At 48.1% G+C, this 115,343-nt stretch carries 106 protein-coding genes, 1 tRNA gene and 5 pseudogenes (1 of these 112 running past the window's edge); 46 read left to right on the top strand and 66 right to left on the bottom strand.

From position 1 onward, the window contains the following. Positions 1 to 176 (top strand): annotated as a pseudogene (locus ABF86_RS06710) (IS481 family transposase); the annotation flags it as partial. A gap of 107 nt (positions 177 to 283) precedes the next feature. On the opposite strand, the gene ABF86_RS06715 reads toward ABF86_RS06710, so the two are convergent. From ABF86_RS06715 to ABF86_RS06725, 3 genes are all read right to left on the bottom strand, one after another. Beyond that, positions 284 to 376 (bottom strand) — tRNA-Ser (locus ABF86_RS06715). Between the two features lie 57 nt (positions 377 to 433). Continuing rightward, positions 434 to 1,681, bottom strand: a complete 1,248-nt coding sequence (locus ABF86_RS06720) for an aspartate kinase (RefSeq protein ID WP_074455892.1) — start codon at positions 1,679 to 1,681, stop codon at positions 434 to 436. A gap of 251 nt (positions 1,682 to 1,932) precedes the next feature. After that, positions 1,933 to 2,526 (bottom strand): peptidoglycan-binding domain-containing protein, encoded by a 594-nt coding sequence (locus tag ABF86_RS06725; RefSeq protein WP_074455934.1) that lies wholly within the window; start codon positions 2,524 to 2,526, stop codon positions 1,933 to 1,935. Positions 2,527 to 3,000: 474 nt separating this feature from the next. Between ABF86_RS06725 and ABF86_RS06730 the strand changes: the two genes are divergently transcribed. Together ABF86_RS06730 and ABF86_RS06735 are read left to right on the top strand one after the other, a co-directional pair. Next, positions 3,001 to 4,176, top strand: coding sequence for an acetate/propionate family kinase (locus tag ABF86_RS06730; RefSeq protein ID WP_074455893.1), 1,176 nt, complete (start codon positions 3,001 to 3,003; stop codon positions 4,174 to 4,176). Positions 4,177 to 4,220: 44 nt separating this feature from the next. Next, a complete protein-coding gene (locus ABF86_RS06735; protein WP_074684930.1) occupies positions 4,221 to 6,596 on the top strand; it encodes a phosphoketolase family protein in 2,376 nt (791 codons plus the stop codon). 103 nt (positions 6,597 to 6,699) lie between these two features. Here the strand turns inward: ABF86_RS06735 and ABF86_RS06740 are convergent. Both ABF86_RS06740 and tal read right to left on the bottom strand, forming a co-directional pair. Next, positions 6,700 to 7,097 (bottom strand): annotated as a pseudogene (locus ABF86_RS06740) (integrase core domain-containing protein); the annotation flags it as partial. 79 nt (positions 7,098 to 7,176) lie between these two features. Beyond that, a complete protein-coding gene (gene tal, locus ABF86_RS06745; RefSeq protein ID WP_011635108.1) occupies positions 7,177 to 8,271 on the bottom strand; it encodes a transaldolase in 1,095 nt (364 codons plus the stop codon). 246 nt (positions 8,272 to 8,517) lie between these two features. Between tal and ABF86_RS06750 the strand changes: the two genes are divergently transcribed. From ABF86_RS06750 to ABF86_RS06760, 3 genes are all read left to right on the top strand, one after another. Beyond that, positions 8,518 to 9,027: a sigma-70 family RNA polymerase sigma factor gene (locus ABF86_RS06750; protein WP_011635109.1), complete on the top strand. Its 510-nt coding sequence runs from the start codon at positions 8,518 to 8,520 to the stop codon at positions 9,025 to 9,027. Between the two features lie 6 nt (positions 9,028 to 9,033). Then, positions 9,034 to 9,996: a FecR family protein gene (locus ABF86_RS06755; RefSeq protein WP_074684931.1), complete on the top strand. Its 963-nt coding sequence runs from the start codon at positions 9,034 to 9,036 to the stop codon at positions 9,994 to 9,996. Positions 9,997 to 10,074: 78 nt separating this feature from the next. Further along, positions 10,075 to 12,372 (top strand): TonB-dependent receptor, encoded by a 2,298-nt coding sequence (locus ABF86_RS06760; RefSeq protein WP_074684932.1) that lies wholly within the window; start codon positions 10,075 to 10,077, stop codon positions 12,370 to 12,372. A 17-nt stretch (positions 12,373 to 12,389) separates the two neighbouring features. Here the strand turns inward: ABF86_RS06760 and ABF86_RS06765 are convergent, their stop codons facing one another. From ABF86_RS06765 to ABF86_RS06775, 3 genes are read right to left on the bottom strand one after another with little or no spacing between them, the layout of a single operon-like run. Next, on the bottom strand, positions 12,390 to 12,920 hold the full coding sequence (locus ABF86_RS06765; protein WP_011635112.1) for a DUF3617 domain-containing protein: 531 nt from the start codon (positions 12,918 to 12,920) through the stop codon (positions 12,390 to 12,392). Positions 12,921 to 12,931: 11 nt separating this feature from the next. Continuing rightward, the gene (locus ABF86_RS06770; RefSeq protein WP_011635113.1) at positions 12,932 to 13,276 is read right to left on the bottom strand and encodes a hypothetical protein; all 345 of its coding nucleotides are present in this window, start codon (positions 13,274 to 13,276) and stop codon (positions 12,932 to 12,934) included. Next, positions 13,252 to 14,580: an aminopeptidase P N-terminal domain-containing protein gene (locus tag ABF86_RS06775; RefSeq protein ID WP_041353840.1), complete on the bottom strand. Its 1,329-nt coding sequence runs from the start codon at positions 14,578 to 14,580 to the stop codon at positions 13,252 to 13,254. The genes ABF86_RS06770 and ABF86_RS06775 overlap by 25 nt, the downstream gene beginning before the upstream one ends. Before the next feature lie 171 nt (positions 14,581 to 14,751). Between ABF86_RS06775 and rpe the strand changes: the two genes are divergently transcribed. The 3 genes from rpe (at position 14,752) to trpE (ending at position 17,766) form a co-directional block, all read left to right on the top strand. After that, the gene (gene rpe, locus ABF86_RS06780) at positions 14,752 to 15,432 is read left to right on the top strand and encodes a ribulose-phosphate 3-epimerase (RefSeq protein WP_011635115.1); all 681 of its coding nucleotides are present in this window, start codon (positions 14,752 to 14,754) and stop codon (positions 15,430 to 15,432) included. Between the two features lie 14 nt (positions 15,433 to 15,446). Beyond that, positions 15,447 to 16,169, top strand: coding sequence for a phosphoglycolate phosphatase (locus tag ABF86_RS06785; RefSeq protein ID WP_011635116.1), 723 nt, complete (start codon positions 15,447 to 15,449; stop codon positions 16,167 to 16,169). Positions 16,170 to 16,278: 109 nt separating this feature from the next. After that, complete coding sequence (trpE, locus tag ABF86_RS06790; RefSeq protein ID WP_011635117.1) at positions 16,279 to 17,766, top strand: anthranilate synthase component I; 1,488 nt, start codon at positions 16,279 to 16,281, stop codon at positions 17,764 to 17,766. Positions 17,767 to 17,800: 34 nt separating this feature from the next. Here the strand turns inward: trpE and ABF86_RS06795 are convergent, their stop codons facing one another. Next, positions 17,801 to 18,229: a DUF2231 domain-containing protein gene (locus ABF86_RS06795; protein ID WP_011635118.1), complete on the bottom strand. Its 429-nt coding sequence runs from the start codon at positions 18,227 to 18,229 to the stop codon at positions 17,801 to 17,803. Between the two features lie 27 nt (positions 18,230 to 18,256). Further along, the gene (locus ABF86_RS06800; RefSeq protein WP_240142255.1) at positions 18,257 to 18,589 is read right to left on the bottom strand and encodes a hypothetical protein; all 333 of its coding nucleotides are present in this window, start codon (positions 18,587 to 18,589) and stop codon (positions 18,257 to 18,259) included. 115 nt (positions 18,590 to 18,704) lie between these two features. On the opposite strand from ABF86_RS06800, the gene ABF86_RS06805 reads away from it, so the two are divergent. Continuing rightward, positions 18,705 to 19,364, top strand: coding sequence for a methanogen output domain 1-containing protein (locus ABF86_RS06805; RefSeq protein WP_011635120.1), 660 nt, complete (start codon positions 18,705 to 18,707; stop codon positions 19,362 to 19,364). Between the two features lie 108 nt (positions 19,365 to 19,472). Then, positions 19,473 to 20,654, top strand: coding sequence for a porin (locus ABF86_RS06810; protein WP_011635121.1), 1,182 nt, complete (start codon positions 19,473 to 19,475; stop codon positions 20,652 to 20,654). Between the two features lie 66 nt (positions 20,655 to 20,720). Here the strand turns inward: ABF86_RS06810 and lpdA are convergent, their stop codons facing one another. The 7 genes from lpdA to ABF86_RS06845 form a co-directional block, all read right to left on the bottom strand. Further along, a complete protein-coding gene (lpdA, locus tag ABF86_RS06815) occupies positions 20,721 to 22,490 on the bottom strand; it encodes a dihydrolipoyl dehydrogenase (RefSeq protein ID WP_074684933.1) in 1,770 nt (589 codons plus the stop codon). 4 nt (positions 22,491 to 22,494) lie between these two features. Then, complete coding sequence (locus ABF86_RS06820) at positions 22,495 to 23,763, bottom strand: glutamate-5-semialdehyde dehydrogenase (protein WP_011635123.1); 1,269 nt, start codon at positions 23,761 to 23,763, stop codon at positions 22,495 to 22,497. A 65-nt stretch (positions 23,764 to 23,828) separates the two neighbouring features. Beyond that, complete coding sequence (locus tag ABF86_RS06825; protein ID WP_011635124.1) at positions 23,829 to 24,515, bottom strand: tetratricopeptide repeat protein; 687 nt, start codon at positions 24,513 to 24,515, stop codon at positions 23,829 to 23,831. 12 nt (positions 24,516 to 24,527) lie between these two features. Next, positions 24,528 to 25,772 (bottom strand): glycosyltransferase, encoded by a 1,245-nt coding sequence (locus tag ABF86_RS06830; RefSeq protein WP_041353565.1) that lies wholly within the window; start codon positions 25,770 to 25,772, stop codon positions 24,528 to 24,530. Then, positions 25,766 to 26,638, bottom strand: a complete 873-nt coding sequence (locus tag ABF86_RS06835) for a hydrolase 1, exosortase A system-associated (protein WP_011635126.1) — start codon at positions 26,636 to 26,638, stop codon at positions 25,766 to 25,768. The genes ABF86_RS06830 and ABF86_RS06835 overlap by 7 nt, the downstream gene beginning before the upstream one ends. Beyond that, positions 26,635 to 27,489, bottom strand: coding sequence for a hydrolase 2, exosortase A system-associated (locus tag ABF86_RS06840; RefSeq protein ID WP_011635127.1), 855 nt, complete (start codon positions 27,487 to 27,489; stop codon positions 26,635 to 26,637). Before ABF86_RS06840 ends, ABF86_RS06835 begins: the two co-directional genes overlap by 4 nt. 6 nt (positions 27,490 to 27,495) lie before the next feature. Continuing rightward, positions 27,496 to 27,747, bottom strand: a complete 252-nt coding sequence (locus ABF86_RS06845; RefSeq protein WP_011635128.1) for a phosphopantetheine-binding protein — start codon at positions 27,745 to 27,747, stop codon at positions 27,496 to 27,498. Between the two features lie 187 nt (positions 27,748 to 27,934). On the opposite strand from ABF86_RS06845, the pseudogene lpxK reads away from it, so the two are divergent. The 4 genes and pseudogenes from lpxK to ABF86_RS06860 form a co-directional block, all read left to right on the top strand. Further along, positions 27,935 to 28,918: pseudogene (gene lpxK / locus ABF86_RS06850) on the top strand (tetraacyldisaccharide 4'-kinase); the annotation flags it as partial. 24 nt (positions 28,919 to 28,942) lie between these two features. Then, on the top strand, positions 28,943 to 29,125 hold the full coding sequence (locus tag ABF86_RS12840; RefSeq protein WP_240142258.1) for a Trm112 family protein: 183 nt from the start codon (positions 28,943 to 28,945) through the stop codon (positions 29,123 to 29,125). 189 nt (positions 29,126 to 29,314) lie between these two features. Further along, a pseudogene (locus ABF86_RS06855) lies at positions 29,315 to 29,449 on the top strand (IS5/IS1182 family transposase); the annotation flags it as partial. Positions 29,450 to 29,458: 9 nt separating this feature from the next. After that, a pseudogene (locus ABF86_RS06860) lies at positions 29,459 to 29,617 on the top strand (IS5/IS1182 family transposase); the annotation flags it as partial. Between the two features lie 11 nt (positions 29,618 to 29,628). Here ABF86_RS06860 and ABF86_RS06865 read toward each other — a convergent pair. The 6 genes from ABF86_RS06865 to ABF86_RS06890 all read right to left on the bottom strand — a co-directional run bounded on the left by ABF86_RS06865 (position 29,629) and on the right by ABF86_RS06890 (position 36,672). Next, entirely contained in the window at positions 29,629 to 30,741 is a 1,113-nt protein-coding gene (locus ABF86_RS06865) for a glycosyltransferase family 4 protein (protein WP_041353842.1), read from the bottom strand. 43 nt (positions 30,742 to 30,784) lie between these two features. Beyond that, positions 30,785 to 31,915 (bottom strand): glycosyltransferase, encoded by a 1,131-nt coding sequence (locus tag ABF86_RS06870; protein WP_074684934.1) that lies wholly within the window; start codon positions 31,913 to 31,915, stop codon positions 30,785 to 30,787. Continuing rightward, on the bottom strand, positions 31,912 to 33,075 hold the full coding sequence (locus ABF86_RS06875) for a hypothetical protein (protein ID WP_143032844.1): 1,164 nt from the start codon (positions 33,073 to 33,075) through the stop codon (positions 31,912 to 31,914). The genes ABF86_RS06870 and ABF86_RS06875 overlap by 4 nt, the downstream gene beginning before the upstream one ends. Positions 33,076 to 33,292: 217 nt before the next feature. Continuing rightward, complete coding sequence (locus ABF86_RS06880) at positions 33,293 to 34,384, bottom strand: glycosyltransferase (RefSeq protein WP_074684936.1); 1,092 nt, start codon at positions 34,382 to 34,384, stop codon at positions 33,293 to 33,295. Next, on the bottom strand, positions 34,384 to 35,415 hold the full coding sequence (locus ABF86_RS06885; RefSeq protein ID WP_074684937.1) for a hypothetical protein: 1,032 nt from the start codon (positions 35,413 to 35,415) through the stop codon (positions 34,384 to 34,386). Before ABF86_RS06885 ends, ABF86_RS06880 begins: the two co-directional genes overlap by 1 nt. 15 nt (positions 35,416 to 35,430) lie before the next feature. Then, positions 35,431 to 36,672 (bottom strand): oligosaccharide flippase family protein, encoded by a 1,242-nt coding sequence (locus tag ABF86_RS06890; RefSeq protein WP_074684938.1) that lies wholly within the window; start codon positions 36,670 to 36,672, stop codon positions 35,431 to 35,433. A gap of 203 nt (positions 36,673 to 36,875) precedes the next feature. Here ABF86_RS06890 and ABF86_RS06895 point away from each other — a divergent pair, with 203 nt between their 5' ends. From ABF86_RS06895 to ABF86_RS06910, 4 genes are all read left to right on the top strand, one after another. Next, entirely contained in the window at positions 36,876 to 37,301 is a 426-nt protein-coding gene (locus tag ABF86_RS06895; RefSeq protein ID WP_256201564.1) for a low molecular weight protein-tyrosine-phosphatase, read from the top strand. A gap of 52 nt (positions 37,302 to 37,353) precedes the next feature. Continuing rightward, positions 37,354 to 38,571, top strand: a complete 1,218-nt coding sequence (locus tag ABF86_RS06900; protein WP_074684939.1) for a polysaccharide export protein — start codon at positions 37,354 to 37,356, stop codon at positions 38,569 to 38,571. A gap of 74 nt (positions 38,572 to 38,645) precedes the next feature. After that, positions 38,646 to 40,868, top strand: a complete 2,223-nt coding sequence (locus ABF86_RS06905; protein WP_240142256.1) for a polysaccharide biosynthesis tyrosine autokinase — start codon at positions 38,646 to 38,648, stop codon at positions 40,866 to 40,868. Beyond that, positions 40,865 to 42,424 (top strand): MraY family glycosyltransferase, encoded by a 1,560-nt coding sequence (locus ABF86_RS06910; protein WP_074684941.1) that lies wholly within the window; start codon positions 40,865 to 40,867, stop codon positions 42,422 to 42,424. The genes ABF86_RS06905 and ABF86_RS06910 overlap by 4 nt, the downstream gene beginning before the upstream one ends. A gap of 69 nt (positions 42,425 to 42,493) precedes the next feature. On the opposite strand, the gene smc is transcribed toward ABF86_RS06910, so the two are convergent. Beyond that, the gene (gene smc / locus ABF86_RS06915) at positions 42,494 to 46,066 is read right to left on the bottom strand and encodes a chromosome segregation protein SMC (RefSeq protein ID WP_083341432.1); all 3,573 of its coding nucleotides are present in this window, start codon (positions 46,064 to 46,066) and stop codon (positions 42,494 to 42,496) included. 86 nt (positions 46,067 to 46,152) lie between these two features. Here smc and queF point away from each other — a divergent pair, with 86 nt between their 5' ends. Further along, positions 46,153 to 46,572 carry a preQ(1) synthase gene (gene queF, locus ABF86_RS06920; RefSeq protein ID WP_011635142.1) on the top strand — a complete coding sequence of 140 codons (420 nt, stop codon included), beginning with the start codon at positions 46,153 to 46,155 and terminating at the stop codon, positions 46,570 to 46,572. 48 nt (positions 46,573 to 46,620) lie between these two features. Then, positions 46,621 to 48,021, top strand: a complete 1,401-nt coding sequence (gene fumC, locus ABF86_RS06925; RefSeq protein ID WP_074684942.1) for a class II fumarate hydratase — start codon at positions 46,621 to 46,623, stop codon at positions 48,019 to 48,021. A gap of 124 nt (positions 48,022 to 48,145) precedes the next feature. Here the strand turns inward: fumC and ABF86_RS06930 are convergent, their stop codons facing one another. Then, a complete protein-coding gene (locus ABF86_RS06930; RefSeq protein WP_160803500.1) occupies positions 48,146 to 48,286 on the bottom strand; it encodes a hypothetical protein in 141 nt (46 codons plus the stop codon). A gap of 280 nt (positions 48,287 to 48,566) precedes the next feature. On the opposite strand from ABF86_RS06930, the gene ABF86_RS06935 reads away from it, so the two are divergent. Both ABF86_RS06935 and ABF86_RS12550 read left to right on the top strand, forming a co-directional pair. Continuing rightward, positions 48,567 to 48,734, top strand: coding sequence for a hypothetical protein (locus ABF86_RS06935; RefSeq protein ID WP_160803501.1), 168 nt, complete (start codon positions 48,567 to 48,569; stop codon positions 48,732 to 48,734). Positions 48,735 to 48,785: 51 nt separating this feature from the next. Then, positions 48,786 to 49,037, top strand: coding sequence for a hypothetical protein (locus ABF86_RS12550; RefSeq protein ID WP_204987575.1), 252 nt, complete (start codon positions 48,786 to 48,788; stop codon positions 49,035 to 49,037). A gap of 340 nt (positions 49,038 to 49,377) precedes the next feature. Here the strand turns inward: ABF86_RS12550 and ABF86_RS06945 are convergent, their stop codons facing one another. The 7 genes from ABF86_RS06945 to ABF86_RS06975 all read right to left on the bottom strand — a co-directional run bounded on the left by ABF86_RS06945 (position 49,378) and on the right by ABF86_RS06975 (position 57,348). Then, positions 49,378 to 50,607, bottom strand: a complete 1,230-nt coding sequence (locus ABF86_RS06945) for an EAL domain-containing protein (RefSeq protein WP_074684944.1) — start codon at positions 50,605 to 50,607, stop codon at positions 49,378 to 49,380. Positions 50,608 to 50,620: 13 nt separating this feature from the next. Further along, positions 50,621 to 51,430 carry a GGDEF domain-containing protein gene (locus ABF86_RS06950; RefSeq protein WP_074684945.1) on the bottom strand — a complete coding sequence of 270 codons (810 nt, stop codon included), beginning with the start codon at positions 51,428 to 51,430 and terminating at the stop codon, positions 50,621 to 50,623. A gap of 242 nt (positions 51,431 to 51,672) precedes the next feature. Beyond that, on the bottom strand, positions 51,673 to 54,054 hold the full coding sequence (locus ABF86_RS06955; RefSeq protein ID WP_074684946.1) for a GspE/PulE family protein: 2,382 nt from the start codon (positions 54,052 to 54,054) through the stop codon (positions 51,673 to 51,675). Positions 54,055 to 54,066: 12 nt separating this feature from the next. Beyond that, entirely contained in the window at positions 54,067 to 54,831 is a 765-nt protein-coding gene (locus ABF86_RS06960; protein WP_074684972.1) for a 3',5'-cyclic-nucleotide phosphodiesterase, read from the bottom strand. Between the two features lie 88 nt (positions 54,832 to 54,919). Then, positions 54,920 to 55,345 carry a universal stress protein gene (locus tag ABF86_RS06965; RefSeq protein ID WP_011635149.1) on the bottom strand — a complete coding sequence of 142 codons (426 nt, stop codon included), beginning with the start codon at positions 55,343 to 55,345 and terminating at the stop codon, positions 54,920 to 54,922. 111 nt (positions 55,346 to 55,456) lie between these two features. After that, positions 55,457 to 56,179, bottom strand: coding sequence for a TerC family protein (locus tag ABF86_RS06970; RefSeq protein WP_041353845.1), 723 nt, complete (start codon positions 56,177 to 56,179; stop codon positions 55,457 to 55,459). Between the two features lie 5 nt (positions 56,180 to 56,184). Continuing rightward, complete coding sequence (locus ABF86_RS06975; RefSeq protein ID WP_011635151.1) at positions 56,185 to 57,348, bottom strand: patatin-like phospholipase family protein; 1,164 nt, start codon at positions 57,346 to 57,348, stop codon at positions 56,185 to 56,187. A gap of 283 nt (positions 57,349 to 57,631) precedes the next feature. Between ABF86_RS06975 and pip the strand changes: the two genes are divergently transcribed. Next, complete coding sequence (gene pip, locus ABF86_RS06980; RefSeq protein WP_011635152.1) at positions 57,632 to 58,582, top strand: prolyl aminopeptidase; 951 nt, start codon at positions 57,632 to 57,634, stop codon at positions 58,580 to 58,582. Positions 58,583 to 58,601: 19 nt separating this feature from the next. On the opposite strand, the gene bioD is transcribed toward pip, so the two are convergent. Genes bioD through bioB form a run of 5 tightly spaced genes read right to left on the bottom strand, consistent with a single transcriptional unit; the run spans position 58,602 to position 63,119 of the window. Further along, positions 58,602 to 59,285, bottom strand: coding sequence for a dethiobiotin synthase (gene bioD / locus ABF86_RS06985; protein ID WP_074684947.1), 684 nt, complete (start codon positions 59,283 to 59,285; stop codon positions 58,602 to 58,604). A 2-nt stretch (positions 59,286 to 59,287) separates the two neighbouring features. Continuing rightward, complete coding sequence (bioC, locus tag ABF86_RS06990) at positions 59,288 to 60,184, bottom strand: malonyl-ACP O-methyltransferase BioC (RefSeq protein WP_074455919.1); 897 nt, start codon at positions 60,182 to 60,184, stop codon at positions 59,288 to 59,290. Further along, complete coding sequence (gene bioH / locus ABF86_RS06995) at positions 60,174 to 60,953, bottom strand: pimeloyl-ACP methyl ester esterase BioH (RefSeq protein ID WP_011635155.1); 780 nt, start codon at positions 60,951 to 60,953, stop codon at positions 60,174 to 60,176. The genes bioC and bioH overlap by 11 nt, the downstream gene beginning before the upstream one ends. After that, a complete protein-coding gene (bioF, locus tag ABF86_RS07000; RefSeq protein ID WP_074684948.1) occupies positions 60,934 to 62,097 on the bottom strand; it encodes an 8-amino-7-oxononanoate synthase in 1,164 nt (387 codons plus the stop codon). The genes bioH and bioF overlap by 20 nt, the downstream gene beginning before the upstream one ends. A gap of 5 nt (positions 62,098 to 62,102) precedes the next feature. Further along, positions 62,103 to 63,119 (bottom strand): biotin synthase BioB, encoded by a 1,017-nt coding sequence (gene bioB, locus ABF86_RS07005; protein ID WP_011635157.1) that lies wholly within the window; start codon positions 63,117 to 63,119, stop codon positions 62,103 to 62,105. Positions 63,120 to 63,261: 142 nt separating this feature from the next. On the opposite strand from bioB, the gene ABF86_RS07010 reads away from it, so the two are divergent. The 4 genes from ABF86_RS07010 (at position 63,262) to ABF86_RS07025 (ending at position 66,057) form a co-directional block, all read left to right on the top strand. Continuing rightward, a complete protein-coding gene (locus tag ABF86_RS07010; protein ID WP_277985860.1) occupies positions 63,262 to 63,900 on the top strand; it encodes a ComF family protein in 639 nt (212 codons plus the stop codon). Between the two features lie 53 nt (positions 63,901 to 63,953). Further along, entirely contained in the window at positions 63,954 to 64,418 is a 465-nt protein-coding gene (gene trmL / locus ABF86_RS07015; protein ID WP_011635159.1) for a tRNA (uridine(34)/cytosine(34)/5-carboxymethylaminomethyluridine(34)-2'-O)-methyltransferase TrmL, read from the top strand. 86 nt (positions 64,419 to 64,504) lie between these two features. After that, the gene (locus ABF86_RS07020) at positions 64,505 to 65,035 is read left to right on the top strand and encodes a DUF488 domain-containing protein (protein ID WP_011635160.1); all 531 of its coding nucleotides are present in this window, start codon (positions 64,505 to 64,507) and stop codon (positions 65,033 to 65,035) included. A 185-nt stretch (positions 65,036 to 65,220) separates the two neighbouring features. Next, entirely contained in the window at positions 65,221 to 66,057 is an 837-nt protein-coding gene (locus ABF86_RS07025; protein ID WP_011635161.1) for an FkbM family methyltransferase, read from the top strand. Between the two features lie 310 nt (positions 66,058 to 66,367). On the opposite strand, the gene zwf is transcribed toward ABF86_RS07025, so the two are convergent. The 8 genes from zwf to ABF86_RS07065 form a co-directional block, all read right to left on the bottom strand. Next, positions 66,368 to 67,843: a glucose-6-phosphate dehydrogenase gene (zwf, locus tag ABF86_RS07030; protein WP_074684973.1), complete on the bottom strand. Its 1,476-nt coding sequence runs from the start codon at positions 67,841 to 67,843 to the stop codon at positions 66,368 to 66,370. A gap of 18 nt (positions 67,844 to 67,861) precedes the next feature. Beyond that, on the bottom strand, positions 67,862 to 68,770 hold the full coding sequence (gene gnd / locus ABF86_RS07035) for a phosphogluconate dehydrogenase (NAD(+)-dependent, decarboxylating) (RefSeq protein ID WP_074684949.1): 909 nt from the start codon (positions 68,768 to 68,770) through the stop codon (positions 67,862 to 67,864). Positions 68,771 to 68,839: 69 nt separating this feature from the next. Beyond that, complete coding sequence (locus ABF86_RS07040) at positions 68,840 to 69,922, bottom strand: ADP-ribosylglycohydrolase family protein (RefSeq protein WP_074684950.1); 1,083 nt, start codon at positions 69,920 to 69,922, stop codon at positions 68,840 to 68,842. Positions 69,923 to 70,039: 117 nt separating this feature from the next. Next, the gene (locus ABF86_RS07045) at positions 70,040 to 70,339 is read right to left on the bottom strand and encodes a DUF167 family protein (protein ID WP_074455925.1); all 300 of its coding nucleotides are present in this window, start codon (positions 70,337 to 70,339) and stop codon (positions 70,040 to 70,042) included. After that, positions 70,339 to 70,899 carry a YggT family protein gene (locus ABF86_RS07050; RefSeq protein ID WP_074455926.1) on the bottom strand — a complete coding sequence of 187 codons (561 nt, stop codon included), beginning with the start codon at positions 70,897 to 70,899 and terminating at the stop codon, positions 70,339 to 70,341. Before ABF86_RS07050 ends, ABF86_RS07045 begins: the two co-directional genes overlap by 1 nt. A gap of 72 nt (positions 70,900 to 70,971) precedes the next feature. After that, positions 70,972 to 71,784: a pyrroline-5-carboxylate reductase gene (gene proC / locus ABF86_RS07055; protein ID WP_074684951.1), complete on the bottom strand. Its 813-nt coding sequence runs from the start codon at positions 71,782 to 71,784 to the stop codon at positions 70,972 to 70,974. Between the two features lie 79 nt (positions 71,785 to 71,863). Further along, a complete protein-coding gene (locus ABF86_RS07060) occupies positions 71,864 to 72,079 on the bottom strand; it encodes a DUF2905 domain-containing protein (RefSeq protein WP_011635168.1) in 216 nt (71 codons plus the stop codon). A gap of 9 nt (positions 72,080 to 72,088) precedes the next feature. Further along, positions 72,089 to 72,553 carry a DUF5658 family protein gene (locus tag ABF86_RS07065; protein WP_074684952.1) on the bottom strand — a complete coding sequence of 155 codons (465 nt, stop codon included), beginning with the start codon at positions 72,551 to 72,553 and terminating at the stop codon, positions 72,089 to 72,091. Positions 72,554 to 72,889: 336 nt separating this feature from the next. Between ABF86_RS07065 and rpmH the strand changes: the two genes are divergently transcribed. The 10 genes from rpmH to ABF86_RS07115 all read left to right on the top strand — a co-directional run bounded on the left by rpmH (position 72,890) and on the right by ABF86_RS07115 (position 86,278). Next, positions 72,890 to 73,024 (top strand): 50S ribosomal protein L34, encoded by a 135-nt coding sequence (gene rpmH, locus ABF86_RS07070; protein ID WP_011635170.1) that lies wholly within the window; start codon positions 72,890 to 72,892, stop codon positions 73,022 to 73,024. 36 nt (positions 73,025 to 73,060) lie between these two features. Then, entirely contained in the window at positions 73,061 to 73,426 is a 366-nt protein-coding gene (gene rnpA / locus ABF86_RS07075) for a ribonuclease P protein component (protein ID WP_074684953.1), read from the top strand. Then, a complete protein-coding gene (gene yidD / locus ABF86_RS07080; protein WP_011635172.1) occupies positions 73,423 to 73,632 on the top strand; it encodes a membrane protein insertion efficiency factor YidD in 210 nt (69 codons plus the stop codon). The genes rnpA and yidD overlap by 4 nt, the downstream gene beginning before the upstream one ends. Before the next feature lie 90 nt (positions 73,633 to 73,722). After that, positions 73,723 to 75,591 (top strand): membrane protein insertase YidC, encoded by a 1,869-nt coding sequence (yidC, locus tag ABF86_RS07085; protein ID WP_074684954.1) that lies wholly within the window; start codon positions 73,723 to 73,725, stop codon positions 75,589 to 75,591. Between the two features lie 70 nt (positions 75,592 to 75,661). Further along, the gene (gene mnmE / locus ABF86_RS07090) at positions 75,662 to 77,017 is read left to right on the top strand and encodes a tRNA uridine-5-carboxymethylaminomethyl(34) synthesis GTPase MnmE (protein WP_041353850.1); all 1,356 of its coding nucleotides are present in this window, start codon (positions 75,662 to 75,664) and stop codon (positions 77,015 to 77,017) included. A gap of 226 nt (positions 77,018 to 77,243) precedes the next feature. Then, the gene (gene rpsO / locus ABF86_RS07095) at positions 77,244 to 77,513 is read left to right on the top strand and encodes a 30S ribosomal protein S15 (RefSeq protein WP_011635175.1); all 270 of its coding nucleotides are present in this window, start codon (positions 77,244 to 77,246) and stop codon (positions 77,511 to 77,513) included. A gap of 178 nt (positions 77,514 to 77,691) precedes the next feature. Continuing rightward, positions 77,692 to 79,809 (top strand): polyribonucleotide nucleotidyltransferase, encoded by a 2,118-nt coding sequence (gene pnp / locus ABF86_RS07100; protein ID WP_011635176.1) that lies wholly within the window; start codon positions 77,692 to 77,694, stop codon positions 79,807 to 79,809. A gap of 415 nt (positions 79,810 to 80,224) precedes the next feature. Continuing rightward, a complete protein-coding gene (locus tag ABF86_RS07105; protein ID WP_143032845.1) occupies positions 80,225 to 81,772 on the top strand; it encodes an efflux transporter outer membrane subunit in 1,548 nt (515 codons plus the stop codon). Between the two features lie 88 nt (positions 81,773 to 81,860). Then, the gene (locus ABF86_RS07110; RefSeq protein ID WP_074455933.1) at positions 81,861 to 83,066 is read left to right on the top strand and encodes an efflux RND transporter periplasmic adaptor subunit; all 1,206 of its coding nucleotides are present in this window, start codon (positions 81,861 to 81,863) and stop codon (positions 83,064 to 83,066) included. Between the two features lie 17 nt (positions 83,067 to 83,083). Further along, positions 83,084 to 86,278 (top strand): multidrug efflux RND transporter permease subunit, encoded by a 3,195-nt coding sequence (locus ABF86_RS07115; RefSeq protein ID WP_011635179.1) that lies wholly within the window; start codon positions 83,084 to 83,086, stop codon positions 86,276 to 86,278. 269 nt (positions 86,279 to 86,547) lie between these two features. On the opposite strand, the gene ABF86_RS07120 is transcribed toward ABF86_RS07115, so the two are convergent. The 13 genes from ABF86_RS07120 to ABF86_RS07180 form a co-directional block, all read right to left on the bottom strand. Next, the gene (locus tag ABF86_RS07120) at positions 86,548 to 86,889 is read right to left on the bottom strand and encodes a DUF2007 domain-containing protein (protein WP_074684957.1); all 342 of its coding nucleotides are present in this window, start codon (positions 86,887 to 86,889) and stop codon (positions 86,548 to 86,550) included. 28 nt (positions 86,890 to 86,917) lie between these two features. Further along, positions 86,918 to 87,658 carry an ATP-binding protein gene (locus ABF86_RS07125; protein ID WP_074684958.1) on the bottom strand — a complete coding sequence of 247 codons (741 nt, stop codon included), beginning with the start codon at positions 87,656 to 87,658 and terminating at the stop codon, positions 86,918 to 86,920. Positions 87,659 to 87,691: 33 nt separating this feature from the next. Next, positions 87,692 to 88,021, bottom strand: coding sequence for a hypothetical protein (locus tag ABF86_RS07130; RefSeq protein WP_204987576.1), 330 nt, complete (start codon positions 88,019 to 88,021; stop codon positions 87,692 to 87,694). A 228-nt stretch (positions 88,022 to 88,249) separates the two neighbouring features. Next, complete coding sequence (gene der, locus ABF86_RS07135) at positions 88,250 to 89,656, bottom strand: ribosome biogenesis GTPase Der (protein ID WP_074684960.1); 1,407 nt, start codon at positions 89,654 to 89,656, stop codon at positions 88,250 to 88,252. 51 nt (positions 89,657 to 89,707) lie between these two features. After that, positions 89,708 to 90,937, bottom strand: coding sequence for an outer membrane protein assembly factor BamB (bamB, locus tag ABF86_RS07140; protein WP_074456213.1), 1,230 nt, complete (start codon positions 90,935 to 90,937; stop codon positions 89,708 to 89,710). A 2-nt stretch (positions 90,938 to 90,939) separates the two neighbouring features. Then, the gene (locus tag ABF86_RS07145) at positions 90,940 to 91,578 is read right to left on the bottom strand and encodes a tetratricopeptide repeat protein (protein WP_074684961.1); all 639 of its coding nucleotides are present in this window, start codon (positions 91,576 to 91,578) and stop codon (positions 90,940 to 90,942) included. 22 nt (positions 91,579 to 91,600) lie between these two features. Continuing rightward, positions 91,601 to 92,866 (bottom strand): histidine--tRNA ligase, encoded by a 1,266-nt coding sequence (hisS, locus tag ABF86_RS07150; protein ID WP_074684962.1) that lies wholly within the window; start codon positions 92,864 to 92,866, stop codon positions 91,601 to 91,603. Further along, a complete protein-coding gene (gene ispG / locus ABF86_RS07155) occupies positions 92,859 to 94,103 on the bottom strand; it encodes a flavodoxin-dependent (E)-4-hydroxy-3-methylbut-2-enyl-diphosphate synthase (protein ID WP_011635187.1) in 1,245 nt (414 codons plus the stop codon). The genes hisS and ispG overlap by 8 nt, the downstream gene beginning before the upstream one ends. Before the next feature lie 33 nt (positions 94,104 to 94,136). Further along, a complete protein-coding gene (locus ABF86_RS07160; RefSeq protein WP_074684963.1) occupies positions 94,137 to 95,210 on the bottom strand; it encodes a helix-turn-helix domain-containing protein in 1,074 nt (357 codons plus the stop codon). Next, positions 95,200 to 96,078 carry a type IV pilus biogenesis/stability protein PilW gene (gene pilW / locus ABF86_RS07165; RefSeq protein WP_256201562.1) on the bottom strand — a complete coding sequence of 293 codons (879 nt, stop codon included), beginning with the start codon at positions 96,076 to 96,078 and terminating at the stop codon, positions 95,200 to 95,202. Before pilW ends, ABF86_RS07160 begins: the two co-directional genes overlap by 11 nt. Next, complete coding sequence (gene rlmN / locus ABF86_RS07170) at positions 96,047 to 97,186, bottom strand: 23S rRNA (adenine(2503)-C(2))-methyltransferase RlmN (RefSeq protein WP_074684964.1); 1,140 nt, start codon at positions 97,184 to 97,186, stop codon at positions 96,047 to 96,049. Before rlmN ends, pilW begins: the two co-directional genes overlap by 32 nt. A 37-nt stretch (positions 97,187 to 97,223) precedes the next feature. Beyond that, positions 97,224 to 97,649 (bottom strand): nucleoside-diphosphate kinase, encoded by a 426-nt coding sequence (gene ndk, locus ABF86_RS07175; protein ID WP_011635191.1) that lies wholly within the window; start codon positions 97,647 to 97,649, stop codon positions 97,224 to 97,226. 297 nt (positions 97,650 to 97,946) lie between these two features. Continuing rightward, positions 97,947 to 98,363 carry a nitrosocyanin gene (locus ABF86_RS07180; protein ID WP_011635192.1) on the bottom strand — a complete coding sequence of 139 codons (417 nt, stop codon included), beginning with the start codon at positions 98,361 to 98,363 and terminating at the stop codon, positions 97,947 to 97,949. A 454-nt stretch (positions 98,364 to 98,817) separates the two neighbouring features. On the opposite strand from ABF86_RS07180, the gene ABF86_RS07185 reads away from it, so the two are divergent. Next, positions 98,818 to 100,206: an aspartate aminotransferase family protein gene (locus ABF86_RS07185; protein WP_074684966.1), complete on the top strand. Its 1,389-nt coding sequence runs from the start codon at positions 98,818 to 98,820 to the stop codon at positions 100,204 to 100,206. A gap of 11 nt (positions 100,207 to 100,217) precedes the next feature. On the opposite strand, the gene dnaQ is transcribed toward ABF86_RS07185, so the two are convergent. The 3 genes from dnaQ to ABF86_RS07200 are packed head-to-tail and all read right to left on the bottom strand — an operon-like array spanning position 100,218 to position 102,215. Next, positions 100,218 to 100,922, bottom strand: coding sequence for a DNA polymerase III subunit epsilon (dnaQ, locus tag ABF86_RS07190; RefSeq protein WP_074684975.1), 705 nt, complete (start codon positions 100,920 to 100,922; stop codon positions 100,218 to 100,220). 7 nt (positions 100,923 to 100,929) lie between these two features. Then, positions 100,930 to 101,421 carry a ribonuclease HI gene (rnhA, locus tag ABF86_RS07195; RefSeq protein WP_177162456.1) on the bottom strand — a complete coding sequence of 164 codons (492 nt, stop codon included), beginning with the start codon at positions 101,419 to 101,421 and terminating at the stop codon, positions 100,930 to 100,932. A 59-nt stretch (positions 101,422 to 101,480) separates the two neighbouring features. Beyond that, positions 101,481 to 102,215: a methyltransferase domain-containing protein gene (locus ABF86_RS07200; RefSeq protein WP_074684967.1), complete on the bottom strand. Its 735-nt coding sequence runs from the start codon at positions 102,213 to 102,215 to the stop codon at positions 101,481 to 101,483. A gap of 59 nt (positions 102,216 to 102,274) precedes the next feature. Here ABF86_RS07200 and gloB point away from each other — a divergent pair, with 59 nt between their 5' ends. Continuing rightward, positions 102,275 to 103,042, top strand: coding sequence for a hydroxyacylglutathione hydrolase (gene gloB / locus ABF86_RS07205; protein ID WP_074684968.1), 768 nt, complete (start codon positions 102,275 to 102,277; stop codon positions 103,040 to 103,042). Between the two features lie 303 nt (positions 103,043 to 103,345). Here gloB and ABF86_RS07210 read toward each other — a convergent pair whose 3' ends face one another. The 5 genes from ABF86_RS07210 to ABF86_RS12560 form a co-directional block, all read right to left on the bottom strand. After that, positions 103,346 to 103,918 carry a TlpA disulfide reductase family protein gene (locus ABF86_RS07210; RefSeq protein ID WP_074684969.1) on the bottom strand — a complete coding sequence of 191 codons (573 nt, stop codon included), beginning with the start codon at positions 103,916 to 103,918 and terminating at the stop codon, positions 103,346 to 103,348. Positions 103,919 to 104,022: 104 nt separating this feature from the next. Continuing rightward, positions 104,023 to 104,418 carry a hypothetical protein gene (locus ABF86_RS07215; protein WP_177162457.1) on the bottom strand — a complete coding sequence of 132 codons (396 nt, stop codon included), beginning with the start codon at positions 104,416 to 104,418 and terminating at the stop codon, positions 104,023 to 104,025. 3 nt (positions 104,419 to 104,421) lie between these two features. Beyond that, positions 104,422 to 106,134 carry a DEAD/DEAH box helicase gene (locus tag ABF86_RS07220; protein ID WP_204987577.1) on the bottom strand — a complete coding sequence of 571 codons (1,713 nt, stop codon included), beginning with the start codon at positions 106,132 to 106,134 and terminating at the stop codon, positions 104,422 to 104,424. 10 nt (positions 106,135 to 106,144) lie between these two features. Continuing rightward, positions 106,145 to 106,399 (bottom strand): hypothetical protein, encoded by a 255-nt coding sequence (locus tag ABF86_RS12555; RefSeq protein ID WP_204987578.1) that lies wholly within the window; start codon positions 106,397 to 106,399, stop codon positions 106,145 to 106,147. A 213-nt stretch (positions 106,400 to 106,612) separates the two neighbouring features. Next, positions 106,613 to 106,876 (bottom strand): hypothetical protein, encoded by a 264-nt coding sequence (locus tag ABF86_RS12560; RefSeq protein WP_204987579.1) that lies wholly within the window; start codon positions 106,874 to 106,876, stop codon positions 106,613 to 106,615. Between the two features lie 828 nt (positions 106,877 to 107,704). Between ABF86_RS12560 and ABF86_RS07225 the strand changes: the two genes are divergently transcribed. The 6 genes from ABF86_RS07225 to speA all read left to right on the top strand — a co-directional run. Beyond that, positions 107,705 to 108,826 carry an alkene reductase gene (locus tag ABF86_RS07225; RefSeq protein WP_011635201.1) on the top strand — a complete coding sequence of 374 codons (1,122 nt, stop codon included), beginning with the start codon at positions 107,705 to 107,707 and terminating at the stop codon, positions 108,824 to 108,826. 110 nt (positions 108,827 to 108,936) lie between these two features. After that, the gene (locus ABF86_RS07230; protein ID WP_256201563.1) at positions 108,937 to 109,413 is read left to right on the top strand and encodes a hypothetical protein; all 477 of its coding nucleotides are present in this window, start codon (positions 108,937 to 108,939) and stop codon (positions 109,411 to 109,413) included. Positions 109,414 to 109,447: 34 nt separating this feature from the next. After that, positions 109,448 to 111,019, top strand: coding sequence for a phosphoglucomutase (locus tag ABF86_RS07235; protein WP_011635203.1), 1,572 nt, complete (start codon positions 109,448 to 109,450; stop codon positions 111,017 to 111,019). Positions 111,020 to 111,054: 35 nt separating this feature from the next. Continuing rightward, the gene (locus ABF86_RS07240; RefSeq protein WP_011635204.1) at positions 111,055 to 111,894 is read left to right on the top strand and encodes a cation diffusion facilitator family transporter; all 840 of its coding nucleotides are present in this window, start codon (positions 111,055 to 111,057) and stop codon (positions 111,892 to 111,894) included. Between the two features lie 731 nt (positions 111,895 to 112,625). Further along, positions 112,626 to 113,570 carry an agmatinase gene (speB, locus tag ABF86_RS07245; protein ID WP_011635206.1) on the top strand — a complete coding sequence of 315 codons (945 nt, stop codon included), beginning with the start codon at positions 112,626 to 112,628 and terminating at the stop codon, positions 113,568 to 113,570. Between the two features lie 11 nt (positions 113,571 to 113,581). After that, positions 113,582 to 115,343, top strand: partial view of a biosynthetic arginine decarboxylase gene (speA, locus tag ABF86_RS07250; protein ID WP_074456223.1) — the 5' portion only. It continues 197 nt past the right edge of the window; 1,762 of the gene's 1,959 nt are visible here — the first part of the coding sequence; the start codon lies at positions 113,582 to 113,584; its stop codon lies beyond the right edge, outside the window.

Below are 115,343 nucleotides of genomic sequence, written 5' to 3' on the forward strand. Positions count from 1 at the left end.
AATAGCGCTGAAGATCTGGAACAGACCCTGATACGTTATGTCAGTCTGTAAACCCGCAACTACCGCTGTCTGCCCTCAAGAGTAAAGCTCCAATGCAGGCCATGAATGAATGGCATAAAACTCATCCCCATCTCTTTCATAAAAAACCATACAATCATCCGGGATGCGACAATTAGCATCTATGTCAAGCAACTGCCATCTATCGTTGCAGACAATAAAAAACCCGCAATATTTTAAACATGCTGGTTTTCTACATTGTCGTATACGGTTGTATACTAGCAATTGGCGGAGAGAGAGGGATTCGAACCCTCGATAAGCTTTTTGAGCCTATACTCCCTTAGCAGGGGAGCGCCTTCGACCTCTCGGCCATCTCTCCGTAAATGATATTTCTTGCAGCTTCTTAGACGGCTTACAATTTAAAGAGCTAACAATATTAACATGATTTCACATCAATGTTGTTCGCCTGATCCAGATCAAAGGCCTTATGCAAAACCCGGACAGCCAACTCCATATATTTCTCATCTACTACGACAGAAATCTTGATTTCTGAAGTTGCGATCATTCGAATATTAATCCCTTCCTCAGCCAGAACACGAAACATTTTACTGGCTATGCCAGCATAAGAACGCATCCCTACACCAATCACCGAAATCTTGGCTATCTTTTCTCCACCAATCACATCACGAGCACCAATATGCGGCAACACCTGTTCTTTCAGGATATCCATTGTCCGGGTGTATTCATTGCGGTTAACCGTGAATGAAAAATCAGTGGTACCGTCACGTCCTATATTTTGAATGATCATATCCACGTCGATATTGGCATCTGCAACCGGACCCAGTATCTGATAAGCAATACCCGGATGATCTGGCACACCAACAACCGTGATCTTCGATTCGTCACGATTAAATGCAATTCCTGAGATTATAGGCTGTTCCATCTTGTTATCTTCCTCAAACGTGATCAGCGTACCTTCACCCTCTTCAAAACTGGAAAGAACCCTTAGCTTGACCTTGTATTTCCCGGCAAATTCTACCGAACGTATCTGCAGCACCTTGGAGCCCAAACTGGCCATCTCAAGCATTTCTTCAAAGGTAATAGTATTCAGTTTTCGAGCTTCCGGCACTACTCGTGGATCTGTTGTGTAAATACCATTGACGTCCGTATAGATTTGGCATTCATCAGCTTTGAGTGCTGCAGCAAGTGCCACTGCAGTCGTATCTGAGCCACCTCGCCCGAGTGTAGTGATATCACCCGCTTCGTCCCTACCCTGGAATCCGGCAACGATAATCACATTGCCAGCAGTCAAATCAGCACGAATATGATCTTCATCAATCTTCAAGATACGCGCCTTGGTATGAGCACTATCAGTTGTGATACTGACCTGGGGACCGGTATAACTTTTTGCCTTGATACCCAGTTCACGCAAAGCCATTGCCAGCAACCCGATCGTAACCTGCTCACCCGTTGCCAGAACAACATCCAGTTCACGAGGATTTGGATTGGTTTGAATTTCCTTTGCCAAAGAGATAAGGCGATTTGTCTCCCCACTCATGGCAGACACAACAATCACCAGTTTGTGTCCCTGCGCCTGGAATTCAGCCACTCGGCGCGCAACCTGCTTAATGCGCTCAACGCTGCCTACCGAAGTGCCGCCATACTTTTGAACAAGGAACGCCACGAAAGATATCTCTCAGAAATAAATAATTAAACGGTCGGAAATTCTACACAGTTCTTCGGAAGAATTCTATTTCAGGATTCTGAACAAAAATACCAGGCTTCTCTGCATCAAAGCCTTACCGTAGCGTCATCATTATTCTGCAAAAAACGGTTTTGCCGACTGACTCACACACATTACATCACACCCAGTCAGATTCCATAGCCGGAATAGATTTATTATTCCCGGGCAAAACCGCTATTTGCCGCAGAAAATTAGAAAGTAATTCCCAGTTCCCGCAACGTTTCTTTGGTTATTTTTCCTTCGGCCAAACCATGCTGTTTCTGGAAATCCACCAATGCATTTTGAGTACGAGGGCCCATCATGCCATCTGCCGCCCCGGGATTTAGACCCGCATCCTTCAACGCCTTCTGAATTTTACGAATCAGATCCGGTGTAGCTTTGACAACTTCCAACCCATCATTGACAGTTTCTTTTATTGCCTCATTTACTTTTGGAGTCTCTGCCAGAACAGAATCAGCTTTTTCAGCAAAATTCCCAGCAGTTTCTTCCAATTCGTGTTTTACATCATCACCCTCAGCATTGACTGCCGATCCGGTTCGTTGAATAATTTCATCTGCTCTTGCCAGTATGGATTCCAATGATTCTTCTGTCGCTTCTGCTGCTTCTCCAGCTTCAGATAGTCCCGGTTCAACTGCACTCTCATTACTCTGAGCAGCTTTCGAAGTTATCTCTGGCTGATTTTGCTTGGCGGTTTCTTCAGGTTGGTCACCGCAACCGGAAATAACTCCAACAAGAAACAGAACCAAAACACTCTTTGCAAAACGATCAGAATTTATTCTTTTCATTTCTGAATTTCCCCGTAAAAAATCGATGCATTTTTTAGATACTCTCGGTACTAAAACCAAGCCCGAAAACTCCATCTCCCTAATTGAATCATCCCCAGATCAAGTAAACACACTCCTGATACACATTCTTCCGCAACGTGGTTATTTTACTCTACGTGATTATACGAAACCTGTTTGACAAGGTTAATAATGTATCAGGTTAAAAAATAAAATCACACAGAATTGACAGCAATATGTAATCTGGTGCCAGCCGAGGAAACACCGAATTACAGTCAACAGGCCATAAAACAATAGACAGCCTGCATATAAATTATAAATGCTCGAATTTCAGGTTGATCAGATTACGCTATATAGCCCTATGCATCAGTCATTTATTCGTGTGTTTCACCCACATCACTCTGGATTTCAATAATTCACAAGTTAGCGCATACACCGTGCCAAATCGGTCCCGGCAAATATTTTTAGGAAATTACCATGAACGAAACCATTCTTGTCCTCAATGCCGGTTCATCCAGTATCAAATACGCACTCTATCGAACAACATACGAAAGTATATCGATAATCTGCCGGGGAAAAATCGAGATCGGCAGCAATACTTCATCCCAGTTTCAAGTCAGGGATTCCCGAGGAGAATTACTCTGGCAGCAGCACCTTCACGTTCCCCATCATGAAAGTGCGATAGAAGTGATTTTACAATGGCTGGAGACACAAACAGATAAACAACGACCAACGGTAGTAGGCCATCGCGTCGTTCACGGCGGTATATTATTTGACCAGCCAGTCATCATCAATGAGCAAGTCATCACCCAACTGTTCCAACTGGTTCCACTGGCGCCTCTGCATCAGCTTGACAGCCTGGCGGGAATTGAAACATTAAAACGACTCAAGCCAGATTTGCCACAGGTTGCTTGTTTCGACACCAGTTTTCATCGTACCATGCCTGATGAAGAACGGATTTATGCACTACCTAGCCATTTAACAGATCAGGGAATCCAGCGTTATGGTTTTCATGGCCTTTCCTACGAGTATATTGCCCATATTCTGCACGATCATCTAGGCGATCGTGCAGCAGGACGCATCGTAGTAGCGCATCTTGGCAATGGTGCCAGCCTGTGCGCTTTGCGGCAGGGCAAAAGTATCGCCACTACGATGGGATTCACACCATTAGAAGGTTTGCCGATGGGTACACGTTGCGGCAACCTCGATCCGGCAGTATTGCTCTATCTGATGCGGGAGCAACAAATGAATCACGACATGCTGACAGACTTATTGTATCGTCACGCTGGCTTACTAGGTGTTTCCGGCATCAGCGCCGATATGCGTACGTTATTAGCCAGCAATGCCCCCCGCGCCAAACATGCCGTTGACCTGTTCATCTGGCAGGTATGCCGCCAACTGGGTGCAATGATAGCCGTACTGGAAGGTATCGATGGTTTGATTTTCACTGCTGGCATCGGCGAACATGCACCACAGATCCGAGCAGGGATCTGTGCTCGCCTCAAATGGCTGTCGATCAAGCTTGACGAGTCTGCCAATCAAGCCAATGCCATTCGTATCAGCACTGCTGAAAGCCATATCCCGGTCCTCGTTTTGCCAACCGATGAAGAGAGCATCATCGCTCACCATACATTACGACTCATCATGGCGTAACTTGGGGCGATTCCAGATAACCTGACCTTAATGAGGTATTCAACATGACTCAGACCCCACAATCTCTCACGCCGGATGTACTGCAAAAAATAGACGCTTATTGGCGTGCCGCCAACTACCTTTCAGTCGGCCAGATCTACTTGCTCGACAACCCCTTGCTGCAAGCTCCGCTGACATTGCAACACATCAAGCCCCGTTTGCTAGGACATTGGGGAACGACACCTGGACTCAATTTCATCTATGCCCATCTCAATCGCGTCATCCTACGTGATGATCTGAATATGATCTACATAGCTGGTCCCGGCCACGGCGGGCCTGCGCTGGCTGCCAACACTTATTTGGAAGGCACTTACTCTGAATATTATCCTGATATTTCGCAGGATATCCAGGGGATAAAGCATCTGTTCCGCCAATTTTCCTTTCCAGGCGGAATTGGCAGTCATGCCACGCCAGAAATCCCTGGTTCCATCAATGAAGGGGGGGAGCTCGGTTATTCACTTTCCCATGCCTTCGGTGCGGTGTTCGACAATCCGGGTCTGATCGCAGCCTGTGTCGTAGGTGATGGAGAAGCAGAAACCGGGCCATTGGCAGCTGCCTGGCATTCCAACAAATTTCTTAACCCAGCTCAAGATGGTGTAGTGCTGCCGATCTTACATCTGAACGGCTATAAAATTGCTAACCCCACCATTCTGGCACGTATTAGCCGTGAAGAACTGAATCAGCTGTTCTATGGCCACGGCTATCGGCCATACATCGTTGAAGGAGAAGATCCACTGGCCATGCATCAGCTCATGGCCAGTACACTAGATCAGGTATTGACTGAAATCAGATCGATCCAGGCCCAAGCCCGACTCGAGGGCGTAACCCAGTATCCCCGCTGGCCCATGATCATCCTGCGCACCCCGAAGGGATGGACTGGACCCAAAACAGTCGATGGCCTGAAAATAGAAGGCTCCTGGCGTTCCCATCAAGTACCCCTCTCAGAGCTGGCAAAAAAACCGGAACATCTCCAGCAACTTGAAGCTTGGCTCAAAAGCTACCGTCCAGAGGAGCTGTTCGATACTCACGGACGGCTGATTGAACCACTCCAGGCATTGGCACCGCTTGGTAATCGGAGAATGGGTGCCAACCCGCATGCTAATGGTGGATTACTGAAAGAACCACTGCATATGCCAGATTTCCGGGAATACGCGGTTGAGGTTGCACAACCCGGCCAGATTGAAGCTGAAGCGACCCGGGTCATGGGCAGCTTCCTGAGAGACATCATGCGCCTGAATCTAAGAAGCTGTAACTTTCGGGTATTTGGGCCGGATGAAACAGCTTCCAACCGATTGGGAAACCTGTATGAGGTCACACCCAAAACATGGTTGGCCGAAACTTTAGCTGAGGATGAACACTTGGCGCCAGATGGCCGAGTAATGGAAATTCTCAGTGAACACCTTTGTCAAGGATGGCTGGAAGGCTATCTACTGACTGGGCGGCATGGTCTTTTTTCCTGCTATGAAGCATTCATTCACATCATCGATTCGATGTTCAACCAGCATGCCAAATGGCTAAAAATCAGCAAGGAAATCCCATGGCGCAGACCCATCGCCTCACTCAATTATTTGCTGACTTCCCACGTCTGGCGTCAGGATCATAACGGATTTTCCCATCAAGATCCTGGTTTCATTGATCATGTGATCAACAAAAAAGCCGACACCATCCGTATTTATCTACCGCCTGATGCTAACTGTCTATTGTATGTCACAGACAAATGTCTGCGCAGCAGTAATTTCGTTAATGTCATCGTTGCCGGGAAGCAGCCACAACTGCAGTGGTTGGATATGGATGCCGCGATCAAGCATTGCACGGCCGGTATCGGCATATGGGGATGGGCCAGTAACGACCAGGACGGCGAGCCTGATGTCGTCATTGCCTGCGCCGGAGATGTTCCAACTATTGAGGCCCTAGCTGCTGTGAGCATTCTACATGAACACCTGCCTGACCTGCGTATCCGGGTGATCAACGTCGTTGATCTGATGACTCTGCAGCATCACCTGGAACATCCGAAAGGTCTATCTGACCGGGAATTCGACACCTTGTTCACCACAGACAAACCTATCATTTTTGCCTATCACGGCTACCCTTGGCTAATTCACCGCCTAACCTACCGTCGTACCAACCACCATAATTTGCATGTGCGCGGCTATAAGGAAGAAGGCACTACTACCACACCATTCGATATGGTGGTACTTAACGACATGGATCGCTTCCATCTGGTTGATGACGTCATCGACCGCGTTTCCCATCTGGGTTATAACGCAGCCTATCTCAGACAAATCATGCGTGACAAACTGATCGAGCACCGCGAATATATCAACCGCCACGGTGAAGATATGCCGGAAATCAGAGATTGGAAATGGACGACACTACCGTGATATCAATAATATAACCATCAACTGGATTGTTTTATATTGTCTGTAGCTGTTTACTGTTTAGTCCCACGATAAGCGAGGATATCTTACACCAGCATTCGTGGGACTAAATATCGCGTCCCAGATGATTGTATCGTTTTTTATGAAAGAGGTGGGAATGCGTTTTATACCATTCTTTCATGGCCTGTATTGGAGTTTTACTCTTGAGGGCAGACTGCGGCAGTTACTAATTATACAGACTGGCATAACGTATCAGAGTCTGTTTCAGATCTTCAGCGCTATTGAATCGATGTGTTTTGAGTACATCAGCAATACGTCTGTTGAAACGTTCGACCATTCCATTGGTTTGCGCAGTACGTGACCCCCGGATCAGGTGATGTTCGATACCGAGTTCCTGGCATAGTTGGTCAAACTGATGATTGTCACTGGGGTTGCGTTCATGGCTGGCAAACAGTCCATCAGTAAATGACTTGCCGTTGCCTGTCAGAATACGGGGATCCTGATCTGACTGGTTATTCTCATGTCAACAAATATCCTGTAGCCGTTCGCTGATGCAGTAACTGTCTTCTTGCTTCCCGTCGCCCTAATCTGCTTTTTCCTTCTGTATCATCATGCACTTCGAGGCAATTACCTCCATCAGATCACGCCAGGAATCTACAAATTTTTTGGCTCCCTCTTCCTGCAGCCTGGCAGCAAGAGCATCAATATCAATCCCTGCTCCAGCAAATTGTTGCAGAACGGCTTCACTGTCACCGCCATCAACAGGCATAGTTCCACCACTCAAATCACCATGATCTACCAGCGCACTCAAAGTCTTCTCAGGCATGGTGTTAATTGTAAAAGGTGCAACAAGCGCTGTCACGTAAAGCACATCAGAAGCCTTGGGATCCTTGGTACCTGTACTAGCCCACAATAAACGCTGCGGCCGTGCACCCGCATTGTAGATACGCAACCAGCGGGCGGAGCCAAGCTGTTCGCATACCGCTTTATAGGTGCGATGAGCAATGGCAATACCTAGTTTGTTCTGTAATGCTTCTGGAACCTTGCCAGCCACTGCCGCATCCCACCGGCTGATAAACAGGGATGCAACGGAGATCACATCAGGATTCAGTCCAGCTTCGATACGCCGCTCAATTCCACGCAGATAAGCCTCGGCTGCCGCCACATACTGCTCACGGCTGAATAATAAAGTCACATTGATCGGAATTCCGGAAAAAATTGCTTCTTCAATGGCAGGCAAACCTTCCCTGGTTCCTGGAATCTTGATCAGAAGATTCGGCCGCTCCACCTGACTATGCAAATTCTTTACAGCTGCAATGGTACTGGCGGTATCGTATGCCAATAGAGGAGATACTTCTAACGATACCCAACCATCAATGCCATTGGTACGGTCATAAATCGGACGAAATAAATCAGCAGCCTGAGTAAGATCCTCTAGCGCCAGATCGAAAAAAATTACCTCACCCGATTTTCCTTGTGCCAGATCAGCACGGATGGAAGCATCATAAGCATCGCTATGCTTGATCGCATGGTTAAAAATTGTCGGGTTCGAGGTTAACCCTGTTACTGACAGCTCATTAATATAACGTTTGAGTGTGCCATTAATTAATAAATCACGTGTAATGTTATCGAGCCAGAGACTCTGGCCGAGATTATGCAAAAGTTGTGTCGCTTTCATAATTCTGCTCCTTGGAAAATCGCCGGACCGATAACTGCGCGCCGGCAATACCCAGTATACGTGCATCAGATAAAATCGCTATGGCTGACGACCTTTGAATGATGTTGCCGCATCGGCAACCCGGCGCCAACAATCGCTCGGCTACCTCTTCCTGCGACAATTTGTCGCATTCTCATTTCCTGCTTTTGTCCGGATAATTTGATCCGGACAAACAATGGTTATTATGACTCTTTTCGCTACTGCATCATGTCTTCATCGGATTCCCCCGTATTTACAGCACTTTATAAACAATACCAGTCACAATTGATCAGTCGCATCACCTGTCTGGTCGGTTGCCGTGAAACAGCAGCTGATCTCGCCCAGGAAGCCTATATCCGGTTACTGGGCCACCGCGATTTATCGAATATATTGAGTTTGTCCGCTTATCTGTTCCGGATCGGCCATAACCTGGCGATGGATCACCAGCGTGACCCCTTAAATAAAATAGAATACCTGCTGCTCGACGAAACCCTGCCCTGCCCGCTGCTCCAGCCGCATGAAATCGTGAGTCTCCGGCAGCAATGCAGACTATTACTGGATACGATCGCCTCTATGCCGCAAGGTTGCCGTGATGTTTTTCTGCTGCGTAAAATCGATGAGCTCAGTTACAGTGAAATCTCCATCCATCTCAATATTTCCGAGAAAACCGTGCAACGACGTCTGGTACAGGCTATGTTGCGTTGCCACCGCAGCATGAACCGTATGACCGACCGGTAATACTATATGTCCGCTTCCGGCCCTCCTGACGAACAGCTGCTCAAACAGGCACTGAAGTGGTTTTTTCTATTACAGTCTGAACACTGTACGGATGAAGACAAGCGGAAATTCAACCGCTGGTTCTGTAAAAATGAAGCTCATCAGGCAGCCTATACGCATGCTGAGCGCTTATGGTCTGAAACAGACAAACTGAAAGAAACACCCGATATTCCCGGTTTGCATGAAGCCAGACGACGCCGGCCCAAACACCAGCCGGCCGGCATATTCGGCTGGGCACTGTTCTTCCTGATTTCATCTGCTTTGATGAGTATCAGCTGGCTGGAATACAACGCTGAAACCGTCACTTATTCCACCCGATTGGGAGAGCAGCGTCTCATCTCCCTAGCGGATGGCAGCCGTATCAACATGAATACGGCTACCCGTCTGCACGTCCGCATTTCTTACCTGCAACGCAAAATTACGCTGGATGCGGGAGAAGCCGTTTTTGACGTTGCACACGAAACCTGGCGTCCTTTTGTCGTGCATACAGACAAATTGCAAATCCAGGATATCGGTACCCAATTCAACGTACACAGACAGCAGGATGAGATCTCAGTCACGGTATTGGAAGGCGCGGTGGAAATCGATGGCGTACGTCTGGATGAAGGATATCAGCAATACTACTCCTCTCGCGGTGATCATGCGGTCCTCCGCCCGGTCGATACCGAACAGATCGCAGCCTGGCAGCACGGGCGGCTGATATTCCGCCAGACTCCTCTGGCAGCAGTCACAACCGAGCTGGAACGCTATCACCCGGTACACTTCATTTTTACTGACCCCGCCATTGCACATGAGACGCTGAGCGGAACATTCGGCACCCGTGATCTGCCACTTTTCCTCAGCAGCCTGGAAAAGGCTTTACCAGTCAGGGTAAAAAAACTGCCGGACGGGCAAACCCTGCTGATCGACCGGATAAATAAAAAAATGTGACCAGTTCATCGTGTTTTTCACGTCTTACCAGACAGGACATCAGAAACCTTTATACCTTCCTGACTGGAGAAAAACACCATGAAATCTATTGCCGGATTATTTTCGTTACTGCTTCTGCTATGGGCGAATACGGCCAATGCGCAAAATGACATCCCCTATTCCTTCAATCTTCCTGCACAGCCTCTTTCTTCCACACTGAATCACCTGGCCAATATCACTGGCATCAAGCTGATTTATGCGGATGAAATCACCCGAAATCATCTTTCTCCACCTCTACACGGCAACTTCACACTGGCAGAAGCATTGAACCAGGTACTGAATAAAAACCGGTTGAAGTACGAGATGGTCGATAACAGCATGGTCGTCATCAGCCAGGCTGCTGCCAATACGGTTTTACCTGAAATCACCATCACCACTGATTCATCCGCGGCCGGTAACGAAGCCTCACTAACCGTTCCGAATACCGCACAGGCAACGGCCAATATCCAGTACACACCCGGTGCCGTCGAAGTCATATCCGATGCCCGATTCAAAAGTACACCGGCACAAACCATCAAGGACATCGTCGGCTGGATACCCGGTGTCATCGCCCAACCCAAATCGAATATCGATAACCGGATATCGATCCGCGGCTCCGGATTAACGCGCAACTATGGCAACCGTGGCATCAATATGTATATGGACGGCATCCCGATCAACACTGCTGACGGCCTGTTCGATGTCTTCGAAATCGATCCAGGTGCTTACCGCTACGTCGAAGTGTTCAAGGGTGCCAATGCACTGCGTTACGGAGCCAACTCTCTCGGTGGCGCAATCAACCTCGTCACACCGACAGGGTATGATGCTTCCCGGTTCAGCGGGCGAGTGGATACAGGCAGTTTCGGCTATATGAAAGGACAGGTGAGCACGAGCGGAATCCACGGCCCGCATGATTATTTCATCACTGCATCGGCACAGCGCGAGGATGGCTATCGTGATCACAGCAATGGCCATATGGTACTCGGTAGTGCCAACTTCGGTTATCGATTCTTACCGGATGCCGAGACACGCTTTTACCTGAACGCAAATACATGGCGCCAGCGTTTACCAGGCGAGCTGACCAAGCGCATGGCGCTGGATTCACCACGCAGCGCCGATCCCGAGTTCGTACGGCAGGATCAGCAACGCAACATCGACTCAGTGCGGCTCGCCAACAAGACTACGCTACGCTTCGGCCCCACCACGGTCGACTTTGGTCTCTTTGGCCACCATCGCCATGTGGATCATCCTATCTACCGGTACCTGGACTACTATGTCCATGACTACGGCGGCTTCGCGCGTGCAACCGATGACCGTCTGATCGCCGGCTTCCGCAACCGCTTCGTCGCGGGTGCAAACGTTCATAACGGCAAAATCAACTACAAAGAATATATCAACCCGGGAGATGCGGTGAAAAGTGCACTCGCCATGTCCACGGTAGATAAATCACAGAACTATTCAATCTATGTGGAAAACAGTTTCTACTTCCTGCAGAATGTCGCGCTGGTTGCTGGCGGGCAGTTCCTGCATGCGATTCGCGACCGGAATGACCGTTTCCTGGCGGATGGCGATCAGTCGGGCCGCCGTGCTTACAGCATCTTCAGCCCCAGAGGAGGATTGTTGTGGGACATTGCTCCCGATGTACAGATCTTTGCCAATATCTCACGCAGTGCCGAAGTACCGACTTTCGACACGAACACCTTTATGACACCCGCTAGTTCGGAACTCGATGCCCAGACTGCTACCACCTATGAAATCGGAACACGCGGGCACAGAGCCGATTTCAAATGGGATATCGCCTTCTATCGCGCCCATATCAGAAATGAGCTGCAATGCCTGAGAACGTCGCCGTTCAGCCCATGTACGGTAGTCAATGCAGATCGTACCGTACATCAGGGGATCGAACTGGGATTCGGTGCCGCATTTCTCAAAGGAATCGCCGCCCGGAAAGATCTTCTCTGGCTCGACATAGCCTACACCTACAACGATTTCTTTTTTGACAATGACACCCTTTATGGAAACAACAAGCTGCCCGGCGTACCACCCCACTACCTGCGCGCAGAAGTGCTCTACAAATATCCGAATGGATTCCACGCCGGTCCAAATGTGGAATGGATGCCACGAGCCTACTACGCTGATAATGCTAATAATCTCTCCATTGGCTCATACGCGCTCCTAAACTTCAGAATCAGCTATGACCCAGGTAAAAAATGGTCCGGTTACCTCGAAGGACGTAATCTACTTGATACCCGCTACATCTCAACCACGATCACCTCCGGCACGGCTGATGCCACCTCCGCACTCTTCAATTCCGGCTATGGTCGGGCAATTTACGGTGGCATACGGTTCAACTGGTGAAAACAAAAATTTCAAATCTATCGTACAGGTTGTACAGCTTCACACTGCTCACCAATCCAGCGACCGGTTGTGTCAGCAGATACATAAACCGGCATGTCCTGCACTGTACTATTGAATTCTGTTCTCCCAGTAAAACTTTCAGGTGTAGAAAAAACACCTTCAGCATGGCCATTCCCTTTAAAGCGCGGATTATCGCAAACGAGTTCCACTTGATAGCGATTCCCGGATCGACTGGCATTGACAACCGTGCATCCGGACTGATTCTCATAAAAATTAGAGGGAATATCCTGTTGTGCCATCTCCGGCGTGATACAAACCCGAGAAGTAGCCGCACCATCCTTGATCCGCGGAATTTTCACTCCGTACTGTTTGGCCAGCATGGTAATTTGCTGCATCTGCTCGGATGGAACATGTTGAACCAGCCCGAGTAAATCCGATCGGGTTGTCACTTCCCATAACCCGGCCCGGATGGCAGTTTCAGCCCGACCAAGCGTGCTAACCATTAACAGCAGGACAATCAATATAACCTTGAATGTAGTCTTGTACATAGCGGTATCAGTCAATGATGTCCACGGTTCTTTTTATTATCTTCCCTGATTTCAATAATTTCAGCATCCTCGATTATCCCGTTACTCTGCTCAGCCGAAGCAGCCATTGATTGCCGGAGTTTGCGCCGCAGCCACCACAATCGCGCACTAACTACTGCTGCCACAGCCGCAAACAACGCCAGTACAATCGAAAAGAAGAACGCACCCAACACTACCACCACAATCACTACTGGTATCAGCGTCAGATAAAATGCCCACCGGTTAATCGGCGATGTATTCAGTGATTCACCTGTCGGATCAGCTTGCCCCTGATGAATAATCCTTCTAATAATTATTTTTCTGTAGTCGTCATGCATTGCATCCACTCCTCTATCTCAACCACACTTTTAGGCACTGACCGGGTAAGCACTTCATGCCCGGTCGATGTAACAGCTACATCATCCTCGATTCTTATACCAATATTCCAGAAATGCTCCGGGATATCTTCGGCGGGGCGAATATAACAACCTGGCTCTACAGTCAGCGTCATCCCAGAAACCAGTGTACGCCACTGTCCGGCCTGCTTGTATTCTCCCGCATCATGTACATCCAACCCTAACCAGTGACCGGTCCGGTGCATATAGAATCGTTTGTAGGATTCCGTTTCCATCACTGCATCCGGGCTACCTTCGCATAAGCGCAAGTCAATCAATCCTTGTACCAGTACCCGCAAAGCTGCCTGATGCGGCATATCCCAATTATTACCCGGCCGAACTGCATCAATGGCAGTCAGCTGGGCAGCAAGTACCAACTGATAAACATCTTTCTGTGCAGCCGAAAAGCTACCATTTATCGGAAAAGTACGTGTAATATCCGCTGCATAACCATGCAATTCACAGGCAGCGTCAATCAACAACAAATCACCTGCTTTCAGCCGTGCGTCATTCTGAACATAGTGCAATACACATGCATTCGCACCGCCCGCCACAATAGATGTATAAGCGGGAGACTGAGCACCTTGCTGACGAAATTCATAGAGCAGTTCAGCTTCTATTTCATATTCATGCTTACCGGGACGAGTCGCCTGCATGGCGCGCTTGTGTGCATCAGCTGAAATCCTGGCTGCTTCCCGCATCACCGCCAGTTCATGATCATCCTTGACCAAGCGCATTTCATCGAGTAAATGGCGGATATCTCGTATTTCTGCCGGTGCTGATATGCCTTTCCTGATCTGTTCTCGCACACGGCTGATCCACCCGATCACACGCTGATCCCAGGAAACATCATGACCGAATGCATGAAATACCACAGGTTGATTCGCTAGCAGCTCACCGACAAGCTCATCCAGCCGGGTAATGGGATAAGCTGCGTCAAAACAAAATGCTTCTCGTGCCGCATCCGGCCCATAACGAAACCCATTCCATATTTCATGTTCACTATCCTTGTCCCGACAAAATAAAATCTGTTGCGATGTGTTTTCATCCCCGGTAGCAACCAATAACAAAACCGCTTCAGGCTCCTGGAAACCGGTTAAATAGTAGAAGTAGCTATCGTAACGATAGGGATAATTTGTATCACGGTTACGGTATTTCTCCGGTGAAGTAGCAATTACAGCAACACCTTGCTGAATGTGTGACAGCAGTTGTTTTCTGCGATCGATATACGTCTGGACTGGAATCATGTCACCGGATTCCAGTAATAGTTTCAGAAAACAGTCGGGAATTTGCCAGACCACCGACCATGTATCTTCCAGACATCGATAATATGAAAAACCCGTATGGATACAAAAGCATTATTAACTCCCGGTTTCTTTTTATGGTTAAAATGTAACATTTCCTTATGAGGCCAAATCATGTATCGCATTGCCCCTAGCATTCTTTCTGCCAATTTTGCCAGACTAGGCGAAGAAGTCACACAAGTCCTGGATTCTGGTGCGGACATCATTCACTTCGATGTCATGGATAATCATTACGTTCCCAATCTGACGATCGGGCCACTGGTATGCGAAGCGATCCGCCCTCTGACCAAAGCAATTATCGACGTGCATCTGATGGTTGAACCAGTTGATCGCATTATTCCGGATTTTGCCAAGGCGGGCGCCAACATTATCTCCTTTCATCCGGAAGCTTCGCGGCATATTGACCGTACCATCGGGCTCATCAAAGAGCAAGGATGCAAAGCAGGCATGGTTTTCAATCCGGCCACACCGCTTTCGTATCTTGATCATGTTCTGGATAAACTTGATCTGATCCTAATTATGTCGGTCAATCCCGGGTTTGGCGGGCAGGCCTTTATTCCCGAGGCACTGAACAAACTGCGTCTGACAAGAGAACGCATCAATGCAAGCGGTCGCGATATTCTGCTGGAAATTGACGGTGGCGTGAAGGTGAGTAATATTGCAGAAATTGCTCGCGCTGGTGCGGATACGTTTGTTGCGGGCTCCGCCATTTACAGTGCAGGTAAAGACAGCGATCCTCATCGCTACGATAGCGTTATCGCTGCCATGCGGGCCGAATTAGCAAAAGTTACCTGACCAGGAACCAACATATGACCCAATCTAACATACAACCGTCCAATCGAACCTCGTTTCCGATTCCACTTAAAGCTGTCATCATTGATCTGGATGGCACTCTGCTTGACACTGCCCAGGATCTCGCGCTAGCGGCCAATGCGATGCTGCGCGAGCTACACATGGCAGAACTGCCGCTATCCACCATACAAAGTTTTATTGGCAAAGGAGTCCCCAAGCTGGTTAAACGCACGCTTACCAACAGCCCGGATGATGAGCCGGATCCCGCACTGTTCGAGCAGGCATTGCCGATATACGAACGTTGCTACGCAGAGAACTTGCATGTGTATACACGCCCCTATCCTGGCGTCATCGAGGGACTCGAACAGCTCAAGCAGAGTGGATTTCGCCTGATTTGCATTACCAATAAAACAGAAATCTTTACACTCCCGCTGTTACACAAAACCGGGCTGCGGGATTACTTTGAACTGGTACTGTCCGGTGACAGCCTCCCGAAAAGAAAGCCGGATCCGCTGCCACTACTGCATGCCTGCAAACATTTTAGTGTTTTACCCAACGCAGCGCTGCTGATCGGTGATTCATCCAACGATGCTATTGCCGCACGCGCGGCAGGCTGCCATATCTTCTGTGTACCCTATGGATACAATGAAGGGCATGATGTGCACAAACTCGATTGTGACGCGGTTGTTAATTCGATCGTTGAAGCAAACAGTCTGATTACCTGCCAGCGCGATGCCTGACTGGCAATGAAACACATAAAGCTATACCGGCTTGTCACCGTGATAAACATGCAACAGCCGGTATAACCTCATTCCATCACTTTACCATTTTAGTAACACTCTGCCTTCCATGGATCATTGCATATCTGAAAGTGAATTCAACGATCTGAAAGCACAAGGGTATAACCGCATACCTTTGGTGCTGGAGACATTCGCCGATCTCGACACTCCCCTTTCCATTTATCTCAAACTGGCCAATCAGCCCTATTCTTACCTGCTGGAATCGATACTGGGAGGAGAACGGTTCGGACGCTATTCGATTATTGGATTACCCGCAACAACCAGGCTAGAAGCTTGCTCCAACCATATTCGTATAATCAGTAACGATACTATAGAAGAAAAAATCGACACAACCGATGTACTTGGTTTTATTGACTCTTTCCTAAATCGGTTCAAAGTTGCTCCTTACGCCAAGTTACCTCGTTTTGGCGGAGGTCTGGCTGGCTATTTTTCCTATGACACCGTTCGTTACATTGAACCCAGGCTGTCTGGTCGTGCCCGTCCAGATACGTTACAGACACCGGATATTTTGCTACTGCTCTCGGAAGAACTGATCGTTATGGACAATCTTTCCGGCAAACTTTATCTGATTATCTACATCAATCCAACATTGGAAAATGCTTATCAGACCGGGAAAGATCATCTCAAGAAATTATTACATAAACTGCGGGAGCCTCTGCCAGTACCAGTCGAAAAACCAACCTCTTCCGGAATAGCTGTTAATGAGTTTTCCGAAGCTGACTTTATTGCCGTTGTGGAAAAGGCTAAACGCTATATTGTCGAAGGCGACATCATGCAGGTTGTCCTCTCACAACGCACTAGTAAACCCTATTCCGCTTCACCACTCGCATTGTATCGTGCCTTGCGTAGCCTTAATCCATCACCCTACATGTTCAATTATCATTTAGGTGACTTTCACGTCGTGGGGGCCTCACCAGAAATTCTGGTCAGACTGGAAAAGGATACGGTTACCGTCCGCCCGATTGCCGGCACTCGGCCACGTGGATTGAATATTCAGGCAGATCAGGCGCTGGCAGTAGATTTACTGGCAGACCCCAAAGAACGAGCCGAACACATCATGCTGATGGATCTGGGGCGCAACGATATCGGCCGGGTTGCACGGACAGGCAGTGTCAAGGTCACTGAAAACATGCAAATAGAATATTATTCGCACGTTATGCATATTGTTTCCAATGTCGAAGGGAAACTCAAACCGGATCTGAACGCCATTGATGTATTACGCGCCACTTTCCCGGCAGGCACTGTTAGTGGGGCACCTAAGGTCAGAGCAATGGAAATCATCGACGAGCTGGAAATCTCAAAACGTGGAATCTATGCCGGTGCAGTTGGTTATCTCGGATTCAACGGTGATATGGATCTGGCTATCACTATCCGTACCGGAATCATCAAGGATGGTATGTTACATGTGCAGGCAGGTGCAGGCATTGTCGCCGATTCCATTCCGCAGAATGAGTGGATTGAAACATGCAACAAGGCCAAAGCATTATTACGCGCAGCAGAGATTGCCGAAAACGGACTGGACAGTGCAATTACCTGAATATTCTCTTACCTGCTGGCAAAGAAATTTTACTTCAAGACGGATTGGAACGAGTACCTACCCCGTATTCGTAAACAAGCTTGCCTCCCAGCCAACCAGCAATACAGAGAACGATCAACCCTAAGACCGACAAGGCAACAGCAGCCAGGCCTGGTTGTCCCAACCGGGTGCCGTCCAACCGCAGAAACAGGCTAACTGTGTACAACGACCAGCTGGCCATCATCAACAGCATATGCTGATTGGCAATTTTCATGGCAGGGCTTTGCTGATCAATTTTTGCAAGCTCCATCAATCCTGCCACCATGGCAAACAATGCACTAATCGTTCCAATAATGAGCAGCACCCCGGCCATCCGGCTGACCAGCTCATTTGTCGTAAACAAACTAGCAATATCACACAACGTTGATATAAACCAGGTTGCAATCGGAAAATGAACCAACATTGGATGAACGGGGTGTCTCATAGCAAGGTTTCCTTTTTCAGGGTTACGTTAAAACAATACGCTCAACAATGTGAGAAAGCCTGCTACGGCTATCCCCGCATGAATAAAAACAATATTTTTAGATGCCACATTACCTTTCATGTGAATTGAGGCAAGATAAAACCCGCCCAATGCTGCCACAACCAGCAGACCTAATGCAGCGGTCAGACGATTATCACCCGACCCCTCCAGCACCACCAGTATCAGCGTCACCAGACCGGCTGCACCCAGCAGCGCATGCACGATTGAAACAGCCCACGGCGCAAGCTGCCCGGAAAGCACTTTTGAAGCCAGAAACAAACCTCCGACAGCAGCAATCGCAAAAATTATAATTGCAATCATAGTCATTGACATCTTTACTCCCTCCTCTTTTTAATAATGGGTTTTTACTATATTACACGCTAGAATACTTTTGCAATTTAAATATGTCAAAACTTGAAATGATGTTTAATTGATCATGAAATCTGCTTTATCGTTGCTGGGAGAACGCCAGCAGTCTTTGCTCACTACCTTGCTGCATCATCGCAAAGGGTTAACCGTAGAGGAATTATCCGGTCTGCTGGCCATTTCCCGGAATGCCGTCAATCAGCACCTTACTCACCTAAGCGGCAGTGGTTTCATTCAAAGTTCCTTGCAGGAAAGTACCGGCGGCAGACCCGGCAAGGTATACACGCTGACACCCAATGGCCTGGAACTTTTCCAGCGACGGTACTCATTTCTGGCAAAACTGCTACTTTCCTGGATAGATAAGAACATGGGAGAACGCGAGCTTGATACGTGTCTGACCGAGCTCGGAAAAGAAATGGCAAATGGGCTTGAGCATCGCATCACGCAATACTCCTCATACAATGACAGACTGCAGGAAGCCGTTACCATCATGAGTGAACTTGGTTACGACACCAAGCTACATCAGCTATCTGAAAATCAGGCAGAAATCGTTGCGAACAACTGTGTTTACCAGGAACTCGCTCAGCAGCACAGTGAATTTTGCCAACTTGATATTAGTTTTTTGAAGCATCTATTGAAGGCTGATATCGAGCATACGGAATGTATTGTGAGAGGCGGTAAACATTGTCGTTTCAAAATAACCGGCACAAAAGAATCGCGATCGCGATAGCCACACTGGCCCCAAACAGCAGCGTTATAATTTTTCAGCTTCATTCACAACGCGAATAAGCAACAGTGGCTCTTCACATCCGGCAAAATAACAAGCGGAAATAACCAAATGTCCTCATCGCAATTAAAAAGAATTGGCGCTTCATTATTCATCGCATCAAGCCTGCTCTCGATTTCCCTTGCTCATGCAAATGAAGATGGTTTGATCAAAACATTGACTGGTTACAACATCAATGAAATCACACCGACTCCATCCATCAAACTGAAATTTGGCGGATGGGTGGAAACCGGCTTCAGTGGTAATCCGCGTGGTCCGCGTAATAAATCTAACTATCCGGTGTCGTTCAATGATGGCGCCAACCAGTTCAAGCTTCATCAGCTGTATGCCTATATCGAAAAAGAAGTTGATCCCAGTAAAAATACCTGGGATATCGGTATGCGTGCCGATCTTCTGTATGGTACGGATGCAAAGTTTTCGGCCACCACCAACTTCGACACCAGTATTTTTGGAGATAGTCCTAAACATCAATTGGTATTTCCCCAGTTGTACGCAAACCTATTCGCTCCGATCGGGAATGGCGTCACGCTGTCAATTGGCCACTTTTATACACTTATCGGCTATGAATCCGTGATGTCATCCAGTAACTTTTTCTTCTCACATGCCTACGCCATGCGTTATGGCGAACCTTTTACGCACATGGGAATATTGTTCTCCTACCCGGTCAACTCTAATCTTACCGTCAAAAATGGGATCGTTACCGGCTGGGATAGTCTTTCTCGACACACCCCCAATTATATGGGTGGATTAAATTATGCTACCGACGATGGAAGAACCACACTTGCAGTTTCACTGATTACCGGAGATACAAGAACCGGTAGCTTGCATGAGAATCACAATCGCACCATGTACAGTGTAGTGATGGAACATCGTCTCCTAGAAAAATTGCGTTATGTATTTCAGCACGATTTTGCAATCGAGACCAGGGCGACTGAAACTCCCTCTGCTGCATGGTACGGTATTAACCAGTATCTTTTGTATGACATTTCAAAGCAACTCGGCGCAGGATTGCGTGTGGAATGGTTTTACGACAAGAATGGAACGCGCGTAATGGGAGATGGCAATAATGAGGATTTCATCGGTATTACAGCAGGATTAAACTACAAACCTGTTCCCGGAATCACTTTGCGCCCGGAAATTCGCTACGACTTGGCTACTCGCCATCATGTATTCAGGGATGGCAGAGACAACGACCAGATACTGCTCTCGGCCAGTGCTATCCTGCATTTCTGATTCTCTGGATATTTTCTATCTGGCTGGCCAAACAGAAAAAACAGCCAGCCAGTTACTGCTCTACATTCACTTCTTCGGCACGTAGAGATCCGTGATCGTACCCTCAGCCAGTTCTGCGGAAAAAAGGACGGTTTCGGATAAAGTGGGATGGGGATGGATAGTCAGCCCGATATCCTGCATATCCGCCCCCATTTCCAGCGCCAGCACTGTTTCCGAGATCAACTCCCCTGCATGAGCACCCACAATTCCTGCACCAAGAATTCTTCGGGTAGTCTTGTCAAAGAGTAATTTGGTCATGCCTTCATCACGCGCCAGGGTGATGGCACGACCACTAGCTGCCCAGGGAAATACTGCTTTCTCATAAGCAATACCCTGTTTTTCGGCTTCGGTCTCTGTCAGTCCCATCCAGGCAACTTCAGGATCGGTATAGGCCACCGAAGGAATGGTGCGCGCATCGAATGCCACCTTGTGCCCGGCAATAACTTCTGCTGCTATTTTGCCTTCATGTGAGGCCTTGTGTGCCAGCATAGGATCTCCAACAATATCGCCAATTGCAAAAATATGAGCAATATTGGTTCGCATCTGCTTATCCACCGTGATGAAACCGTGCTCATCCACGCTCACACCCGCTGCCTCAGCATTGATCAGCTTTCCGTTAGGTCGACGCCCAACCGCAACCAACACTCGATCATAGCGTTGTGGCTCCGGTGCCTGCTCGCCTTCAAAAAACACCTGCACCTCCTTACCGTCCACTTCAATCCGACTGACACTGGTATTGAGGTAAATCGCCTCACATCCAGCTTTCAGTCTCTTATGAAGCGGTTTAACCAGATCAGCATCGGCGCCTGGAATAAGCTGCGCCATCTGTTCCACAATACTGATTTTGCTACCCAGTGCATGATAGACCGTAGCCATCTCCAACCCGATGACTCCACCTCCCACAATAAGCATGCGCGGCGGGATCTCCGTCAATGCCAGTGCGCCGGTCGAATCAATAATGCATTCGTTATCCGGTAATATCGGGATGCGTGCAGCGCTGGATCCGGCCGCAATAATGCAATGCTCAAATGAAACTGTTTCGATCCCATCCGATGTTTCAACTTCAATTAGATGCGAATTGGCAAACTTCCCGGCGCCATGAATAACGGTCACCTTGCGTTGCTTAGCCAGCATCGATAATCCCTTGGTCAGCTTGCCCACAACCGATTCTTTCCAGGAACACAGTTTGCCAATATCAATTTCCGGCCTTCCGAAATGAATACCGTACTGATCCGCCTCTTTTGCTTCGGTAAGCGTTTTTGCAGCATGCAACAGTGCCTTGGAGGGAATGCAACCCACATTCAGACAAACCCCTCCCAATGTGGAATAACGCTCAATCAACACCACTTGTTTACCCAAATCGGCCGCACGAAACGCTGCCGTATACCCTCCCGGACCGGCACCCAGCACAACCACTTCAGCACGTAACTTGCCACGCGCAGTTTCAGGTGACGGCACCACTATCCTGGAAGGTACTTTGCCTGCACCTGCAACAACGGGTTGATCGGTAACTTTAGTCTCATCATAGGATGATGCTGAAGGCACAGCCTCCGCGTCCTTGACTTCCAGCGTGGCAATGAGCGATCCTTGTGAAATCTTATCACCGGCTTTGACGTGCATTTCTTTCACGATGCCCGACTGAGGCGCCGGAACTTCTATCGAAGCTTTATCGGTCTCGAGTACCAACAGCGGCATTTCCTGTTCTACCCGATCCCCCGGTTTAACCAGAGTTTCTATGACTGGAACATCCTTAAAATCGCCAATATCAGGCAAAACTATTGTTGTAAATTGTGTCATCTTCTTATTCCCTGATATGGCCATCACCCAGCACGATAAACTTCTGGCTGGTCAGTCCTTCCAGCCCCACTGGGCCACGTGCGTGCAACTTATCTGTAGAAATACCAATTTCCGCTCCCAGACCATATTCAAATCCGTCAGCAAAACGGGTTGAAGCATTCACCATGACCGAACTGGAATCTACTTCACGCAGAAATTGTCGCGCACGCGAATAATTTTCTGTCACGATAGTATCGGTATGTTGTGATCCATAGGTGGCAATATGCGTAATGGCCTCATCAATATCAGCCACAATACGAACACTCAGAATCGGCGCGAGATATTCAGCATACCAGTCTTCCTCCACAGCCGGTTTCATTCGGGAAACAAGTGCACATGCTGCCTCATCCCCCCGTAATTCCACCTCTTTTTCCAAAAATATTTGGCAGATGCGTGGTAAAAATTGTTCAGCAATCCCAGTATGCACCAGTAACGTCTCCATGGTGTTGCATGTGCCGTAACGCTGAGTTTTAGCATTATCTGCAACACGCACCGCTTTTTCCAGATCTGCTGACAAATCAACGTATACATGACACACGCCATCCAGATGCTTGATAACCGGAACACGCGCTTCATTAGTAATCCGTTCGATCAACCCCTTACCACCTCGTGGAACAATCACATCCACATATTCACTCATGGTAATCAGCGCGCTCACCGCCGCACGATCTGTCGTCTCCACCACCTGCATAGTCTGTTCAGGCAGGCCCGCCGATCTAAGTCCCTCTCTTACGCAAATGGCAATGGCCTGATTACTTTGTATCGCCTCAGATCCCCCACGCAAAATTGCTGCATTACCCGCTTTCAAGCATAGACCGGCAGCATCCGCCGTCACGTTCGGGCGTGCCTCATAAATAATACCGATTACCCCCAGTGGCACCCGCATTTTACCTACCTGAATACCGGATGGACGATAATCCAGATCTGTCATCGCTCCAATCGGATCAGGTAGTGTGGCAATCTGTTCTAGACCGGTGGCCATACTGACAACCCCTCTCGAAGTCAATGTCAGGCGATCAATCATGGCTGATTCCAAACCTTTATTTCTGGCCTGCGCTACATCTTTGGCATTAGCCGCTAGCAATAATGCCTCATCACGACGAATAGCACGAGCCATCATAGCAAGTGCATGATTTTTAGTAGCGGTATCTGCTTTTGCAACTATCCGCGCTGCCGCACACGCCGCACGCCCGAGAGCCTGCATATCAGCGTGTATTTTTTCGTTTTTTTCCATGAGAAATGTCAGTCAATCGGTTATCAAGGGTAATCTGGTGAATCGGCAGGAATTTTCCAGAATCATTATTTACTGGAATCTTTGGCAGTCGATCCCCGCCATTTTCCTACGTGAATCAATTTATTTCTAAGGCCCGGCAATGGATAATCAAGTGCATAAGCCTGCTCAGCATAATGGCCGGCCTTTTCATAGTTCTTTTGCTTAAAATACATCAGCCCGAGGTTATAAAGAATTGTGGCATTGTTTGGCTCCAGACTGGCTGCCACCTGTAGCTGTTCGAGTGCTTCTCTATTTCTGTTGTGATGGGATAAAAATGCGCTGTAAATCGAGCGAACCTGTGCATCCTTCGTATTCATACGAATCGCTCGATCAAAATAACACTCAACCGGCCATGTTAAACCCGGAATTTGAGTAGACTTCTCCCTAATAGAAAGTTTAACTAGGCTCACCAATGCACGATGATGATTAGGCCAGGCACGAAGCGTATAATTTAGACTTCCTCCAAGCCACCTGATACCTCTCCCATTAAGAACTAGGTTTTCCATATCAGAAGTGAAGTGAAAAGCTTCAACAATATCCAACTTTTCCTTAAGATGAAACCGATTCATATAATCAAACGGACCATAGCCACCGGCAATCTCTAATTCGCCACAGTAAACTTTTCCTTTAGCTACTACCGCTACGGGTAAAGCAATAAAAAACATCATGGCGATAAAAGCTGCCAAAATTTTCATAGCTTCCTGATTTCCCATAAAATTAAATGATCACCCTTTACAAGCAGCACCCAGTAGTCTGGCCAGCTCTTTAGTCCTGGCCTCTCTCGAATTGGACAATATTTTATCCATTGGTGCAATCGGTGCCTTATCTTCTCTCAATAACGCAAGAAATCGCCGCAATCCGGTCATAATAGCTTCCTTCGAATCCAGCGGTGCAATCGTGTCGACCCCCATACTGCGAAGCTTTTCTGCCGTATCGCCCACCAGATCGGTCAATGCCAGAATGGGTCGTTGTGCACGCAGGTATTCGTATAGCTTGGCAGGAATTTGATTATTGCAATTCGCTGCTTGTAAAATCAGCAGCCCATCAACCGTCAGCATTTCAGCAAGCGCATCATTGTAGGAAATGGGAGGTGCGAGCGAAACGACAGCTCCGATTTCAAAATGATCAATCAGGGATTGCAGATACGCTTCGTGGTGTGAAGCACGCAGAATAATGTGCAAACTTTCAGCACCAATTACATGTTTCTTCAGCAAAGTAGCTAAAGCTTCAAATAAACAAGTTGGGTCACGCTCCGATGGATAAATAACTCCACTGTGTAGCAGAGTAATCCCGCCAGCTTTGGTAATCTGATTCACAGAACGTGTGATAGCAGCAAAACTGGATTCATCATACCCGTTTTCTATCAAATGAAATCGAGATGCCGGGACATGCGAAAACCGTGTTTGATAATCCCTCAATGTACCAGGTGTTGTAAAAACCGCACTGGCGCACTGCGCGATCGTTTTATTTTCCACCCGTTCATAAGCACGATAGGTTAACGGATCGGGTGGATAATCCGGCTGTACCATCGGATCCCTGAAATCAGCCACCCAGGGGATGCCTGTCAAACGATGTAAGGTTAATCCTATCAAATGCGCTGTTGCAATGGGATAAGTTGACCAGATCACATCCGGCTTATATTTTTTGATCAGATACCACCCTGTAGGTACCGCACCCAGCCACCAGCTTATCCAGCGATCCGGCAGGGCCAGCAGCCGTGGATATCGCCCTTTCAGAGTCAAATGTCTTGCCGTATCCAGCGCAAAGGCGCGATAGACACGTACCTCCTGCGGAATATCCGCCAGCTGACCAGAATCAGTTTGCTGGTAAGCTCGCGGTGAAGGAGTCAGAACAATCGGCTCCCAGCCATGGTCCGGTAAGTATCGTGCAAAACGCAATGTGCGCTGCATACCGCTACTGCCGTGCAAAGGTGGAAAGTGGTAAGCAATCATCAATACCCGCTTTACCATGACAATACGCGATTTCCGGTTTGTTCTGCTACTTGATCACGCCATTCGCGAGTGGAGAAAGTATGATTAGCACTGTCTATATGAAAAACTTCTGTTTGCCTTGTTTTCATAGCTTCCTGCCAATCCGCCGACGAATCAGCCAGATCCAGAAATTCACGTGCTGTCAGATCATTTCCACTGGTAATAATCAGTATTTTTCCTTGGAAACGTTTCAGGCCGTCCAGCATACGCTCCGGCAAAGGGGCTGTCAGGTCACATGATGCACCGGCACTATCTTCTGAAGCAGCCGATTTTTTACCACCTGGCAAACTATTCCTGCCGAATGCATATAAAGACTGGATGGAAGCCAGCGGATTGAATTTCCCACCGAGCAGTTTTTTCCAGAACTCCGGCTCAAACAGACGCTGCAGATAATAGTGCCTCAGATACGCCTTGGCGATACCCTGCTCTGTTCTGACCCATGGATTCAATAGCACCAATCCGCTCACTCGCCGATCCTGATACGCATAGAACAAAGCAGCCGAGGCTGCGTCACACAACCCCCAAATCACGACATCCTCCAGAAAAGGGCACTCGCTGAAGAAAAAATCAGTAGCACTACGCAAGTCCTCGCCAACATGCTCGAACGTCCTGATATTACCGTCACTATCACCCATCCCCCGGCAATCAAATCGCATAACGGAAATACCACGCTTTGCCAAATAGCGCGCAAGTAATACAAACTGTCGATGGCTACCGACACGATACTGCGGCCCGCCGACAACGATTAACACACCACGCGCCACCGGTTGTTGCGGCACACTCATAATCCCATACAGCCATTCATGCTCACAACGGAAGCGCAGCGCGCGCTCTTGAAAGCTCATGGCTGGACTCCGAAAGATGATTCAACCGCCTTGGTAGTCGCTGCTAGCAGCTCATGGCACTCACTGATTTCCTGGGTTGCCCAGAACGGCAACCCAGGCATGAGCAGCACTTTTGGACAGATACCGGACTGACTCCATGTCTCCACGATCGAAGTACTCGCTGGAGAAAGCCCGCGCCCGGTATCAGGCGTAATTTCAAACCAATATACTTCACTATTTTTGACAATCAATTGCCCTAATTTCAATGCATCGATAGCAGCAGCCATAGCAGATGAGAGGGTATAGCCCGCTATTTCAAGTGCTTCACCCACTCCCAGTTTTTCACGAAAATCCTGAACATTTGTAGCCTTATCCGTATCATCCGACATAAGTTTACTCACCAGTTTCAAGCGCAAGAACTGAGTCAGAAATGATTTGCCATTGCCAACAGGCTGCCAGAGCACAAATTTCACTGGGTCATCTTCCGCTTCTTCATTTTTTGCATAATCCAATGCTAGCAAAGCTCCCAACCGCAGTCCCCAAAAATGAATCGATGCAAATCCTTGCTGTATCAACCATAGCCTGGCGTGTGCAATATCACCCTTCCAGATTTCCCATGTTGCATCCCCAAAATCTCCTTCACTGTCCCCACAGCCATACAAGTCGATCTGCAGTACACCAAACCCCATTGCTGCAAACACCCTGGCTTGTAAAGCAGCCATGCGCCGGGATTTATTCATTTCCTCAGCAAACGGATGGATATAGATAAAAGCCTGACTTAATGGCACCCCCTTACCGGGCGGATGGTAGAGGCAGAAACGCTTTCCTGGCGAAGCATCCAGAAAGAAAGGTTCGGCCGGTTGATTATTCATACAAATTCAGTGCGACAATTTATACTCAACAAAAAGTGCCAGGCTACCGAGCGTTTCAAAAGTCTGCGCACTGATTTCATCGTCATCCACCGAAAAATCAAAGTACTCTTCCAGTGCAGTAATCACGTTGACTACTGCCATCGAATCCAGTTCGGGGATATTACCGAGCAGCACAGAATCAGCTGTCAGCGCGTGTTTTCTTTCCCCAAGATTCAATACATCACCCAAAATATTTCTGACTGCTTCAAGATGCTGCATAATTACTCCACAAAAGGCAATTACTCGATATCAGCGGCATTTTAAGACAGTTTCTTAAAATATGCCGGATTGATCGCTCCCACAGCCCTGCTGTAAAACTATTTATTTAATATTGAGCCTCTGAATCGGATGGTGTTACAGTTGACGACAAACGATTCTCAAAGCCTAATCATCCCAACCACACATCATGAACTGGTCAGAACTGTATTGGCAACGTATCACTCCGCTACATCTCCTTTTATGGCCAGTCAGCTTGCTATTTGTCCTGTTTCAGTCTATCCGGCGCCATCTATATCGGCGTGCGATATTAACCTCGGTTCACCTTCCTGTGCCGGTGATTGTTGTTGACAGCATCACTGCCACAAGCCCGGTTAAAACACCACTCATCATCCAGATAGTCAATATGCTGAGAGCAAGTGGATTACGGCCTGGGATCATTGGCCACGGCTACACCGATAACTATCACTCGCCAATGAGCGTGACCATTGATAGTCCTCTGCAGCTCGCTGGTAAGAAATCACTGTTACTCGCCTATTATTTGCGTGAAACCTGCCCTGTATGGATCGGCCACGATCGGATCGAAGTGGCAAAAGCGCTGCTGGAAACACATAAGGAATGTAACGTACTGATATGTAATGACGGCCTGCAGGATCTTCGGCTGCAGCGTGACTTTGAGGTCGTTATTGTTGATACCAGTGTTATCAATTCCGGGAATGGTCTGATCATGCCTGCCGGGCCACTGCGAGACAGCTTTGCTCGCTTAAAGCATTCGAATGTCGTCGTGCAGGCAGGCCATCACAGACAAATTCCAGATATCGGGGAAGAAATCCGAACGTTTTATATCACACCGCTGAAAGAGCATTTTTTCAACCTGTCACGGCCTGAATTAACGGCCAGTGCAGCAGAGCTTGCAAACAAACGTATCCATGCGGTTACCTGTGATCCGGATATACAAAATTTTCTGGATAACCTCAAATTTCTGAGATTGACGGTCACCCCATACATCTTTTCTGAAGATCATCATTTTGTTGCAGAGGATTTTCCGTTTGATGAAGCTGAAATCATTCTGATACCGGAAGAAGATGCAGTAAAATGCTTTAATCTGCACGACGAGCGCATCTGGGTTTTACAACAGGAATATCGTGTTGACCTCGGGTTACGCACAATCATACTTAAGAAGCTGAGAGAAAAATTCATGGATCCAAAACTTCTGGACATTTTAGCTTGTCCACTATGCAAAGGCCCTCTTATCTACAAAAAAGACCGACTGGAGCTAATCTGCAAGGCGGATCGGTTAGCTTACCCCATTCGGGACGGCATTCCCGTTATGCTGGAGGACGAAGCAAGAAGACTGCCTGACGAAGAAGAAATCAAGTAGACAGACTTTCCGCGGACGGAACCTACTCCTGCCATTTTCCCGACAACAGAAACTAAACTACCGCTTGCTCAAAGCAGGCTGGTTGGCGCAGCTTGGATGCAGACGACTTTAGTCGCCTATATCCGCACCAAGCTAAATACGTATAAATCAATATATTTAACGTGAAAGTCCCCATCTAAAGATGGGGACTTTCACGTTATGCCCAGGCGTTAGATTTTGAAACATAGCTTCGTGTGGCTGTGGAAAAACTGTGAGCAATTACCCAATACCAGCTTACAGTTCATTCACTTGGCATTTCTGGCAATCCTGCTAAAAAGACTTTGAATGGGTTCTTATGATAAAGCGCTGTATGAGCTGAGGTATCTCGTCGAAAAAGCTTTCCTTCATCTCAAAAGGTAGCATGGGATTGCCACAAAATATGCTAAAAATACTTCTTTTTTTCTCGCAACTGTGCAAATTAGATGTATTGCTCTTTGGGTAAATATCTTCTGATTACACTATCCCTAGCGCAATACTTTCTTAATCGCTAACAGATATTTGTCAATCACAATCCGCTCATCAAATTCCTGTTCCATTTTTTTTCTGCCCCGCAACCCCATGGCTGTACGCTCAGCGTGAGATAAAGCAACTATTTTAGAGATTTTATTAGCAAGATCCGCTGCATCTCGCGGCTGGCATAAATAACCATTGATGCCATCATCCACGACATCACGGCAACCAACAGAATCTGTTGTCACAAGCGGTCGCGCCATTGCAGCCGCTTCCAGCAAGGTGCGTGGAACACCCTCACGGTAGGAGGGCAGGACAACACAATCAGCCAGCGCAATTTCTTCCGCCACGTTATCACTCGCCCCCAGATAGCGGATGACACCCTCCTCCACCCATTCATCCATCTGCGAACGGGAAATAGCAGCCGGATTCTGTACATCCAGAAAGCCCAGCAGACAAAATTCTGCATTCAATCCCTGTCCCTTCAATACGCGTGCTGCCTCAACAAACTCTCCTACGCCCTTGTCCCACAGCATGCGCGCAATCAACAGAAAACGTAAGGTTTTTTTATTGGGTAAGGATATGGGTACAAAGTGGTCGAGATCGATCCCAGAACCTGGTAGACGATCAGTAATTGCATCAGATACCAATTTTCCTGAAACAAACAACGCCCTGTCCTCATCGTTTTGGAAAAATATCTTTACCGAACGCGATAACGCCAGACGATATAATCCCCGTACCAGTCGGGTCAACCAGCCTTCCCGGATGAATACCGACCCCAGACCGGCGATATTGTTGATAACCGGAACAGCCAACAAGTGCGCAGCCAGCGAACCATAAATGTTCGGCTTGACCGTATACCCCAGATAAGCAGCTGGCCTTTCCTTGTGCATTAGCCGCAGAAAACGCCAGAACAGCAACAGATCCCGCCCGGGATGCGTACCCTTGTTATCCATCGACAAAGGTACATAACGACAACCCAATTCTGCCAGACGTGGTGCATAATTATCCGGTGGTGCAACTGCCACCACCTCATACCCCGCAGCAACCATGGCACGAATGAGACCAGCACGGAAATTCACCAGATTCCACGCAGTATTGAGTGTAATAATGATTTTTTTGTTCAATGCGATTGCATTTCCTGCGCTATACCTGATACCGGTAAAATTTTTATTCCAGAACCACATTCTTCCACGCGAGGTGGTAGCTCTCGACCATGCGCTCCAGACTAAAATGAGCTTCTACCTGCTGCCGGGCAGCAGCACAGCGCGCCTGCCAGGCAACCTCATCCTGCATGGCTATATGCGCCTGCAACAAGGCATCAGCTAGTGCTTCCGGATCTTTTGACGGCACGACCCAGCCAGTCTCACCAACTATTATCGCTGCATCCCCAACATCCGTCACCACTGCGGGTGTGCCGCAGGCCATGGCTTCCGCTACTACATTGGGAAACGCTTCACTGGAACTGGAAAGAACATGCACATCTAGCGCGTTCATTACATCAGGTATATCCACGCGTTGCCCCAGCAGTTTCACTTTTCCAGTTAGATCCAGTTCCGACAACCAAGCAGTCAGTTGCGTATTGTTCTGATCCAATCCACGCCCCACCAGTACACAACAAAAATCTACCTCTCGGTATTTAATTGTTGCCAATGCATCCAGTAGGTTTTTATGATCTTTCAGTGGATCAAACCGCCCTACCATACCAATCAGCCAGCGATTCTCTGTATCCAGCTCTACACGCAGTTGCGTACGAGAAACCGCATCAATATTGAAACGAACCAGATCGTAACCATTGGGAATCACCTGCAACTTGTTTGCCGCATAGCCTAGATCACGATGTACTTCCAGTGCCTCCTGCGCGCAACAGACGATAACTGATGGCACCCAGGAGCTAATGCGGGCACACAATCCAGCCACCCGGATGGTAGAACGCCTGGATTTTTCAACATCCAAAGTAGAATGGTGAATACCCCAGCACACCTGCCTTATTCCGGCCAGACGGGCAACCACACCACCGATTAGATCGGCATGGTACATCCACGTTTGCACCACTTGTGGGCGGGCCTGACGCAGCAACTGCCATAGTCGCCACAGCCCACCAGGCGTAACTCGGCCACGCGGCATATACAAACAAGACACTGACACTCCAGCTTTGCGCAGTAAAGGCCCATATTTACCTTCATCCATCAAGGAAATGACATGGTGCTTCTCAGTGTTATCATTGGTACATAAACGGTACAGGACAGCCTCGGCACCGCCATCGTTGAGGCCGGAGATAACGTGAAAGATATGGCTCATCTAATACCTAGCCTTAATATCAGCATTAAACTCTTGTAGAACAATATCGATAACATTAACAACAAAACAGGAAAAACAGAGGCAATAAAATTAGATGGATTTGCATAAAAAATAGAAATAAAGCCGATTTTTATAGCAGCATAGGCCAAAAAAATACAGCACAACGAATCAGATTTTATGGCATCAAAAAAAGCCTGCAATAATTTTATAAATCCACCAAATACTACGCTCGTTATAAAAACTCCAAAAACATGTGCCTGCATAAGCCCCAGTGTTATCAAATCAACGGGAATTGTCCCGGTTACACCATAATCTCCTTTCTTTGCACCTGAAATAACCAAGGTATTTATCTGTTCCACACCTTCCATCAAGCCTGTAGTCCAGGAAGAGGGAAGCAGATACAATGGTGAATATAGTAAATCGGTAAAACCCCGATATAAATAATCTCCTTGTTCCAACTGAGAAAAAAAACCTACAAAAGGAAAAGAAATTTCTTTCACCACATAGTACGAAAAATTATCAGCTCCCTTTATTTCAAAGATATTACTGATGATATACAACAGATATAAAGCAGCTAGGCTGCCAACCGCTCCACCAATTACAACTATTCTGGCTGAAAAACGCTTAAGATAAATAAAAGCCAGCAAAAACACACACAAATACACAACGAAACCAGCTCTGCCAGACCACGAATACAGTATATAAACCGAAAATAGAAATGCCAGCCAAAATCCCAAGAAATTAAAAAGTGTTTTATTACCATCTCTTCTTGCAGCCCAAAAAATATAGGATGAAAAAAGTGCTAGATGACCGAAAGGCTGCAAGAAACTCCAAGGATTATTTATCTCAAAAATTCCCGACCTGATAGCCCTGGAATATTCAAGATAAGAAAAAAAACCTCCAAAAGCACTGACATACAGATATCTCAACACAAAAGCAGCAATAAGCATAAACCACGCTATAAACACCAGCTCCCTGTAGTTGAGAAAGAAAATACGCGACGCTATTCCGGTGACAAAAGAAGTAATTGGCACGCTCCACCCCAGAAATATGCCAAGAATCGTAAATAAAACAGATAGGTTATAGAATACCCAAGAGTCTCTATCATGAGCTATCCTTTCTGCCCCAAGAAAATCAGCTCCGGATATGGCAGCATGCACGACAGTGACCCACCCCAACCCATATACCAGTCCTGTTGCCAATAACGACCAGGATATCAGGGGAGGGTATTCCTTTCTCTGTGTACACACAACGGCCAGTGCCAGCGAAACAAAAAAAATCAGAATACCTGCAACACTTGTTATAACAATCATTCAATAGTAAAAAATTATTGCGACTGACTTTCTTTTCGATCTAATTAACGTAGCCTCTACAAGACTATCCTGGCATCAACAACCTTAAATAGGCATTAACCGCATTCCCAACATTAAAGAACATTGCACGTTCCGCACTATTAACCATGCCGGGCGTTTGCAGATTTTCTGATATCGCTTTCGCCAATGCGTTCACATCCCCCACCGGTACCAGCTTTCCCCATTTCCCTCCTTCCAGGATTTCATCCGGTCCACTCGGGCAGTCAGTACTCACTACTGCAGCACCACAAGCCATTGCCTGAATCAGCACATTCGGCAGCCCCTCCCACCTGGAAGACAACACAAACAACCGTACACGACTCATCCATGCAAAGGGATTTTCAGCAAAACCTGGAAACTGGATGCTATCCCGTATCCCAAGGGATGTTGCCAGCATCTCCAGCTCCACCCGTAACTCACCTTCTCCCAGGATCACGAGGCGACAGTCGTGCACAGCGCGTACCTGGGCAAAAGCACGAATCAAGGTAGCAAAATCTTTTTGCGGTGTGAGCCTCCCCACACCCAGAATAACAGGTGGTTTGCCCTCTCCCAACCACGGATGATCCAATGGCATCCTGGATTTTTTGATCAACTCTGGTGTTACCACGGGGTTGAAAACCACAGATATCCGATCACGTGGCAAGTTGATGGCTTTTGCCAGATCATCCGCCACGCCTCCGGAGACTGCCGTCACACCATCTGCTCTGCGATAGGCCCACCGCATCATGTGAAACACTACGCGCGAGCGCAGATTCTTTAAGGAGCTGCCAGATAATGAAACGTTGTTACGTTCACTTACTACCAAACGGACAGGTATCCCAGCCAGCATCCGCGCCACAACAGCAATCACATTCGCATGGTTAAGGGCAGATAACATTGCCTGGGGTCGCTCCCGGCGCAGGTATCGCACCAGAGCAGGCAGGCTAGTCAGTACCCGATTGGATTGCAAGTCTACTACACGCACTCCGGGTGAAACTTCAGCAAGATAAGGACCCTCAGCACAGGCCAGCACAAGATCCACCTGCAACCCTTTATCAGAAAAACCATTGGCCAGTGTAACCATAGCCCGTTCAGCACCACCACCACGCAGAGACGGGAGATATATGGCAATATGCATTAGTTCCTCTCTACTGAAGACATGATCAAATCATCAATCATGAAATCTTCCAGATAGAAACTTCCCCCTACCCACGTCATGTCGTTTTTCCAATAGCCAGGACATGGTAGATAACCGTGAGATGCGAATGCATAGCTCATCTCTACAACCAGTGGCTTGCTTTCAAGAAAAACAAAATCCAGAGCAAGGGACTGCGACTCGGTTTTTTTTGCAAGATCAAATGTCAACCTGATACATTCTTCTGGGATCATTTCTGGGTCATACAGGATTTCTCCACTTCCGGATGCTCTAAAATCCCCTGTGCGCACCATCCTTTTGATGCCAAAAGCTCTTTCTCCTATAACTATCACACGAATATCGGAATCGTTATCTGGAATAAAATCTTGAAAATAGGCATAATTCTTTTGAATTGGCAGACGTTTAAGGATGGGATTCTTAATCAACGCACGAAAGACTCCCCTGGAGATATTGAAGAAAGAAATAAGAGTTTTATCTCTTCTAAACTGCCACCAGCGCTCACTCAAAGCATTCCAACGCGAAACCGGTGAGAAACCGATTGAAAAAGCCTTGTTAATAAGATTTTCTGCCTTATTAACATCGTTTACCAAAATAACATTGGTACTTCCAGCTCCACTTCTCAGCTTGAAAACTTTCGGATATTCTGTTTTCCTGGCCCATTCCAGCGCCTTGGCCCGGTCGAGAAAAACATAACTCTTAACCATAGGAACACCTAAAGCTTCCAACAGGTATTTCTGCGTCACCTTATCATCAAAATGCCAGCAGGTTTCAAAGCTCGGAAAAACCTGAACTCCCATCGATTCCGCAGCTTTTATTAGCCCTGGTGCAATCAACATGTCTTCAGCATAGGTTTGGCTCCAGTTCCACATCAGGAATGAACAACCAGCCAGTTCTTCAATAATATCGGACGAATGACAATCAACTGTTTTGTATGGAATATTCTTTTGCCGACAATACACCATCCAACGATCACTAAAGCTCCCAGGGCGGTTATGTATGGCTATCTTTTTCATAGTAAATTTCCAAATCTAAAGAATGTTTGCAGCATATTTTCTATAAAAAAAGAATCCCCACGTTGCCATTATCACCCGCGCACCCACCAGCATGATCACTGCACCATAAATACCAAAGGTCGGAACGATACCCAGCCCTAATAAGAAGAACAGACCAGACGTCCATGTGGCAATCAGACGAACGTATTTATCTTTTCCCGCTAGCACCAAGCCATTATTGTGAAATGAAAGGATCATGAAATAGGCAAAAATCCCGCAGCTCATCAACTTGACGTAATAAGCAACCCCGATCCCCTTATCAGAAAACAAAATCGCCACAAGAAAATCAGAACAAATAAAGCAAAGCACGAACAGAAGAACGCCCGCTATCAACATTAACTTATGAAACTTTGGTATTACGCTCCTGTTTCTTGCTAAATATGGAAAAAATGCGCTGGAAATTATGATTCCTGCGGAATTGAATACATCGATTATTTTTGCTGCTGCACTAAAAAATCCTACCGCTATTGGTCCTTCAAAAATCCCCAGTAGAAAAAAAGCAGAATTGTTATACAAATTTGGTGTCAGCTGGGTGACAAAAATATTTGCTCCCTCTCTATATGCATTTTTTACTTTTATTAGTGAGGGTACTTTATATGTAATCTTGTATCGACTCTCAATCCAGAGCACAGAAAAGACTGCACACCCCACCATGGCTACTGCATATAACATCGGAACCCGGTAGTAATCTGACTCGTCTCTGATAAATATAAAAATACCAGCCAACATCAAGAACTTTGATGTAATGCTGATAATGGCACTTTGTCGCATTTGCTCTACCCCCTGGAAGAACCAGAGAGGAAATAATGCTTGTGCAGAAACAAAGCAGAATGAGAATGCGTATAGCAAAAAGTGCTGATGAAAATCATTTATGAGTAGCACTATCGGAAAATAGATCAGTGCGCTTGCTACAACGAGCAACAGGATGGCGGTGATAGTCTCGCTATAAATACTAGAAATCTCTTCAGGATTATCACGATTTTGTGCAATTTTTCTAACCGCTGTTATCGAGAATCCATACTGCATCACTGCTGAAAAATACAAAGCGAAAGACAAGGCATAATTGATCAGGCCGAAACCTTCTATCCCCAACACACGAACCAAATATGGCAGGGTAATCAATGGCACCAGATAATCCAGACCCCGCACCGCCGCAAGCGATAACAGATTACTCAGTACTCTGCGAAAATCATTTTTTTTTCTGGAGGTAGCAGCCAAAGAAATAGATCGGGATCAGTTCAGTGAATTATCAGCTCGGTACAATACCAAATATACTTGTTACATCCCTTTTGTTTTAGCACTGCATCATATCTGTTTTATATTTTAAACACTATAATGCACGTATTGGATGATCAAAAGCAGAAACTAGACAAAATTCATCCCCTTATTTAATACAGAAATCAGCCTTGTTCCGCGATATATTGATTGTTTGCACAGGAAATATATGCAGAAGCCCCATGGCAGAGGGAATTCTGCAGCATGCACTGCCCTTGGCAGGAAAAACAGATCATTCAGTCAGCTCTGCTGGATTGGGAGCATTGACAGGTCATGAAGCAGATCCCATAGCTTGTCAGTTAATGGCACAAAAAGGCATGGATATTTCTGCTCACCGCGCCCGACAGCTTGCTGACAGCATGATTCACAAAGCTGATCTCATCCTGGTAATGGAAACATGGCAGAAAACAGCAATCGAAACACGCACACCCAGCGCAAAAGGAAAAGTGTTTCGCTTGGGCGAATGGAAAAAAATTGATATTGATGACCCCTACCAGAAAGATAAATCAGTATTCATACATTCAATAATGCTCATTGAGCAGGCTGTAGATCAATGGGTAACAAAATTGTAAAAATCTGCCAGAGAAATATTTCTTGACAGAAAACCATCAGCTTCATTCAATTATGAATTTACAGCGTACAAGAGCATCCCTTGTTCTCTTGGTATTATTCGAACTTGCTGCCTGCTCCATTATTCCCGGACAGCACATGAGTCCGTTTTCCCGGCAGTCCAGCACAGAAATGCCTACCCGGGAAAATGACGAAGCCATTTTAAAGAAACTCAATATTCAGACAATTAATGCCGAGCTGATCATTAAGTTAGAAAAAAATTATAAAAACTTCAGCCTCGCTCCTGATAACGTTGCCAACCATTATTTTGATTACCGTATCGGCGCCAAAACGATCAAAGGTATTCCTATAGAAGATGAACCCTATACACAATACCGTGTAGGGCCACGGGACATTCTCAATATTACCGTCTGGGATCATCCTGAACTTACTATCCCGGCGGGCGAATTTCGTTCTGCCGAATCTGCAGGAAATGTTGTTGGCGAAGATGGTACATTCTTTTATCCCTACGTGGGTGTCGTACAGGCGGCTGGAAGAACAGTAGAGGAAATCCGCGAAGAACTGACCAGGAAGCTATCAAAGTACATCGAGTTCGTTCAGCTTGATGTACGGGTAGCCGCCTACCGCAGCCAGCGGGTTTATGTGGTAGGCGAGGTGGCCAACCCTGGCGTTCAACTGGTGAAAGATATACCTCTGACTGTCCTGGAAGCGATTAACAATGCAGGAGGAGCAAGCCAGGAAGCAGATTTACGTAATATCATCCTGACTCGGAATGACAAAACCTACAGTATCAATCTGCTCAGCCTCTATGAAGGCGGCGATATTACGCAGAATGTGTTACTCCAGCATGGAGATGTATTGAATGTACCGGATAGTGCGTTAAACAAGGTTTTCGTACTGGGTGAAACCAATTACTTTGTCGCAGGGGGAGCTACCGGGCGATCGCGTAGTTTGGTAATGAATAAAGCACGTATGACACTTACTGAAGCATTAAGTGAAGCAGGTGGCTTTGATCAAACTACTTCAGACCCAGCCAGAATTTTTGTTTTCCGTGGCGGGCTGGGCAAGCCGGAGATCTACCATCTGGACGCCAAATCACCTGATGCATTACTGCTTGCAGATCGCTTTCCGCTACAACCACGTGATGTCATCTATGTTGATCGCGCCGAGGGGATACGCTGGAACCAGATCATCGGACAAATTCAGCCGACAATTAATTTGCTGAATTCATTTGATGGCTCGCTGAGAATTCAACCCTTTCTGAGACACTAGTTACGTGGATATATGCCACACATTACTGCGACAGGATAGTCATACCCGAATACATGACTCATTCATTACCTGACATGCCATCTGATCAAAACAGTGACGAAATCGATCTGGGAGAACTGCTGGATATTCTGGCAGACAACAGGCAACTGATTTTTATCATCACCTTTATCACCTGCATGATCGGTGCTGCCATATCACTTTTAAGCTTGCCGATCTATAAGGCGGACAGCTTGTTACAGGTCAGAGAAAATACACAATCCATGGTTGAACAACTGGATTCATTATCAACATTCTTTGAAACCAAAACGCCGGTTCAAGCTGAAATTGAATTGATCAAGTCCAGAATGATCCTGGGAAAAACAATTAGGAATTTGAGTCTGGATATTATTGCAACACCCAGGTTTTTTCCGTTCATAGGCGCCGCTGCAGCCAGATGGTTTCAACGCTTCCACGAGAGCGGCACCCTATCCAATCCACCATCTGAATGGCTATCACATTATGCCTGGGGAGGCGAGGTCATTCAGGTAGATACGCTTGAAATACCCGACAATTGGAAAAATGAAGAAATTATTTTGCAATCACTCGGCGAAAACCGCTTCGAGCTTATTTATCAGAATAAAGTCATTCTTGAGGGGGAAGTCGGCAAATTAGCTGCCAAGCAGCCAGAAGGCTCTCTGCACCCAATCAAGCTATTTGTTACTCATCTGAAAGCACGTCCCAACACTCATTTCACTCTGATACGCCGCTCCCAAGGAGAAGCAATCCGACAACTAAAGGAAACTCTCTCGATTGCAGAAATTGGCAAGGGAACCGGCATTCTTCAATTAACCATCGAATCAGACAACCGAGCGAAAGCTGTTCAAATTGTTAACGAAATTGCCAATACCTATCTTCAGCAGAATGTCGAACAAAAATCAGCAGAATCCCAAAAAACCCTTGAATTCCTGGAAAAACAGCTGCCCGCTCTCAAGGAACAACTTGAAACCACTACCAACGCCCTTAACGATTACAGAATTCGCGAAGGTTCAATTAATCTCGATCTTGAAACCCAGAATATACTGACAGGTACGGTCGAGCTAAATACCCAGATTACACTTCTGCAACAAAAACGGGATGAACTGAGACAGAGATTTACGGAATCTCATCCTAATGTCGTTGCAATTGACAAGCAGATCAGCAGACTGCAGACGCAAATCCATGCACTTGACAAAAAAATAGGCAAACTGCCGGAAACCCAGCAAATCATTCTCAGATTATCTCGGGATGTGGAAGTCAATGCCGAGCTCTACACCACCTTGTTGAATCACGCTCAGACGATACGAGTAGCCAAAGCAGGTACGGTGGGTAATGTAAGAATTGTTGATTACGCTATACCGCCCGATCTACCGATCAAACCCAAAAAAACCCTGATCATGGGTATTGCGCTCATGGCAGGATTAATGTTGGGAGTTATATTCGCCTTTATTCGCCGATCACTCAGCCGCGGGGTAGAAAATCCTGACATCATTGAAAAATCCCTGAATATTCCAGTTTATGCCACGGTTCAGCGCAGTAGACACCAGAAGCTGATCGAGAAAAAACTAAAAGGCAAACCTGTAGCAGGCAATCATCCTCCAATCATCCTGGCACTGGAAAACAGAGAAGATCTTGCCATAGAGAGCCTGCGCAGTTTGCGAACAACCTTACACTTTGCATTTCTGGAGGCGCGTAACAACATCCTCATGATCACCGGCCCGAGTCCAGAAGCCGGAAAGACATTCATTTCGATGAATCTTGCTGCCGTCATGGCAGATGCCGGCAAAAATATTTTGTTGATCGATGGAGATCTGCGCAGGGGTGACATCAACAAATCCATGCGCACAGGAAGAGAGAAAGGCCTGTCCGAATTAATCAGTCAATCGATCGATCTGAAGGATGCGACCAGATCTGTGCCCCAGGCAAATTTCCACTTCATTCCAACCGGAGCAATACCGCCTAACCCATCCGAGCTATTACTACACGAGCGATTCGAGCAAATTCTGGAAACTGTCAACAAGCAGTATGATTTGATCATCATCGATTCACCTCCCATCCTGGCCGCTACCGACGCGGCCATTATCGGTCGCCTGGCAAGCGTGACATTGATGGTGGTTAGGGCTGGAACCCATCCGATGCGTGAGCTCGAACAAAGTGTAAAGAAACTTGTACTGGCAGGCGTAAATCTGAAGGGTGTGATATTCAATGGCATTCCCGAAACTTCATCACACCACAGATATACACAGTATAGCTACCAATATGATTATCGCAGCAAGAAATGACAGAATTCGATCTCCCGAAGCAGCTCGCACTATTTATTATCAGCACGATACTGGCTGGCCTTACCATCCGACTGGCAATTCCTCTGGCACATATCAGCGGCATTCTGGATCGCCCAGGAGAGCATAAACAACACAAACATCTCACACCGTTTGTGGGGGGCACAGGAATCTTTGTTTCTCTTCTCGCTGCCCTTCCTCTCCTTGGCTACCTCTATCCGGAACAATCCGTGAAATGGCTAGGACTAGGGATCAGCTCCAGCATCATCTTTATCATGGGCCTGATCGATGACATTATTTATCTTCATTTCAAAACACGCCTGGTCATACAAGCCCTGTCAGCATTAATTATCGTACTGGTAAGTGAAGTGATATTGATTGATATTGGCAACTTACCATTTGGCGAGATACTCGCATTACCTGGCATTGCAGCAACTTTCACCATTTTTGCCATCATTGGAAGTATCAATGCTTTCAACATGATAGATGGAATTGATGGTTTATCTGGATCCGTGTCACTAACAAGCTTGCTGCTGCTGGGCATAGTTGCTCTCGCTACCGGCCACCAATCCAGCCTCATTATTATCATTGCACTCATCGGTGGCGTTGTGGGGTTCCTGTTTTTCAACTTACGTCGCCCTCTACAACCTCGTGCCAAAGTATTTCTGGGCGATAACGGCAGTATGCTGCTGGGACTTCTGATTACCTGGCTTCTGATAGACCTCTCGCAAGGCAGCAGCCGTGCCATGACGCCGGTAACGGCCCTCTGGCTATTTGCTGTTCCTCTGATGGATACCATCAGTATCATGTTGCGCCGGATTTGGCAGCACAAGTCGCCATTCAAACCCGACCGCAACCATTTTCACCATATCCTTCTCGATGCTGGGTATCGTGTTAACGACGCAGTATTTACCATTACTTCTGTGCAACTACTGTTTGGCCTGACAGGGTTGGCCGGCCTGTATCTGGGTATCCACGAACAGGTAATGCTTCTGGCTTTCCTGGTACTTTTTTTCGGGTATTTCTATCTGACACTTTACCCATGGCATCTGATTACCGCTTTACGCTATTTGCATACTTTCCGGGGCCTGATCCCGACCGAAAGTCGTGGCTTTTTCCTGGGTAGCTACACAGCAGAGGAAGCTAAAAATATAGTCCATATGATTTCGCAAGAATTACGGCCCAGCCTGGATTCATTGATACATGTAATCAAAAATAAAACCTCTGCCAACGACACAGAAAAATATGCAGTAATTGTCAACATACGATTGCTGGATACGGATACCAAAACGATGAAAAATGAAATTGGAAGCTTCATTGCATCGGCACAAAAACATATAAATGAACGCTGCCATATTCAGTTGCGCCCTTTTATAGAACGAAACCCGCAGAATGATCGAAGAAAATTATCTGAGCGCGATAATTCTTATGGAGGAAGACGTTTGGCTGACTGGCGAAAAGATAATCAGAAATTATTAATATTCGAAGCAATATATGACCAGGACTCAATCGCCGAACAAAATTCCACCGACAATCAGCCTAATAAAGAAAATTCATAATCTGCGTACTTCCTTGCAGACATAGCGCCAAACCTGATCAGGTTTCCTTCGCAGCAAGCAGCACGAGATTTATGCAGGCTCTTCTGATCCATAATCCACCACATCTGCCATCACCTTGCCAATATCCACTGTCACCACCCGCGAAACGCCCTGTTCGCGCATGGTGACACCGATCAGTTGCTGCGCCATCTGCATGGCGATCTTGTTATGGCTGATGAAGAGGAATTGAGTTTCATCGGACATACGCCTGACCAGCTCGCAAAAACGCCCCGCGTTGCTGTCGTCCAGCGGGGCATCCACTTCATCTAGCAGGCAGAATGGTGCAGGATTCAGTTTGAACAGCGCAAACACCAGCGCCAACGCCGTCAAGGCTTTTTCACCACCAGAAAGCAGTTGAATGGAGCTGTTGCGCTTGCCCGGCGGATGCGCATTCAGCTGCACGCCCGCATCCAGAATATCTTCACCGCTCAGCACCAGTTCCGCAGACCCTCCCCCAAAAATGGAAGCAAACAATTCGCCAAGATTGTGGTTGACCTGATTAAAGGTCTCCTCCAAACGCTGCCGAGTTTCATGGTCTATCTGCCGAATCGCCTGCTCCAGTGTGTCAATGGCCTCCCGTAAATCCAGCGATTGTTCTTCAAGATGCATCCGGCGTGATTTCAATGCGTCCAGCTCCTGCAACGCTGCCAGATTAACCGGACCGAGGGCAGCGATCTCCCCACCCAGTCGATTGATGTGCGTTTGCAACCTAGCCGGCGATTCATTTATGGATTGCTGCAACATTTCCGACGTAATTTCACTGGATTCTGCCAGCTTGCCTGCAAACTGGGCTTCAGTTATCCCCGCTTCCTGCTCACGCAGTCGCGCTTGCCCCACCGCCTCGCCGCACTTATGCAGCTGTTGCTCAGCCTGCATTCGGGCCTGTTCCGTCTCCCGTAATGTATTGTTTGTATTTTCCAGCTCATATCGAACTGCCATCAGCGCCTGTTCGTGCTGATGGCGTTGTATCTGCCAATGCGCCGCATCTGCTGCCAACGACGATTCATCCAGATCAGCGCGGATATGCTGCAACTTTTGTATGTTTTCAGTTAGCACAACCTTGTTCCGGATAATCATGTCGATACGCTGCTCGCAATCGGCCACCTTGCTCTGGCAGTTCTGCTCGCTGAAAGCAGCTTCACGCAATTTGTCCAATAAACGCTGTACCAGTGACCGCTGCGATACCAGCGCCTGCCCGGATAGCTGACTGGTGGATTCCGCCTGACTTGCTTGCGCTTCCAACACTACTCTTTCTGCTTCACAGGCAGTCAGCTCCATTTCTACCTGATGCTTTTGGGATAATTCTTCCTCAATCTGTACTGCCAAGTCAGCCAACTCAGTTTCAAGTTGGGTCTGCTGTTGCGCCACGCGCTCAATTTTCTGCATCAGCTGCACAATCTGTATCTGCCGACTGTGTTGTTGTGTTCTGGTTGCCTCGATCGCCTTGCGGGTTTGTACGATCTCGGCCACAATATGCTGATAATTCTGCTCCACCTCGGCCAGCGTCTGCTGTTTGGATAAAACAGAGTGTTCGATTTGCTCACATTCCTCGCTGATCTGCGCAATTTCGCGCTGGCGTTGCAGGATACCGTGTACTGCCGAATCCGGTGCGAAATAACTCACTCCGTGCCCGGTAATACTGTGCCCTTCCGCTGTTACCAACATCTCGCCAGCTGCCAGCTGTTTCCTGATTGCCAAGCCAGATTCCAGGTCGTCAATTACAAATATGCCATGCAGCCAGTTCTCCAACACTGCTTGTACAGCCGGACTATGACAATTCAGCAATATACTGAGTGGTTTCCAGGTTGACCGATCCGGCCTTATTAGATTGTGGCTACCGGCTGACTGATCCGGTTCTACCAGTTCGCATACCGACCATTTTGCTGATGGCCGTTTTCCTTGGCCAACCTCCCAATCCAGCACCTGCTCCAGCCGATCTACAGCCACTGCCTGGATACGCTCGCGCAGCACCGCTTCCAGCGCCGTTTCCCAACCGGATTCAACTGAAATCTGTAACCACAGCCTTGGCAGTACATCCAGCTGGTTCCTGGTCATCCACGCATTCAATTCCTGGTTATCTTCGATCTGGTTTTGCAGACGCTGCAAAACATCACGGCGGGCATTGGCCTGGGCAAGGTCACGTTGTAACGATTGGATAACTTGTCGAATAGCATCACGTTCCTGTTGCATGCTATGTATTTGTGTTTCCTGTTCACCAAGCAAACATTGGCGCTGCTCCAACAGGGCAGCCAACTCTGCAGATTCCATCTGCAATTCATCCAGTTGCACCGGATCAATCTCCGGCTGGCTCAACTGCTCTCCCAGCAAACGCTCATGGCGCATTATCAACTGCTGCAATGTTTTTTCGGCATACGCCTGCTGGTTCTGCTGCAATTTTTCATTCTGTCTGGCCAATGCCAGTTTTTCCCGCAATTCGGCCAGCTGTACCTGATCTGATTGCGCGGCCGATTCTATTTGTGGCAACTCTCCGGCTTCTCGTGCATGTTCTTCTCTGCAGGAAAGATGATCATCCTCAGCCTGTGTCAGCTTGTTCTGCCAGGACATCAGGCTTTCATTCGCTTTATCCAGTTGCTGCTCATGGTTTTGCAATTGCAGCTCTGCCTCGGCAATTTGACGATCGAGTTGCTCTCTGTTTATACGAATATGTTGGATACTTTGTTCGATGCGTGCAATTTCGCCTTCAGCAGCATACAGTGCTCCCTGGGCCTGATGCTGACGATCATTCACGATCCGGTGATGTACGCGCAGCTCATCCTGTTTCTCAGCTGTTTCCTGCAAACTGGAGCGGATAATTTCCATTTCCTGCGTCAGGCGTTCAATCTCTTCCTGCGCCGCATGCCGAGATTCCGTTGCCTGCTGCTTGCGTAGGGTCCAGAACGCCTGTTGTGCAGCAGCCAATTGCTTATGTAAATCCTGGTAACGTGTCGCATATTCGGCTTGTGTCTCAAGATGCTGCTGTTGCTTGTCCAGTTCCTGCAACACATCGTCTACGCGCTGGAGGTTGCCGCGTGCATCCGTCAGACGCAATCCGGTTTCATGGCGCTTTTCATGGTAACGAGTGATACCGGCCGCCTCTTCAAGAAACGCGCGCAATTCCAGCGGCCTGGCTTCGATAATACGGGAGATCATCCCCTGTTCAATAATGGCGTAGCCCCGCCCGCTAACGCCCGTCCCCAGAAACATATCGGTAATATCTCGCCGGCGTACACGGATATTATTAATGTAATAGGAGGATTCACCATCGCGCTGGAGCACACGTCGGATAGCGATCTCGTTGTAGGCTTTCCACTGGCCTGCTGCCTTGCCTGCGCCGTTATCGAAGACCAACTCCACACTAGCGCGCCCAACCGGTTTGCGCGTAACCGATCCACTGAAAATCACATCCTGCAATGATTCTCCTCGCAATGCCGAAGCACGCGATTCACCCAATACCCAGCGTACAGCATCAATGACATTGGATTTGCCGCAGCCATTCGGCCCGACGATCCCGACCAGGTTTCCCGGTACAGGTACGACTGTAGGATCAACAAATGTTTTAAAACCAGCTAGTTTTATTTCGGTCAGGCGCAATTTGGAAGGCAAGAGGTTATAATTTCAGGTTGCCTGGTTATTTTAAATGATTTACCTGTCATAAAGAAGAACCGAAAATCGGGAGAACTGAGGAAACTATGACCACACAGCCTTCAAAGCAACTGGAAACCTTTGAAAACCCTATTCAGACACGCGATTACCGGATTCACATGGAAATACCGGAGTTTACCTGCTTGTGCCCAAAAACCGGGCAACCAGATTTTGCGCGACTAACGCTGGATTACATTCCGGATAAAAAATGTATCGAACTCAAGAGTCTCAAGCTCTATATCTGGTCGTATCGCAATGAGGGTACTTTTCATGAAGCAGTCACCAACCAGATTCTGGATGATCTGGTTATTGCCATGAAACCCCGCTTTATTCGGCTGACCTCAAAATTTTACGTCCGTGGCGGAATTTTTACCAATGTCGTTGCAGAACATCGCAAGAAAGGCTGGCACCCTCAGCCTCCGGTATTTCTGGAATCCTTCGATGAACAGTTCAATACCCGTAGCTAATCGCTTTCTTTCATACAACTCGTCAATCTCTCTCGGGAAATAGCCATAATGGATTCGTATCGCGAAGAACATGATGCAATGGGTACGGTGCAAGTACCTGTCAACGCACTTTGGGGCGCACAGACCCAGCGATCACTCACCAATTTCACCATTTCCGGAGAACGCATGCCACCAGCACTGATTCATGCGCTGGCAGTGGTCAAACGCGCAGCTGCCAGTGTCAATCAGGAGCTGGGATTGCTGGAGGAAAACATCGCTCGGGCAATCATCGCCGCTGCTGATGAAGTGCTGGCAGGCAAGCATGCCAACGAGTTTCCACTGGTCATCTGGCAAACCGGTTCCGGTACGCAAACCAACATGAACATGAACGAGGTGCTAGCCAACCGTGCCTCGGAAATTCTGGGTGGTACGCGCGGCAAAGATCGCAAGGTGCACCCCAATGATCATGTCAACCGAGGACAATCTTCCAATGATGTGTTTCCCACTGCCATGCACGTTGCTGCAGTAGGAGCCATCCGCAGCCGACTGATTCCTGCACTGGAAGCATTGCATAATACATTAGCATCCAAGGCAACCGAGTTCTCAGATATTGTCAAGATTGGCCGCACCCATTTGCAGGATGCCACCCCATTGACGCTGGGGCAGGAATTTTCAGGTTATGTATCACAGCTCGACCACGGTCTTGCTCATCTTGAATCCGCCCTGCCACACTTGCTTGAACTGGCGTTGGGCGGAACTGCCGTGGGAACAGGTCTTAATACCCATCCGGAATTTGCACAGCGCGTCGCAGCAGAAATTGCACACCTCACCGGCTATCCTTTTATCACTGCCCCTAATAAATTCGAAGCGCTGGCCGCACATGATGCATTCGTTCATGCGCATGGCGTGCTAAAAACGCTAGCCGCTGCGCTAATCAAGATCGCTAATGATATCCGCTGGCTGGCATCTGGCCCGCGTTGTGGCATCGGCGAGATTTTTATCCCGGAGAATGAACCTGGTAGTTCGATTATGCCCGGCAAAATCAACCCCACTCAGGCAGAGGCCGTGGTCATGCTGGCGTGCCAGGTCATGGGCAATGATGTTGCGATCAACCTCGGTGGTGCCATGGGAAATTTTGAACTCAACGCTATGAAACCGCTGATTATCCATAATTTTCTGCAAAGCGCACGCCTGCTGGCAGATGGCATAAAAAGCTTCAATACGCATTGCGCCGCGGGCATTACCGCCAATACAACACGTATTCAGCAACATTTACAAAATTCACTGATGCTGGTTACTGTGCTTAATCCCTACATCGGCTACGACAAAGCATCCGAAATTGCTAAAAAAGCCCATCATGAGGCACTAACGTTGAGAGAAGCAGCAATCAAGCTCGGCTATGTCACCGCAGAACAATTTGATGCGTGGGTTGATCCACAAAAAATGGTGGGAAATAAAAGAAGTCTATAAAACGGAGGAAGTACCACCTACTCTACCGATCAGATAATAACCCGGCTTAATAGCTGAAAAAAATTAGGCATCCTGAATTTCAAGAATTCAGGATGCCTAATATGGTGCACTAAGTGCTATAAAATTAGTATTTACCGCCAAGTCCACCAAACCAGATTGTTGCACCAATCGCAATAAAAGCTACCAAAGCGATTAAAATTACTTTCCATGCTTGTTCATTTTTTTCTGCTTCTCTCTGGCTTACTGCTACATCACTGTATCCCATGGCCTTATCCTCCTAATTAAATTAAATACTTTTATCTCTTCTCAGATAAACTCCCATTTGCTCGGGAAACTGATGATGACTTTATTAGTTCAGACACCCGGCACTGCTCACCTTATGTGCCTACTATTACTTCTGTAAATCCATAAAGCTGAAAAAGATTCTAACCCAGTTTTTTTGACAATGGAAGTAAAAGTGGAGGCTCGGCTAAGGAATCTCTGCACGAATCCTTTAGTAAAATTTGTTATTCATCTTTTTTCTATTGTCATCCTCATGCAACCAGATGAGTTTCAGTGATCTCGAACAAGCCAACAAGAAGAAGGTCACGCGACGAGAGCAATTCTTTGCACAGCATGCCCGGATCAGAGTAGTTGTAGACAATTTGGGCAATATGCACGCACAACATACTTTTCAGTGGCAGTGGTTGCTCGCCACGACACCCACTTGTTGAGTAGTACAGTTCGATCAGAGCAACAAGCCCTGACCAAGGAAGCAAACGCTCATGGAAGATACACTTTATGAGATTGCCAGCCTGCGCCAGCTCTGCCGTTCGGAACCGACGGCGATGTACGCGTCCCACACGAACGCGGCACTGCGCAAGGCGGAGGTCAGTCCCATCCTGGTGAACCTGTTGATGCACTACGCCTTCGGCACGTGGATGCAGCGCACCAACCCCAACTGTCCGTTCGCCTGCTACGCAGATGACGCGGCGATTCACTACCGTAGCTGGAAGCAGGCAGAATATGTAATGTAATGTGATCCATCACATCACGGTTGACGATGCATTCTGAGAAATCAAAGGTCGTTTACTGCAAGGACAACAACCGCGCCGAACAGCATCCGCATATGAGCTTCGCCTTCCTGGGCTTCACGTTCAAACCGAGGAAGGCTCACAGCAAGTAAGACCAACTCTTCACGAGCTTCACTGCCGGGAGCCAGTGACGATGCCGATGCCTTGCAGCAGATGCGCCAGAGCGGTGCATCGCTCTGGCGACTCAACCGCCAGACACACGTGACGCTGTGGCCGACGTGGCTCGGCTCTACAACCCCGTGATACAGGGGTTAAACTACCTCGAGTTTCTCATGCGAAGCGACTAATGTATATGATTGGCCCAATCCAGGGCATCAAGCTCTGCTTTTGCCAAGCTGGTTTGATCCAGGAATTCAAGCCCAGTCATAATGCTCTCTACTTGTTTCATATCCCTTTTTTCTCTGGCTTCAATCAGTCTCAATTTGCAGCCAAGTCGTCCTTCACGATGCAACAGCGCACGAATAACTTCATCTGGCATTTCCAGTTTATTCACTATCTGTTGAATATCCATACTGAACAATGTATCCAGTAAAGACATTATTCCAGTCATGAAAGCTCGATCTTGGTAATTCTTATCATGCGGGCGATCAATGGTAGCAATCAGCTCCATCAACCTTCCGCGAATGGCAGCTGTTTGCATCAATGCATTGTTATTGGTTAATTTTCCGGCAGGATCAGCAGCATAGAGCAGTAACTGAATCCATCTTTGTAAAGGACGATAGCCCATCACTATCAAAGCCTGTCGTATAGAGCCGATTTTATGAGGTAATGCCGCTGCCACAGAATTAACCACACGTAAAAGACTATAGCTCAGGCCTGGTTTGTGCTTGAATAACCGCTCAATCTCATCAATCTCGGCACCGTGCATCACTAACGACAACAAACGCAACAGAAATAATCTGCTGGATTTGATCTTGCTACCTGAAACAATGATAGGTTTGGCAAAGAAGTAGCCCTGGAACATCTCAAATCCCAAATCCATACATATCCTCGCCCGCTCCGGACTATTCACCTTCTCTGCCAGCAGGATAACCGGCCATGCTTTCAGTTTTTGGATCAATTGACTAATTTCTGCATCCGTCAATGCTAATACATCGACCTTAATTACATTGGCAAACGGGAGCAATGCTTCGGTTCTATCATCAATACAAGTCACGTCATCCAACGCAAGGTGGTACCCCATCCGTTTCAATTCGGCGCAACGCTGTACCACTTCAGGGGTCGCCGGGATAGTCTCCAGCAGCTCCAGAACTACATGTTTACTGGGTAACAACAAAACCACATCATCCAGAAGCAATCCATGATCGATATTGATAAACCCGCGCAGATTACCAAGAACCTGCTGGATACCCAGGTAACCGTATGCGTTCACCACCACGTTGGCCGAAGCATGAAAACCATCTGAAACTTCTGCCTGGTTAATATCCATTGCTGTCCGAAACAGGAGCTCATAAGCGATCAACTTCTGATTGCGATCCAGAATTGGTTGCTTGCCCAAAAAAGCATTTTCCATTAAATATCTGCTATTAAGAGGCAATCATGATGCGATTTTTACCGGATTTCTTGGCCTGACAAAGCGCTTCATCCGCTCGTTTTAGTAAGGATTTCTGGCTTTCGCGAAGCTGCCGAAAAGCAATACCGCCACTGAAAGCAATTGGAACAGAACTGCCATCCATGTCTGGAAGCGTTTTTTTGGAGAAACTATTCTGCAGGCGCTGCATCACCCAAACCGCTGATTCCAGGGTGGTATCCGGCAGCAATATGACAAACTCTTCACCACCGTAGCGGGCGACCACATCACTTGATCGTAGCGATTTTTTTGCCAGCTTTACCAGATGAATCAGGACATCATCACCGAACTGGTGGCCATAGGCATCATTAATACACTTGAAATTATCCAGATCAATCATAACTGCACATAATGTATTTTCATTCCGGTCGGCACGTGCTGCCTCCCGTAAATAAACAGCATCCAGACCGCGCCGGTTGAATGCCCCCGTCATTGGATCGTAATGGATGAGCTCCCGCAGCTGTTCAAGCTCCAGCTTAAGTGATTCGATCTGATTCTCAGCAAGCCGCACCTGTTCTTGTGCGCTATATATTTCGTTGCTGTAACGCAGACTCTTGGTTTCACCCAGCACTGTATCCAGAATATCGATAATCTCGTTTACATCACTGGTTTCCCGGATTCGACGAGCGTATTGTTCAACCTGTTGACTATACTCATCTGCACCGGTTACAAGTTTCTGGCTCTTTCCTTCAGCCCTGGTTCTTTTTTTGCCTGTAGTCGAAGATTTGACCAGCTGCAATACCTTTTTCTCATCCGAAATCTTCACAATTATCCTCCTGAAACGGTACCGCAATCGTTGTAATCACCCGGAAAAATCCGGAAAGCCACCTAAGAAGAGCGCCAACCGGGATTTAGAAAAACCTTGCCGAAGCATTCATTTAGTAACAGAAAGGCTAACAGAACCTGTTTAGAGCAAAAGAAGGAATTAAAGGAAAACCATGCTGGTATTCAACCATACAACCGATCAGATGTTTTTATAAACATCTGGCAGGATATTAGAGATATCCTTTATTTGATACATACCGCACGTACCTGATGAATATCGGTAATTCCCTGCAGCACTTTTTCTATCCCGTCCTGTTTCAGGGTACGCATGCCGTCACCCAGCGCGGTAGCCAGCATTTCAGCAACACGCGCGTGTTCCTGTACATTTTTTTTGAGTGCATCAGTAGCTGTCAGTAGCTCGTGCAAACCGACCCGGCCCGCATAACCGGTTCCCGTGCAATGCTCACAACCGGCCGGCTGATACAACGTAATCTGCCCTTTTTCATCCCCATATTGTTGGATCCAGCGGACTTCAATTTCACGATAGGCTGCATCAGGATCAGCCTTGAAGTGCTCAATGTTTTTCAGTTCCTCACAATACTCTGTCAGTAACGCACGAATTTCCTCCCGGCTGGCCGTGTGTGCTTTTTTGCATTTACACAACCGCCTGGCCAGACGTTGCGCCAAAATCCCCAGTAATGCATCTGAAAAATTGAATGGGTCCATCCCCATATCCAGCAAGCGGATGATGGATTCCGGCGCACTGTTGGTATGTAACGTGGCAAATACCAGATGCCCGGTAAGCGAGGCTTCGATACCGATCCCGGTCGTTTCCTTATCACGCATCTCGCCTACCATGATGATATCCGGATCTGCTCGCAGAAAAGATTTCATGATAGTGGCAAAGGTCAGACCGGCCTTGGTGTTGATTTGTACCTGACGCAATCCTTTTTGCGTGATTTCAACCGGATCTTCCGCCGTCCAGATTTTGGTTTCCGGTCGGTTCAGATATTTGAGAATGGAATGTAGTGTTGTTGTTTTACCAGAACCAGTCGGCCCGCAAACGAAAAATAATCCGTAGGGTTTACTGATAATTGATTTCAATTGCTCCAGATTGGCAGGAGTAAATCCCATTTTTTCCAGTGGAATCGGCTCACCTGCCGCCAAAATACGCATCACGACATCTTCCACGCCACCGGCTGAAGGAATGGTTGCAACCCGCAGCTCAATATCGAGCGGCGCAAATTTCCGGAACTTAATCTTGCCATCCTGCGGTTTACGTTTTTCTGAGATATCCAGATCACACATGATCTTGAGACGTGTCACTAACGGATTGCGGTAACTGGCGGGAATTTCGATGTAAGGCATCAGTGCACCGTCCTTGCGGAAGCGGACACTGGTTTTTCCCTTACCGGGCAAGGGTTCAATATGGATATCTGAAACCCCCATTTTATAGGCGTCCATGATAATGCGATTCACCAGTTTGACCAGCTCGTTGTCTGCAGCAGCCGAGGCTTCATCTGTTTCAGCTTCCCTGGTTTCTTCCACGACCTCTTCCAGATTGGAGAGCATATCGTCAATGCTGCCCCCCAGATTTTCAGCCTCTGTGGCGCCATAAAATACATCCAGCGTAGCTTTGAATTCACGCTGGGTACAAACCGTGTAGATGATTTTACGCTTTGGAAAAATCTGATTGACGATACGCAAGGCCTTGATACGCTCGGGATCCAGCGTCAGCACTACCAATCCATCATTTCCATCATCTATCGGCAACCAGCTATTGCTTTCGACAAACTCCCGTTTGAGATTTTTCAGCAGATCCAGCGGCCTGATCCGATCCGCCCTGTAACCTTCATATTTCACACCGAAGAAGCTGGCCAAAGCTCCGCCTATCTGTATGACGCTGATACCAAATTCATCAATCAACACATCTTCTAGATCACGGCCTGTTTCGCGTGCCCGTCTGGTCGCCAGCTCAAACTCACCGGTGCTGATCACAGCATTGACGATCAGCTGATCATAACGGGTCTTGCCCAACAGCTGCTGCATCCGGTGCTGCTTAAAGGCAGCCGCCAGCACCTGGCAAATTTCACCCAAACTATCAACTGTCTTCTGTGAAAAAGGCTCGTCAGACTTATTGTTAATGAGCTGCACTACACCCAGCAAATCATTATCACCAGCACTCGGGATCGGCACCACGAGCATCTGTTTGGTCCGGTATCCTGTCCGTTTATCCACTTCCTGTAAAAACCGCAGGTATTCCCCCTGTTTCCTGAGTTCATTCCGATCATAAACATCCCTGAAATTGACAGTTTTTCTGTGTAAAGCCACGAAGCCGGCAATACTCTGTTCATTAATTGGCAATTTCAGATCCTGGCAGGAGTCCAGCCCGGTTTTAATACGCGAAACAAGGCTGGCTCTATCACCACTTACGGTATAAATTGTCAGACGATCTGCATTAAACACCTCGCAGATATCCCGGTTCACCTCAAACATGATTTCGTCGATATTCCCTGCTGCGTGAATCCTGTCAATCACGGAACGCAGACGATTGGCGGAATTGAGTGAAATTCCCGCTGCGGAGACAATGCCCGAGCCAGCTTGAAAAACCTGAGATGTACTCATGTTTACGCTATCCTAAAATTCAAATATCTGATTACTCATCAATCTGCGGGGGCTGAAACGCGTAACGCCCGCAAGAATCTCGCGCATGGCCACTTCCGCCTCTCCTTGCCGTAGGTGGGTAATATATATTTCGGCATTATGCTGCAGTTTATTCAGTTCATTTGCCAACATAGCCGGATGAAAATGTCCGGCACGTGCTGCGATATCCTGACCGGCGTCACTAAAGGCGGATTCGATAATCAGATAGCGCAGGTTTGGAATCTGGTTGATAGCTTCCCATAACGCATCATCAGCAGTGGTATCGCCGGTGAATACCAGGCTGGATTGCCCGGAATCAAGCTGAAAACCTACCGCTGGAACTATATGATACGCCGGTAAAGGCGTGATCCTGCGTGAACCCAGCGCCACAGCTTCACCCACAGTAATCGGCTCATAGCGCATATAAGGATGAACTGCATCAGGAATACAAGAAAAATCCGGCCAGATATGCCAGTTGAAAATATGTGCCTGCAGACACGCCAGTGTAGATGGCAGAGCATGCACAATCAGTGGTCGGTCGCGCAGACTGCCGGCTGTATCTACCAGGAAAGGAATGAAAGCAATGTGATCCAGGTGGGCGTGCGTAACGAATATATGATCAATTCTCAGCAGGTCATCCAGAGTAAGCGTGCCAACTCCGGTACCGGCATCGATCAGAATATCTTCATCCAGCAACATCGCAGTAGTATGGGAATCACTCCCTATTCCACCGCCACAACCCAATACTTTTAATCTCAAGATTACCAATCCTCCATTCCGGATTTAACGGAAAATTGCAGCAAATCATTTACTGCAATAAATGGAGGATTACGGCTTATTTCTGCTATTATTTAAGTAATAATACCGGAACAGTTGAAAGCTGAATCAGCTTACTGGCAACAGAGCCAAGCAGCAAGCCCTTGACAGCGCCCAACCCGCGCGGACCAATAACAATCTGGTCACATTTTATTTCTTCGGCAAATTGCAAGATCATGGTCTCCACCTCACCCACAACAATATGGTGTCGGTAAGCGATTCCTCTTTCTTCCAGGTAATCACGAGCCTGCTTCAGGCCTTTAAGCCCTTCCTCTCGGTAATAATCCCCAATCTCCTCCTTGCTGACAAACATGGAAACATTACCAGTCAGCGGAATTCGCACATTCAATAAATGAATCTCCGGTTTTTCACGGTACCAGTCAAGCCGTTTTACAAATTCCTCAACTGCCCGTTCGGAAGCCTCGGAACCATCCACTGGCAGTAACATTTTTAGCATAAGACCCCCTTTTCACGTGTAACTCATCACAAACAACACTTTGATAATCAGCTGATACTTAAAATTTACTGCTTGATCATTCTGCAACATATACCACCTGATTACCCGGATTCAATCTTTCCCCAGCAAATCGACTGAAACACCCATACTTTTATGTATCCGGGCTGCCAGCCACTTTCCAATACCGATCACCAGCAGGGAACAGCTTAGTGGAGCAAGCCAATGCAGATAAGCAGCCTGTGTATCCACCCACTCCTGGCTAACCGTATCAGTCGTCAGCAATCCACCAGCAATCCAACCAAGCAAACCGGCACCGACAACAACGATAACGGGAAAACGCTCAATCCATTTCATCACCAGTTTACTGCCCCAGACGATAATCGGCACGCTGAACAACAAGCCAAATATCACCAGAGCGAGACTGTCCCTGGCTGCGCCGGCTATACCCATAACATTGTCCAGGCTCATTACCGTATCGGCGACAATGATTGTTTTGATCACACTGGGCAGGGTTGCCCCCCCCCCCTTCACAATCGGTCCGCTTTCGCTGGCGCCCGGTTCCGGTAACAACAGTTTAACGCTGATCCACAGTAGCAAAAAAGCACCAATTATTTTTAGATAAGGTAGTGCCAATAACTGGAGGGCGAAAAAAACCAGCAGGACACGTATCCCGATCGCCCCCACCATCCCCCAGAATATTCCCTGATTACGCTTGTTCTCAGGCAAATTCCGGCAGGCCAATGCAATGATCACGGCATTGTCAGCGCCGAGTGCAATATCAATGGCGATAATCTGAAAAACGGCAACCCAGAATTGGGGATCGGCCATTCCCATCATTTTTACTCCTGTTGTCCGAAAATAAATGCAAGCACTTCATCCCGCTGCCGCAGCGTGTCCTGATAACCCAGATCAATCAGCGCCTGGCAGAAAGGTGCCTCAAACAATACATAGCTGAGCATGGCCGAACCTTTTGGCCCCATTGCGCCGGCAGCATGGAAAAAATAGCGGATTGTACGCGGCAAACTGCTGGCATATGCCTGCGCCAGTTCATCAATTCTTTCACTTGGTGTAATTACCATGCAGTCTATCGTACGTAACAAAGGCATATTTCCTGTTTGTGTTTCAGGAATCAAGCTGAGTGTCTGGTTAATACGTCGCAAGCGCTCAAGATCGGCATCCAGACCGTCAACAAAAATACTGTTCATCACATGTCCGGCAATCTGCGCCGGAGGTGGATAGCCAGTCACCTTGATACGTTCGCAATCAGCTTCTTTCTTTTCATTGACGCTGATCACCAGCAAGCGATCTGCCCCCAGATGTAATGCCGGGCTCAACGGCGCAAACTGCCGCATGGAACCATCACCAAAATATTCGCGATTAACCCGGATTGCCGGAAAAATCAATGGAATCGAAGCAGACGCCATCAGGTGCTGGATACCGATACGTGATGGAACACCGATACGCTGTGCACGCTTCCAGGGAATAATGCTGGGATTAGCCTGATAAAAAGTGACCGATTGCTCGGAAGCATAACCCCAGGCTGTTATGCCGAGCGCATGCAGCGCCCCGGCATGAATACTCCTGCGTATGCCTCTGAAAGGCAAATGACAGGCCAGCAATTGTCTGAGCGGAGTGTTGTCCAGCAGCGAAACCGGTTTCCCCGCCATTCTGCTTGATACAATCGAGCCAAAATAGCGCAACATTGTATGTAACACGCCGATCAGATCAGAGCGATAAATCTGGCCAGTATGAAGATTGCTCCATACGGCTTCCAGCCGCTTGATTCCTGTCAAAAAATGGGTTGCCGCCATGGCGAGGCCTGCGGCGTTGATCGCCCCGGCAGAAGTGCCACAAATCACCGGAAAAGGGCTGCGTGCATGCGATGGCAGCATTTCGGCAATGGCTCGCAATGCGCCTACCTGATAAGCCGCCCGCGCACCACCGCCGGTCAGAACCAGGCCCAACCTTGGCTGCTGTGAATCATTTCGGGGTATTTCACTCACGAACAACTCATTTTAGGACATTCTTTACTCTGATTCCTGCCAACATCATTATTCTCGTTCCTGCTTACCTTTCATTACCATGCCCACACTCGCGCGACTATACAGTAACTCTCACATCAGTGAGATATTCTCATGCATCCTGCGCATCCTGCGTCAGCAAAAACCGGTTAACAACATCCTGGCCGAATCACAGGTTACAGCCCTAACAAGGCAAAGTGCTAAAATACCCTAGCACAGACACAATCAGCATTTTCCCTAAAAACAAACTGACACATCACTCACTATGGCACACACCGAGCTTTTCCCCCCTATTGAACCCTATAATCACGGCACATTGCCACTGGATGGCATTCACACCATGTACTGGGAACAATCGGGTAACCCGGAAGGTATTCCTGTTCTGTTCCTCCATGGAGGGCCCGGTGCTGGTGCCACGCCCGGTCATCGCCGTTTTTTTGATCCGGCACATTACCGGATTGTTATTTTCGACCAGCGTGGTGCCGGACGTTCCACTCCTCTGGGTGAAATAAAGGACAATACCACTACTCTGCTCATCACGGACATCGAAAAGCTGCGGCACCATCTTGGTATTAAACAATGGCTGATCTTTGGCGGATCTTGGGGCAGCACATTGGCACTTGTCTACGGTGAGGCGCATCCTGAACGCTGCCTGGGATTTGTACTACGTGGTATTTTTCTTTGTCGCCCCAGTGAAATCCACTGGTTTTTATATGGACTACAAAATATTTTTCCAGAAGTCTGGCACGAATTTGTATCCCGCCTCTCGATAGACGAACAACGCGACATTCTCACTTCCTACTATCGTTTACTGATTCATCCCGATCCTGATATCCATCTGCCAGCTGCAAAAGCATGGAGTCGCTATGAAGGAAGCTGTTCAACCCTGTTACCCAACCCGGATACAGTTGATTATTTCTCCAGTAATACTGTTGCGCTGGGGCTGGCAAAGATTGAAGCACACTATTTCAAGAATAATATTTTTCTGCCGGAAAATAGCTTGCTGGACAACGTGCACAAGATTCGCCACTTGCCTGGTGTCATTGTTCAAGGGCGTTATGATGCGGTTTGTCCGATTGTCAGCGCATATGATCTGCACCTGGCTTGGCCACAGGCTGAGTATATCGTCGTCAATGATGCCGGCCATTCCGCCTGGGAACTTGGGATTCAGGCTGAACTCATCAAGGCTACCGAGAAATTCAGGCAGATACTGTAATCAGGCCTGAATCACCCGGTTACCGTAATCTGGAAAGATCAAGATATTGCGCAAGTTGCTGCACGTCAGGTTGCGCTTGATACGGCAAGATACCCAATAATGGGCAATCCAGCCATTCGACCAGTGTTTGCAGGTTTGCTTCCGGCTGCAACATATCCGGATCAATTCTGTTTGCCACCCAGCCTGCCAATTTCAAACCGGCTGATTCAACTGCGCGAGCTGTCAGTAATGCATGGTTAAGACAACCTAGCCGCATTCCCACAACCAGGATTACTGGCAGCCCTAACACACAGGCCAGATCACGCGTGTCGTATCGATCGCCTGACAAACCTGATAGCGACAGCGGCACCATGAAACCACCGACACCTTCGACAATCGTTATCTCTGCTGCTGTTTGCAGCTTCTCGCAAGCCTGCCGAATCACTTCCAGATCGATACGGATATTCGTCTGCTGTGCAGCGATATGCGGTGCTATTGACTCGACAAAGGCATAAGGATTAATCAGTTTACGTGGCATGCTGACCGTGCTGGCTGCCTGCAGATTTTCCACATCCTGCCATAATCCATCTTCACGACCTGACACCACTGGCTTCATTCCGGCAGCGGTATAGCCATGCGTAGAAAACGCATGCAACAGCGCACAACTCACTGTAGTTTTACCAATTCCGGTATCCGTACCCGTTACAAAGAATCCTGTTGCCATTATTACGGATCCAGCCCCAGCTTGCGCCGCGTCTCCGGCTTTAGCTGAACTTTACGCATCTCCGGTTTCCAGGCGTGCCCATAAACTACTTCGTAGGTTGCTGGCAGCCTGCCATCCTTGCGCAAGGTTTCATATTGATTGATCACTTGCTGCCATGTCGTCTTGCCCATCAAGCCGCGTCTGCGCCCTTGTGTCACATTGCGGGCACCAATTGCTTTGAGATCCTGCATAGCGCTTTTGACATCATCGTAGGTCAATGTAATATATTCCATATCCATCACCGGCAATGAAAAGCCACAACCCACCAGCATATCACCCACATCATGCATATCCGTAAAACGATTGACATGACTAAACGGATCCACTGACTTGAAGGCTTGCCGTAATTCCTTCAGTGTATCCGGCCCAAACGTGCTGAACATCAACAAACCACCATCCTCCAGTACGCGATGCGCTTCTGCAAATGTCCGCCTGAGATCATTACACCACTGGAATGCAAGGTTGGACCAGATCATGCCAACGCTGGCTTCGCGCAGGGGCAACTGTTCTATGTCTGCGCAGATATAGCCTCTGGGTTGATGATGCTTGAATGGTAGCCAGCGCTGCCAACCAGGTATTTTCTCCAGCATGGCTGCACGTGCACGATCATGCATCGTCAGCGCAATATCCATCGACATGATTTCTGCCGCAGGATAGCGTTCGATCAGCTTGCGCGTACCGTAACCGGTTCCACTGCCTGCATCGATAATTTTGCCGGGAACATATTTGATATATTCCAGACGTGACAACATACGGTCGCATATTTCCCGCTGCAGTACGGCAGACTGGTCATAACTGGTCGCCGCCTGTTCAAATGACCGGCGCAACATGCGCTTGTCGAGTACATGATCATAAAGCATCGAAACAACCCACAAATTGCTCAGGAAAAGAAAGAAACGGCGCGTGGCCGCAATGAGGAAACAGCTTCAATTGCGCCTGGGACAAGTGCTGCTGCGTCCATTCAGCAGCACCAACAGGCGCGATAACATCATTCTGGCCATGAATCAGCAGCACAGGCTGTTTAATTTGATCCAGTTCAGCTCGCAAATCACTAGTTTGCAGAATCTTTAATCCTGCCTGCAACGTTGCAAACTCCGGTGACAAACCACTCAACATACTCTTGCGCAGCCGTGCCAGTACCCGGGTCTGATCCTCGCTACCGCTAACTTGCAGTGTCAAGAAACGATTGAGGGTTTGCATATAGTCACGTGCCAGATTTTCCATAAACAGGGTCAGGGTTAATGATTCCATCCCCCATGGCCAGTTGGCACGTTTGACGAAACAAGGGGTACTGGCAACCAGTACTAATTGTTGTACCCGTTCCGGCATCTGTAATGCCAGCCTGATCGCCACTTGCCCACCGAGCGACCAGCCGCACACAATGCTGTTATCAGGCAAATGGTCTGCAATCACTTCGGTCATCTGCTCCAGAGAATCCAGCGCACAATCACGGCTAGCACCGTGCCCCGGCAAATCAATGCAGTGCAGATGGAAACGCCGGGAGAGCGGCTCTGACACACACTCCCATACACCACTGTGCATGGCCCAGCCATGCAACATCACCAGATCAGGCCCGCTCCCGCTTGTCTCAATATGCAACCGGGTCATATCAGCATCCAGCCAGATCATGCAAGGCTGCACTCAATTGATCGACATCTTCCCCAGCATGAGCCGCAGACAAACTGATGCGCAACCGTGCCATGCCTTGCGGCACTGTCGGAGGGCGAATAGCCGGCACCCAGATACCACGCTCACGCAACGCCTGGTCCAGCCGGACGGCCTCCCGGCTTCCGCCCACCAGCAATGGCTGTATCGGTGTATCCGATAGCAATAGTTGCCAGGGGAGAGATTGCAGCTTTTGTCGCAACTGCTCTATCAATTGAACAAGCCGCTCCCGTCGCCAGACACCCTGACTGATTAATTGTAAACTGGTCAGCAAGGCATGTGCCAGCAACGGGGCTGCCGCCGTGGTATAGCCATAGGTACGGCTATGCTGAATGAGCGTTTCAATCATTGACGCTTGCGCTGCCACGAACGCGCCGGATACTCCTGCTGCCTTGCCCAGCGTTGCCATGTAAATCAGATGTGGTACATTTCGCTCCACCTCCTGCGGATCATACAAACTGCCTTTGCCCTGTTCACCCAGCACACCAAATCCGTGCGCATCATCCAGCAACAACCAGGCATCAAAGCGTTGACACAACGCCAGCAGCTCGGCAACCGGCGCCCTGTCACCATCCATACTGAATACTGCGTCGGTGACGATCAGCCGCCGCCGGGCTTGTGTCGTCTTCAGCTGCTTCTCCAGGGTAGCAAGATCAAGATGGGGATAACGAATGAAGCTGGCACGTGACAGCAGAGCCGCGTCATTGAGTGAAGCATGATTGAGACGATCTGCAAAAATCGCATCTTCCCGCCCCATGAGCGCAGTCACCACCGCCATATTGGCCATGTAGCCCGTGGAAAACAGCAGGGTACGTGGAAGGCCGACGAACTCCACCAGTGCCTCTTCCAGTTCATGATGTGCGCGGGAATGACCACTGATCAGATGAGAAGCGCCCGAACCCACACCGTAACGTCGTGCACCTGCTGCTACTGCTTCGATCAGGGCTGGATGATTAGCCAGCCCCAGATAATCGTTACTGCAAAAAGCCAGAAAATCCCGGCCATCAATGGTCACACGCGGGGATTGCGGCCCTTCCAGCACCGGGCGAAAACGATACAACCCTTCCTGCCTGCGCTGTTGCAGCGCTTCAGCTAAGTCCGGTAGCATGGTGGTTAAAGTGCGTGCAATCCCAGTTTTTCGAGCAAAGCTGCGTCCTGTTCCGTATCCGGATTGCCGGTCGTGAGCAGTTTGTCACCATAAAAGATAGAGTTGGCACCGGCCAGAAAACACAGTGCCTGAATAGCTTCCGACATCTGTCGGCGGCCAGCAGAAAGCCTGACCTTTGCTCTGGGCATGGTGATACGGGCTGCTGCGATAGAGCGGACAAATTCAAACGGGTCGAGCTCAGGTATACCATACAAAGGTGTGCCTTCGACCTGCACCAGGTAATTGATCGGCACTGATTCAGGATAAGGATCAAGGCTGGCCAGTTGTGCAATCAGGCCGGCTCGGGCTGTACGTGATTCCCCCATGCCAACAATGCCACCACAACAAACATTGATATTGGCACCGCGCACTTCGTCCAATGTATCCAGGCGATTCTGATATTCGCGTGTAGTAATGACCTCGCCATAAAACTCAGGAGAGGTATCGAGATTGTGATTGTAGTAATCCAACCCGGCCTGCTTGAGTTGAACGGCCTGCCCGGGTTTCAGGATACCCAATGTAGCACAGGTTTCCAGCCCTAAATCCTTAACTGCACTGATGAGCTCGGTCATGTGCTCAATATCACGTTGCTTGGGTCCCCGCCAGGCGGCTCCCATGCAGAAGCGCGTTGCGCCACTTTCCTTGGCTTTGGTGGCCGCCATCACTACTTCCTCACGCGACAAAATTGCTTGATTTTCCACCCCGGTATGATAACGAGCCGCCTGCGGGCAATAGGCGCAGTCTTCAGAACATCCACCAGTTTTTACTGACAGCAGCGTAGACAATTGCACGCCATTAGCATCGTGATATTGGCGGTGTACCGTTTGCGCCTGAAAAATCAGATCATTAAACGGCAAACCCAACAGTGATTCAACATCTGCCACCAACCAGCGTGACGATGATTCTTGCTGTACTGCCAAATCAGGGTTGGAATATGTGCATCCGCACTGTTTTTCAGAAATTAAATCGGTTCGGGATTCCATGATCATTCTCGGCGATAGCCTGCTCCAAGTTATAATAAATGATAGGCGATCATTACGGATACCTTTTAGGTTGTCAATTTTTTCTTCTGGAATTTTGAACAGGCGATTAAATTTTGTGCAATTATTCCAACATAAGCATTGCGTGTTATGTCAAGTGTCTGATCATCGAGATATCTGCGCAGCCTGCCTGCATGATCTTCCCAGACTGTCTCAAGTACACTGCCCTTCTTGCCTGCTACCAGTGCCTTCCTCACAGATTTGTGGTGCCTGTCTGCGCAAGCCGCCCGCCTGGAACCACGTCAGAGCAGCCGTGCGTTACACCTATCCGGTTGATGCACTGATACAGGCACTGAAATACCGCTCCGAACTGTCGCTGGCACCAATACTGGCAGATTTGCTGCTGACAGAACTCCAGGAAGATTCTTTACCTGACTATGTCATTCCGGTACCGCTTCATCCGGACAGGCTGCGGGATAGAGGATTCAATCAGGCGCTCGAAATCAGTCGTCATCTGTGTAGAAAGACAGGATGCAAATTGCTACCTGCCGCCTGCGTACGCACACGCAGCACTCCTTCGCAGACTGAGATTCCATGGAAGAAACGGAAACAGAATGTTCGTAATGCCTTTATCTGTACCCAGCATTTTTCCGGAAAACAGGTTGCTATCGTGGATGATGTCATGACCAGCGGCGCCACCCTGAATGAACTGGCCAGAGTTATCCTTCGCCAGGGGGCAGGCAGTGTTCGCGCCTGGGTTGTCGCCCGGGCATTTCCGAGTTAATCATCCGAAAATAATACGGACCGACAATCATTCAATCTGACAAACTGATCAACATGCTACAGGTAATCCTCCATCAGCCGGAAATCCCGCCAAATACCGGCAATATCATCCGCCTCTGTGCCAACACCAGCACACAGCTGCACCTGATCAAACCACTGGGATTCAACTTGAGTGACCGGCAACTGAAGCGCGCCGGGCTGGATTATCACGAATGGGCACGCCTCACCGTGCATGAAGATCTGGCATCCTGCCTGAGCCTCATGGATGGATGCCGGATTTTTGCTGTCACCACCAAGGCAACAAAGCACTACGATAAAGTGGATTATACGACTGATGATGTCTTTTTGTTTGGCTCTGAAACTTGTGGATTGCCTGTTGAAGTACTGGAAGATTTCTCTCAGGATCGCCGTATCCGTATTCCTATGGTTCCTTCTTCTCGCAGCCTGAATCTCTCCAATTCAGCAGCGGTTATTATTTACGAAGCCTGGCGACAAACTGGTTTTGATGGTGGTGTCTAGAGTGTAATATTCATCCGGTTGTTCACCCTCCTCATATCAGGCACTATGGGAATGTCTCCTTACAGCAGTACAAACAGGACAGGAAAATGAATCTCCCCTTTTACACCATCGGACATTCAACCCGTACATTGGAAGAATTCGTTAATCTACTGCGTACGGTACAAATAGAACTGATTGCGGATATACGCACTGTGCCACGATCACGAACCAATCCGCAATACAATCAGGACACATTACCTGGCAGGCTGGCAGTATTGGGGATCGGCTATGAATACATCACGCAGCTGGGAGGATTGCGCGGTAAATCCAAGACTGTATTGCCAGATACAAACGGCTTCTGGGTGAACCAGAGTTTTCATAATTATGCTGATTACACACTTTCAGTTGCTTTCCAGGAAGGATTAAACAGACTGATTGAACTGGGGCGCACGCATCGTTGTGTCATGATGTGCGCGGAAGCTGTTTGGTGGCGTTGTCACCGACGTATCGTTTCGGATTACTTACTCGCACATGGCGAAATTGTCTTTCATCTGATGGGACACAATCGCGTAGAAGCGGCACACCTAACTGAGGGTGCGCAAATTCAGGCTGACCACACTATCATTTACCCATTATAACTATTGACAAGATCACCTACAAAAATGCGCCCCTTTTCAGGAACAAGTCGGATAAAGCTGTCAGCATTATGACAATCTAATAGGATTATCAAATAAGTATTTATGCACACACTTCATTTACAGCATTTTCTTCAATCATACTGATAACGCTAGAAACCCTTATAAACTTAACCAAAAAACAGAAAATGAATCTTCTTTACAAGTTAATCTCAAAGCTACCAAACTATATCAAGTCATTTGGATTATTCCATGGTTTTCGTTTACTACTCTTGATTGAAGGTACCATTTTCAAAACATCTACAATAACCAAAAAATATACTGTACCGGGTTATCCGGAACCAATATATTTACGGAAAACAACTAGTGATTATTCAATTTTCTGGCAATGCATCGTTCAGCGTCAATATAACATGTTGCGATTTCCGCAAAGCAACCGGTTAATGTCCACATATCAAGAATACGTTAAGAAAGGCTATAAGCCATTAATTATTGATTGTGGTGCAAATATTGGCTTATCAGCATTATTTCTGGCAAAGTTATTTCCAAAAGCCACTATATATGCAATCGAGCCTGATGAAAATAATTTCATGATGCTTAAGCTAAATATAGCTTCTCTGGAAGGCCGTGTAGTCGCGTTACGAGGGGGAATTTGGCACGAAAATGCTAACTTACGTATTATTAATCCAGCATCAGGATCAGCAAGTTTCCGTGTTGCAACTACGACTACTATCGATAACTCAAAAGAAATAATTCGCACTTATACAATTGATGAAATCTGCACTTTAGCCGGAACCAGTACCCCATTTATTGTTAAGGTGGATATTGAGGGAGCTCAAAGTAATCTATTCAAAAATAATACCAGTTGGGTCAGTAATACTCACCTTATTATGCTTGAACTGGATGATTGGCTAATGCCTTGGGCAGGAACAAGCAGATCATTTTTTTCATGTGTAAGCCAATATCCATTTGACTACCTCATTTCTGGAGAAACCATTTTCTGTTTTCGTGATTTTGAAAACTAAATACCCACCGGTTAAAGTCGGCAGGTGTCGCATCCCGGATGGCTTGAAGGATTCTATCAGCTCTCTCATGACAGCTCGCGCCATGAACAGCGGATAACGAGTTTTATCTATACAATCATCCGGGACTGAACAGGTAGGTTTAAGTTACGGACTAAAAATATTATTGTAGTCTATCTATTCTGTCGCTGCGTCTGGATACAACCACTAAAAACATAAAATGCCAGTCAATCAGGTAACCGAGTCTGAACCAGCTTCAGCAGAACATCTTTATCCACAATCCATGCACGATGGCGCATAAAAAATGATCAGGTTAAAGCTCATTACGCCAAACCTGATCATCACTGTCAAACAATCGGTTGGCTTCAGCCGGCCCCCAGCTGCCGGCAGGATAAGTTGCGATATATTCACGCTCAACCGTCCAGAATTTCAAGATTGGATCAATGACTCGCCACGCCCATTCAGCCTCATCAAAGCGAATAAACAATGAACGATCGCCTTCAATTACATCCAACAGCAAGGTTTCATAAGCACCCAACGTTTGCTCATCCGTCCTGAGGAAACTTGCATTCATTTGTATTACGCGGGTATTCATATCCAAGCCCGGTTGTTTAACGTGAATTTCCATATGCATGGATTCTTCCGGTTGAATCGACAACAATACCCAGTTAGGGTCGATTGACTCCAGTGGTGTTTCGCGGAAAAGTTGCTGCGGAGGGTGTTTGAAACGAATCGCAATCATCGAATGCCGCCTGGGCATACGTTTTCCCGTTCGTAGATAAAACGGAACACCGCGCCAACGCCAATTATCAATATAGAATTTAGCTGCAGCAAAAGTTTCAGTAATCGAATCTGACTCAACGTTTTCTTCCTGTTGGTAACCCACCACCGACTGCCCGTCAATATTGCCATGTGTATATTGTGCGCGCACTGCATGTGCATGCACTGCGCGTTTAGCAATCGGGCGAATCGACCGCAACACCTTGACCTTTTCATCACGCAACGCATCCGCTTCCAGAGCAGGTGGAGGTTCCATCGCTACCACAGTTAACAGTTGCATGAGATGATTCTGCAACATATCACGCAATGCTCCTGCGCGATCATAATAGCCTGCGCGTTTTTCAATACCGATTGACTCTGCAACCGTAATTTGTACATGGTCAATAAAATTGCGATTCCACAATGGCTCGATTATTGTATTGGCAAACCGGAAAACCAGCAGATTTTGTACTGTTTCCTTACCCAGAAAATGATCAATACGATAAATCTGTTCTTCATCAAAATACTGGTGTAATACACGGTTCAGCACTTGTGCCGATTCCAGATCTTCCCCAAATGGTTTTTCGATGACCACCCGGTTCATACCGCGTGGCTCATTCAAACCAGCAACTTTGAGATTTTTAATTACCGTTACAAAATCAGCTGGACGGATTGCCAGATAAAACACTGTGCGAGAACAGGCTGATCCAGGTGCTATGTCCGCAGCAAGTGCGTGATAGGAATCTACCTCTTTAAGATCCCCTCGCAAGTAACGAAAGCGCGCCAGAAAACGTTCCAGTAACGCTTGGCAAGACGGCTGATCAAGTTTGTTTTTTAGTATCGAACGTACATATTCAAGCCAATCGTCCGTTGTCCATTCCCGCCGTGAAAAAGCAATGATGAAAAGGTTATCCGCCAAGCGACCGGCATGCTCCAGATCAAACAAGGCTGGTAACAATTTATGTGCGGCAAGATCCCCTGTTGCTCCAAAAATAACAAACGAGCAAGGTAAATTTTGGGATTGATCCATTTTTGCACCACCCATTATTTAGTCCTTTTTAACAGCATGGCCGCCAAAGCCATGACGCATTTTTGCTAGCATTTTAGCGGCATAATCATTTTTCCCCTGTGAGGCAAAACGCATCATCAGTGCAAGCGTGATCACGGGCACAGGAATTCCTTGCTCCAGGGAAGCAAGTGTCGTCCAACGCCCTTCACCGGAATCCGCTACGAAAGGAGCAATATCATCAAGCGCCTGATCTTCCGCCAAGAAGTCCGCAGACAAATCAAGTAGCCACGAACGCACCACGCTGCCATGCCGCCACAATTCGGCGATTGCAGCAAGGTCAAGATCAAATCCAGGTTTGTCCTTCATCAGCGCAAACCCTTCGGCCAAGGCTTGCATCATGCCGTATTCGATACCGTTATGTACCATCTTCACGTAATGCCCCGATCCAACCGGCCCAGTATGTAGCCAGCCGGTCATCGGGGTTGGCGCCAATGCTTCCATATAGGGTTTCAGGCGTGCCGCAGCGGCATTTGATCCACCAAACATGATGCAATAGCCGTTTTCTAGCCCCCATACCCCCCCAGAAACCCCCGCATCGGCAAATTCAATACCTTGCTCTGCACAACGTGCTGCACGGGGAATATCATCTTGCCAGTGCGTATTGGCACCATCCACAATCAGATCACCTGCCGATAGCAACGGCAACAATGCAGAAAGTGCTGTTTCAGTTACTTCGCCCGCTGGCAGCATCAGCCAGATGATGCGGGGCTTTTCAAGTGAAGCAACCAGGTCAGCATAACTTTTGCACGCTGTGTGTCCCATGTCTCTGGCCAATGCTTCGGTTACATTAAAGCTGCGATTCGTTATTGCAATTTTTTTATCTTTCTCGGCGAGACGACGTGCCATGTTGCCACCCATTCGCCCTAAACCCACTATACCGAATTCCATATTTTTCTCCTTTGAGCAGATACAATCAGGAATACTGGCCTATCAGATACGGAATCAAGAACGTCAGTCTCAGGCTGAACCCGCCATAGCTGCAAGTTCCATTGCTAATTTACCAAGTGTTACTGAATCGTCGAGTCCATCCAGCAAACGTTGCGGGATACCGGACAAGCCGGTTTGCGCGCCTACGAGTGCCCCGGTCAATATGGCGCGCGACAAATTTTGCCCACCACCATTAATTGCATGTAAAACAGCCGATTCAAAATCATCATGAAACCGGGCAGCCAGATAATAAGCGGCAGGTAGTAAGTGATAAATTGCACACGGCATGCCATACACAATGGATACCTTCCAGGCTGGCTCAATCCGAATATCAGGATCCACTGCCGCCGCAGCCATATAAGAAGGCGTAAGCAATGCATCTGGAGAAGCAAAACGCCCAGCACGTGGTGGATCCGGATCACCAGGGCGTGGTGGCTGCAGATTGTCCCCCGTCACGGCGTGAAATGGCAGCGCACCACTCTTCACGAGATTCATGAGCTTTCCAGATAAGCTGGTATCCAGCGCATGCCCCTGAATCAACAGTCCCAGCACAGCACCGTAAGCTACAGTCATCGCCGCCACCATCTCATCAGACTGGGTCAGTGTCGTATTGTCTGTAATGGCTACTGCGAGTTTGTCTGGTCGGAACGCATAACGAACAGCAATGGCCAGCGTACGCTCTGCTGCCTCGGTGGTATCGGCATGACCTCCGGTCTGCCCCCAATGCAGCTTTTGCTGTACGCGTCGCCGCCAGGTTTCACGGATTGATTGGCTGGTGTAACCACCCGGGCCATTGACAGGCGTACCGTCAAGCAATGGAAAAAGTGTTTCATCCATACGGCGGCAAAAATCCTCTGCCTCGTAACCACCCCGCTCGACCAGCGACTGAACCATTAGCTTCAGGATGAAACCCGCCTGTGATAGCTGCCCTGCTTTTAATCCGGCATGGTAGCGATTTGGTTTGGGATCAGCATAGTCGGCAATCCAGTCACCATAATCACGACGCAACTCGGAGAGATCATAGTACCAATGCGGCCCCAGCCCCAATGCATCCCCGATGAACGCACCCATAATGGCTCCGGCGGCACGATCCTGTATATTTTTGTCTGACATAAAACCTCCTGTTTCATATCCTGAAGAAATAAATTCTGCAAACTCGAAATTCAGGCCGGCTTCACTTGAAAACACTATGTTACGCCCAACAAAACAAACATTGGGTACAACTGCGGGTTATTCGGCTCTTATTTCGTTGAACAATACTTCGGGGCCATTGACCGGCTGGTAGATCTCAACGACTTTATGCCGGGATTGCGCACCCCGTTTCAGGGTGATGCGCTTCAGGGGGACATTGAAGCGTTTTGCCAAAAATACTGCTAAAGCACGATTGGCTTTGCCATCCACTGGGGGAGCCGCCAGTTTTATTTTCAGCTCCTCGCCATGCACACCGATTGCTTCAGTCTGCCTGGCACCCGGCTGGATATAGAGCTTCAGTATCAGATTGTGATCGCGATCAAGACAATACCAGTCCATCAAAACGCATGCACAATCTGACGCTGTAAGTTCTCCACAACCATCATCAGCACCTGCAGCAGAATCAAGGCAAATAATGGAGAAAGGTCAAAATTGGCTATGGGAGGAATAAACCGGCGCAACGGTTCCAGAACAGGCCCGGTAAAACTTTCCAGCACGGGCGCCAACGGGCTGTGCGGATTAATCCAGGATAATAGGGCCTGCGCAATGATCGTGATAAACAGAATATTAAGCGTCATGCTGGCCAGCTTGATGAATGCCAGTAAGATAAATGCGAATATACTGACACTCGCGCCAGAGTCTGCCAACAGATTGATACTGATCAAAATAATAAATTGAGCTAACCAGGCCAGTACAAAGGTGGAGAGATCAAGCCCCCGCCAGCTGGGAATCACTCGGCGTGCTGGCCGTACAATAAAATCTGTCACAATGACCAGAAATCTTGAAACCGGATGAAAATAAGGAATGCGTGACCACTGCACATAGAACCGCAGTAATAACGCCAGAGAAAACAGGCCAAGAACTGTGTCCAGCAAAAATATTATTATTTGATTGGGCATGGTTTTTTCCGTTGAAAGTTATGATTGTTTCTACCCCATTATCTGGATACAGACTGAAGAGCACCTTAAGTATTACGTATGTCTAAACATTTCTCCCATTTCCCGGGAACGATCATTGGCAATATGTATAGCGCGAATAAATGCACCCCTGATATCGGACTGTTCCATACTGAGTAACGCTTGTTCGGTCACCCCTCCCTTCGAAGTTACACGTGTTCTCAGGGTTGCAAGCGTGTCATCACTTTGCACAGCAAGGTATGTCGCCCCCAGGAATGTTTGCATTGCCAACTGTTTCGCGGTATCAGCTGTCAAACCTAGCTCTGCCCCAGCCTGCTGCATCGCCTCCAGAAAATAGAAGACATATGCTGGGCCACATCCTGACAAAGCTGTTACAGCATCCAGCTGAGCTTCTTCATCTACCCAGACGATAGTTCCGATTCCCGCCAGAATCCTCGTTGCTTGTTCCTTCTGCCGGGTATCCACACGAGGCAGAGCGTATAAGCCTGTCACCCCCTTTCCGATTAAAGCCGGTGTGTTAGGCATAGCACGAATAATAAACTCATGCCGGTTCAGCCACTGGCTTAGATCGTCTGCACGGACACCTGCTGCAATCGAAATAACAAGCTTACCTTGAAAAAGTTGTGCTGATTCGCTTACTGCGGCATGTAATTGTTGTGGCTTTACAGCCAGAACAACGATCTCGCTGCCCCGAATTCCATCAGCTATAGATGCAGTTACTGTCATGCCATATTCCTTGACAAGTCGCTGTTGCTGCTGCGCATCGATCTCTACAACACTGATCTGTGATGGCGTATGTCCATGACGGATCAGACCGCCGATCATGGCGCCAGCCATATTCCCTCCACCAATAAAGGCAATATTCATGAATAACCCTGATTTATCTAAATGTACAGCACCGATAAGATTAGCCAAACCCTGGCAGATGGCATATTTACAAAAATACTTATTTCTTGAACAGATTGATAATCACACTCAAAACGATACTAACAATCAGCATGGAAGTAATGGGTATGAATACTTTACTGTGTCGAGTTTCAATATGGATATCTCCCGGCAGCTTTCCAAACCAATTAAATAACCAGGGTGCCAGATGTAATACTGCCCCGATAACAAGCAAAACGATACCGGCAACCATGAGCCATCGTACAATCGGTTCCATATAAAAAGGTCACATACCAATAAACTGCAATAACATTAACTCATAACAGATCAAACAAGCATAACCCGATAAAAATATATAAAGAAGGTGGCGACAGCGAATTCCGGCACAAAGCCGTACTTCATGGTGTATGGTCAACATAATCACCGCCAGAGAGGTAAGCGCTAGTTTAGTGAAAACAAATTTCTGCATGCCTTCCTCAATCAGGATCGCCATAAAATAGTTAAGTTCTGTACCACCTCCAGACAATATATTTATCGTCAAAAAGGCATCTGTCGCACTGAATAACACGATGGCAAGAACACAGACTACAAGACGCCATCCGTATTGATCAACATAAACCGCGCCACGATCGGAGCGCCGCTGTGCAACCCGCCTGCCCTGTTTGATTCCCAACTGATAGGGACACACAAACGAAATCTCAGCCCGCCTTTCCCACTGCCGCTGATCTATTACTAATTGATTCGTCGTCATTATCTTCCCTCATACCTATAACCCGATCAGCTTCCCGAAAATTTACCCGATACCTTACCTCATTTACACGAAAATAAAGTGTAAAGGTGCCGGCCCAGTCACGCAATATTACTAAAATCTGTTACCTGCAATCCGACAACGGACAAAAGTCGAGTTGTACCATTTATGTTTCGTTTTCATAACGTCCTACTAAAAACACGTGTGGCGAAAACCTGCCAGATTAAGATATACTATTCGGCCCTGAAAGGAGTAGGTGGGCAATATTTTTATCATTAATTTAAGCGATTTTCTGACCTCTCTTCGTATTTTTTATAGCAAAAATAGGCATTTTATAAAATGAAACGTACCTATCAACCATCCGTTATCAGCAAAAAACGTACTCATGGATTCCGTGCTCGCATGAAGACACGTGGTGGCAGAGCTGTTATTCGTGCACGCCGGGCAAAGGGACGGGTCAGACTCAGTGTATAACATGGACAAATCCAGGTTTACTGTCCGAGCTGTTTCTTGACAACCGAGCATGTTTACTCGTTACCCAAATCGTGCAGACTGCGAAAAGCTGATGAATTTCGCGCTGTACTGAGACATCGGACTGTGTTCGAAAGCCTTTCTTTGCGATTGCATATAAAGCTGAAGCCGATCAACGACGGTTATGCGCGCATCGGCTTAATCGTAGCCAAAAAGATCGAGCGGAAAGCTGTCAGAAGAAACCGCATCAAACGATTGATCAGAGAGGCATTTCGCAAGCATAGACAGGTGATTCAAGGTACGGATTGCGTCATGCAGCTACGGCGTTCTGTGGAACCGTCAGATTCTGCGCGCATCTATCAGGAAGCTGTAACGCTGTTACATAAAGCAGCCAGGCAATTATGAAGCAACTGATTATTGGCCTTATTAAACTCTACCAATACAGCATCGGCCTCCTGATTCCACCTTCCTGCAGGTTTTACCCAACCTGCTCGAATTATATGCGGGAAGCGTTGACAAAACATGGCTTGATAAAAGGATTATGGCTGGGTACAAGGCGGATACTCCGCTGCCACCCCTGGAATCCGGGCGGCTATGACCCTATCCCATAAAACAGCCAACACGCCCATAATAACCAACTTATCTATCACATTCTTAAAGCGTTTTTACTAAAACTTTTCCGCATCCCCGAGCTTCAAAAAATGGACAATAAAAAAATCGTACTGCTTATCATTTTTTCGACATCGCTGCTGTTTTTATGGGATGCATGGGTAAAAGAACAGGAAAAGTTCAACGCCCCTCCACCCGTTGTAGCTCAGGCTAATTCCGCAGCCGGAGTCACACAGTCAAAAAATAACGACGGCCTTCCTATTCCAGGCAGTGAACTCACAGCATCACAAACAGGATCGGATCTGGACGGGATACCTTCAAGTGGAGATACAGCTGATTCGGTTACCCCACGCCTGTTGCCTTCAGGCGAACAAATACGTGTCGTCACCGACAAGGTCATTGCAGAAATCGACACGATGGGAGGCGATTTACGGCGACTGGAACTACTGCAACAACCTTCTCCTGAAGACGAGAACGTACCTTACTCTCTATTGCATAGCGAAGCTTCGCGTACCTATGTCGCACAATCCGGTCTGGTAGGCGAGGGATTGCCTAACCATAAAACGGTTTATCAGGTGGAATCAGGCATACGCAACTACGAACTGACTGCCGGCGAGGATAAAGTTGTCATCCGCCTGCTGGCACCTGAAACTCAGGGAGTTCAGGTTATAAAAACCTACACCTTTCACCGCGACAGCTACGTAATCGACATCGGCTTCGAGATAGCAAACAAGAGCGATGCCACAATCCGTCCGTTTGCTTATTTCCAGATGTTGCGTGACGACACTCCGCCACCAGCACACACCATGATGATTCGCAGTTTTCTGGGGGCTGCTGTTTACACTGACGAAGAGAAATATCAGAAAATTCCGTTTGATGACCTGGACAAAGGCAAGACAGATTATCCGGCCAATGCGAACAATGGCTGGATCGCCATGCTGGAACACTATTTCCTGACTGCCTGGTTGCCGCCACAACAAACACCACGCGAATATTTTGCCAAGCGACAAAGCGATAATCTCTATACAGCCGGGGTAATTGTTCCGGCCGGAGTTATCACTGCTGGTGAAACTGTTACAACCACCATGCCACTTTATGCAGGTCCGGAAGAGCAAGATAGGCTTGCTGAACTAGCTCCGGGGCTGGAGCTTACTGTTGATTACGGCTGGCTGACCATGATCGCCAAGCCATTATTCCGTTTACTTTCTTTCTACCATTCGTGGACAGGAAACTGGGGAATAGCAATTATCCTTCTGACCATAACCGTCAAGCTGCTGTTCTTCCCGCTATCTGCGGCCGGCTACCGATCCATGGCAAAATTACGCTTGGTAACGCCCAAGTTGAAGCGTATTCAGGATCAATACAAGGGTGATCGGCAGCGCATGCATCAGGCGATGATGGATTTTTATAAAACAGAAAAAATCAACCCAATGGGGGGGTGTTTTCCCATACTGGTGCAAATCCCGGTTTTTATTGCGCTGTACTGGACAATACTTGCAGCAGTAGAACTGCGTTACGCTCCTTTTGCACTGTGGATCACTGATTTATCTTCTCCAGATCCCAAATACCTGCTGCCGGTTCTGCTGGGCATTTCCATGTTTATACAGACCAGGCTTAATCCGACCCCAACAGATCCAATCCAGGCAAAAATAATGCAAATTATGCCTGTTGCCTTCAGTGCCATTTTCTTCTTCTTCCCGGCCGGTCTTGTTCTTTATTCCCTGGTCAATAATATTCTGTCAATCGCGCAGCAATGGAAGATTACAAAAATGTACGGGACTGCCCCCAGTCAAGACGCTCCTGAATCACCCGCTAGTAAAGATGCTCCTGAACTACCCGTCAGTAACCAGGTTATTAACGATTCAGAAAATACAGAAGCACCTGCCAGTGGTCCGGCTGATAGTCCTAAAAAACCTGTTAACATTCCGAGAAGAATGCACAAAAGAACGAGAAAGAAATAAATATTTATAACTTCAACTGCTCTGTGTCCCTTTTGATAAAGAAGGTATGCAACGCCCTGCCACCTCCTTGGTGAAGAATAATGACACCATTGCAGCAATCGCCACACCACCTGGCCGTGGCGGCATTGGAATAGTCCGGATTTCAGGGACAAATCTAGAACAGCTTGCCCAGACAATCCTGGGCAAGCTTCCTGATCCACGTCACGCCGGTTTATTCAACTTTCTTGATCAAAACAATCAAGTTATTGATCAGGGAATCGTGCTGTATTTCCCTTCCCCCAACTCCTATACCGGAGAAGACGTACTGGAGCTGCACGGACATGGCGGCCCCGCTGTTATGAACCTGCTGTTGACCCGCTGCCTTCAACTGGGTGCTCGCCTAGCGGAACCGGGTGAATTTACACTGCGCGCTTTTCTCAACGAAAAACTTGATCTTGCACAAGCTGAAGGAGTAGCCGACCTGATAGAAGCCAGCACTGCCAATGCCGCACGTTGTGCAGTGCGCTCATTACATGGGGAATTCTCATCGGCGATTCATCAGCTTGTAAGCGCGCTGATTGATTTGCGTGTGCTGGTCGAAGCAACGCTCGATTTCCCGGAAGAAGAGATTGATTTTCTTCAGTCTGCCCATGCCGTGGAACAGCTGGCTTCAATCCAGACAAAACTGGAACAAGTATTGTCCGCATCCCGTCGGGGAAATTTATTACAGGAAGGGATCAAAGTCGTACTGACAGGCCAGCCCAATGTGGGCAAATCCAGCTTACTGAATCGACTTGCTGGAGACGAGATAGCTATCGTCACCGAGATACCCGGTACAACAAGGGATACCATTCGGCAATCGATCGAAATTGAAGGAATACCACTGCATTTGATTGACACCGCAGGATTGAGAGAAACCAGCGATATCGTTGAACAACATGGGATTGCCCGTGCCTACGCTGCAATTGAACAGGCCGATCTGGTATTACTATTGGTTGACGGCCGCTATGGCGTGACCAAGGAAGATCACTCTGTACTGGCTCGTTTGCCGAAAGAACTGCCAGTATTGACTGTACACAACAAAATTGATTTATCCGGACAGCTCTCTCGCATAGAAGAAGATACTTCAGGAACAGCTATCTATCTTTCAGTAAAAAGCGGTGAAGGCATAGAGCTGCTACGAACAGTACTGCTTAAAACTGTTGGCTGGCAGACCAACATTGCTGGAGAAGGTGCTTACATGGCTCGCCAGCGGCATTTGCAAGCATTGCTGCATGCAAAAGAATTACTGAAAAGAGCAGAAACCTGGTTGCACACTGCAGATCAGTTAGAAATACTTGCTGAAGAACTTCGCCTTGCGCAACAAGCCCTGTCATCTATTACTGGCGAATTCACAAGCGATGATCTACTGGGTGAAATTTTTTCCAATTTCTGTATTGGAAAATAAACTGGATAAAAAACTGCAATACATGCTTCTACAAAAATTCAATAAATTGTGACTTGTCAGTGGCAAACGAATATGGGTTCAGGATATTCTTAATAGAGATAGAAATCTGGTGGGTAATAAAGCACGATTGCTTCCAATACCTTGATTTTATTTGGCAAGCTATTTATTAAAGAGTAAAATTGCGACTGGTTAAGTATATGGATTAATTACAAGCAGGAGAAAGTAAATGGCTGTAACAACCGATCAAAAAAGCCAGGTTATACTGGATTATCAGAGAGTAGCAGGAGACACCGGTTCGCCAGAGGTACAGGTGGCTATATTGACAACGCGAATCAATAGCCTGATTGATCATTTCAAGGAACATGTCAAAGATCACCACTCCCGTCGCGGCCTGTTGCGTATGGTTAGTCGGCGACGCAAACTATTGGATTATCTGAAATCTAGAAATAGTGACAATTACCGGATCCTGATCGAACGCCTGGGTTTAAGAAAATAAAAAAATCATGTGGTAGTTAATCGTACTGCACTCCACAAATTATCGCAGATGATTGCAAAGCTGCAGATGAATCTGGTCAGTCGTCTGCACTCTAATTTGAATAACCCTGATCGATTTGCACTTAAATATAATTGTGCAGTCGATCTTGGGCATGATTTGATCAAAGAAGGATTATTAATTGAAACCGATAAAAAAAAGCATAACTTACGGACACCATACGCTCACCATTGAAACTGGAGAAATTGCGAAACAGGCACATGGTGCTGTCATGGTTTCCATGGATGACACGGTTGTGCTGGTTACAGTAGTAGGAGATAAAAAAACCAAACCTGGACAGGATTTTTTCCCGCTCACAGTTGATTATCAGGAAAAATTTTATTCTGCCGGGCGCATTCCAGGAAGCTTCTTTAAACGTGAAGGTCGTCCTTCTGAAAAGGAAATACTAACATCCCGGCTGATTGATCGGCCGATACGTCCGCTCTTCCCCGATGGTTTTTACAATGAGGTACAAGTCATCGCAATGGTATTGTCATCAGATGCTGAAATCGATGCTGACATTCCTGCAACGATCGGCGCATCTGCGGCACTGATACTCTCCGGTATCCCATTTGATGGGCCTATCGGTGCAGCACGCGTAGGTTATATTGACAACGAATATGTCCTTAATCCAACCACTACCCAGCTCAATAAATCGCAACTCAATCTCGTAGTGGCAGGCACCCAAAAAGCTGTGCTGATGGTTGAGTCAGAAGCTAATGAACTCTCCGAAGATGTCATGCTCGGAGCAGTAACCTATGGCCATGATCAAATGCAGCAGGTGATCAACATGATCAATGAACTGGCTGATGAGACTGGTGTAACCGCATGGGATTGGCAACCGGCAGAAAAAGATCATTCACTGATTGAAAAAATTACTCAACTGGCTGAAGCGGATTTGCGCGATGCATTCCGGCTGAAACAAAAATCGGTCAGAACAGAAGCAATTAGTGAAATCTGGCAACGTGTATTTACCGAATTGAAAGCAGGTACTGAGGAAGGCCCCAGTGAGCAAACGATCAAGGAAATCGGTTTTGCGCTTGAAGCCAAAATTGTGCGTAACAGCATCCTTGATGGTGAATCCCGCATTGACGGCCGCGGAACACGTACAGTTAGACCAATTACCATTCGCCATGGCGTATTACCACGTACTCATGGTTCAGCACTGTTCACACGAGGTGAGACGCAGGCTTTGGTAGTGACCACACTGGGAACTGCCCGAGATGAGCAGAAAATTGATGCACTCCAAGGGGATTATTCCGAACGTTTCATGCTGCATTACAACATGCCTCCTTTTGCCACGGGTGAAACCGGAAGAGTGGGATCACCCAAGCGGCGTGAAATTGGCCACGGACGATTGGCCAAGCGTGCTCTGCTTGCTGTCCTGCCGCCAGTAGAAGAATTCGGCTATGCGATGCGGGTAGTCTCTGAAGTTACGGAATCAAATGGTTCAAGTTCGATGGCTTCTGTCTGCGGAGGTTGTCTTGCACTGATGGATGCAGGAGCTCCTCTGAAAGCTCATGTCGCTGGTATTGCTATGGGGCTGATCAAGGAAGGCAATCGATTTGCCGTACTGACTGATATCCTTGGTGATGAAGATCATCTGGGCGATATGGATTTTAAGGTCGCAGGGACTGAAGAGGGTATCACTGCATTACAAATGGATATAAAAATCCAGGGAATCACGAAAGAAATCATGCAGGTAGCCTTACTTCAAGCAAAAGAAGGGCGACTCCATATTCTGGATATCATGAAACAATCTCTCCCAATAGCAAGAGATAGCGTATCGGTTCACGCACCACGTATTATCAAATTCAAAATTAATCCTGAAAAAATACGTGATGTGATCGGTAAAGGCGGGGCAGTTATTCGCGCACTGACCGAGGAAACCGGAACCACTATCGATATCTCCGATGATGGTTCTGTGACAATTGCCAGCATCAGCAATGAAGGTGGGGAACAGGCGAAAAGGCGTATCGAAAATATTACTGCAGATGTTGAGGTTGGCAAGATTTATGAGGGAACAGTACTCAAATTGCTTGATTTCGGTGCTATTGTCAGCATTCTTCCTGGAAAAGATGGTCTGCTCCACATCTCGCAAATTGCCAATGAACGAGTCGAAAGCGTTGCTGACCACCTCAAGGAAGGCCAGATTATTCGGGTCAAAGTACTGGAAGCAGACGATAAAGGTCGGTTACGACTCAGCATGAAGGCAGCCAGCACAGAAGCAGCAGCCACTCCTGAAAACGGTGAAAAATAAGCTGGTGTTATCCGTTTAATAAATCACAATCTGTCTCCACTTCGTAATGTTCTCCGGAGACCATGTTTATTTCAATCAAGAAATAGCACCTCCGGAGAAATCTTCCCCATTTTTTAATTCATTAATTTGGTTGGCTTGTACCGTACCAATGCGGAAGAAGGCTTGCAACAGCTCCCACTGCATGCATCCGAATAAAAGATACATCAGGTTCTATCTGGTCATATCACAAGAATAAGGTATGAATATTTATCTTGTTATCAATTTTATCGACCATGCAAGTAGTATCATACAAAAGTAAGCATCAGCCATATCTTCAACAGGTTTGTTTGTTCACAATCCTGTTGTATTTTAGCCAAGCGTAAAAAATTAAGGCATAATAAATTTTTATACATTCAAGGTTTAAAAAGGTAATGGCATGTCGCCACACTTAAATTTCCATCTCCAGATACTCGGAATCGTTACATCTATACTGCCTCGGCTAACTGCAATATCCTATTTCAAAAATAGAAGGGCTATTTCAACCAGGCCAAATCGTCGTCAAACACCTGTTCTGCTGTTATGTTCGAGCTTGTTAATAACATCTTGCGCCATGGGCCCTGACTATTCACGCCCTCAGATCGATACCACAGAAAAATTTCGTCTGTCTCAAACAGAGGGGCGGTCCATTGCCAATCTTCCTTGGTGGGAGCTGCTCCGGGATGAAAAGCTGCAATTGCTGATTGATCAAGCCTTGGCCGAAAACAAGGATCTCAAGCAAGCAGCAGCTAGTGTTGAAGAACTTCAGGCGCGCTTGGGTATTACACAGATGGACTTCATTCCGAACATTACCATCGATGGGAATGCGCCGATAGAAACCTTAGGAGGATTCAGCCGCAAAGGATTTCCGACACCCTATAACTATTTCGGACAAACCATTTTGAACTGGGAATTGGATATCTGGGGCAGAATCCGCCGCTCCAATGAGGCCGCTCGGGCAGATCTGCTGGCACGCGAAGAAAATCGTCGAGCCGTTGTTCTGACGTTAGTAAGCTCAGTAGCACAATCCTATTTCGATCTTTTGCAATTTGATACGCAACTAAAAATTGCCCATCACGCATTAACTTCATGGGAAGAATCTGTCGCCATCTCCAGTGCGCAACTGGAAGGTGGATTGACTACCCGGCTTGATCTGGATCAGTTTGAAGCAGAGCGTGCTGCAGCTGCTGCCCAGGTGGCAGAGCTGGAAAGACAGATTGCACAAAAAGAAAATGAGCTTAGCGTGCTGGCGGGCAGAACCCCCGCGCCGGTAGCACGAGGATACTCACTGAGCGGACAATCCACCCCTCCCGATATTCCACCCGGCCTGCCTTCTGAATTACTGCAACGGCGCCCTGATATTTTACAGGCAGAACAAACGCTGAAAGCAGCAATTGCTAGAATCGGAGTCGCCAAGGCCACGCGCTTTCCCAGAATAACGCTGACAGGATTTTTTGGATTTTCCAGCCCGGCACTGGCAAGTCTGCTGGATTCTGACAGTAAATTTGGCGCTGCTGGATTCGGGCTTGCGGGACCACTGCTAAATGCACAAACACTCGGATACGAACAACGTGCTGCAGAAGCACAGGCAAAACAGGCATTGGCACAGTACGAACAAACCATCCTGGTAGCGTTCAAGGAAGTTGAAGATGCACTAGCAGCCATTCGAACAGCAAATGATCAGTACAAAGCCAAACAGAAACAGGTTGAAGCATTAAGTTCGGCTTTACAGATAGCAAATTTGCGCTATCAGGGCGGAATTACAAGCTACGTTGATGTGTTGCTTACAAAGCGAAAATTATTTGATGCCGAATCTGCACTTGTGATCGCTCGCCATTTACATCTAGTTTCTGTCGTCCAACTTTACAAAGCACTGGGTGGAGGCTGGCTCGCTGATGGTACCGATGTACCACTGCCAATATCAACCGGGCTGCTGCGCAACAACTGAAATAAACTATAAATAGTACTTTCATGACTTTTATCCCAACTTAAGAATATCTTTTGATTATTTCTTCAGAGCTATCGAGAATAACATTATGTATCAAACGCTTCGTCAAACAACCACGCAAGCCAATGCGGTTATAACAAGTTTCTTGTTGCTCCTTGCTCTTCTGGCCGGTTGCTCAAAATCATCCACTGATTCTCCTCCTCCTGCTCCGCAGGTTGAAGTCATCACTGTCACCACTCGTACAATTGCGGAAGAACCTGAATTCATTGGCCAAACCGAATCTTTCCGGCCGGTTGAAATTCGTTCACAGGTAAATGGCGTTATCAAAAAGATATTCTTTATCGAAGGCCGAAATATCAGAAAAGGTGACAAGCTGTACTTGATTGATCCAACACCCTTCAAAGCAGCCTATCTGGGTAGCAAAGCAATGGTTGCCCAGGCACGTGCCCGATTGGAGCAAGCCAACAAGGATCTTGCCCGGGTGCAACCCCTGCTGAAACAAAAAGCAGTCAGCCAAAAAGATGTTGACGATGCTATCGCAGAAGTACGTAGTGCAAAAGCAACTCTGGATACGGCACAGAACGACGTAATCAAGGCCAAATTTGACCTGGATAACACGCTCATCACCGCTCCGGTAGAAGGCCGGATCAACCGCAGTCAATTTTACGAGGGGCGTCTGATCGAAGCCCAAACCGATCTACTGACCACCATTGATCAGCTAGACCCCATGTATGTCAACGTAAATGTTCCGGAAAGTTATTTGCTGCGCCTTCGCCGCGAACTTTCCGAGCACAAACTTGAAAGACCTGAAAGTATTTTCCAGTTGCGCGGTGTAATGACTTTCTCTGATGGCAGTATTTATCCGGAAGAAGGGCTACTGGATTTTCAAGATATTGTAATACGACCCGAAACTGGCATGCTGCTAGGACGCTTCGCGTTTCCCAACCCTGCTAGTAAGAATGCTCCCGGAGAAGCTCATTTCTATCCAGGCCAGTTTGTTAAAGTTCGTATTAAAGGTTACAGCAGAGCAGATGCCATTCTGATTCCTCAGCGTGCCGTGCAACAACGACCAAGCGGCTCGTTCGTTTATATCATCAATGAAGGAAAGGTTGAACTCCGCCCGGTACTGGCCAGCGCATGGCGCGGCAGTGAATGGCTGATTGAAAGCGGCCTGCGCACGGGAGAACAAGTGGTTGTAGAAGGGATTCACAGAATCCATCCGGGAATCCAAGTAAACCCTGTTCCCTACCAGAGAGAAGAAAGCCAGACTTCCTCAAGCAACCATCCAGAATAAACCGCGTAAGGCGTGCCATGAATTCTCGTTTTTTTATTGAACGACCGATTTTTGCATCGGTACTATCCATCATCATTGTTATTGTCGGCCTGGTTTCCTTAAGAGATCTCCCGATCGCCCAATTTCCTGAGATTACGCCACCTGTCGTACAAATTGATGCGGATTATCCCGGTGCCAGTGCGGATGTAGTGGCGGAAGCCGTTGCGCGCCCGATAGAAGTGCAGCTTCCTGGTATCGATAATCTTCTGTATTACGAATCCACCAGCACAAATGATGGCCACATGACAATGAGGCTCACGTTCGAAATCGGAACGGATGTCGATATTGCACAAGTACAAACTCAAAATCGGCAAAAACTGGCCGAACCGCAACTGCCTGATGAAGTTATCCGGCAAGGTATAACGGTCAAGAAAACCTCACCTGATCTATTGCTGGTAGTTGCACTGAGCTCTACTGACCCCGCTCACGACACCATATTTCTGTCGAATTATGCTCTGCTCAGGGTACTCGATAATATCAAACGACTTCCCGGTGTTGGAGATGCTTCAATCTTCGGTGGTCAAAATTACTCCATGCGGCTGATTCTCGATCCTATCCGGATGGCACAACTTAATTTCACGCCGAGTGATATCGTCGCTGCCGTTCGTGAACAGAATCGTGATTTTCCTGCAGGTCGGATCGGCCGTGAACCTGTAATCAATGAAACCGAGCTCACTATTCCCGTTATGACCAAAGGACGGATGAGCGAGGTAAAAGAATTTGAAGATATGATCATCCGGGCTTACCCGGATGGCTCTATGGTGCGATTGAAAGACGTCGCACAAGTAGAGTTGGGAGCACAATCCTATGATCTGCAAGCCCGACAGAACGGGCGGCCAAATACTTTCCTGCTGACTTATCTCTCGCCTGGTGCCAACGCACTTGAAACAGCACAGCGTATCCGTAATGAAATGGATCGACTTGCTAAAGACTTTCCTCCCGGTGCATCCTATGATGTTCCTTACGACACCACTACATTCATTGAAGTTTCTATCTATGAAGTTGTAAAAACCCTGGCAGAAGCCTTGCTGCTGGTTGTACTGGTTGTTTTCATCTTTTTACAAAGCTGGCGTGCCACGCTGATACCGGCTATTGCTGCACCTATTTCCCTTATTGGTACATTTATCGGAATGGAGGCGTTGGGATTCTCGGTCAATACGCTCACCCTGTTTGGCATGGTGCTTTCCATCGGTATCGTGGTGGATGATGCGATTGTTGTGGTAGAAAACGTCGAGCGCCATATAACCAATGGTCTCACGCCCAAGAATGCTGCAATAAAAGCCATGCAGGAGTTATTCGGAGCACTGATTGCTATTGTTTTGGTGCTTGCTTCGGTATTCTTGCCCGTCGCATTTCTGGGAGGTATCACCGGCGAACTGTACAAACAATTTGCCATCACCATTGCATTGTCAGTCATGATTTCCGGATTCGTCGCACTGACACTGAGCCCTGCCTTATGCGCCTTGGTACTCAAACCCGGCCATGATTCTCCTAATAGATTCTGGAAAATTTTCAACCGAACGTTTGATTGGGCGCAGACTCGTTACGTCAGTATGGCCGGCACAATCATAAAAAAGTCGGTACTATCAATCTTCGTTTTTTTAATAGCAATATTTTTTGCTGTCAGTTTATTCAAAACAGTGCCGGGAGGCTTCCTTCCAGAAGAAGATCAGGGCTATTTTATTACGATAGTACAGCTGCCAGATGGCGCTTCCATTTCCCGTACCAAGAAGGTTCTGGAAAAAATAGAGAATTATTTTCTGTCAAATCCAGCTGTTCATTCAACTGATGCAATGGCTGGTATGAACTTTGTCTTCAGCAGCCGTGGTCCGAATCACGCTACGATGTTCGTGCCGTTGCATCACTGGGATACTCGAAAAAATTCCGATGAGCAAGTTCAAAGCCTGATTGCCAACGCCTTTGGTGAATTTGCAAAAATTCCTGAAGCATTAGTGCTTGCCTTTAACGCACCTTCAATCCGTGGACTAGGTGCTACCGGCGGCTTCTCAATCCAATTGCAGGATCCAAGTGGAGGAGATTTTTCAGAGTTTGCCGAAACAACACAGGTATTCGTAAACAAAGCCATGGAACACCCGGCTATAGGAATGGCCGGCACCAATTTTCGTGTCAGCGCTCCCAGGCTATATGCCCATGTAGATCGCGAGCGCGCCAAAGCTTTAGGCGTACCCATATCTGATGTCTTCGATACGATGCAAGCATATTTTGGCAACTTGTATGTGAATGACTTTATCAAGTTTGGCCGCGTCTACCGGGTACAAACCGAAGCACCGCCTGAGTATCGATCCAGCCCGAACGATATCAGCAATATTTACGTCCGCGCTCAATCGGGAACAACTAGCACAATGATTCCACTTGATTCTATAGTGACCGCCGAGTTCAACAGTGGTCCGGATCCAGTTACCCATTTCAACGGATTCAACTCCGCACTCGTGCTAGGCAGTGCAGCGCCAGGCTATAGTTCCGGACAGGCTCTGGATGCACTGCAAGAAGTGGCCAATGAAGTACTGGTGCCGAAGGGCTATACCATCGACTGGAGCGGAATTACTTATCAGGAAAAGAAGGCAGCCAGTGGACAAAAAATATGGATACTTTCCTTTGCCCTGCTTATGGTATTTCTGGTGTTGGCAGCCCTGTATGAAAGCTGGTCTATTCCGTTTGCTGTGATTCTGGCAGTGCCTTTCGGTATATTAGGAGCATTGCTAGCCATCTGGACGCGCGGACTGACTGATGATATTTATTTTCAGGTCGGGTTAATTACCCTGATCGGATTATCTGCCAAAAACGCCATCCTTATTGTAGAGTTCGCCAATGATCTGTATGCCAACGGTGCATCACTGACCGAAGCCGCTCTGGAAGCAGCCCGGGTTCGCTTCCGCCCGATCATCATGACCTCCATGGCCTTTATCATGGGGGTATCCCCACTTGTGATCTCATCCGGCGCAGGGGCCGCCAGTCGTATCGCTATTGGTACAACTGTACTAGGAGGCATGTTGGCAGCCACTTTCCTCGCTATATTTTTCGTGCCACTCTTTTTCGTATTAATCGGAAAAATCACACATCGAACCAGACGCCCCATTCCTGAAGTTGTACAGGTTGAAACTGGGAATCAGACAACCCTCACTGATAACCAGAAAAATACTAATGATAACTGATAGCCTACCCATCCCAAACCTGCGTAAGAATTATCTCGCTGCACGAGGAGCTGAAAACAATACTGATACCCAAAACCGGGATAAAGAGGAACCTACAATAATGCTGTTGGAATGGATCCACCGGCATGCCCTAACGCTTGATAAAGAATTGAAAGACTTACAATATTTATTTACAGACAAATCCATTACTCACGATTCCCATGGGTAATGGATGCAAAACAATGGCTTGATTACAATCGGTGTGTAGCTGGTATCCATCAAAGTGATTTTCAGGCGTCAGGAGGTGAGAGCCCTTCCTTGACAACCTCCAGCCCGGCACCACATTGCCAACATAGTTGAAAATTACTCGGATTTTCCTCACCACACTGCAAGCAGAAAACACTATCAGTTACTTGTGGGGCCTGTTCATAGGCCGCAACAATCGCTCGCCCGCGATCATAGTCAAGATCACGTACTACCCAAACTTCCGGATAAGCATGGGTAAACGGAATTTCTCCTACCCCTCCCTGCGCATACTCATTGAACAACCTGGATGGAATATAAGCATTAGCCAGAAAATCTTGGATAATATGGGCCTCCAACAAATTATTAGCTGTATAAAGTTTTTTCATGCGACAAATTGTTATCCAACGCCCGAAATCATCGGCGTAAACTTGTGTAACGGGCGGGCATCGGCTGGATTACGTTGTTAGCTGCCGGAGCGTAATCGATTGCACCATCCGGTATAAGATCGGCAAAATAGAATCCATCACGCTCTACTACTTCGCCGACGCTTGCACAGAGTGACTCCTGGAACATCGGCCCTGCAAGGACGCACGTGTGAAACTCTCCGTTTTCGCCACATGGATCAACACTCTCCGGCAAATCGTTCAGAAAGGTATGATCGAATATCCGGCCAACGAATGATGGTGAAAGTTGCTTCGGATCAACGCACGTCACCACAGCGACGACCTCGGCATCAATCATACGATGCGCCAGAGAATCAGTGGGTTGATGCCAGATAGGAAACAATGGTTGAAGACCAGAGCCTTCGAGCTGCTTGACGCGGTACGCACGAATATCTGCCAGAAACAGATCACCAAAGGCGATATGCGTTGCGCCGCTCTCAACAGCACTTTTGACAGCGTCGTGCATCTTGCACTCATACACTTCATTGGAACACGGCCACGGCAACGGAATGATATACAGCGGAAGTCCAACCGCACGAGCTTGCGCCTCGGCGAGCGCGAGCCGAGTTGAGTGCATTGCAACCCGCTCGTATGTAGTATTAACAGTCGTCAGGAGGCCGATAACCTCTACCTCCGGATCTTGCCGCAGTACATGCAACGACCAGGCACTGTCCTTACCGGTACTCCAGGAGAGAAAGACACGTTGCTTCATTGACCAATGCCCTATCGTTTCAGGTGCTAACACTCAAGATATAATCGGCACAGCTCGCCTCGCGTAGTTAGATGACATTATGCCAGCCGCTTGCGGGCACCGGCTGGATTGAATCGTTATGCATTTCTTGACCTCGATAAACCATTTGGGTTGCATCGCATCGAAGTCCTGGCGGATATTGGAAGGCAGATAACTGGCCGAATCCAGCACAAAAAGTTGATCATTCACGCGCTTGAACACAACCCAGTGCCAGAAGTTTTTACCTTCTTCTTGATCATGCTTGATAGACAGCATACGCCGTACATACTGAGTATCCGACCACAGTGATTTGGCTACCCATCGCATTGGTGATAGAGCCTTCATCTCTAAATAGGTTTCCCCACCCAAGAATTGGCAACTGACGCAATTCCACATCCGGTAGTTTCTTCCTGTACGACTGGCTTGAGCACTGAATCACCCTTAATACATAACGCAATGTACAAAACAACTTATCCAATAAAACTTGTACAGATATTTGTATACGATATATCTTCAACTTAGTTGATGCTACGAACAATTTAATAAGTTTAACGCAAGTTCTTGTTCTCGGAATCAACCATATTTCTTGCGATTGCGACGACGACGACTATGTGCACGTCGCGCTTCTTCCTCGGTCAAAGGTGGCGCTTTTTTGCCAGCATAAGGATTATGGCCTGTCCTGAACTCCACTCGTAGCGGAGTGCCCTTTAACTCGAACACGTCTCTGAAGGTATTTTCGAGATAGCGGCGATAGGTTTGGGGAACATGATCAAGCATCGAGCCATGCACAATAATCAGTGGGGGGTTTTCCCCTCCCTGGTGCGCATAGCGCAGTTTTGGCCGTGATACTCCACCGCGTGGCGGCTGTTGCTTGGCAACAGCCGCCAACATGACGCGCGTCAGCTTAGGTGTCGGGATATGCGCCATGGCTGCAGTGTAGGCAGCATCAACCGAAGGCATCAATGCTTTCACTCCATTACCGTACAGAGCGGAAATATAATGCAGGTTGGCAAAATTCAGAAAGGCAAGCTTACGTTCAAACTCTCGTTTGGTGGTATCACGCTGGTAGTCATCCATGCCATCCCATTTGTTGATTGCAATAACCAGTGCACGACCAGTTTCCAGTATGAATCCGGCAATATGTGCATCCTGTTCAGAGATACCGCTTTGCGCATCCAGCACCAGGACAACCACGTTGGCAGCTTCGATCGATTGCAAGGTCTTGACCACCGAGAATTTTTCCACGGTTTCCCAAACCTTGCCTGATCGGCGCAAACCTGCCGTATCGATCAATGTATAGCGGCGTTGGCCATATTCAAAATCAATATAAATACTGTCCCTGGTAGTACCTGGTTGATCAAAGGCAATCATCCGTTCTTCACCCAAAAGTGTATTGATCAGTGTGGATTTGCCAACATTCGGGCGGCCAGCAATGGCAATGACGGGGTGCTTTTCCTGACCAGGCTCGGCTTTGATATCTTCTGCATACGGATAATCTTCCAGTGCAAAATCAATCAGCTCACCGAGATGTTCTCCATGCAAAGCTGAAACAACACAAGGTGTGCCCAGTCCCAATTCATGGAATTCAACTGCTGCTGTTGAATAAGGCATCCCTTCGGCTTTATTGACGACGAGTATTATTTTTCGGCCAGTTTTACGCAGCTGATCTGCAATGATTTTGTCTTGTGAAGCCAGTCCTTGACGGCCATCGACGATAAACAGCACAACATCGGCCTCATCTACAGCCTGCAGGGTTTGTCTGGCCATGGCATGCAGGATGCCAGATTTGACTACAGGCTCAAAACCGCCGGTATCCACCACGAGATAGGGTTTTAGACCCAGCCTGCCGTGGCCATAGTGACGGTCACGTGTCAATCCGGGAATATCTGCCACAATCGCATCACGACTGCGAGTCAGACGGTTGAATAATGTCGATTTTCCGACATTCGGACGCCCAACCAGTACGAGAGTGGGTTTCATGATAAAGGAGATATGAAAAATGCTTTACCCGGAAAGCATAGAAAAATCCGGTTATTGCAAGGAAAAAGCGAAAACACCGCCTTTGAGTGTTTGTACTACAAAGCCATCCGGTAGATATTCAGCACGCGACAAAATTATGCCTCCATCCGTGGGTGAACGGGCAAGCAGGGAGCCATCCTGACGGTTGATCAGAGTAACAAACCCTTGATCATCCCCGACCACCAGCCGGTTACCTCTGACGATCATCAAGCCAGAGAGCTTCCGGCTGCCCAGCTTTCCACGCTTCCAGACGGCCGTACCACTACTTTTGTCGTAAGCAGCGACGATTCCATGTTCTTCGCTGATGTATACGTGATGGTTATCAATCACCATCCCCATGCTGCTTGACGCATCTCTCGCCCAAATCTGATTACCACTGGAAATTTCGAAGCAGGCAGCACGTCCGCGATAAGCCACTGCGCACACCTGGTTTTCATCGACAATCGGCAGACTGCTGATATCAGTCATACGTTCCAGCTCGGTAACACCATGCGGTTGTGAAACAGTTTCTTCCCAGCCTACATTACCGGTAAGCAAATCCAGCGCAATTAATTTCCCGCCGGGAAATCCGGCAAAGACAGCACCCCGGGTAATTGATACTCCGACAAAACTTCTGACTGTCAGCGGCGGTGTGACACTTTGATAGCTCCAGATACGTTTTCCATCCGTTGCATTCAGACCAAATAATTTACTGTCACCGGTACGCACGACTACAATGCCACTGTCTGTCTTTGGCGGGCTCAAGACTTCACCAGGAACCCGGGATTGCCACAAGGCGTTACCCGCCTCATCAAATGCCAGCACTTCACCCTTGTAGGTTCCGAGCAGAATCATTCCTCCGCCAGCACCGACTCCTCCAGAAAGCTGGGATTTAGTCTCTACACGCCAGATCTCGCGACCTGTCACCGGGTCGAGTTTGACCAAACGCCCATCTTCATCAGCAACGTAAAGGGCTCCGTTATCGTAGACCGGCAAAAAAACTGCAGTTTTACTTTCTGCCAGCTTGACCTGCCAGAGCGGGTTGATCGGGGCCAATGTCTGTAGCGCAGCAATCTCGGCTTCATCGATTTCAACCTCATCTTCTTCACTACTGAAAAGATCAGTTAAATGTCCCCCTCCCAGTTCGCTCAAATTTGCGCAACCGCTTAGCAAGATCAGTAAAGAAAGGATACAGACACGCAGTGTCCGGCTGCCTGCATGAAAAACATAATCAAGGATCAATAACAGAATATTTCCAGCCACTATTAACGTTCTCTCAATGCATCCAGTTTCATCTGTACCACATTTCGGTAGGCACCCTGCGTATCCAGGCTGTCCAGTGCCTTCTGATAGGCTGCACGTGCTTCATCTATTTTCCCGGAAGCAGCCAGCGCATCTCCCCGCAAATCTGCATAGAGCCCGGTAAAAGAAGCACCATGCTGTGCGTTCAACAGTGACAGTGCCTGATCATATTTACCCTCATCCACTAGCACATTTGCCAGTCGTATCCGGGCAAGATCTTTCACTTCGGGTTCTTCGGTATGATCAAGCACCCATTGCAGCATATCTCTGGCAGACTGGTTATTACCTGCCTGCACTGCAGAATGGGCAGCAATCAGCGCTGCACGCGAGGCATAGCCACTCCCGGGAAAACCTTGGATGAGCAGCTGCGCTGCATCTGTTATCTTTTCAAACTTACTTCCCTTTTCGACCTGTTGCTGGAGAACGGTATATAAATCAGCCGCCTGTCTAGCCTGCTCGCCCTTGTAATGATTCCATAGCCGGGTACCCACCACTACTGCTGCAAAAACAACTATAGTAAGCAATAACGTTGCGCCATTAGCAGACCACCAGGCCTTCAGCCGATCTATTTTTTCCTGTTCTTCAAAGTTGTATGCAGACATTATTTCTTACCTTCCATCTTCATTAAATATTTTCCAGAAACACGGCGACTTTCATCAAATCAATTTTGACTTGCTCCACTGCCTCACGTAATGACTTGATACTGACCTGCCCGGTTGCAGCCTCATCGTCCCCGATGATAGCGGCAAACCGTGCGCCACTGGCATCAGCTTTTTTCATCTGAACCTTGAAGCTTCCCCCGCCGCTATGTAGCACAACCTTGAAGCCTGCATCCCGCAAGGATTCTGCGACTTTCCAGGAAAACCCAGCTGCAATATCTCCTTGATGAACAACATAAACATCAGGAACAGTGTGTATTTCAGCAGCCACATCAGTTTCACTGATCAGAGACAGTATCCGTTCTATTCCCATCGCAAAACCGCATGCCGGAGCTGGTTTGCCACCAATCTGCGCAATCAGTCCGTCATATCGTCCACCTGCACAGATGGTTCCCTGAGCCCCTAATTTGTCAGTCACCCATTCGAACACCGTGCGGTTATAGTAATCCAGCCCTCTGACCAGACGGTGATTGATTTCAAAACTGATCCCCTGGTTACGCAAAATCCGCTGCAGTGCGTCAAAATGAATAAGTGAATCTTCATCCAGATCATCGAACAGATGGGGTGCACCTTCCAATATTTCACGCATGCCCGGATTTTTACTGTCAAGAATACGCAACGGGTTGGTTTTCAATCGCCGGCGTGCATCTTCATCAAGCTCATCGTAAAATTTTTCCAAATAGCTGATCAGGCGCGCACGATAAATCAAACGTGATTCAATGCTGCCAAGCGTGCTGATTTCAAGGCGCACATCCGGAATACCCAGCAAACGCCACAGCCGCGCGCACATAATGATGAGTTCTGCATCGATATCCGGGCCAACAAATCCGAGTGCTTCCACACCAACCTGATGAAACTGGCGATAACGCCCCTTCTGTGGGCGTTCATGCCGAAACATCGGGCCGCTGTAGTACAGGCGTTGGGGTCCGGAATACAGCAGATTATGCTCAATCACTGCACGTACACAGGAAGCTGTTCCTTCTGGACGCAATGTCAGATTTTCGCCATTGAGTTGATCAATGAACGAGTACATCTCTTTCTCGACGATATCAGTGACTTCCCCAATTGAACGGACGAACAAATCAGTCTGCTCAACAATAGGGGTTCGTAAATTACGATAACCGTAGGCAGCCAGCCACGTGCGGATCGTATCTTCGAAAAACCCCCACAAATCACTTTCATCAGGCAGGATGTCGTTCATCCCGCGTACTGCCCTGATTGCTTCAGGCATTAGCTACTTTTTTCCGGTATTTGGTGCGCACGTATTCATCAACGATTACACGGAATTCGCCAGCGATGTTGTCGCCTTTCAAGGTAACGGTCTTTTGACCATCCACGAAAACCGGTGCCACCGGAGTTTCACCTGATCCGGGCAAACTGATACCAATATTGGCATGCTTGCTTTCACCTGGTCCGTTGACCACACATCCCATAACTGCCAGCGACATATTCTCGACACCTTCATATTGTTCGCGCCAGATGATCATTTGCTCGCGCACATAGATCTGAATACTTTCGGCAAGTTCTTGGAAATAGGTACTGGTTGTGCGCCCGCATCCCGGACAGGATGCCACCAGCGGAACAAACGCGCGCAACCCCATTGTCTGCAGGATTTCCTGAGCGACGATAACTTCACGCGCGCGATCTCCGCCCGGCTCTGGCGTCAGGGAGATACGAATCGTATCGCCAATTCCCTTGAACAAAAGCACCGCCAGTGCTGCTGTCGAAGCAACAATACCCTTTGACCCCATGCCGGCTTCAGTCAACCCCAGATGCAGTGCATAATCGCACTGCGCAGCCAACTCCCCATAAACCGCAATCAGATCTTGCACACCGCTAACCTTGCATGACAGCACGATGTGATCCCGACCCAAGCCCAGTTCTTCTGCCCTGGCCGCACTTTCCAACGCAGAGGTGATAAGTGCCTTGTGCATGACCTGTGAAGCACCTAACGGGTCTGGAGAACGCGCATTTTCATCCATGATCCGCGCCAGCATCTCCGGATCGAGACTACCCCAATTCACCCCGATACGAACTGGTTTGTCATATTTGCAGGCCATTTCAATCAGTATGGAGAACTGTTCGTCTCGCTTTTTCCCATGACCCACGTTTCCCGGGTTAATACGGTATTTGGCCAGCGCCTTTGCGCATTCCGGATAAGCAGTCAGCAACTTGTGTCCATTGAAATGGAAATCACCCACCAGCGGAACATGGCAATCCATATCATCCAGCCGCGCGCGGATTGCGGGAACTGTTCGCGCTGCCTCCATGGAATTGACGGTAATTCTGACAAGTTCGGAACCGGCACGCGCAAGCTGTTCAACCTGCTGGACAGTCGCCAGCTCATCAGCAGTATCGGTATTGGTCATTGATTGCACAACAATCGGTGCACCACCACCAATCATCACCGAACCCACTTTGACACCCACACACTTTCGGCGCGGGGCAGGTACGTTATTAGAAGACATGGTTAACACTCGGATCTCAGAAATTTATACAGGTTATTCAAGTGAAAAGCGTGCGACATCATCATTGCCGCGGGTATAGGGTGCAAGATCAACCTTGCGTCCGTTATAGGTAAGACTGACCCCGGCTGCATTGCCGATCACGAGATACAAGGGCGGCTCTCCTTCTATCGTCTGCTCAGTTCCTCGCGAATTAATTTTTTCGAGAATGACCTGCCCATTACTATCCTTGATTTTTACCCAGGAATCCTTGGAAAAGACAAAGTGTAATGATTTTTTACCATTATCTGGAGCCTTGGCTGTATCCGCAGCCGGGGCTGATGGGGCGGGCAAAGCAGGCAAGACTGCCGCTGGTGGCAGATTGACACTCGCCGATGCAGGCGGTGCCATAGGAGAAGATACCGAAGCAGTTGGAGACAAGGGTAGTGCCAAATCTATCGCCACCTGATCATTCTCGCTGCTGGAACCGGACTGGATAACTTGATCTCCCTCATTCAGCATATAGGGTGCCATCTTCTCCGGTATTTCTTCATGATAAAACCCATAAGCCGCAAATGCCGCCAGTATTACCGCAACATACAACAGCCATCCGCTCCGGCCACCACGATCGGACTGGTAAACAGGTTCTATTGCTTTGAAACGCTGCGATGGATTCTTGCTGGTAAAAACACTGTCTGCTGGCCGAGATTGAGGCACAGCCTCCACAAGCAGAGTCGTATCATCGAGCTGCAACAAGTTGGCATAATTACGCACATAACCACGCAGAAATACAGCAGCAGGAAGCCTGGAAAAATCTTGCGCTTCGATTGCTTCTATCTGTTGTTCAGACAAACGTAACCGGTGCGCCACTTCACCAATATTCATACCGCGCCTGATTCTCTCATCACGCAATCTTTGTCCAAAATTGGGCGTTGCTGCACCGCCTGTCTTTTCTGTATCAGTTGGGGGATCCGCCTGAATGGTTTGAAATGACGAGATTATTTCCGTGCGTTCAGGTTGAAACGATCCAGCTTGACCAGAATTCTCCTGAGCCGCACCAATATTATTATCAGCTACCGAATTCTGATCCATACCTGGCGTATCTTGTTTATCTATTTCATTATCTTTCATGATTCAATCTGCCTGCACGCAATTCCCTGGCTTCACTGGAATCAGGAAAACGCTTCTGTAATTGAAAAGCATAATTGGTTTCTGCATTGATATCCCCGTTCGCTCGCGCGATACGAGCAGCCAACCATAAACTACCTGATGTAGGAGAATACGTTTGCAGATACCGGATAATCGATGACCAGGCTTTCTTCACCTCCCCCCGGCTGAAATCCAGCTCCACCATCCCAAGCTGGGCCAGAGCATAGTCGGGACGGATCACCAGCGCTTGCTGAAAGAAAGCTTGTGCCTGCTCAAAATTATTTTGCTTCAGAACACATAACCCTGCATTGGTGTAAGTTCTCTCGGGAGTTTCATATAAGGGATCACGCACAGCTGCCATAAAATGATCAATCGCTTGTTCCATTCTATCGGGCTTTCTCTGGCATAAAAACCAGCCAAAATTGTTGCGTATATCCGGATCATTCGGCGTAATTCCAAGTCCACGCTCAAAGTTCCACTCTGCCTGGCTGTCCTCTTGCAGATCCATATAAACCAGTCCAAGCATATTGTAAGCTGGCGCATAATCGGATTTTTTTTGCAGTGCTATGCCGGCTTCTTCTATCGCTATCCGGTACTGACCACGGTGATAATACTGCCCCGCCAGTTCGGTATGAATTTTTGCACTCTGCAATGCACGCTGCTTCAATTCCTCAGGAGTTGGTTTTTCCTGAACCGGCACATGCTCACAACCCGCCAGCCAGACCAGAAACCCGACAACACCCGCTTTAATCAGCTTGCCCATATTGCTCGCAATTGCTCGCAATTGTTCACCACCAACACTGGATTTATAAACCTTTTCACCCGGTAACCACGGCTCGGCCAGATCCACATGTACCCGTTCTGCGCGTCTTATCCTTTACTTGTCCTGCCAGTTGGCCACAAGCAGCTGCAATATCATCCCCGCGCGTTTTACGCACAATCGTGACGATTCCTGCTTGCATCAATACATCCCGGAAATTATCAATAGCATCAGTATTTGATCGCTCATAACCAGAACCTGCAAACGTATTGAATGGAATCAGGTTGAGTTTACACGGGATATTTCTGACTACCTGCACCAGCTCGCGCGCCAGCGCTATGCTGTCATTCACATCCCTCAGCATAACATATTCGAACGTAATAAAATCTCTTGGCGCGGCCGGTAGGTAGCGCTCACAGGCTGCCAGCAAATCCCTGATTGGATACTTTTTATTGATTGGTACTAACTGGTCGCGCAAAGCATCATTCGGTGCATGTAACGAAACTGCGAGCGCCACCGGACAACGCTCACGCAAGCGATCCAACGCAGGAACCAGTCCGGATGTACTCACCGTTACCCGACGACGTGATAAACCATAGGCGTCATCACTCAGCATCAGATCAAGTGCGGTCACCACGTTTTCGAAATTGGCCAGCGGCTCCCCCATTCCCATCATGACAACATTCGTAACTGGTCGTCTTGTATCTGTATTATCTGCCCGAATCTGCGCGACATCCGGAGAAGATAACTCGCCAATCTGGCCTTCGAGTAGTCGGTTAGCCCACCATAATTGGCCAATAATTTCTGCCACGCTCAAGTTACGATTAAAACCCTGCCGGCCGGTAGAACAAAAACTGCATGCCAGTGCACAGCCAACCTGACTGGAAACACAAAGTGTGCCCCGATTAGGCTCGGGAATGAAAACCATCTCCACTGCGTTCCCCGTACCTGTCGATAACAACCATTTACGAGTACCATCTCCCGCAGTATGGTCGCTAATAATTTCAGGTGGATGAACAACAGCACGCTCCATCAATTTTTGACGAAACGTTTTTGCCAGGTCACTCATCTCTATGAATTCCGTCTTGCCGAACCGGTGTACCCATCGCAACAATTGCCTCGCACGATAAGGCTTCTCACCCATTTCTTCGCAAAAATGGATAAGCCCTGTTTTATTGAAATCAAGCAGGTTAATCATTGTATCCGGCCTTTTAGATCGGCAAATCCACAGGTTTTCAGCGTGAATACACTTCTAAAGATGGGAAGAAACAGGCTATTTCCACAGCGGCAGTTTCCGGCGCATCTGAACCATGCACAGCATTGGCATCAATATTTTCTGCAAAATCAGCGCGAATCGTACCTTTTTCTGCTTTTTTCGGATCTGTAGCACCCATCAACTCGCGATTTTTAGCAATTGCATTTTCCCCCTCCAGCACCTGGATCATCACCGGCCCGGAAATCATGAATTCAACCAGATCTTTAAAGAAAGGTCTTTCCCTATGGATCGCGTAAAAATTTTCCGCTTCAACTCTTGATAAATGCGCCATGCGAGCAGCAACAACCTTCAAGCCAGCCGCTTCAAATCTTGCATAGATCTGCCCAATAACATTTTTTGCCACTGCATCGGGCTTAATTATGGATAAAGTCCTTTCAACTACCATCGAATACCTCATAGAAATAGTTCGTCACAAACTGGTATTCTAACAAAAAACCTTTATGTGGTTTACCAAACAGTAACTTAGGGAACTAGAAAGAGAAGCGCACAAAAGGTGCAGTTGGGTGCTTGCAAAAAAAGAAGCTCTGATGACACCCGGTATCAGATTTTCAAAACACAGTAAAAATATATATCTACGATACGGTAGAACACCGAATCAATTTCAGACAGATGTTTGTACACACTTACAAAAAACAGGCCGGATTAATCCAGCCTGTTTTCTCATCTACCGTGATTCCAGAACTTAATCTACAACGTTAAGGGAACCTGGCAAGTGAATGTTTTGTGGATGAAGCTGGCAATAAACATTGAAAGCACCTTTTTTATCAGCGGTAAAGCTGATGGTCTTGGTTTCGCCAGCTTTAAGTACTTCCTTGATACCGTAGGCATCAATTGAGAATCCTTCACTGATAGGTGACTTGTTCTCAACAACGATGCTGACCTTATCTCCCTTTTCAACAACCAGTGCTTCCGGCTCATTCAATACATTGAATGCACGGATATTTTTCACTGTCACACCTTCCACGTTCAGTTCAGGAATAGTGGTGTCATAAGCATTGATAACCACTTTAAACTCGCTATGATCATCCGCCTGAGCAGCACCTGCTACCAGCAACGATCCCAAGGCAAAACCAGCAAGCATTGTCTTTGTTATCTTCATCTTTACCTTCCTCTACTTGAATTTATATTTTATTCAGCGAAATACATTCACCGGCCCAGCGACATTAATATACAGTTCCCTGCGATGATCAGTTAATGAACATATCCTTGTAAAAGGAAATATGCACGTCGTCTGTCTGTCAAGAAAGTTGCTTATTATCAATAACTCGCCCAGCCAACTCGGGAACTCACTATCTTTTTAACCACCGAGTCCCGGTCCAGAAGTGTAGATAGAACAACCAAAAATGTCAATGTCACAATGCCGATCCAATTATCGAATCACACAGATCTTCTCCGTTTCCGCAAACATGCAAAATGCAGCATGACACAGCACTCCAAAACTGCCGTCCTGTCTGCAGGCGCATAACTTTGCTTAGATTAATGTAGAATGGCGCTGATTTTTTATACTCTTACACCCGCTTACCAGCATCCGTCTCGCTCCGGAGTCCCCATTCATGAAAATCCAGGATCTTATCCAGAATCGCGGCAGAGAAAATTTCTCCCTGCATAACAAGTACCTCAACAGCCAGATGGTCAAGGTACTTAAAACAATCGATTTTGACCGTCATTATGTCAGAGCCCAGGGCGCTTACCTGTTTGATGATCAGGACAACCGCTACCTGGATTTGTTGAGTGGCTTTGGTGTTTTCGCATTGGGACGCAACCACGCGGAGATCGTCGAAGTGCTTAAAAGCACAATGGAAGCTGATTTACCCAATCTCGTCCAGCTCGACGTATCGTTACTGGCTGGATTGTTAGCAGAAAAACTGGTCAAGTTGACTCCGGATGGATTAAATCGTGTTTTTTTTGCCAACTCAGGCACTGAAACAGTCGAAGCAGCGATTAAATTCAGCCGTTATGCCACCGGAAAATCTAAAGTCATTTTCTGCCATGGTTGCTACCACGGACTGAGTCTCGGTTCGCTCTCCGCCACAGGAGATGATCATTACAAAAAAGGTTTTGGCCCACTGGTACCTGATTTCATTGAAATCCCGTTCAACGATCTTGAAGCGCTGGAGCAAGCACTTGCCCAAGGAGATGTTGCCGCCTTTATTACCGAACCGATTCAAGGACACGGCGTGTGGATACCGGATGATGACTATCTGCCGCAGGCAGCAAAGCTCGCCCGTAAATATGGTGCCGTATTCATCGTCGATGAAATACAAACCGGGCTGGGTCGAACCGGTAAATGGTGGGCAGTTGAACACTGGTCGGTCGAGCCCGATATTATATGCATCTCCAAGACACTGTCCGGAGGATTCGTTCCGGTAGGTGCATTGGTCTGCAGGGAATGGATCTTTGATCGTGTTTTCAATCGCATGGACCGTGCTGTCGTCCATGGCAGTACATTTGGCAAAAACAATCTAGCAATGGCTGCCGGCCTGGCCACACTGGAAGTGCTGGAATCAGAAAATCTGATCGAACATTCCGCTCGCACTGGCACTGCCATCATGGAAGCACTAACCCCTCTGACGGAGCAATATGAATGCTTCAAGGAAGTACGCGGCAAAGGAATGATGATTGCACTGGAATTTACCGAGCCGACAAAAAGCCTTTCGCTGAAACTGTCATGGAAAATGCTTGAAGCTGCCAACAAAGGATTGTTTTCGCAGCTGATAACCGTCCCATTATTTAGACAGCACCGGATTTTGTCCCAGGTGGCTGGTCGCGATATGAATATCGTCAAGTTCATCCCGCCACTCATCCTGACGGAATCAGATGTGCAATGGATTGTTTCAGCAGTCAGTGATGTCGTGGCCAGCGCGCATCGGGGCCCCGCTGCAGTCTGGGATTTTGGTAAAGTACTGGCAACCCAGGTGCTTCGTACAAAACTACATACCTAAGGAATTCCAAATTAATCTTGACTGTTCCATAAACAATTTCCCTTGCTTTCCGTATTAATACGCTCCAACAGTCGCTCATGCAACTCAAGTTCTGTTTGGCTGATGGGCTGAACGATCAATGTAAGATTTTCTGTTGCACGTAGCCTTGAATCGCAAGACTTCCCTGCTTCTGGAACTTCCGGCTCCATCAGCAAACTTTCCTGGCCGCGCGTCATTGCCAGATAAACTTCGGCCAGCAATTCAGCATCCAGCAAAGCACCATGCAGTATTCTGTGAGCGTTATCAATCTGATAACGCTCACATAACGCATCCAGATTGTTTCGTTTACCTGGATGCAGCTCCTTTGCCAACATCAACGTATCAACAATCTGCAGACAATAATTATGCATGGGTTCCAACCGGATCAAACCAAGTTCACGATTGATGAAACCTACGTCAAATGGCGCATTATGAATAAGAATTTCGGCATCTTCTATGAATTCTAAAAACTCGCTACAAATCTCCTGGAAAGCAGGTTTATCCCGCAAGAATTCCCGGCTCAGTCCATGCACCCGCAGCGCGCCCTCATCACTCTCCCGCCCAGGATTGAGATAACGATGGAAATGACGGCCGGTCGAACGTCGGTTACATACTTCTACCGCTGCTATTTCGACAATACGGTGCCCCAGCGCCGGATCCAGGCCGGTCGTTTCAGTATCAAGAAAGACGTAGCGCATAATCTGTTCAATCAATCCGCTTTTTAGATAACACCGATTCCACTCCCTGATTTGCGAGCCTATCAGCCCGCTCATTACCTGCATGTCCGTTATGTCCCCGCACCCAGAACCATTCAACCTGATGACGCTGAGATAAATCATCCAGCTCTCTCCACAACGCTTCATTCTTGACTGGTTTTTTATCTGCTGTCCGCCACCCACGCTTCTTCCAGCCGTGTATCCATTCACTGATCCCTTTCTGCACATACTGCGAATCGGTATGCAGCTGTACCTGCAAGTGTTGCTGCCTGTTATTTTCCAGGGATTCCAGCTCCTGCAAGGCACGGATGGCAGCCAGTAACTCCATACGATTGTTTGTGGTTACGGGCTCTCCCCCGAAAAATTCCCGTGTTTCGCCATTGAAATGTAAACAAACCCCCCATCCTCCCGGGCCCGGATTACCCTTGCAGGCACCATCCGTAAAAATTTCCACTCGTTTCATATCACTTTTCAGTTGCATACACTTATTCCTGTTATCAACCCATCCACTCTTTTCGCACCGGCCCGCAATTCCAGAAATTATCTCTCTCCCCCGAGCCCTATTTGTGGAACGACTGCCGCTCTCCTTTTGCTTACAGATGGATTTTCCCAGCGAGGCCTGATGATGTGCATACCACATTCATGCTTGACCGCCTGCAAAAAATATACCCCCCCGGCAACAGGCCACCAGCGATCTCCGGCTGCCTCCATAAAACGCAACCGGGAAAGCCATTTTTCCCCGGTAAACGGCGGAACATAACAGCCAAACTGCCCGGCAACGATTTCAAAATCAAGCAATTCCAACCAGTCCTTCACACGCGACAAATCAATAAAACGACCGCGCCACGGAAAATCCATCCCAGATTTTGTCATCCGCCAGCGTATCCCCCAGAGGCTGAAAGGATTGAATCCGCTGATGATGACCCTGCCCTCATCAATCAACACCCGCTGTACTTCATGAAAAATCTGGAGAGGATATGAATTAAATTCCAATGTGTGCGGCAATAGCACCAGATCCAGACTATTGCTCCTAATCGGTAGAAAAGCAGGGTACGCACTGGCTGAAGCTCCTTTTTCCACACCGAGCACAAACTTGAAAGGCATCCGGTTGTTCCGCAAAAAATCAAATCCGGCAAAGCCAATCTGGGCCGCGTTATAACCGAAAATATCCGCCACAACACGATCGAAATAACGCTGCTCCTGCTCCAGCACGTACTGTCCTAATGCAGTTTCCAACCACTGTTGCATATTTTGCTGCAATGCAGAATCAAACATATTGTCAGAATGATTAGTTATGATGATGATTCGCTTGTCATTTACTGTAAGGAAAAAAAATGATCGATGTTTTCCCCGTCCGCGCCTTTAAAGACAATTATATCTGGATCGTTCACAATCAACAGTTTGCACTCATCATAGACCCTGGTGATGCAACACCAGTTCTCGCCTGGATAAGCCAACAGAACTTGCAACCAATTGCCATACTCTGCACGCATCACCATCATGATCACACGGGTGGCATTCCCTCACTGGTGCAGGAATTTGCGATACCTGTCTACGGCCCTGCCAACGAAAAAATACCGGGAATGACCCATCCATTAACGGGAGGAGATACACTCAGCTTTCCGGAACTGTCGCTGGAATTCAGCGTGCTGGATATTCCCGGACATACTGCTGGTCACATTGCTTACTATGGCCAGAATTACCTGTTTTGTGGAGATACACTGTTTGCATGCGGCTGTGGGCGAATCTTTGAAGGTAACGCGCAACAAATGTTTGCTTCTTTACAGAAACTGGCCAGTCTGCCGGATGAAACCCTGGTTTATTGCGCGCATGAATACACGCTGGCCAATGTCCGGTTTGCCAGGGTACTCGACCCAGACAACCCAGATTTAATCAAACTGGAAAGCACTGTGGAAGAAAAACTGAAGCAGAATATACCCACACTCCCCTCCAGTCTGGCTGTCGAAAAAGCCACCAATCCGTTTTTGCGCTGTGATCAGCCAGCTATTATCCACAGCGCCAGCCAGCATGTTGGCCAGCATCTTAATGACCCAGTCAGTGTTTTTGCTGCAATCCGTGACTGGAAAAATAACTTTCAGTAGACACCCCGTCATCGCGGTCACGAAGGCAATGATTACGTGGTGGCGAACTGCTTCATACCACCTTTTACAAAGGTAATTTAAGCCAAAATATTTCCGCCTTTGTGATGAGGCCAGACCGACATGGCAATCCAGCGCCTTCGCTACCATGATCACTGGATTGCTTCACGCCGTTGGCGTTCGCAAAGACGACATCTGTAATTACCTCATCCACACACCATTCCACCACCGTGTAAAACCTTACTCGCTGCGTCATCGCAAAGCCCGCAGAGAGGCTATGGTGACCCGATAATCACTCCACTTGTATCAAACCCGGCAGCCCTCATCATCGCACCTTGGCTGTGTATCGCCGGATTGATCTGCTGCTGAAGCCGCTGCCAGTTCCTTGTCGGAGACTTCTTCGGCCAGCAATGTCCCGATTGAAACTCCCAGCAGAAAATCGCTAACGTGGCCAAATTTGTGCAAACGCAAGTGACCGGTTTTATCCACCAAAATCGTGGTTGGCGTGCCCTGCATGTGGTAAGTCATCATTGTATGCGGAATGGAATGCTGCTCGTTCGGTTTGTCGATTCCGATCGGAAAACGCAGCCGGTATTCATAGGCAAAAACCTCCAGCGCATCGCGCCCCATAACTTCATGATGCTCAAAAACCGTATGCAGGCCAATCACCGCCACCCGTTCCGGATCAAATTCATTAAATACCTGCTGCGCCTGCGGAATCCCCTGCTGCACGCAACCAGGGCATAACATCTGAAAGGCATGCATCAATACCACCTTGCCACGCAGGGAAGCCAGCGTAATCGGTTCGGATGCATTCAACCAGCCTGAAGTAATCAACTCTGGCGCCTTGATTTTCTCAACAGTTGTATTTTTTTTCATGGTTTAAATTGAGATACGTTACTGAAAAAAAATTTTTTTGCTGGTTGATGATAGCACGCGCAGCTATTCCCAAGGAAACCGGGTCCATGCCCGTCACACACTGATCATTTGTCTCGCTGTGCGGCAACCCTGGAAGTGACAACCTTCTTCTTCGTGACAACTGCTCGAGCTGTCTTTGCAGCTACATTCTTTTCGGGTTCCGAAACGGTTGTTACCACCGCTGCTTTTGTTGCCTTTGCTGTTTTCGTCACAGTCGCTACTTGTCGCTTCCCGGGCGCCTGCTCAACCGGAGCATCGGTCGAAACACCCAACGCAGCCATCTCGATACCAAATACATCCGCCAATGCAGCATCATCAAGCACCTTTGCCTTCGCGGACTCCTTCACCTTAGCAGGGATAACTGCAACCTGGGCAGTCAGCAAGTCATTGGCATCCACCTGGCTAGCCTGTTCACGCCGTTTGGCCACTGGCACATAGGGTTTCCAGTCCCCGTCACTCATAAATCATCCCCCTGCCACATGAATGTCCAGCTTCACCAGATCGAGCAATGCTTCATCGCTCATCTCAGTGAGATTGATTTCTCCGTTTCCTTCAACCACATCCTGTACCAGTTGTTGCTTGGCGTGGATCAGCTCGTCGATGCGCTCCTCAATAGTGCCATGACAAATAAATTTATGCACCAGTACATTTTTGTGCTGACCGATACGATAGGCACGATCAGTTGCCTGATTTTCCACGGCCGGATTCCACCAGCGATCAAAATGGACGACATGTGAAGCGGCCGTGAGATTAAGGCCTGATCCGCCCGCCTTGATGGACAGCACAAAAAATGGAACGCTTTCATCCTCCTGAAAACGCCTAACCAGTTCGCGTCGCCGGACTACCGGTGTTCCGCCATGCAGCACCAGCCCTTCTCGCCCGAACACGCTGCCAAGAAAGGCGGCCAGTGGTGCGGTGGTCTCCTGAAACTGCGTGAACACAAGCAACTTCTCCTGCCGGGCCGCCACTATCTCGGCAATTTCGTGTAAGCGTGCAAATTTGCCGCTCTCTTCAGGTTTCCAGTCGCCATCGTTCAGCCATTGCGAAGGATGGTTGCAAATCTGCTTGAAACGCATTAAAAAAGACAACACCAATCCCCTGCGCTCAATACCTCCAACCGATGATCCCAGCGCACGAGCCGGCGCCTTTACCGCCTCCTGGTAATGGATCGCCTGCACTGTGCTCAGGGAACACCAGGCAGACAATTCGGTTTTGTCCGGCAGATCAGAAATGATGTGCCTGTCCGTCTTGAGGCGCCGCAGGATGTAGGGTGCAATCAGTGTGCGTAACGGCCCGAAATGCCCTGTTTTCGATAGCCGCTTGGTGAACCTGGAAAAAACGCGCTCCGAGCCTGGCAAACCGGGATGCGTAAAATCGAAAATCGACCAGAGATCGGAAAGCCGATTTTCTACCGGCGTGCCGGTCAACGCAATACGCGCATCAGCCTTGAGTTTTTTCACCTCACGTGCCTGTTTGGCTGCCGGATTCTTGATCGCCAGTGCCTCATCAATCACGACCAGTCGCCAGCTCACCTCCCTCAATTTTGGTAGTCGCGGCAGCGTGCCATAAGCCGTCACCACCAAATCGACACCAGTCAATTGTTGCGCATCCAGTGCCTGCAATGCCTCGCGCGTCATTCCCGAAGGATGAGCCAGCACACAACGCAGATCGGGTGCAAAACGCGCCGCTTCCTGCATCCAATTGGCCAGCAGGGAAGCCGGTGCAACGAGCAGACTAGGACGCGCAGTGAGTGTGCCATCTGTCCCGTCTCGCTTAAATAAAAGTAACAGCGCCAGCACCTGGATAGTCTTACCCAGCCCCATGTCATCGGCCAGGCAGGCACCCAACCCGAGACGGGTGAGAAACGACAGCCAGCGCACGCCCTCCTGCTGATAGGGGCGCAGTATCGCATTGAGCGCAGGGCCGGGATCCACGGTAGCCAGCGTACCAGGTGCCCGCAGACCACGCAATGTTTTGGCCAACCACGGCCCTGCCGCAAGTTCCGCCCAATCCGGATCCGGTGCTTCTTCGTCGAGTGTCGCACCGGCACCCAGAGCGGCGCGCGCCCTGGGACGAGCCGGGCGCCCAGCCTGCCACTGAGCGGGCATGCGCACCACAACGCACCACAATGCCGGCAGCCTCGATGCGTGGCAGATCGTCAAGAAGGCATATGGCATCCTCCAGCTGCTAGCGCAAGGGATGATAAATCTCACCGGATTCGATCATTGCAGCGATCCATTCGCACTGCTCCGCCGCGCGCTGTATCGGCATCAGCAACGCGAGCAGCTGTGCCTTCTTGCGACTGCCGGAAAATTCGACAAGCGCCCGCGAAAGCGGCAAATGTTGCGCCTTGCCGTAAGTTGAGAGCCGCGTGGTATACGTTGCCAGGAAAGCAAACGGCATATCCGGATCCTTGCGGTTTTCGGCGAGATTAAAATGCACGCACCCAACCAGATTCCAGGCTGGATGCCGTACTTTCAGAAATTCCGCTAGCGATAATCCGCTGACAAAACGTTCGCTTTCCAGCGCCGTACCAATTCCGCCCCACAGCGCAGCAATATTTCAGGCGAGAGATATTCAGCACCAGGCATAGGCGGCACATCGAGAATCAGCGTCTCAAGTGTCAGCGTATCGGGTGGTGGGGTTGTTCCTGCATCAGGCGCAACACACAGTTGCGGTCAAGTAACGTACCGCAAAATCGCGCCAGTACGCCCACACTGGCGGCAGCGCCATGGCAACATACGCGCTTCCCAGCTGTAACAAGCCATGTCCCGCATCAACTGCAAAAGCCGCGACAACTTCTTCGGCTATTGCAACAGGTAATGATGGCGCTTCCGGATCAGGCAGGCACGACAGGCGACCGGCGGGAGTAAGTGACAAAGACAATGCAACAGTTGCAGATTTTGATTGGGTTGTCATGTTCTGTTGAATAGCTCCTTTCTACGGCCCTCATATGTTTCTGCAAATCCCATCTTCCGATTTCTCGCAAGCACCCCGCTTGTTTCGTGTCCCATGGCGCCCCCCCAAAAAACCAGATAAATCACGCGCAGTAAGCCCAGATGGTGTATTTGCTTGTTTGTTATGTTTGCTTATTTTATTTTTGATAATTGAAATAAGAATAATTACCATAACAGGCACTTAAACAGTACATTACGGAGTCGGTATAGCATCTGCCGAATCACAAAAACGTAAGGTCGGCAAACGTTCGACTCCGACTATGAGCTAAAGAAGCAATAAAACCCCGCACCAGTTAATAGCTTCGTTTCTTCTCTCCGCTTCTACAGCATAGACAAAACGGGCACTACATTCTCCGCCCAAACCCCTTCTGATTACAAAGTAGGCCATCTCCCCATCGGACACCTCACCTGCAGCATAGACAATTTACTGAGGTTTCAATCAGCAAACACTTACTTGGCTGCTAAAAAAAATGCATATTTTTGCATTTAATTTATTTTCCCAGCCAGATCTTTACAGCTTACCAATTTTGCGCCTCATGACCTGAAAATCATACAATGTCAGCTATTTCCTCATTTTTTAGGACTTTGCTGCTATTTTTTGACTTTCGAGCGCATAAATGGGTACAACACTTGCAGTAATAACGCGCGCAACAAATATTCCGGTAAAATCAATAAGTAACCAGTATTCATAACGTACACCCGTCTCCAGACGTAGAATACTAAGAAATATATCGATAGCCTTCTTCAACCGCCTGCTGATGTTTTAATTCCTCCATTTCCGAGAAAAACCATGACTACCACACTTTTTGATCCGTTTGATCTTTCCGGTCTGCAACTGGCTAACCGTATTGTCATGGCGCCGCTGACACGCAACCGTTCACCCGGTGCTGTCCCGCAGCCCATCACTGCCACCTACTACGCACAGCGCGCCAGTGCCGGTCTGATCATCACCGAAGCAACGGCAATCTCTGCGCAAGGGCAAGGTTACGCCAACGTTCCTGGGCTTTATACGCAGCAAGCACTGGATGGCTGGCGCACCATAACCGATATCGTACACACCAGGGGTGGCAAAATTATTGTACAGCTGTGGCACGTTGGCAGAATTTCACACAATAGCCTTCAGCCGGATAACCAGCCGCCAGTAGCACCTTCCGCCATTCGGGCACAGAGCACAACCTACTTAATTGATGCCAATGGGCAGGGTAGTTTCGTACCCACTTCGCTACCGCGCGCACTGGCAGCCAGCGAACTGCCCGGCATTATTGATGATTACCGTCGTGCTGCGCGGGCAGCCATTGAAGTTGGCTTTGATGGTGTAGAGATTCATGCCGCCAACGGCTATCTGATTGATCAATTCCTGCGTTTGAGTTCCAACCAGCGCAGCGACAATTATGGCGGCAGCATTGAAAACCGTGCACGCTTCCTACTTGCAGTGGTTGAAGGGGTCATGGAAGAAGTGGGTGCAACGTGCCCTGCTGGGATCCGGCTATCACCCGTCACTCCCGTTTGTGATGTATTTGATCCTGAACCGCAACCACTATTTGAATATGTGGTACGCGGCCTTGCCAGGTATGCACTGTCTTATATCCACATTATTGAAGGAGCGACTGGCGGCGCCCGCGATCATCAACAGGGCAATACACCATTCGACTATGCCACCCTAAAGCAAGTTTACCGCGATGCCGGTGGCAAAGCCGCCTGGATGCTCAATAACAACTACGATCCTGCACTTGCCCGTCAGGCGATTGAAACCGGCCAGGCAGATCTGATCTCTTTTGGCCGCCTTTTCATCAGCAACCCTGATCTGGTTGAACGACTACGGAAAAATTCACCCTTAACCACACCCGACACCAGTACTTTCTATGGCGGCAATGAACATGGTTATACGGATTATCCTTTTCTGGACGCGTAGATTATCAAGAGAGTTAAACTGTAGAAGATCAAACCTGTAACACAAGCACATAATTTCGTAGCAAAAGCGCGCAAACAGGCGGATAGGGAAGAAACAGAGCGATCAAACTGGTGGATGCCATTGCCACCGCTGCCCTTGAGTACGATGCCGGCCAGATTCAGAGCCCGGAGCGCATGGTCGTGCCCTTTGGGATTGGTGGCGCAATGCTGAGCATGCCGGCCACCGCGCATGATATCGGGATTCACAAACTCGTGACTGTACAACCCGCAAACAAGGAGCGGCAACTGCCCACCATCCACGGCACAGTAACTGTGTGCGATACGGAAACCGGCAAACCCATCTGCCTGCTTGACGGCCCGGAGGTGACTGGACGGAGAACGGCCGCTGTCACGATGCTTGCAATCCGTACCTTCCTGAAGCAAGCGCCTCGTGAAATCCTGCTGATTGGAACAGATGTACAAGCGCGGCACCACGTTCAGGCGCTCTACGTACAGAAGGGGGCTTTGTATGAACAGGCCATGCCCGCGAGATCAAGCAGCCTGACATGTCGCTCTAAAGAGTCGACCTATAGCGAGCGCACAACATGACCTTTAATTTTAATGACTTCCAAAGGGGCACATATTGATTACCACATGGCTTAATGCATTTTATTCAATTCAACCTGATACATCTAATCCCGCGCAAAGGGTTAGCTTTGGCACGTCAGGGCATCGCGGCTCATCGCTTGCTGGCAGTTTTAATGAATTGCATATTCTCGCCATTGCGCAAGCTGTGGTGGATTATTGCCAGCAAGCAGATATCAGTGGGCCGTTGTTTCTCGGTCTAGATACCCATGCCTTATCGCGTCCAGCCTGGGATGTGGTGCTGCAGGTGTTAGTCGCCAATCAGATTGCTGTATTTGTCGCTACAGAGCGTGGCGTAACAGCAACGCCTTTGGTCAGTCGGGCGATTTTGGCGCATAACGCGCAGCACCCCACAGACTTGGCGGATGGCTTAATTATTACTCCATCGCATAACCCGCCTGAAGATGGCGGGATTAAATACAACACCCCTGATGGCGGACCCGCGGACAGTGATGTCACCGATTGGATTGAAGCGCGAGCCAATCAGTACTTGCAGAAGCAGTGTGCTGAGGTAAAGCGAATGGATTTGCAGGATGCCCTGAGTCAAGTGCAAGAATACAACTATGTTGCGCATTATGTGGCAGAGCTGGGGCAGGTGGTTGATTTGCCAGCGATTCGCCAGTCGGGCCTCAAATTGGGTGTGGATCCCATGGGTGGCACAGGCTTGCCGGTTTGGCAGGCGTTGGCACTTGATCCAGCGTTCAATATTACTGTGGTGAATACCAGCCAAGCAGCAGATTTTGCTTTTATGCCGCCTGATCACGATGGCCGTATCCGCATGGATTGTTCCAGTCCCGCTGCCATGGCTAATTTACTGAAGATTCGTCAACAGTTTGATCTGTCCTTGGCCAATGACCCAGATGCCGATCGGCATGGCATTGTGGATGCCGCTGGCTTAATGAATCCCAATCATTTTTTATGCGTATGTGTTGATTACTTATTAACCTATCGACCGCTGTGGTCTAAGTCATTGAAGATTGGCAAAACCTTGGTCACCTCATCTTTAATGGATCGCATTGTGGCAGCGCATGATCGTGAGCTGTATGAAGTGCCGGTGGGTTTTAAGTGGTTTGTTAAAGGCTTGCATCAAAGTTGGTTGGCCTTTGCCGGTGAGGAGAGTGCCGGTGCGAGTTTATTAACCTTTGACGGGCAAACCTGGACCACCGATAAAGATGGCATTGCGCTGTGCTTACTGGCTGCGGAAATTAGCGCAGTCACTGGCTTAACCCCATCGCAGTATTACGCCAAACTAACAGAGCAATATGGCCGTCCGTATTACCGCCGCATTGATGCACCGGCCACAGCCGAGCAAAAGGCGGTATTTAAAACTCTGACCGTTGCGCATATTACTGCCACAGAATTGGCCGGTGAGCCGATAGAGTTGGTGTTGCTCAATGCACCCGGCAATGGTGCGTCAATTGGTGGGATTAAAGTCTGCACCGAAAACGGCTGGTTCGCCGCCCGACCCAGCGGCACAGAAGCCCTGTATAAAATCTATGCAGAAAGTTTTATCAGTGAACAGCATTTGCAACAGTTGATTGATGAAGGACAGACGTTGCTTAATTTATAGGATATTTCTGTAGATTGCTTCTGTAGGTTGGTATCGTGCTTGATTCAGCGCAGCGTTTGCTCAATCCAGAAACCTTACTGCAGCCCACCCCCATTGTACTTTTGATTGCCGCGCTTTCGATTGTTGCCAACGAGGGCCTCTTTCACTACACCATACGCGCTGCGCGCAAGTTTAATTCAAGTTTGCTAACGGCCAATGCCTGGCATCACCGCTCCGATGCAATCTCCTCGATTGTCGTGTTGATCGGTGTGACTGGCAGCTTACTTGGCTTGCCTTACCTGGATGCCTTTGCTGCCCTTGGCGTGGCGTTAATGATCGGTAAAATTGGCTGGGATCAAACCTGGGCGTCTATTCGAGAGTTAATTGATACGGGCATGGAGCCAAAAGCTGCCGCGGCGTTAAAACGTATCATCGAGACGATTGACTGTGTGCGAGGTGTACATATGCTACGCAGCCGACGTATGGGCGGTGCTTATTTGATTGACGTACATATTGTTGTGAGCGAGCGTTTAAGTGTTTCTGAAGGCCACAGGATTGCGGAGTATGTGCGTTTGAAATTGATTGGCTCACATGAAAATATTACTAATGTCCTGGTTCATATTGATCCTGAAGATGATTCGGTCGCAGTATTGTGTGCGGACTTGCCGTTACGACGTGAGGTGCTGAGGGACTTGCGTAAGGCATGGGCTGCAGATTTTGATTCATTCAAGTTAGACGAGGTGACATTGCACTATCTAAACGGCAAAGTGCATGTGGATCTGGTCTGTACAGCCAATGCTGTCAATGCAAATGCTGGGCAATTAAGCCAACGATTACAAGAGCAGGCCGAGGTGCTTGATTATATTGGTGACGTACGGGTGTACAGGCAGTGTTAAGGAGTTAGTTAAACATAGTTGTTCAGTCCCGGAGATTGTATAGATAAAGCTCGTTATCCGCTGTTCATGGTGCACCGGCACCCGGAAAATGATGTGATCAACCAGGTGAGCAGCCGTCTGCGCCATGCGCCGCCCGTCGCACGAGGGGCGAAATCCACGCCGTTTGCAGAAAAACGGCCACCCGTTTCTCATGGGCGCAGCTTATACAACGTAGACATAAGAACCCATGGGTCAGCATGCCACGAAATGCCCCAAATTCGTCTTTAACAAAGTCAGGCACCCTGAACCCGATTTCCGTCTCAACCTGTATAAAGAAAGTTTCGATGTGCTCTTGCACCAACCAATACAGAGTGGTTTCTTTCGGTCGGTGCCATTCATAGTGGAGCTGATTTTCAACCGCTGCGTGTTGAGCTGGTTGGCGCAGGTTCTCTTGGTGGAATTGAGTGCAGGGTGTGGCCGTCGACATGATCTTTGAGAACGAATATTTTCGTTCTCAAAGTATCGACTTCTTTCTCTTGCCGGGCCTTGAGCTGCTACAATCAATCAAGATCCGGAATTCATTGCGGAACATGTTGATGAGGTGTGGATTCAAATCGCCGAGCACCAGCTCGCGCAATTTGAATCCGGTGCGGTGAAACCGGTTAGCTGGGAGTCCGAAGTTTCATCAAATGAAAACATGAAATCGAAAACAAAGATGGAATTACCGCGAACACGCTATAGCAAGGAGATTTATGAATACTTGGGATAACGGGTTTCGTGGCAAACCCGGACAGGGGATGTCGCATACTCTGAGTTTCGGGGGTGCAGCCAGTTTTTTTCGCGTGCCTTACCAGGCAGATATCACAGGAGTTGATGTGGTCGTAACCGGAGTGCCGTTGGATATCGCCACCACCAATCGATCCGGCGCGCGACTGGGGCCTCGCGCCATTCGAAATGCATCGTTATCGCTGGCATGGGAGCGTCCATGGCCTTGGAATATAGACCCGATGACTGCATTGCGTGTAATTGATTGTGGTGATTGCGAACCCGTTACTGACGATTTGTTGAGCGTAGCGCATATCGAGGCACATATCGCCAATATTATCGGGGCAGGAGCAGCAGCCTTGGTGCTCGGTGGAGATCATTTTGTCGCTTACCCAAGCCTGCGGGCACACGCCGCTGTGCATGGTCCTATCAGCCTGATTCATTTTGATGCCCATACTGATACTTGGCCTTCCTCCGGTAATGGTATTAATCACGGCACTATGTTTTATCAGGCAACACATGAGGGAATTGTAAATCCAGCATCATCCACACAAATTGGCATTCGCACCACTAATGATGACACACTGGGTTTTCATATCGTTTCCGCAGCAGATGTGCATCAAACGACCGGTCGCGACATAGCCAGCCAGATACACGAGCGAGTTGGTGAAAAACCGGTGTATATCACCTTTGATATCGATTGCTTGGACCCAGCTTTTGCACCCGGCACTGGCACACCTGTACCGGGTGGACTGTCATCCTTCCAGGCACTGAGTATTATTCGTGAACTAAAAGGCATCAATCTGATAGGCATGGATGTCGTCGAAGTGGCGCCCGCGTATGATCATGCTGAAATTACTGCGCTAGCGGCTGCACAGATTGCAGTTGAATTGTTATGTCTTTACGCTGAAAGTCACAGACAAAGAAATTGAAAGAGTAATCGATGACCAATGAAGCAGTAGCAAAACACGATTGGTCCTGTGAGGATTCGCAGGCACTTTATGCCATGAGTAAATGGGGAGATGGCTTTTATTCGGTGAACAAGATGGGGCATGTTTCTGTTCGTCCTATAGAAGGTCAGGATCTGCACATAGATATCATAGATGTAATTCAATCAGCTCGCTCCGAAGGTGCTTCTCTACCAATGCTGATTCGTTTTCAGGATGTGATAAGTTCGCGCGTGCGACGCCTGAATCAAACGTTTCGGAAGGCGATTCATGAAAGTGGTTACGAAGGGACATATCGCAGTATTTATCCTATTAAAGTGAATCAGCTGCAAGAAGTGGTGGCAGAGGTACTGGAAGCTGGTCAAGAATTTAACATTGGACTGGAATGTGGCTCCAAAGCCGAGTTATTAGCCATGCTGCCGCTGGTTGCCGATGAAACACTGCTGCTTTGCAATGGCGTAAAAGACCGCACGATGTTGACCCTGATGCTGAATGCGCAGCAAATCGGACAGCAAGTGATGCCCATCATTGAAAAATACTCGGAGTTTGAGCAGTTGATGAATTTGGCAGAAGCACGCCAGATGAAACCGCGGCTGGGTGTGCGATTAAAGCTGAACACCAAAGGATCGGGACGCTGGTTTGAGTCCGGCGGTGCAAATTCCAAGTTTGGACTGACTATTTCAGAGCTGGTACAACTGATACGGACATTGGAAAATCGGGAGATGGCCGGGCAACTGGAACTGCTGCATTTTCATCTGGGAAGTCAAATTGCTGATATTCAGGTACTACGAAGTGCCATCAGAGAAATCATGCAGGTTTACGCTGATTTGATGTTGCGGGGGATGCAGATCAAGTATCTGGATGTCGGTGGCGGACTCGGAGTGAATTACGGTGGTGATTACGACAACCCGGAATCATCCATTAATTACGGACTGCGCGAGTATGCCAATGTAGTAGTTTATACGGTTAAGGAAATTTGTGATCAGCGGCAAGTACCCATGCCGCACCTTTTGTCAGAAAGTGGTCGCGCACTCACTGCGCATCACTCCGTGCTGGTGGTTCCTGTTTTGGGTGTACACAAGCCGGACAGTCCGTACATGGCCGAATCTCCGGCTGAACTACCTGCCGTGGTGTTACGAATGACGTCGGTATATAGCGATGCGCAATCTGCGGAGAAAATGAGTACGCTGCTGGAATGCTATCACGATGCACAAGAAATCCGTCAGGAGACCGAACAGATGGCGCGGTTGGGTTATCTGTCTGTTGAACACATGGCGCAATCGGATAGTTTGTACTGGAGTATTTGCCGCGAAGTGCTGCGCAAGCTAACGGCGATTGGGTCGATTCCGGTCACAGCTGAGCAGATTGAGTTGGAGAAGCAGCTTACGGACATGTATCTGGGAGATTTTTCCGTATTTCATTCGATTATCGACCACTGGGCCATCGGACAGGTATTCCCCGTGATGCCTCTCCATCGGTTGTGGAATAAACCTGAACGACGCGGTCAACTGGTTGATTTAACCTGCGACTCGGATGGCAAGGTAAGTCAGTATGTAACATCGTCCGGCACCAGTGATTGGTTGCCTTTGCATAATTTTCGTCAAGATGAATCCTATTATCTGGGTATTTTTCTCGTCGGGGCTTATCAAGAGATACTGGGAGACGCTCACAATCTTTTCGGACGTGTAGGCGAAGTTCACGTTTATGCAAAAGCAGAAGAAGCAAACGGTTTTTGGATCGAGGCACTGCTGAAGGGAA

The organism is Nitrosomonas sp. GH22, assembly GCF_009833115.1.
Lineage (GTDB): Bacteria > Pseudomonadota > Gammaproteobacteria > Burkholderiales > Nitrosomonadaceae > Nitrosomonas > Nitrosomonas eutropha.

Bases quoted from the DNA above. Each gene is read 5' to 3' on its own strand.
- ABF86_RS06885 (WP_074684937.1), bottom strand. From the start codon at position 35,415: ATGAAAAAGATAGCCATACATAACCGCCCTGGGAGCTTTAGTGATCGT.
- ABF86_RS06770 (WP_011635113.1), bottom strand. From the start codon at position 13,276: ATGCATGACGACTACAGAAAAATAATTATTAGAAGGATTATTCATCAG.
- ABF86_RS06755 (WP_074684931.1), top strand. From the start codon at position 9,034: ATGTCCGCTTCCGGCCCTCCTGACGAACAGCTGCTCAAACAGGCACTG.
- tal (WP_011635108.1), bottom strand. From the start codon at position 8,271: ATGAAAGCGACACAACTTTTGCATAATCTCGGCCAGAGTCTCTGGCTC.
- ABF86_RS06750 (WP_011635109.1), top strand. From the start codon at position 8,518: ATGTCTTCATCGGATTCCCCCGTATTTACAGCACTTTATAAACAATAC.
- rlmN (WP_074684964.1), bottom strand. From the start codon at position 97,186: ATGATTAACCTGCTTGATTTCAATAAAACAGGGCTTATCCATTTTTGC.
- ABF86_RS06800 (WP_240142255.1), bottom strand. From the start codon at position 18,589: ATGATTGCAATTATAATTTTTGCGATTGCTGCTGTCGGAGGTTTGTTT.
- bioD (WP_074684947.1), bottom strand. From the start codon at position 59,285: ATGGCAACAGGATTCTTTGTAACGGGTACGGATACCGGAATTGGTAAA.
- ABF86_RS07060 (WP_011635168.1), bottom strand. From the start codon at position 72,079: ATGGAACCGATTGTACGATGGCTCATGGTTGCCGGTATCGTTTTGCTT.
- dnaQ (WP_074684975.1), bottom strand. From the start codon at position 100,922: ATGCGCTACGTCTTTCTTGATACTGAAACGACCGGCCTGGATCCGGCG.
- ABF86_RS06775 (WP_041353840.1), bottom strand. From the start codon at position 14,580: ATGATTCCAGTCCAGACGTATATCGATCGCAGAAAACAACTGCTGTCA.
- ABF86_RS07065 (WP_074684952.1), bottom strand. From the start codon at position 72,553: ATGACGACGAATCAATTAGTAATAGATCAGCGGCAGTGGGAAAGGCGG.
- ABF86_RS07210 (WP_074684969.1), bottom strand. From the start codon at position 103,918: ATGAAAAAAAATACAACTGTTGAGAAAATCAAGGCGCCAGAGTTGATT.
- ABF86_RS06830 (WP_041353565.1), bottom strand. From the start codon at position 25,772: ATGGTAAAGCGGGTATTGATGATTGCTTACCACTTTCCACCTTTGCAC.
- speB (WP_011635206.1), top strand. From the start codon at position 112,626: ATGAATACTTGGGATAACGGGTTTCGTGGCAAACCCGGACAGGGGATG.
- ABF86_RS06765 (WP_011635112.1), bottom strand. From the start codon at position 12,920: ATGTACAAGACTACATTCAAGGTTATATTGATTGTCCTGCTGTTAATG.
- ABF86_RS06945 (WP_074684944.1), bottom strand. From the start codon at position 50,607: ATGGAAAATGCTTTTTTGGGCAAGCAACCAATTCTGGATCGCAATCAG.
- ABF86_RS07115 (WP_011635179.1), top strand. From the start codon at position 83,084: ATGAATTCTCGTTTTTTTATTGAACGACCGATTTTTGCATCGGTACTA.
- ABF86_RS06870 (WP_074684934.1), bottom strand. From the start codon at position 31,915: ATGAGCCATATCTTTCACGTTATCTCCGGCCTCAACGATGGCGGTGCC.
- rpmH (WP_011635170.1), top strand. From the start codon at position 72,890: ATGAAACGTACCTATCAACCATCCGTTATCAGCAAAAAACGTACTCAT.
- rnhA (WP_177162456.1), bottom strand. From the start codon at position 101,421: ATGCAACTGAAAAGTGATATGAAACGAGTGGAAATTTTTACGGATGGT.
- ABF86_RS07225 (WP_011635201.1), top strand. From the start codon at position 107,705: ATGACTACCACACTTTTTGATCCGTTTGATCTTTCCGGTCTGCAACTG.
- ABF86_RS06730 (WP_074455893.1), top strand. From the start codon at position 3,001: ATGAACGAAACCATTCTTGTCCTCAATGCCGGTTCATCCAGTATCAAA.
- ABF86_RS07050 (WP_074455926.1), bottom strand. From the start codon at position 70,899: ATGCCCAATCAAATAATAATATTTTTGCTGGACACAGTTCTTGGCCTG.
- ABF86_RS07215 (WP_177162457.1), bottom strand. From the start codon at position 104,418: ATGAGTGACGGGGACTGGAAACCCTATGTGCCAGTGGCCAAACGGCGT.
- ABF86_RS06910 (WP_074684941.1), top strand. From the start codon at position 40,865: ATGACAGAATTCGATCTCCCGAAGCAGCTCGCACTATTTATTATCAGC.
- ABF86_RS06785 (WP_011635116.1), top strand. From the start codon at position 15,447: ATGACCCAATCTAACATACAACCGTCCAATCGAACCTCGTTTCCGATT.
- ABF86_RS06930 (WP_160803500.1), bottom strand. From the start codon at position 48,286: ATGGGATACAGTGATGTAGCAGTAAGCCAGAGAGAAGCAGAAAAAAAT.
- yidD (WP_011635172.1), top strand. From the start codon at position 73,423: ATGAAGCAACTGATTATTGGCCTTATTAAACTCTACCAATACAGCATC.
- ABF86_RS06810 (WP_011635121.1), top strand. From the start codon at position 19,473: ATGTCCTCATCGCAATTAAAAAGAATTGGCGCTTCATTATTCATCGCA.
- ABF86_RS06955 (WP_074684946.1), bottom strand. From the start codon at position 54,054: ATGAGTACATCTCAGGTTTTTCAAGCTGGCTCGGGCATTGTCTCCGCA.
- ABF86_RS06760 (WP_074684932.1), top strand. From the start codon at position 10,075: ATGAAATCTATTGCCGGATTATTTTCGTTACTGCTTCTGCTATGGGCG.
- ABF86_RS06735 (WP_074684930.1), top strand. From the start codon at position 4,221: ATGACTCAGACCCCACAATCTCTCACGCCGGATGTACTGCAAAAAATA.
- hisS (WP_074684962.1), bottom strand. From the start codon at position 92,866: ATGCCTGAAGCAATCAGGGCAGTACGCGGGATGAACGACATCCTGCCT.
- ABF86_RS06835 (WP_011635126.1), bottom strand. From the start codon at position 26,638: ATGAGCTTTCAAGAGCGCGCGCTGCGCTTCCGTTGTGAGCATGAATGG.
- ABF86_RS07220 (WP_204987577.1), bottom strand. From the start codon at position 106,134: ATGCCATATGCCTTCTTGACGATCTGCCACGCATCGAGGCTGCCGGCA.
- trpE (WP_011635117.1), top strand. From the start codon at position 16,279: ATGGATCATTGCATATCTGAAAGTGAATTCAACGATCTGAAAGCACAA.
- gnd (WP_074684949.1), bottom strand. From the start codon at position 68,770: ATGGAATTCGGTATAGTGGGTTTAGGGCGAATGGGTGGCAACATGGCA.
- bioB (WP_011635157.1), bottom strand. From the start codon at position 63,119: ATGGAATCCCGAACCGATTTAATTTCTGAAAAACAGTGCGGATGCACA.
- yidC (WP_074684954.1), top strand. From the start codon at position 73,723: ATGGACAATAAAAAAATCGTACTGCTTATCATTTTTTCGACATCGCTG.
- bioH (WP_011635155.1), bottom strand. From the start codon at position 60,953: ATGATCTGGCTGGATGCTGATATGACCCGGTTGCATATTGAGACAAGC.
- ispG (WP_011635187.1), bottom strand. From the start codon at position 94,103: ATGTCTTCTAATAACGTACCTGCCCCGCGCCGAAAGTGTGTGGGTGTC.
- ABF86_RS12550 (WP_204987575.1), top strand. From the start codon at position 48,786: ATGGAAGATACACTTTATGAGATTGCCAGCCTGCGCCAGCTCTGCCGT.
- ABF86_RS07145 (WP_074684961.1), bottom strand. From the start codon at position 91,578: ATGTCTGCATACAACTTTGAAGAACAGGAAAAAATAGATCGGCTGAAG.
- ABF86_RS07105 (WP_143032845.1), top strand. From the start codon at position 80,225: ATGTCGCCACACTTAAATTTCCATCTCCAGATACTCGGAATCGTTACA.
- ABF86_RS07160 (WP_074684963.1), bottom strand. From the start codon at position 95,210: ATGAAAGATAATGAAATAGATAAACAAGATACGCCAGGTATGGATCAG.
- rpsO (WP_011635175.1), top strand. From the start codon at position 77,244: ATGGCTGTAACAACCGATCAAAAAAGCCAGGTTATACTGGATTATCAG.
- ABF86_RS07045 (WP_074455925.1), bottom strand. From the start codon at position 70,339: ATGGACTGGTATTGTCTTGATCGCGATCACAATCTGATACTGAAGCTC.
- ABF86_RS06820 (WP_011635123.1), bottom strand. From the start codon at position 23,763: ATGGAAAAAAACGAAAAAATACACGCTGATATGCAGGCTCTCGGGCGT.
- ABF86_RS07110 (WP_074455933.1), top strand. From the start codon at position 81,861: ATGTATCAAACGCTTCGTCAAACAACCACGCAAGCCAATGCGGTTATA.
- ABF86_RS06840 (WP_011635127.1), bottom strand. From the start codon at position 27,489: ATGAATAATCAACCGGCCGAACCTTTCTTTCTGGATGCTTCGCCAGGA.
- ABF86_RS12560 (WP_204987579.1), bottom strand. From the start codon at position 106,876: ATGACAACCCAATCAAAATCTGCAACTGTTGCATTGTCTTTGTCACTT.
- ABF86_RS06725 (WP_074455934.1), bottom strand. From the start codon at position 2,526: ATGAAAAGAATAAATTCTGATCGTTTTGCAAAGAGTGTTTTGGTTCTG.
- ABF86_RS07120 (WP_074684957.1), bottom strand. From the start codon at position 86,889: ATGAAAAAACTTTATACAGCTAATAATTTGTTGGAGGCCCATATTATC.
- bioC (WP_074455919.1), bottom strand. From the start codon at position 60,184: ATGCTTTATGATCATGTACTCGACAAGCGCATGTTGCGCCGGTCATTT.
- fumC (WP_074684942.1), top strand. From the start codon at position 46,621: ATGGATTCGTATCGCGAAGAACATGATGCAATGGGTACGGTGCAAGTA.
- ABF86_RS06805 (WP_011635120.1), top strand. From the start codon at position 18,705: ATGAAATCTGCTTTATCGTTGCTGGGAGAACGCCAGCAGTCTTTGCTC.
- ABF86_RS07185 (WP_074684966.1), top strand. From the start codon at position 98,818: ATGAAAATCCAGGATCTTATCCAGAATCGCGGCAGAGAAAATTTCTCC.
- lpdA (WP_074684933.1), bottom strand. From the start codon at position 22,490: ATGACACAATTTACAACAATAGTTTTGCCTGATATTGGCGATTTTAAG.
- ABF86_RS07200 (WP_074684967.1), bottom strand. From the start codon at position 102,215: ATGTTTGATTCTGCATTGCAGCAAAATATGCAACAGTGGTTGGAAACT.
- pip (WP_011635152.1), top strand. From the start codon at position 57,632: ATGGCACACACCGAGCTTTTCCCCCCTATTGAACCCTATAATCACGGC.
- ABF86_RS06970 (WP_041353845.1), bottom strand. From the start codon at position 56,179: ATGGGAATGGCCGATCCCCAATTCTGGGTTGCCGTTTTTCAGATTATC.
- ABF86_RS06845 (WP_011635128.1), bottom strand. From the start codon at position 27,747: ATGCAGCATCTTGAAGCAGTCAGAAATATTTTGGGTGATGTATTGAAT.
- ABF86_RS12840 (WP_240142258.1), top strand. From the start codon at position 28,943: ATGGATCCAAAACTTCTGGACATTTTAGCTTGTCCACTATGCAAAGGC.
- ABF86_RS06905 (WP_240142256.1), top strand. From the start codon at position 38,646: ATGCCATCTGATCAAAACAGTGACGAAATCGATCTGGGAGAACTGCTG.
- bioF (WP_074684948.1), bottom strand. From the start codon at position 62,097: ATGCTACCGGACTTAGCTGAAGCGCTGCAACAGCGCAGGCAGGAAGGG.
- ABF86_RS07130 (WP_204987576.1), bottom strand. From the start codon at position 88,021: ATGAAGGCTCTATCACCAATGCGATGGGTAGCCAAATCACTGTGGTCG.
- ABF86_RS07125 (WP_074684958.1), bottom strand. From the start codon at position 87,658: ATGAAGCAACGTGTCTTTCTCTCCTGGAGTACCGGTAAGGACAGTGCC.
- ndk (WP_011635191.1), bottom strand. From the start codon at position 97,649: ATGGTAGTTGAAAGGACTTTATCCATAATTAAGCCCGATGCAGTGGCA.
- gloB (WP_074684968.1), top strand. From the start codon at position 102,275: ATGATCGATGTTTTCCCCGTCCGCGCCTTTAAAGACAATTATATCTGG.
- ABF86_RS06900 (WP_074684939.1), top strand. From the start codon at position 37,354: ATGAATTTACAGCGTACAAGAGCATCCCTTGTTCTCTTGGTATTATTC.
- der (WP_074684960.1), bottom strand. From the start codon at position 89,656: ATGAAACCCACTCTCGTACTGGTTGGGCGTCCGAATGTCGGAAAATCG.
- ABF86_RS07180 (WP_011635192.1), bottom strand. From the start codon at position 98,363: ATGAAGATAACAAAGACAATGCTTGCTGGTTTTGCCTTGGGATCGTTG.
- ABF86_RS07025 (WP_011635161.1), top strand. From the start codon at position 65,221: ATGAATCTTCTTTACAAGTTAATCTCAAAGCTACCAAACTATATCAAG.
- ABF86_RS07020 (WP_011635160.1), top strand. From the start codon at position 64,505: ATGAATCTCCCCTTTTACACCATCGGACATTCAACCCGTACATTGGAA.
- ABF86_RS06795 (WP_011635118.1), bottom strand. From the start codon at position 18,229: ATGAGACACCCCGTTCATCCAATGTTGGTTCATTTTCCGATTGCAACC.
- queF (WP_011635142.1), top strand. From the start codon at position 46,153: ATGACCACACAGCCTTCAAAGCAACTGGAAACCTTTGAAAACCCTATT.
- ABF86_RS06825 (WP_011635124.1), bottom strand. From the start codon at position 24,515: ATGGGAAATCAGGAAGCTATGAAAATTTTGGCAGCTTTTATCGCCATG.
- ABF86_RS06935 (WP_160803501.1), top strand. From the start codon at position 48,567: ATGAGTTTCAGTGATCTCGAACAAGCCAACAAGAAGAAGGTCACGCGA.
- trmL (WP_011635159.1), top strand. From the start codon at position 63,954: ATGCTACAGGTAATCCTCCATCAGCCGGAAATCCCGCCAAATACCGGC.
- proC (WP_074684951.1), bottom strand. From the start codon at position 71,784: ATGAATATTGCCTTTATTGGTGGAGGGAATATGGCTGGCGCCATGATC.
- ABF86_RS06880 (WP_074684936.1), bottom strand. From the start codon at position 34,384: ATGCATATTGCCATATATCTCCCGTCTCTGCGTGGTGGTGGTGCTGAA.
- rpe (WP_011635115.1), top strand. From the start codon at position 14,752: ATGTATCGCATTGCCCCTAGCATTCTTTCTGCCAATTTTGCCAGACTA.
- ABF86_RS06965 (WP_011635149.1), bottom strand. From the start codon at position 55,345: ATGCTAAAAATGTTACTGCCAGTGGATGGTTCCGAGGCTTCCGAACGG.
- zwf (WP_074684973.1), bottom strand. From the start codon at position 67,843: ATGGATCAATCCCAAAATTTACCTTGCTCGTTTGTTATTTTTGGAGCA.
- ABF86_RS07040 (WP_074684950.1), bottom strand. From the start codon at position 69,922: ATGTCAGACAAAAATATACAGGATCGTGCCGCCGGAGCCATTATGGGT.